Genomic DNA, 115,343 nt, shown 5'->3' with positions numbered 1-115,343 from the left:
CTTCGTTAGACTCGTACATGATGAAGCTTTTTGCAAGATAACCGTGTAAGTTCATCGCACCCAGTCCAACGGAATGCAACTCGCGATTGGCTTTGGCAATCGAAGGAACCATATCGATATTAGTTACGTCGGTAACGACAGTCAACGCACGCATAGCCGTTTTTACGGTCTCTTTGATACGTTTGTTGTCCATTACAGTCGCAATATTTAAAGAGCCTAAGTTACAGGAGATGCCATAACGGATGGTATCTTGTTTGCCATAGATCTCAATGTCGGATACTTGAGATACCTGCATGATCTCCGTACATAGGTTAGAGAATTTTACCTGACCGATTTCATTCAACGCATGGACACGGTTGGTATTCTCTTTAAAAAATATATACGGGTAACCGGATTCTTTTTGTGTCTGTGCAATCTTAACCAAGAGGTGACGGGCATTGATCTTTTTCTTTTTCACATTTGGATTCGTGATCAATTCGTCGTACATTTTGTCCATATCCATCTCGTCCAGGAATTGTCCATACTCTTGCATGACGGTATGTGGATAGATCAAATAACAAGGTTCATCTTTTTCTGCCAATTCCATGAATTTATCAGGCACGATAATACCGATAGACAAGGATTTGATACGTACCTTTTCGTCAACATTGATCTTTTTACAATCCAAAAACTCTTCAATATCGGAGTGGAAAATATTAAGATATACGGCACCTGCACCTGGACGCTGTCCCAATTGATTGGCATAGGAGAATGTGTCTTCCATAATTTTCATAATAGGAAGTACACCGCCCGCACGACCTTCAACACCTTTGATTGCCTCGCCACGAGCACGGATTTTGGAGATATTGAACGATACGCCACCACCGATAGAAGATAACTTCATAGCGGAATCAACAGCGTAACCAATACCATTTAAGTTGTCACCGATTTCATCAAGGAAACAAGAAACCAATTCACCAGAGCGCTTCTTTCCTGCATTTAAGAAGGTAGGTGTCGCCGGCTGGTATTCTTGATTGATCATGATTTCGGCGTATTCAATTGCTTTTTTTACGCCTTCTTCTCTTGCCAAGAATAGGGAAACAGCAACAACGCGGTCTTCATAGCGTTCTAGGAACTTCTCACCAGAATCGTCACGCAAAGCGTAGCTCTGGAAGAACTTGAAGGCCGCCATAAAAGACTCAAAACGGAATTTTTTAGCGTATACATAGTTGAATACTTCTTCCATTTCTTCAAATGTAAACCATTGGTAAAAGTCAATATAATAGTTGTTCTCTACCAAATAGTCTATTTTTTCTTTCAATGTATAAAAGAACACCGTGTTCTTATTTACATATTCCAAGAAATAGGCACGAACTGCTTCCTTATCTTTATGTAAGCTGAATTCGTCATCATGCTTAATCATGATTTCATTATTAAGCAATATCCAGTTTTTTGCTACTTCGTTTGCTACCATCGCAAAAGTTCTTTAAGATGTCAATAAATTGATTAATGTCTTCCATTGTTCCGGACAGTTCAAATTTGAATGCCAGTGGAATGTCGAAATCTTGTGAAATGCGATCAGCTGCCAAGCCATAATTCGGCCCCCAATTGCGATTACCGCTGGAAGTAACAGAATAGATGTTTTTAGCTTCGCGTTTCATGAATTCTACTGTGTTATCGGGTACCTGCCCAAAATTTGTGGTGAAAGTGACCAAATGGCCAGGGTCTTCTACCTTCAAATCGCGGGTTATTTTATGGATTTGCCAGCCTGTTATTTGAGCGACCTTATCCATAAAACGCTGTACGTTGCCCGTTTTGGAATCATAATAAATGTGTATCATGTTGTTGTTTGGTTTAAATGATACGCTGAATTTATTAAAGTGCAATGGCGGCCAATTCTTCTGGTTTAAAGCCAATGATACGGTGTTGAATCTCTTCATTTTCCAACACAATTACAGTAGGTACTGTGCGGATTTTGAATCGTGCGGCCAAGTCTGGTTCATCAAAAGGATTAACCGTTTCATATTGGATACCTTTTTGATCCAAATAAGCCGATACTTGTGCGCAAGGGGCACAATCGTTTTTCTCAAATTTGATAATTCTTGCCATGTTACTTGTTTATTTTTTTTATTCCAATCTTTATAGAAAAACTCGGAACGAAGTTAATTGTATCAATTTGAATAGGGGATCCCGATCCTAAGGTTAGGCCGGGCGCTGAAAACAGACACTTATCAAATAGAAAGGTCCGTTTCTGATACGTAAAAAACTTCATTGAGTTGCTAATTCTTTTATTAGCTTAACAAATATCCTACATTTTCCTGCTATGCGGTAGGTCGACTTTTCCACATTTTGGGTAAAAGTTTAACAGAGCATGCGTTTGTAGCGGGTTGTTATGATCAAGTCGTTGATTTTGTGTGTTTTAAAAATGTGGATAACTTTAAATTGGTAATTTTTACCCCTTTTTTACAAATGATTTAAGTTTAATTTTAGTGTCATAAAAAAGCTACAGATCTTGCTTCGTAATGAATATTTTATTAGTTTATTTTGTCCTAATTTGAAAAATAAATTTATGAAGAAACTATTCTATGGTCTCTTGCTATTAACTTCACTACAAACGAAAGCGCAAGAAAACATTACCTTTCAAAAGCCCTCTACTGAAATTCTGGCGTTAGCCGATTATGTACGCCCTCCTCAGCTGAAAATTTCAGGCGATAAAAATTGGATGCTTTATACATTTCGCCCGACTTATAAAAGTCTGGCCGAATTGGGGCAGGAAGAAATGAAACTGGCGGGATTAAGGATTAATCCGAAAACATATATGGAGAGTTCAACGCTCTTTTACGATAAGATTACCTTAAAAAAAATAGATCAAAATGTTGAATATACTGACTTTGCCGGGATGCCAGAAAATGCGGCACTATCCAACTTTGCGTTTTCTCCGGACAATAAGTATTTGGCATTCAGCAATAGCAATGATAGTGGTACAGCTTTGTTTGTTGTTGATCTCGCTACGCGGAACGTCAAACAGTTAACCAATTACAATTTGAATGGGACAATGACGGCACCTTTTCAATGGTTAAGAAATTCGTCAGGTTTAATGATTACCAGTCTGCCACAGGATAGGCCTGCACTGTTGGATCCTTCCAAAGATTTGCCGCAAGGACCGGTTGTTTCAACAAGCGATGGAAAGGTTTCGCAGTTGAGAACGTATCAGGACTTGCTGAAGAGCCCATTGGACGAGACAAACTTTGAAACATTGGCGCAGTCAAATCTGCAGCTTGTGGATCTTGACGGCAAAATTTCGTCTTTTAAAGACAAAGCCATTTATACAGGGATCAGCTTTTCCCCGAGTGGCGAATATGTGATGGTATCGACAATCACGAAGCCCTATTCGTATGTGGTTCCGCTATCGTATTTTCCGCAAAAGGTACATATCTATGATCGTACTGGTAAAGAAATCACGCTTGTTAATGAGACTCCTTTGACGGAAGTCATGCCGAAAGGGTTTTCGTCGACACGCTCGGGAAAGCGGGCCTGGCATTGGCGGAGCGACCAACCCGCTACTTTAGCTTATGTTGAAGCACTTGACGGCGGGGATGCCAATAAGGAGGCGGAGTTTCGGGATGCCTTATATACCTTGTCATACCCTTTCAAGGGGGCGGGAAAGCTTATTTTCAAAACCAAAGACCGTTATGCCGGTGTCGTATGGGGCAATGAGAAGTACGCCTTGGTTCATTCGCAATGGTATGATACTAGAAATAGGAAAACTTTTGTGGTTAATCCTTCCACAGGAGAATCCAAACTGCTGCACGATCGGAACAGTCAGGACGTATATAATGATCCTGGCGACGTGTATACGGAAAGAAATAGTTTAGGCACTTACTCCATGTATATAGATAAAGATAAGGTTTTATTTGTGGGCAAAGGTTTTACGAAAGATGGCGAGTTCCCCTTTGTGGATGAGCTCAATTTACAATCTTTAAAGAAAAAGCGAATGTACACTGCAGCGGCATCCGCACTACAAGAACGTATTACCCAAATAGTGAATCCCAAAACAGGGGATTTATTAATTTCGCTTCAATCAGCATCGATCTACCCCAATTATTACATGAAAAATATGAAATCTGGGAAACAGACGACACTAACAGCTCTTGAAAACCCGTTCAAATCTTTGGAAAAAGTTCATAAAGAGATTTTGAATTACAAGCGTAACGATGGGGTAGAGCTTTCGGGAACGCTTTATCTGCCTGCAGGTTATGATTTTAATAAAAAGGAAAAATTACCATTGCTCATGTGGGCTTACCCAAGGGAATACAAGGATAAGCATACGGCTGGACAGCATACCGCCAATCCGAAGGAGTTTACATTCCCAAGTTATGGCTCTTTTATCTATTGGGTATCTAAAGGGTATGCTGTACTGGATAATGCTGCCTTCCCAATTGTTGGGGAAGGGACGAAAGAACCGAATGATACTTTTATTGAGCAACTTGTGGCTAATGCTGAGGCAGCAATCGATGCGGTAGACCAGCTGGGCTATATCGATCGAAAAAAAGTTGCGGTAGGCGGGCATTCCTATGGTGCATTTATGACAGCACATTTGTTGTCCAATTCCAAATTGTTTGCAGCGGGAATAGCACGCTCTGGAGCATATAATCGAACCTTAACACCATTCGGTTTTCAAAGTGAGCAGCGAAACTTCTGGGATGATCCCGCGTTGTATATGACCATGTCTCCTTTTGTAAGTGCTGATCGGATGAAAACACCACTGTTATTGATTCACGGTGGAGCAGATAATAATCCCGGGACGTTTACTTTGCAGACCGAGCGCTATTTCCAGGCGCTAAAGAATTTGGGAGCTCCTGTGCGGATGGTGATTTTGCCGCGTGAAGCGCATGGGTATGTAGCCAAAGAAAATATATTCCATCTACTGTGGGAGCAGGATCAATTTTTGCAAAAATACTTGAAAAATTAACTGTCTGGCCAAAACTATTAAGATCTGCACGATACGGTGTTGTTATAAAAAAGGGACTACTATCAGTCCCTTTTTCTGTGCAATAAATTTTGATTCACTGGAAAGCATCGCACCTATTTGCTCGCTTTAACCGTAAAGGGTACGACATATGCTCCCCACTCCAAGGAGACTGTTCCCTGTGGAGTGGCATTGATCTTAAATTGTTCCTGTGCGGTACTTGCTGTTGCGTTACTGACGGAAATGCTTAAGGCATCTTCTTTGGAATCATATTTCGTTCCCCACTGATTCCAAACTTTATTGAACATGAGCGTTGTTTCATGTTCGCCCGGGATACTGTAAAGACTATATTTTCCAGCGGCCAATTTCTTGCCTTCAACCAATACATCTTTATCGAATTCGATCGTAGTGGCTTCATTTGCTCCGGTTCGCCATACTTTACCGATAGGGGCAACATCAACACCCAATTGACGGCCTTTTAATGATGGACGGCTGTAATTGATGTCGATCGTGATACCATCGACCGTAGTCACCTTGGTGTTGTCAGGAGGACTTGGTCGTTTACTTTTGTCTGTCTGCGCAAAGGTAAGCTGACCTATTAAGGTCAAAATTGCTAAAATTACTACTCTCATATGTGCTTATTTTTTTGATTAAACAATTAAATATAAGATTTTTATGTGATGAAAATTTTGCTTTTTATTTTTATACCAAATACTCGAATAATGTTTGGTCTTTGTTGATCTCAATGACATCAAACTTATATTCTTTCATGCGTTCAATTAATGTTGTATAATCTTCGGGTTTGTTGAGCTCGATGCCGACCAGCGCGGGGCCTCTTTCTCGTTCTGTCTTTTTGATAAACTCAAATCGCGTAATGTCGTCTTTAGGTCCCAATACTTCGGATACGAAAAGTTTTAATGCGCCAGGTCTTTGTGGGAAACGAACGATGAAATAATGCTTGTAACCTTCGTAAAGTAAAGACAGTTCTTTGATTTCACTCATGCGGTCAATATCATTATTTCCACCGGAGATGATACAGACGACTTTCTTTCCTTTAATTTCATCTTTGTGGAACTCGAGCGCTGCTACTGAGAGTGCTCCTGCAGGTTCGACGACAATTGCATCCTTATTATATAGTTCTAATATACAGGTACAGATTTTTCCTTCGGGAATAGAGCGCGTATCATCCAGCAGTTGTTTGGCGATTTCGAAGGTTGTGGCACCGATTTTTTTAACAGCGGCCCCGTCAACGAATTTGTTGATATGTTCAAGTTCAATCGGTGCACCATGTGTTAGGGCAGCTTGCATGGAAGGAGCACCTTCGGGCTCTACACCATAGCATTTAATGGCTTTGTTTTTATTTTTAAGGTAATAGCTAGCGCCTGCAGCCAGACCGCCACCACCAATAGGAATAAACATAGCATCCATATCCGGTAAATCCTGCAAGGCTTCAACAGCAACGGTGCCCTGACCTTCTACAATTTTAAGGTCATCAAAAGGAGGGATAAAAGTCATGCCGTACGCTGCAGTATAAGCCAGTGCAGCCTTTTGGCAGTCGTCAAAGGTGTCCCCGGTTAAGATGATTTCTACATTGCCATTACCCCACATTTCGGTTTGCGAGATTTTCTGGCGTGGTGTCGGGCCGGGCATAAATATCACCCCTTTGATATTGAGTTTATTACAGGAAAAAGCGACGCCTTGTGCATGATTACCTGCGCTTGCGCATACAACACCAAGCTGCCGCTCTTCTTCTGTAAGTGAAATAATCTTATTATAGGCTCCCCGTAACTTGTACGAACGTACGACCTGTAAGTCTTCTCGTTTGAGGTAAACTTCGGCGCCATATTTCTCGGATAAATGCCTGTTATACTGTAAAGGGGTGCGATTGACCACAGACTTGATGCGTTCAAGCGTAGCCTCGGAATCGATATTTAAGGTGGAAAGATTCATTGTTAGAGGATTGCCCAGTTAAGGTCGGTAAGAAAATGCAGATACCCGCTGTGATACTAAAGATTCTACCGCTACTGTGTGTTTAAATATAGTTGATTTTTTTGAAGAAAAAAGGCTGCATGAGCAGCCTTCCTTTTCTAGATTTTTTCTTGGACGAGGCTTTTTAGGTCATCATCGCAAATATTTTTCTTTTCGTCGGCCAGAACCAAAAAGCGTTGATAGCAATCTGCTAGATCGTCTTTTTCAAGGTGAAATCCTAAACGCTCTAGATGATGTTTGAGTGCATGTCTTCCCGAACGGGCAGTTAAAATGATATCAGCTTCCAACAAACCAACATCTTCTGGTCTAATAATCTCATAGTTTTCGCGATGCTTTAAGAATCCATCCTGGTGGATCCCTGAGCTATGTGCAAAGGCATTGCGACCTACAATAGCTTTATTTGGCTGCACAGGCATATTCATCATTTCACTTACCTTACGGGATAAGTAGGTAAACATGCGGCTATCAATATTTGATGTTAAACTTCCAAATGCTTGCTTGTGTACCTTAAGGATCATAGCCACTTCTTCTAGCGAAGTGTTACCAGCACGCTCACCGATACCGTTTATTGTACATTCTACCTGACGCGCACCATTTTGTATCGCTGCGACGGAATTTGCCGTTGCAAGTCCCAAGTCATTGTGGCAATGTGCAGAAATGATCGCTTGATCGATATTCCGTACATGTTCTTTCAGATACTTGATTTTTGATCCATATTGGTCCGGTAAACAATAACCGTTTGTATCAGGGATATTAACGACAGTAGCTCCGGCAGCAATGACCGATTCCACCATTTTAGCTAGAAATTCTAAGTCTGCGCGACCGGCATCTTCTGCATAAAACTCGACATCCTCTACATAGGATTTAGCATGTTTTACAGCGGAAACAGCTCGTTCTAAAATTTCTTCCCGTGTACTATTGAATTTATATTTGATATGCATATCCGAAGAGCCTATACCCGTATGGATGCGCGGGCGTTTGGCGTATTGTAATGCTTCGGCAGCTACATCTATATCGTTTTTATTGGCACGGGTCAATGCACATATAATGACATCGTTCACGGCTTTGGACAATTCTACCACCGATTGAAAATCACCGGGGCTAGACACTGGGAAACCAGCTTCGATAATATCAACGCCCAGTTTTTCTAAGTCCTTTGCGATCTCAATTTTCTCTGGAGTAGTTAATTGGCATCCGGGTACCTGCTCGCCATCACGCAATGTGGTGTCGAAGATGTAAAGATGATTAGGATCGTGTAACATAATTTCTTAATTCAAAAGATTTATAAACTAAATATGTAAGAAGCAATGCATTTAAGTGCCCGAGCAAAGGCTTGCGGCATCTGATTCCTAATACTCACTACTTCATTACTCATATCTCAATACTATTTAATAAACTCCAATACTTTTTGCCCCATTTCTTGGGTGCCTAAAATTTTTGAAGGTGCTGTGCTACTGTTTGCAATGTCACCGGTTCTCCAGCCTGCCTTCAATGTTTCAGCTACAGCATTGGTAACCGTTTTAGCTTCTTCCTGTAGGCCAAAGCTAATATCAAGCATCAAGGCTGCAGATAATATTGACGCAAGTGGATTTGCTTTATTTTGACCAGCGATATCGTGCGCAGAGCCGTGTATAGGCTCGAAGAAACCAGTGCCATCACCTACAGAGGCAGAGGCCAACATGCCCATAGAGCCTGCAATTTGCGAAGCTTCGTCTGTTAGGATATCACCAAAAAGATTGGCGGTTAAAACAACATCAAACTTCTTTGGATTTTTGACCAATTGCATGGCGGCATTATCAATAAACATGTGCTCTGTTTCAACATCTGGATATTCTTTTGCAAGCTCTTGTACAACTTCTCTCCAAAGACGCGACGTTTCCAGGACATTAGCTTTATCAACAGAGCATAACCTTTTACTACGCGTGCGCGCTGCCTCATAAGCTTTACGTGCGATACGTTCAACTTCGTAACGGTGGTAATTCATTAGATCTGAGGCAAAGGTGTTGTCCTCGTTTCGGTTTTTCTCGCCAAAATACACATCGCCTGTCAATTCACGGAAGAAAAGAATATCTGTCCCTTGAAGAATTTCTGGCTTTAAGCTTGAAGCATCCAACAATTCATCAAATAATAATATTGGGCGAAGATTAGCATACAGACCCAATTCTTTACGGATTTTTAGTAAGCCTTGTTCAGGTCTAACTTTAGCCGATGGATCATTATCATACTTGATATGGCCAATGGCACCAAAAAGGATTGCATCAGAAGCTTTTGCTTTCGCTAACGTCTCGTCAGGTAGTGGGTTGCCTGTAGCTTCAATTGCGGTATGGCCCATGATGGCTTCGTCAAAGCTAAATTCATGACCATAGTTTTCACCAATTTTTTCTAGCACTTTTTTACCCCAAGTGGTTACTTCTTGGCCTATACCATCTCCAGGTATGATTAAAATGTTTTTTTTCATTGTTTTTATAACTATTGAGCCGTTAGTCTCTAAATTCTAACCGCTAACATCTATTTTCTATTCTAGCTGGGCGTTTTCCACATTTCTTATGTGGAAAACACCTCTTTTTTGTGGATAACTTCGGTTGTTGCTTTCACTTCTCCCTTTTCCAACACCATTTTATTATCAATGCAATTGGGTAACTGAGCGTCGAAATGCCCTACGTAGATGAGGGTTTGACCGCTTTTACTCAGATCATCAATGACGTCGTTGAAATACTGTGTCTGCTCTTTGTCCAGACCCTGACATGGTTCGTCCAAAATCAGCAGTTCAGGATGTTTCACGATTGTGCGCGCCAGTAGAGCCAAACGTTGTTGGCCCAGGGGTAATGATCCCAATGTTTTATGTTTAACCTCTTTGAGATCAAAAAAATGAAGAATTTGCTCCAGCTTCTGCTGTTGTTCAAATCCTAATCGCTGATAGAGGCTCATGGAATTAAAGAATCCCGAAGCGATGGTCTGTCCAACGTTGGCATTCATATCGTAGTACCAATGTAATTCTGGCGATATGATCCCCAAATGTTCTTTGATGTCCCAGATACTTTCTCCAGATCCTCTTTTTTTACCGAAAAGATAAATGTCATTGGCATAGGCCTGGGGATGATCTCCATTGATTAAACTAAGCAAAGTTGATTTTCCAGAGCCATTATGACCTTGAAGTAACCACTTTTCACCAGCTTTTATCTCCCAGTCTATGTTTTTTAGAACTTGTTTCTCTCCATAAGAGATATTAATCTTGTTCATTTTTACCATGATCGGAGAAGTTACTTCAGGGGCTCGTTGCAAAAAATAAGGGAGTGCTTTTCTTGTGCGGGGCAATCCTCTGGATATCTCATTGCTATTTTGGCGAATAACAATCTTACCATGCTGTATCTCCGCAAAACGATTGATGCAGCTTGGTTGTTCATCATCATTACTAATGAGCATCAACGTCACCCCTTTATTTGCCAGCTGATCAAAAATGCGATTGAGGTCTTGTCGAGATTGTACGTCTAAACCCGTATAAGGTTGATCAATGATAAGGACCTCTGGCTCGAGCCATAGCGCCTTGATCAATTGTAGTCTTTTATGCTCCCCACTGGAAAGTTCGATTAACTGTTGATCTTTGAAATTTTCAAAACCAAAAATTGTCAGATAGTTGCGTACATCGTCAAAAGAGAGTTGTTCCTCCCGTGCATAATGTTTCAGCTCTGCAAAAACAGTTAACGTATCGTTTTTTGCGAATTTGTTGTACCGCTGTTGATAATAAAAGTTGCGGTCGCCTTCGAGATTGGTAAATTGAAACCAATTGGAAACATAGTGAATTTTCGCTGAAAGGGGATTATTGGAGCCGAGATTGAATTCGATTTTCCCTTCATATTTTAATTGACCGGCAACTGCTTTTGCAAGCGTTGTTTTTCCGGTACCACTCGGTCCTCCTATGATCCATTGTTCACCCTTAAAAATTTGCCAATTTAAATCTTGCAATACGATATCTCTACCGTACTGAACAGTTAAATTGGCAATATGGACGACAGGATCTACCATTGTCTGTTTGCTTCAAATGCTTCGATTGAATCTTTTTGGTTTAGGATAAAGTCGATGTCATCATATCCATTGATCAAGCATGACTTTTTATATGGATTGATTTCAAATTCAAATTGATCGCCTGTTTCTGTCAACATGACCGTTTGTTTCTCCAGGTCGACGATAATTTCGGTATTAGGATTTTGGTGTACCAATTCAAATATCTTTCCTAAAAACTCTTCTGGAACTTGAATGGGTAAAACCCCATTATTTAGCGCATTTCCTTTGAAGATATCTGCAAAGAATGAACTGATAACAACGTCAAAACCATAGTCTTGAATAGCCCAGGCAGCGTGTTCGCGACTAGAACCACAGCCAAAGTTTTTACCCGCAACCAATATTTTTCCCGAATAGGTCGGGTTGTTCAATACGAAATCCGTTTTGGGCTGATTGTCTGTATCAAAGCGCCAATCACGGAATAAATTATCTCCAAATCCTTCGCGCGTGGTCGCTTTTAGAAAACGCGCTGGAATGATCTGATCGGTATCAATATTTTCAATAGGTAGTGGAACTACCCGTGAAGTTAAAGTTTCAAATTTTTTCATTTTTTCAAAGTCAAAATAAAAAACGGAGCTGAGTCTATTAGCCCTCCGTTTTTTATCTGTTTTATTTTTTTCGAACGCTAATTGTTCAAAACCTTTTCTCTTTGCTTTTCATACTCCTCTTTGGTAATAAGCTTGTCATCGTACATCTTTTTTAGCTCTTGTAATTTAGCTGATAATGATGTGTCTGTTGACTCTTTTTTTGCTCCGCTACCAAGAGGTATCAATTCATACGTATGTTGCTCTTTATATTTCATGGTCCATAGAAATGGAACGAGTACAAATATACCACCGATAATAGCTCCGACGTCAGCTTTTTCATTTCTGGAAAAACTGGTAATAAAAGGCTCATAACCTTCTTTTTCTATTTTCAAGTCAGTTGTGCTGCCAACGATTTTGGTGTCTTTATAAGAATACGGTGTCGTACCCGCGTACTCTCCTTGAATATAAACTTTTGCTCCAACAGGATTCGATTGAATCAATGTTTTGCTTGCGCAACTGGTAAAAAGTGTAGCCCCCGCTAAGATGATAGATGTAATTTTAGTAGTACTTTTCATTTTTAGATTAATATATTTTACGTTTTAATTTTTTTAGATCAACTCTCTTACATCTGTTATTTTACCTGTTACTGCTGCGGCAGCTGCTGTTAAGGGGGATACCAGCATGGTACGTGCATTAGGCCCTTGACGTCCTTCGAAGTTTCTATTTGAAGTCGAAACGCAATATTTGCCAGCAGGTATTTTATCTTCGTTCATTCCTAAACATGCGGAGCATCCCGGTTCGCGTAGTTGGAATCCTGCAGCCTCAAATATGCTATCCAAGCCTTCTTCCTTAGCTTGTTTTTCTACTTGCTTTGAGCCTGGTACAATCCATACTTCAACGTCCTGTGCTTTTTGCTTACCCTGTACGAAAGAGGCAACTTCACGTAAGTCTTCGATACGGGAATTGGTACAGCTTCCGATGAAAACGTAATCAACACGGTTGCCAAGCACTGTTGAATCATCTTTAAAGCCCATGTAGTCCAATGCTTTTTGATACGATGGTCTTTCCGATTCTGGTTGAGCAGTAGTTGCCGGAATATGTTCTGCAATTCCCATTCCCATCCCGGGGTTGGTACCGTAAGTAATCATGGGAGCGATGTCTGCCGCATCAAAAGTCAATACTTTATCGAAAATGGCATCGTCGTCGGAATATAATGTTTTCCAGTAGGCTAACGCTTTATCCCATTCTTCTCCTTTCGGTGCGAATTCACGGCCCTCTACATAGTCGAAAGTGATCTGATCCGGAGCAATTAAGCCTCCGCGAGCCCCCATTTCAATGCTCATATTACAGATGGTCATACGCGCTTCCATACTTAACGAACGGATCGCTGAACCAGCATATTCTATAAAGTAACCTGTACCGCCGGCAGCAGAAATTTTGGAGATGATATATAGGATGATATCTTTTGCTCCAACACCTTTTTGAAGGGTACCGTTGACTTCAATTTTCATTGTTTTGGGCTTCGATTGCAATAGACATTGGGTAGCGAAGACCTGTTCAACCTGAGAGGTTCCGATACCAAAAGCGATAGCTCCAAAAGCGCCGTGGGTAGAGGTATGGCTATCGCCACAAACCATCGTTTTGCCCGGAAGAGTGATACCCAGCTCTGGACCAATAACGTGTACGATACCTTGGTAGGGGTGCCCCAAACCGTATAATTCAATACCAAATTCAGCACAATTTTTGGTGAGCATATCAACCTGATAGCGCGATAGTTCTTCTTTGATTGGTAAGTGCTGATTAAGTGTCGGTACGTTGTGGTCGGCGGTAGCTACCGTTTGTTTTGGACGAAAAACTGGGATTCCTCTCTTACGTAGGCCATCAAAAGCTTGAGGTGAAGTAACTTCATGAATTAAATGGGTGTCGATATATATAATATCTGGGAACCCTTCCTCACGCTTGACGACGTGCGCATCCCAAATCTTTTCTACTAAAGTTTTTGACATTTTTTATTCTCTCTTATGTTATTTTTATATTAACCAAGGTGATATTGTAAATGTCTCAATATCACCTTGGTTTCAATATACTAAATTACGAAATTTTCATGATTTTGAAGCATGTATAATTCCGTACAAACTTTAAACAGTTTTGATCGCTTTCATTGCGGTCATTGCTTTACGCAATTTGCGCCCAACAATTTCCACGGGGTGGTCGCGCAAAATTTCATTGATAACAACTAATTGAGCATTATCAACTGAACCATCCCGGCCTTCGTTAAAGTTTTTACCGACTAAATCAGTATCTACAGTTTTCATAAAGTCTGCCAACAACGGTTTACAAGCCTGATCGAATAGGTAACAACCGTATTCAGCTGTATCAGAAATCACACGGTTCATCTCGAACAATTTCTTACGGGCAATTGTGTTGGCGATCAATGGTGTTTCATGTAATGATTCATAGTATGCCGACTCAGGTTTGATACCCGCTTCAACCATTGTTTCAAATGCCAATTCAACACCTGCACGGATGAACGCAACCATCAATGTATAGTTATCGAAATATTCTTGTTCGCTGATTTTAACATCACCTGCTGGCGTTTTTTCAAATGCAGTTTCACCCGTTTCAGCTCTCCATTTCAATAGGTTGGCATCCCCGTTTGCCCAGTCTTCCATCATCGTCTTGCTAAAGTGGCCTGACATGATGTCGTCTTGATGCTTTTGAAATAATGGGCGCATAATATCTTTCAATTCTTCGGAGATCTCAAAAGCTTTCACTTTCGCAGGATTGCTCAAACGATCCATCATACCGCTTACACCACCATGTTTCAACGCTTCAGTGATAACTTCTACACCGTATTGTACCAATTTGGATGCATAACCAGCTTCGATGCCTTTTTCGATCATTTTGTCGAAAGATAAGATCGAACCTGTTTGCAACAATCCGCAAAGAATCGTTTGCTCACCCATCAAATCTGATTTCACTTCAGCTACGAATGAAGATTTCAATACGCCTGCTTTGTGGCCACCTGTTCCTACACAATAAGCTTTTGCTTCAGCCCATCCTTTTCCTTGCGGGTCATTCTCAGGGTGAACAGCAATTAAAGTAGGTACACCAAAGCCACGAAGGTACTCTGCGCGAACCTCAGAACCTGGACATTTTGGCGCAACCATGATGACCGTAATATCTTTACGGATCTGCATGCCTTCTTCCACAATGTTGAAACCGTGTGAATACGATAATGTAGCGCCTTCTTTCATTAACGGCATTACGGCGTTGATAACTGAAGTGTGTTGTTTATCTGGGGTCAAGTTGATGACTAAATCTGCAGTGGGGATCAATTCTTCGTAAGTTCCTACATTAAAATTGTTGTCCGTAGCATTTTTCCAAGAATCTCTTTTTTGTTCAATAGCTTCTTTACGTAAAGCATAAGAAACGTCCAATCCGCTATCTCTTAAGTTTAAACCTTGGTTCAAGCCTTGTGCGCCACATCCTACGATTACGATTTTTTTACCTTTTAAAGCATTTACGCCATCCGTGAATTCGGTGTTGTCCATGAATTCAGCGTGACTTAATTGTTCTAACTGCTCTCTAAGCGGTAAAGTGTTGAAATAATTTGCCATTGTTTTACTTTCTTTCTGTTATGGGTTGTTGATTATTTGTTTTAACTATTGTACTAATCTGCGTTGCGCCATGGCATAGCCAAAATGAACATTGTCATGTCCAGATGTGAGGGCAATAACCTCTTCAATGGTTTCCATTGGATAACCATAGGTTGCTGTTGAAAAGGAAGTGATTTCTCCAAAGACACCATTGTCATAATCTGCGGCAATTTGTTCAATACTACGGATTGCGATTTCTTTTAATTCATCAATCTCCGCTTGTTCAACAAAGCGGGTCGGTTTGGTGTCTTTTTTATAATCTTCATTATATTTCACCCAAGCCGTATCGGCTTTAATTCCTGTACGCACATAGATCAAGGTCTGGGTACTGACAACGATATGCGCAAAATTCCAGATGATATTGTTGTTAAATCCTACAGGAATTTTGTTAAGCTGTTCTATAGAAAGACCTTCAATTAATTCAATGAATTTTTGACGTGACTTTAAGATAAATTTAAATGTTTCTTGCATGATATTTTTAATGCTTACATTGTAAATACATCATCTCTTTTGTCGAGATATTCGTTTTCGACAATTTCTTCAGAAGGCTCTTGGGCTTCAAACTGAACCAATTTGGAGTGGAAGCCAGCACTATCCTTGATGATGGCAATACGGGCTCCACGTACAAATTCGATCAAGCCGTATTTTGTCAACTCTTCGGTTAACTTATCAATCTCTTCGCGGTGACCGGCCGTTTCAAATACAATATAATCGTTGCGGATCACAACGACATTCGCACCGTATTGACGTAACAACCGCTCAACGTAAACTTTTTCATTCACAACATCCGCAGGCACTTTATACAACGCCTGTTCTTGCCAGATCACTTCATCATTGGTGTTGTAATAGGCTTTGAGGATGTCAATCTGTTTTTCCAGCTGACGGCAAAGCTTACGCAGAACATCCTCCGCTTCCGTGATCACAATGGTAAAACGATGTATCCCTTCCACTTCAGAAGGGGAAGTGTTCAAACTTTCGATATTGATTTTTCTTCTCGAAAAAATTGTTGAAATCCGACCGATAAGACCGATCGAATTCTCTGTATATAGGGTGATGGTATATTCTTGTTTTTCCATGTTAATTCTACTTTAAGCGTATCTCAGATACCGATGTTCCTTGAGCAACCATTGGGAATACATTATTTTCCTTACCAACCATCACTTCCAATAGATAAGCTCCGTCATGATCAATCATTGTTTTCAGCGCGTTGCGGAGATCTTTTCTTTCCGAAATCTTCTGACCGTCAATGTAATAGCCTTTCGCTACAGCAACAAAATCAGGACTGGTGATGTTCACGAATGAATAGCGCCTGTCGTGGAATAATTGCTGCCATTGACGCACCATGCCCAGGAATTCATTGTTGAGGATCATAATTTTAACTTTTGCACCAAATTGCATGATCGTTCCCAACTCTTGAATGGTCATCTGTATACCACCGTCGCCGATGATGGCCACAACAGTTTTTTCTGGAGCGCCGTACCAAGCACCGATAGCTGCCGGAAGTCCAAAACCCATGGTTCCCAAACCTCCTGAGGTTACATTTGATTTGCTGTTATTAAATTTAGCATAGCGACAAGTTACCATTTGGTGTTGACCAACGTCGGTTGTGATGATCGCATCACCTCCCGTCAATTCATTCAGCACATTGATGACTTCACCCATCGTCATAATATCTGTTTGCGGATGAAGTTCATCCTGGATCACTTCCTTGATTTCTTCTTTTTCAAGTTCGCGGAATTGCGCTAACCAAGCAGAATGGTCTGTTGCATTTATCAATTCCGTCAGCATCGGGAGTGATTCTTTACAGTCGCCCCATACAGGTACGGTTGTCTGTACATTTTTGTCAATCTCAGCTGGGTCTATATCCAAATGGATTACTTTTGCCTGTTTGGCGTATTTATCTAAACGACCCGTTACGCGGTCGTCGAATCGCATACCGATAGCAATTAACACATCGCATTCATTGGTCATTACGTTTGGCGCATAGTTACCGTGCATACCAAGCATGCCGACATGAAGTTTATGGTCTGTTGGGAGAGCGCTCAACCCCATAACAGTGCTTGCAGCAGGGATGCCAGCCTTTTCGATAAATGTTTTAAATTCCTCCTCGGCTTTTCCTAAAATGATTCCTTGTCCCCAAAGAACAAATGGTTTCTTGGCATTGTTGATTAAGGCTGCCGCTTGTTCGACATATTCTTTTCGTACTTGTGGCGCAGGTCTGTAGCTGCGTACGTGGTTGCACTTTTCGTAACCATAATAATCAAACAATTGCAATTGCGCGTTTTTAGTGATATCGATCAATACCGGCCCTGGACGGCCAGTGCTGGCAATATAAAATGCTTTTGCAAGTGCAGCTGGAATTTCAGTGGCGTCGGTAACTTGATAGTTCCACTTGGTGACCGGTGCCGTGATATTGATGACATCAGTTTCCTGAAATGCATCAGTTCCTAATAGTGAAGCGAAGACCTGGCCTGTGACACAGACGATCGGGTTACTGTCAATCATGGCGTCAGCCAATCCAGTAACTAAGTTTGTTGCTCCAGGACCACTTGTCGCAAAGACGACACCAGTACGACCTGAAGTTCTTGCATAACCTTGCGCCGCGTGGATTCCACCTTGTTCATGGCGCACTAAAATATGCTTCAGACGATCCGTATAATCATAAAGGGCATCATAGATAGGCATAATTGCGCCTCCAGGATAACCAAATACGGTATCAACTCCTTCGCTCAATAAGGCTTCCAATACAGCTTTAGATCCCGAAATTTGTGTCGGAGTTTGTTGTGCTGCGGTCGCCTTATTTTCTGTTATTTCCAGTGTACTCATTACGTTGATTTTTTTGTTGATTATTCAGTCTTTTTAGTATTTAGATATTCGATCTGAGACCTTAAGCGTCGATTGTTTAGGTCTTTATTCGCTTAAAGTCTCTGTTTTTTATTTTCTACTGATCCGTTACACAGCCTTCTGAGGCGTCGGCAACTGTTTTGGCGTATTTGTATAAAACTCCCTTGCTAACTTTTAACGCTGGTTGTACCCAAGCGGTACGGCGTTGTGCGATCTCCTCATCCGAAAGGAGTACATTGATGCTGTTATTGACCGCGTCAATCTCGATAATATCATCATCATGTACAAGGCCGATTAAGCCGCCTTTGTAAGATTCCGGTGTGATATGCCCGACGACAAAACCATGCGTTCCACCAGAGAAACGGCCATCGGTGATTAAAGCAACAGATTTACCCAAGCCTGCACCAATAATCAATGATGTCGGTTTAAGCATTTCAGGCATGCCTGGTGCGCCAACAGGACCTTCATTTTTGATCACGACAACATCTCCTGGTTTGATTCTACCAGATGCAATACCGGCCACTAAATCATGCTCTCCATCGAATACGCGTGCAGGACCAGTGAATTTTTCACCTTCTTTACCGGAAATCTTGGCAACAGAACCTTTCTCTGCTAAGTTCCCATAAAGAATTTGTAAGTGTCCAGTAGCCTTGATTGGATCGCTCAAGGGTTTGATAATCGGTTGGTCATATTCCATGATTGATTTAACATCAGCCAAGTTCTCAGCGACCGTTTTTCCTGTTACCGTAATACAGTCACCATGAAGTAAACCTTCATTTAAAAGATATTTCATGACAGCAGGAGTTCCACCAAATTGCTGAAGATCTTGCATCAAGTATTTACCGGATGGTTTGAAGTCAGCTAATACAGGGGTTTCGTTACTCATACGTTGGAAGTCATCTTGCGTGATATCTACGCCTACGGCTTTACCAATTGCGATAAAGTGAAGTACAGCATTCGTACTACCGCCCAAGATAACAATGGTACGTAGCGCATTCTCAAATGCTTTACGTGTCATGATATCAGAGGGCTTGATATCTTTCTCAAGCAGCGTGCGGATATGTTGACCTGCCTCTAAACATTCATTTTTCTTTTCTTCCGAAATCGCAGGGTTGGAAGATGAGTATGGTAAGCTCATGCCCAAGGCTTCAATTGCCGAAGCCATGGTATTTGCTGTATACATTCCGCCACAAGCACCAGCACCCGGACAGGTATGTTTGATAATGCCTTCATAGTCTTCATCGGAAAGATTTCCACAGATGCGTTGTCCCAATGCTTCGAATGCAGATACAATATTTAATTCTTCGCCTTTGTAGTGGCCAGGAGCGATGGTACCGCCATATACCATTAAAGAAGGGCGATCCAAACGGGCCATTGCCATAATTGCACCAGGCATGTTTTTGTCACAGCCAGGAATAGAGATCAAGCCATCATAATATTGTCCACCGCAGATTGTTTCGATACTATCAGCGATCACATCCCGGCTTACCAACGAATAACGCATCCCATCGGTACCATTGCTCATACCGTCACTGACGCCAATAGTTCCAAAGGTCAAACCCACTAAATCATTATTCCAAACGCCCTTCTTGACGATTTGTGCTAAATCATTTAAGTGCATATTACACGTATTACCATCATATCCCATGCTGGCAATACCGACCTGTGCTTTGTCCATGTCGGCATCTGTAAGACCGATACCGTAAAGCATGGCTTTTGCAGCAGGTTGCGTTTCGTCTTGTGTAAATGTACGGCTGTATTTGTTCATTGCGTTTTCGCCGTTAGATGATGACTTCATAATTTTCGTTCTCTAATACTAAATTTTTATAACGTCTTTGGATTGATGCCCCTATGCTGTGTTCCCACGCTTCTTGATAGATGACATCATCGACTTGTTTGATTCCGATGATTTCTGCGGCAGTCCCACATAAGAAGGCGCTGTCTGCGGTGTAAATATCTTCAACAGTCAGTTGCTTTTCGATAACTTCAAAATTTAACTTTTTACAGATATTTTTTACCGTTTGGCGTGTAATGCCCGGGAAGATGTTTTTCGTGGGCGGTGTATAGATTTTGAAATCTTTTTCGATAAAGATGTTTTCACTGGATGCTTGGGCAACATAACCTTCGTGGTCGAGCATTAAAGCTTCGTCATACCCTCTTTCGATGGCTTCCGTTGTGGCAAGAATGGAGTTAACATACTGCCCAGAGATTTTCGAGTCAATTTTAAACGATTTTGGATTAGGTCTTTTGATATCCGAAATACATACCCGTAATAAGTTTTGACCAAGATATGGACCCCATTCCCAGGCTGCAATCATGATTGTTGCTTCGGTTGATGAGGTTAAGTGCATATTTGAACCGGTCAATACCAATGGACGTATATAGGCTTCTCTGAGGTTATTGGTGGCCAGTAGCTCATAACAGATGTCGATCAGCTCTCTATTGCTCCAACGATAAGGAATATTAACCCCTTCACATGATCTCTTCAAACGGTCGAAGTGCTTATCAGCTTTAAAGATACGGGGGCCATTGTGGGTATTATATGCGCGTAATCCATCGAATACAGCATACCCATAATGCAGTGACTGTGCAAACGGATCCAATACCGCTTCGGAAGCTTTTACAAAAGCTCCATTTAAATAGATCAATGTATTTTTATCGTAGTATTTCATAACCCTAAATTTACCTCAGTATAATAATTCCCTTCGTGGTGTTTTTGGTGGTAAATCATGTGATCTCAAGTTTTAATAAAAACTTTCGAATTTCATTTCCTCAAGGTAGTAGGAATTCCAATAATTGACAATAGGCAAACTGCTAATTTTGAATTTAGAATAAAATTTTATATTAGTGTGTTTTAACGATTTTTATTGATTAAAAATTAGGTTTATTCGGTTTTATATTTTGTTAGTCGTATACCGTATTTAAAATTGGTCTACTGTTCTATAAAATTATTTTTTGTGACAACGGTCAATTTTCTTCTTAAAATGATGAAAACGTCAAAAAAACTTTAAAAAAAAAGCTTCCGATATTTCTACCGGAAGCTTTTAAATTTTATAAAATCGATTTGATTTAATCTCCGATAATTCCTTCAGCAAGCACGGTAATGACATTGTCTTTTGCTTCGACAACACCACCTTTAATGAACACTTCTTGTTCACCTTTACCTTGTTGAATAATTACTTTTCCATCTTCCAAAGTAGAAACGATGGCAGCGTGGTCTTTCAAAATTTGGAAAGAGCCTGCAGAGCCAGGTACAGTAACAGCTGTTACTTCGCCTTCGAATGCTAATTTGTCAGGAGTGATAATTGTTAATTTCATTATTCTTAGATATAATCTAAATTAAACTGCTTCTGCTAATAATTTTTTACCTTTTTCGATAGCATCATCAATGTTACCTACTAAGTTGAAGGCAGCTTCAGGATACTCATCTACTTCACCGTCAATAATCATATTAAAACCTTTGATGGTATCTTTAATATCTACCAATACGCCTTTTAAACCTGTAAACTGCTCTGCAACGTGGAAAGGTTGTGATAAGAAGCGTTGTACACGGCGTGCACGGTGTACTGTTAATTTATCTTCTTCAGATAATTCGTCCATACCTAAGATGGCGATGATATCTTGCAATTCTTTATAACGTTGAAGAATTTCTTTTACACGTTGAGCGGTATTGTAATGTTCGTTACCTAAAACGGCTGGAGAAAGGATACGAGATGTAGAATCTAATGGATCCACGGCAGGATAGATACCTAACTCAGCAATTTTACGAGACAATACTGTGGTTGCATCCAAGTGGGCGAAAGTTGTCGCTGGAGCAGGGTCAGTTAAGTCATCGGCAGGTACATATACGGCTTGTACAGAAGTGATTGATCCATTTTTAGTTGATGTGATACGCTCTTGCATCAAACCCATTTCCGTTGCCAACGTTGGTTGGTAACCTACGGCTGAAGGCATACGACCCAATAGGGCTGATACTTCAGAACCTGCTTGTGTAAAACGAAAGATGTTATCAATGAAGAATAATACATCACGGCCCTGACCTTCGCCATCACCGTCACGGAAGTATTCCGCTACTGTCAAACCTGATAAAGCAACACGTGCACGTGCACCAGGAGGCTCGTTCATTTGACCAAATACGAATGTACATTTTGAATCCTTCATCAATTCGTGGTCTACGGTGTCTAAAGGCCATTCGCCTTTTTCCATGCCTTCCATAAAATGCTCACCATATTTGATGATACCAGATTCTAACATCTCGCGCAATAAGTCATTACCCTCACGTGTACGTTCACCTACACCGGCAAATACAGAAAGACCACCGTGACCTTTTGCGATATTGTTGATTAATTCTTGGATTAATACGGTTTTACCTACACCGGCACCTCCGAATAAACCAATTTTACCACCTTTAGCATATGGCTCTAAAAGGTCAATAACTTTGATACCAGTAAAAAGTACTTCGGATTCAGTTGATAAATCTTCGAATTTAGGTGGCACGTTGTGAATAGGACGGCCATTCTCCTTATTCAGATTTTGGATCCCGTCGATGGCATCACCAACTACATTGAATACACGACCTTTGATTTCTTCACCAACAGGCATTTTGATAGGAGCACCAGTATCGACAACTTCCATTCCGCGAACTAAACCTTCAGTTGCGTCCATGGCAATTGTACGTACACGATCCTGACCTAAGTGTTGTTGAACTTCTAATACAACACGTTGTCCATTTTCTTTTTGAATGTACAATGCATCGTAAATTTTAGGTAGATTTTCACTGTCGGCGAAGTTGACGTCAACAACTGGGCCGATAATCTGCGCTATTTTACCAATCTTGGGCATATTATAGGGACTAAATATTTATTAATCAATTTTATATAAGAGACATAAAAGGCCTCTTTTTTGGTCAGCAAAAATAAGGTTATTCGTATTTAAAAACAAATAGAATTTATAATTAAATTATAAATTTATTAACGTAGGTCAAAATGTTATCTATTGTAATTCTGTCTGTTTCAATTTCGATCTATGCAAAGATAGTTATTCTTCCTTAACCTACACTGCTAAATAAAATCGACCTGTAATCGAATGGTTCATGGATTCGCTACAGGTCGATCAAGATACATCTCCTAATTTTAGAAAAAAGAGTGCTAGATTTTTTTGTTTAACTCGTCTTGTAGCTGGCGCTTAAGCAGTTGTTCTTTTTCCATAGCCTTTTTGCGAAAAGTTGCAAATTCTTCCTGGGATTGCTCTGCTGTCTTTTGGAATTCGACTGTATCCACTTTCGCCTTTCGGTAGGAAAATAGAAAGATAAATGTCGCTACTGCCAATATCCCAATGATCGTCCAAACAACTGTATTGTAAAAAGCTTTCGATGTATTGATTCCCAAGAAAGATAAACTTTCTGTCTTTTCCTTCTCTTGCGCCAGCTGATCGTTTAAGACCTGGATAGAATCTTGCAAATTTTTTGTGTTCGAAGAATAATTGCTTGAAGATGATTTCAAGGAGCTGATTTCTTTGTGAAGTTTTGCTACAGTATCAATCACATTTCTTTTGACAATTTCAAGATTGGATTTACGCACCATCTTGAAATCATAGTTGTTTTTCGAAATATAGTTAAGGTGGTCAAATTGATTGGACAAACTTCCTTTTTTTAATCCATCGGGACTATACTTGAAGGCATTATCCTGTTGTACTGCTTTAGCCGGGGGAGCCGTGGCAGGATTTTGTGCCTGTAGTGTAGTATATGATGAAATAAATAAAATTGTAAAGAATATAAATGCTAATCTCAATTTGCTCATGTTGTTTATAGTTATAAAATGCATCATTTAGCTTTTCCTAGATGTAAAGCTAGGATATACCTGTGATAAATATAAGGAATAATTGAAAAAACGAAAATTGAAAGTGAATATATTCCTATTGTTAGGTCAGATTTTCCTGCTTCATTTTTAAGGTTCAATAGACCAGCTCGGTAAATAACGAAGAAAGGACATGATCTTTTCCTTATAAATAGCCGTATTCAATTTAAAGAAATAGGCTCCTTTCTTCGAGTTTTCTTTATCCTTTTCTTGAAGTTTGATGATAAGATCTGAAGATAGCAGTTTTCGGCTGAAATTGCGCTTATCCAGCTCGATATTATACACGCCTTCATAGAGCGCAGCAATTTGCGGAATGGTAAATTTCTCAGGTAGCAATTCAAATAATATGGGATACAACGCTGCTTTCATGCGTAGGCGGTGCTGCGCTGACGTAATCATCTGATCGTGGTCGAAGATAAGTGTTGGGCGCTCTTGCAAAGGAAACCATTTTGCTTCGTAATCATCACTGATGATATGTTTATACTGTTGCGTATCAATCAGGGCAAAGTAACAGATGCTGACAACGCGATCGTTAGGTTCTCGGGTAGGCTCCCCAAATACGCTACATTGCTCCATGTATACATTTTCAAGGCCTGTTAGCTGTCTCAGTACTCTGCTTGCAGCTTCTTCAGGACTTTCATTGGATTGAACGAAACCTCCCATTAGGCTCCATTTATTTCTTTCTGGTTCGAAATCGCGTTTAATTAAAAGTACTTCTAGGGATTCGCCGTTAAATCCAAATATGATACAGTCTACAGCCAAAAGGATCCCTGAATCTTTTTTATAATATTCCATTTTCTATCGTTTTATCGTTTTATCTGACTTCACCCCACCAATTCCATGGGCAAAACTATGTAAAAAAGTAAATAGCTAAAAATAAGTATAATAATTGTCTGATATACTCCTTTAAACAGTCGTTTATGCCTATATCAGGATTTAGGGTCAATCATAATTTGCTGCTATGAAGTTAGATTAATTTTTTAAATATGAAAATTTTCTTTCATATTTAAAAAATTAAATGTTTATTTGACACTAATTATTTTTTTCAATGCTAACTTTACAGATGGAAAATTGAAAAGTAAGACGTTAAGAACAATTATAAGTTATAAACCAAATTCAGCAAAAATGAATAAATCGCATGTCATTGGGGTGGACTATGGAAGTGATTCGGTCCGTTCGGTATTGGTCGATGCTAACAATGGCGAGGAAATCGCGTCTTCGGTATTTTACTACCCGCGTTGGAAAAGAGGTGAGTATTGTGATGCTGCTTTAAGTCAGTTCAGGCAACACCCTTTGGATTACATCGAAGGATTGGAAGCGACCATAAAAGATTGCTTAAGCAAATCGGGATTAAGCAATATCGGTGAAACCGTAAGAGCGATTTCCGTTGACACAACGGGGTCTACTCCAGTTGCCGTAAATGAAAAGGGTATTCCGCTAGCTTTAATGGCAGAATTTGAGCACAACCCCAATGCCATGTTCGTCTTATGGAAAGATCATACTGCCGTTCAGGAAGCCAAGGAGATTAACCTTCATAATCAAAATAGTTCAGTCGATTATCTGAAGTATGTGGGTGGCGTCTATTCTTCGGAGTGGTTCTGGGCCAAATTGCTTCATGTTTTTAGGGTTGATGAAAAGGTGCGTGCCGCCACATATAGCTGGGTCGAGCATTGCGATTACATTCCTTTTCTATTGACTGGAGGGACAGATGTAACTTCTATGAAACGTGGTGTCTGTTCGGCTGGTCATAAATCGCTATGGGCTGAAGAATTTGGAGGATTGCCTCCTAACTCTTTCTTTTCGTCGCTAGACCCCTTATTGGATGGTATCGTAGACCGACTGTTTTCCGAAACCTATACGGCCGATAAAGCTGCTGGTCAACTTTCGGAAGAATGGGCACAACGATTAGGTCTTACGACGTCGGTCGTTGTCGGTGTAGGTGCTTTTGACTGTCATATGGGTGCGGTCGGGGGGCAAATTGAACCGTATTATTTAAGTAAGGTGATGGGAACATCTACTTGCGACATGCTAGTTGCTCCAAAGGAGGAAGTACAGCATACTTTGGTGAAGGGGATCTGTGGGCAGGTAGATGGTTCGATTATTCCGGGAATGATTGGCATGGAGGCCGGACAATCTGCATTTGGTGATGCTTACGCATGGCTGAAGCAGGTTTTATTGTGGCCAACGAAGAATTTAATACAAGAGGTTGAAGGTATGTCTGAAGAAAACCGTGAACAGTTGATCGCCACATTGGAGGATAAGCTATTGTTTCGTTTAAGTGAGCAGGCTGCGTTGCTTCCCGTAACAGAAGCGTCCGAATTAGCAATTGACTGGTTCAATGGTCGCCGTACACCCGATGCAGATCAATCCTTGAAAGGTGCGATTACGGGTTTGCACCTCGGAACTGATGCTCCACGTATTTTCAGAGCCATTGTCGAAGCGACATGTTTTGGAGCAAAGGCGATTGTGGACCGCTTTGTCGCCCAGGGTATTCCTGTAAAAGGTTTGATTGGTTTGGGTGGTGTCGCAAAAAAATCACCTTTTATTATGCAAATGATGGCCAATGTAATGAATATGCCGATTCGTATCCACAAAAGTGAGCAGACCTGCGCTATCGGCGCAGCGATGTTTGCCGCCACGGCAGCGGGTTTATATGACCGCGTCGAAGATGCAATGGCAGCGATGGGACAAGGCTTTGAACAAACTTATATACCCGAGGAGAAATGGGTGCCCATGTATGCTCAACGCTACGAACGTTACCGCGCTTTGGGTGCTTTCGTAGAAGGAAAAGAATTGCGTGCCCTTACTGTTTAACCATTCAAATTTAATCATGTATAATTCAATTAAAGAGGAAGCATATCATTGCAATATGCAATTGCCCCAATTGGGCTTAGTGCTTTTTACATTTGGAAATGTGAGTGTGGTGGATCGTCAGCATGGTGTATTTGCTATTAAACCTAGTGGTGTTCCGTATGAAGAACTTTCGCCGGAGCATATGGTAATTGTGGATTTTGACGGCCGAATCGTTGAAGGTGATCTCCGCCCGTCGTCCGATACCAAGACGCATGCGCTGCTCTACAAACACTGGGAAGAGATCGGAGGTATTACCCATACACACTCAACTTACGCCACAGCATGGGCACAAGCGCAGCGGGATATCCCTATTTTTGGTACCACACACGCCGATCACCTGACAAAAGATATTCCATGTGCCCCACCAATGAGCGATGAAATGATTGCAGGGAACTATGAGCATGAAACAGGCTTTCAGATTATCAATCACTTTACTGAGCATGAGCTGGACTATAAAGAAGTGGAAATGATTCTTGTTGGCAACCATGCTCCATTTGCCTGGGGTAAAACTGGAGCAAAATCAGTGTATAACAGCGCGGTGCTCGAACAGGTTGCTAAAATGGCCTGGTTGACAGAACAGATCAATCCTAATGCGCCTCGATTAAAGCCTGCACTGATCAAAAAGCATTATGAACGGAAGCATGGTGCTAATTCCTATTATGGTCAATAATTTTCAGTAATAAAAAATCTATAGAAAAACTACAATTTAACATGAATATCAATTTAAAAGAACTTGAGGTCTGGTTTGTCGTGGGTAGCCAAGACCTGTATGGAGAGGAGACTTTAAGACAAGTTGCTCTACATGCAGAAGAGATAGCCAATTACCTTCATACGCAAAAAGCAATTCCGGTAGGAGTAAAATATAAACCGATCGTAAAAAATACCGATGAGATATATGCGACATTGGCTGCCGCCAATAGTGCGGAAAATTGTATAGGTGTCATCACATGGATGCATACATTTTCCCCAGCAAAAATGTGGATTAGAGGTTTAAAGGCGTTACAAAAACCATTGCTACATCTGCATACGCAGTACAACCAGGACATTCCATGGAGTAGTATCGATATGGATTTTATGAATCTCAATCAGAGCGCACATGGAGATCGCGAGTTTGGACATATCGTCAGCCGGCTAAAGATAGCGCGTAAAGTCGTGACTGGCCATTGGCAAGATGCGGAGGTGCTTGAGCGGATCAATGTTTGGGCTCGCGCGGCAGCTGGGTGGCATGACTGGCAGGGCGCAAAATTTGCACGATTTGGTGACAATATGCGTTATGTGGCGGTTACAGACGGCGATAAAGTGGAAGCGGAGTCGAGATTTGGCTTTTCGGTAAATACTTACGCAATCGGTGATTTAGTAGAGGTTATCAACTCAAGTACAGAAGCAGAAATTGAAGCACTGCTAGCAGAGTACGAATCTTCTTATGAGTTGGCCGAAAATGTAAAAGCTGGCGGAGAGTTTCGTACGAACTTAATCGAGGCTGCTAAAATTGAAATTGGTTTAAGGAAGTTTTTGGAAAAAGGAAACTTTAAAGGTTTCACGGATACTTTTGAGGATTTGCATGGTATGGTGCAACTTCCGGGCTTGGCAGTACAGCGATTAATGGCTGAGGGTTATGGTTTTGCAGGTGAAGGAGATTGGAAGACTCCAGCTTTGGTGCGTGCATGTAAAGTGATGGGGGCAGGATTATCGGGGACCACTGCATTTATGGAAGACTATACTTACCATTTTGATCCACAGAATCCAATGGTACTTGGTTCACATATGTTAGAAGTAGACCCGGCGTTAGCAACCGGAAAACCGCGTATCGAAGTGCATCCGCTAGGAATTGGTGGCAAGGCGGATCCTGCCCGTTTGGTGTTCAACGGTCAGAGCGGGGATGCACTGAATGCTTCGTTGGTCGATATGGGAACGCGCTTTCGTTTGATCGTTAATAAGGTACAAGGTGTTTCCGTGGAAGAGGATTTACCAAAGCTTCCTGTCGCACGCGTATTATGGAAACCGCTTCCTGATATGAAAACAGGTTGCAGCGCCTGGATTTTAGCTGGAGGTGCTCACCATACCGCTTATAGTTTGAGTTTGACGCCTGAATATCTCGAAGATTTTGCGCGTATTGCCGGACTGGAGTATGTTTTGATCGATGAGGACACCACGCTAGCGAAACTCGAAGATCAATTAAAATGGAATGAACTTTATTATTTACTCAGTAAATAATAACTTGAGCCATTTATGTCCTTCTCTCGTGAAGGCATAAGTGGCTTATTTATAATAACCAATTTGGGAAATATGGAAAAATTTGCAACGGTAGATTACATCATCTTTGTAATTTACTTCTTTATCGTAGCTGGCTACGGCTATTGGATTTATCGTAAAAAGACCAATAGTTTGAGCAGTAGCAAGGACTACTTTTTGGCGGAAGGGTCACTTACTTGGTGGGCCATAGGTTCGTCATTGATTGCGTCAAACATCTCGGCTGAACAGTTTATAGGGATGAGCGGTAACGGCTTTGAGGTCGGTATTGCTGTGGCGGCATATGAGCTTATTGCGGCGGTAGCGCTAATTATTGTGGCGGTTTGGTTTATACCGGTCTATTTGAAAAATAAGATTTTCACCATGCCCCAGTTTTTAAATAATCGATACAATGAAACGACAAGTCTTATCATGGCAATTTTCTGGTTGTTTTTATATGTTTTTGTCAACCTGACATCGATTTTGTATTTAGGGGCAATCGCTATTTCAAGTATGGCCGGCGGCGGAGATAGCTTTCATACGATAACAGTCGCCTTAGCTGTATTTGCGGTGATTATTACCCTAGGAGGAATGCGTGTTATTGGTTTTACGGATGTGATTCAGGTTGTTGTATTGATTATTGGTGGTATAGCGACGACCTATGTAGCACTGACGTTAGTCAGCGAACATTTTGGTTTAGGAAAAGATGCCTTAGCTGGATTTAATAAGCTGATGGAAGACTCTCCAGAGCATTTTAACCTTTTTGTTGATAAACCCGGGCCTGGCGCTAGTCAGGAAGATATTAATAAATATCTGATGTTACCTGGAATAGGGATGTACCTTGCCGGGATCTGGATTGTCAACCTAAATTACTGGGGCTGCAATCAATATATTACACAACGCGCTTTGGGAGCAGATTTGAAGACTGCGCGAACAGGAATTCTTTTTGCCGGATTTCTAAAATTGTTTATGCCGATTATCGTTATGCTTCCGGGGATAGCCGCTTATGTGCTATACAAAAATGGGGCGTTACAACACGAAATGGCTCCTGGAGGAGTGTTTCATGCCGATAATGCATATTCAGCAATTTTGGGCTATTTGCCAAATGGTATGAAAGGACTTGCATTAGCTGCCTTAACAGCTGCTATTGTTGCTGGATTAGCAGGAAAAGCAAATAGTATCGCAACAATCTTCACATTGGATATCTTTAAAAAATATATCAATAAAGACGCGAGCGAAGCTAAAATGGTCTGGGTAGGAAAGATAACGATTGTGATCTCTATTCTACTTTCTGTGCTGTTTACATGGAACGATGCGCTGGGCATCGGCGGGGCCGGAGGATTTACATTCATTCAAAAATATACCGGTTTTATTAGTCCTGGGGTTTTTGCGATGTTTTTGTTGGGTATGTTTTGGAAAAGAACCACAGGGGCGGCGGCTATCACTGGACTGATCACTGGATTTGCGTTGTCTATATTCTTCAACGAGTTTGCAACGAAAGTTTTTGGACCAGAGACATGGATCTATACCGCGTATCTGAATAAAGCTGGTGTATATGAAATTCCGTTCCAGATCTGTATGGGATTAGCTTTTGTATTTACTATGATCGCTATGATTGCTGTTAGCTTATTTGGACCAAAGGTTAATCCAAAAGCTTTCGTCTTGGATCGATCGATGTTTAAAGTAGAACCATCCGTATTAGCATTAATTGTCGTGACTTTATTGTTGGTCACTGCTATTTATGTGCGTTTTTGGTAGCATTAATGCTATTTGATTAAATAAATGATTATGAACCATTCCTAATTGAAATTAGGAAGCCTCCATCAAAACGATGGAACAAAACTTAATTGCAGATGAATAAGAAAATTATTATTGGTTTGTTGACCTGTGCTTCATTAGCTTATGGCTGCCAATCTCCGTCAACTCAAAATAAGTCAGCATCGACATTGGCTGATTCTTCTTCCAACCAGGCTTTTGACAGCCAGATTGATGGTAAAGAGGTGAAACTATTCCAGCTTAAGAATGACAAACTTGCCATTACATTGACAAATTATGGCGCACGCTTGGTGAGTTTAAATGTTCCGAATAAGGATGGTCAATTGACAGATGTGATTTTGGGTTATGATTCAGCTAATGAATACAAGGAAAACTATAATAATTTTTATGGGGCTATCGTAGGACGGTATGGTAATCGGATTGGTAAAGCTTCGTTTAAGCTGAATGGCGAGGTGTATTCTTTGGAAAAGAATGATGGAGAAAATTCCCTTCATGGTGGTACAAATGGTGTGTATAATAAAGTGTGGGATGTCGTTAGTAGCACGGCAACATCCATTACATTGGCTTATACTTCACCCGATAAAGAAGCTGGTTATCCGGGGACAGTCAAGATGGAGGTAACTTACACTTTGGACGACAATGGGTTGGCGATAGACTATCAAGCAACAACGGATAAGGAGACCGTATTGAACCTTACCAACCACGCTTACTTTAATCTTAACGGGGCCGGTGATTCTTCAATATTGGATCACGAACTTCAAATTGATGCAAAGGCGATTACAGAAGTTGACGACAGCTTGATTCCAACAGGAAAGAGTTTGCCGGTAGCGGGTACAGCATTTGATTTTAAGATGCCGACACGTATTGGTGCTCGGATTGAGGATGAAAATGCGCAGCTGAAGATCGGAAAGGGCTATGATCATAATTTTGAACTTGATAAGAAAGATGGTTTCCAAAAAGTTGCTCAGGTGTATACAAGCAAGACTGGTATTGCAATGGAAGTTTATACGACCGAACCTGGTTTGCAGTTTTACAGTGGCAATTTTATGAAGGATACAGACCCTAAAGGTAAAGCAGGAAAAGTCTATCCATTCCGTTCGGCATTCTGTTTGGAAACGCAACATTTTCCAGATGCACCGAACCATCCCAATTTTGCATCAACAGTATTAAAGCCGGGCGAGCAATATAGCTCCAAAACGACTTATAAATTTATCGTGAAAAAGTAAAGTCAATATAGGATGAAGCTAAGATTTACATTAGGCGTTGTATTCGCGCTGGTCAATGGGTTACTCCATGGACAGAGTAGTGTTAAATTGCAAACTCCGCAGCAAGAGCAGATTATAAGTCGACATATATATGGTCATTTTGCTGAACATTTGGGCCGCTGCATTTATGATGGATTTTATGTTGGTGAAAAAAATGACTCGATTCCCCACGCTGATGGCGTTCGGAAAGATGTCATCGAAGCCCTCAAAAATTTGAACATCCCCAATCTACGTTGGCCCGGGGGCTGTTTTGCCGATACGTATCATTGGAAAGATGGAGTTGGCCCCAAAGCCCAACGTCCTGCTATGGTTAATAACTGGTGGGGTGGCGTGACAGAAGATAATTCATTCGGAACACATGATTTTCTAAATATGTGTGAATTGCTTGGAGCAGAACCTTATTTAGCTGGTAATGTTGGTAGTGGTGAGGTGCAGGAGCTTGCTGATTGGGTCCAATATGTAAACTTTAAAGGAGAAAGCCCCATGTCAGACTGGAGGCGTAAAAATGGACGGCAGGAACCTTGGAAGGTTAAATTCTGGGGTGTGGGAAATGAAGCTTGGGGCTGTGGTGGAAATATGACTGCCGATTATTATACTGATATCTACCGCAAATACGCTACTTTCATGTCGGATTGGACGAATGGGAGTGGTCTATATCGAATTGCTTCTGGTGCCAATAGTGCAGATTACAATTGGACCGAAACACTCATGAAGAAAATTCCAAGTGGTCTGATGAAAGGTATGGGGTTACATCACTATGCGGTCATCAACTGGGATAAGAAAGGCTCTGCAACGAAATATTCGGAAGAAGAGTATTTCAAAACCATGAAATCTGCTTGGTTTATGAATGAACTAGTAGAGAAGAATATTGCCATCATGGACAAATACGATCCAAAAGGACTTATAGATCTAATCGTAGACGAATGGGGGGGATGGTATGAGGTCGAACCGGGTACAAATCCCGGCTTTCTCTATCAACAGAATACCATGCGTGATGCTATGATTGCTGGTATGACATTGAATATCTTTAATAATCATGCTCGTCGGGTTAAGATGGCCAATTTAGCGCAGGCAGTGAATGTATTACAAGCAGTTATTCTTACGGAAGGGAAGAATATGATTTTGACGCCCACGTACCATGTCATGGAAATGTATAAAGTACATCAGGACGCGAAGTTAATTCCTATAGCGCTGCAATCGACGGATTTTGAATTTAATCAAGAGAAAATCCCTGCAGTTTCGGTTTCAGCTTCACAGGACAAGCAAGGCCGAACACATATTTCCCTTGTAAATATTGACCCAAAAAAGAAAAATAAAGTTCAGGTAGATTTGGGCTCATTGAAAGCTGGAAAAGTGACAGGTAGAATACTTACTGCTGAGCATCTGCGCGATTATAATTCGTTCGACAAACCGACAACCATTACACCTGCCGTATACAACAAGGCGAAGGTTGCTAATGGTATTGTTGAAGTAGATATTCCTGCTTTTTCAGTAATCGTATTGGAATTAACCTAAGATAGTTTTAAACTCATTAATTAAAGATTAATGATCAAATAATTATATAGATGAAGAAAGTTGTATCGTTGATGTTAGCGCTAGCGGGTTTAGGCTTTTCTGCTGCGGCGCAGTCACCAATAGCATTAAATATTCAGTTAGATAAGCCCTCGGGGAAAATATCGCCACATATGTGGGGGGTATTTTTTGAGGATATTAACTTGGGCGCTGATGGGGGGATCTATGCTGAATTGGTGAAGAATAGATCCTTTGAATTTGATGAACCTTGGATGGGTTGGAAGAAGCTCGAAAACGGTGTTGAGGGTACTTATTTGCTGGTGAATGACAGTAAGCGTAAGGGAAATAAACGGTATTTAAGATTAAATAATACAAGCAATCTAAAATTAGGATTGCAAAATGAAGGCTTTAGGGGAATGGGGGTGAAAGCGGGAGAAGCATATGAGTTTTCTTTACAATACCAAAGTACTGCGAAAGGAATGACGATCCACGTTGAGTTGCTTGATCCTCAAAATAAGATAATTGGGGCCGCTGAACTTCCTCTTGATCCCGTCGGATCGTGGTCGGAAGCTGCGGTCAAATTTCCTGTTAACCAAACTACAGACAAGGCTAAATTAAATGTTTGGTTTACAGGTGAGGGCACTTTAGATGTCGATATGTTGTCTTTATTTCCCGTCGACACTTGGAAAGGGAGACGAAAGGGCTTGCGTAAAGACATGGTTCAAATGCTTGCAGATATGAAGCCTGGTTTTATCCGGTTTCCGGGAGGTTGTATTGTGGAAGGTAGAGATTTGGCCAATCGATTTCAATGGAAAAAAACGGTTGGTCCAATTAGTGAACGAGAACTGATTATTAACCGTTGGAATACCGAATTTAAACATCGTTTAACGCCAGATTATTTCCAAACTTTTGGCTTAGGTTTCTTCGAATATTTTTTATTGGCAGAAGATATCGGCGCCACTGCGGTGCCTATTCTTAATTGTGGGATGGCTTGTCAGTATAATACAGGCGAAGTTGTACCATTAGATGAGTTAGATGAGTATGTTCAGGATGCCTTGGATCTGATTGAATTTGCCAACGGCTCCACTGCTACAAAATGGGGTAAATTGCGTGCAGAAATGGGGCATCCCGAACCCTTTCATCTCAAAATGTTAGGCGTTGGAAATGAAAATTGGGGACCTCAATATATTGAACGTCTGGCCATTTTTAAGAAGGCATTGAACGAAAAGCATCCAGAGATCAAAATTATAGCGAGTTCAGGTACTGATCCAGAGGGGGACCGCTTTGATTTCTTAGATGATAAGTTGCGTGCCATGAATATCGATATCATAGATGAACATTATTATCGCCCACCATCCTGGTTTCTTTCAAGTGCGAGCCGTTATGATAATTACAACCGGAACGGCGCAAAGATTTTTGCGGGCGAATACGCTTCACATACGACAAGACCAAATGGTCCTGGAAAAAGTACGTGGGAGGCAGCACTTTCTGAAGCTGCATTCATGACTGGTCTTGAACGAAATGGTGATGTGGTTGAAATGGCATCTTATGCGCCATTGTTTGGTCATGTAGATGGGTGGCAATGGTCGCCGGATCTAATTTGGGTGGATAATCTGCAGGTGTATGGTACACCTAGCTACCAGGTTCAAAAATTGTATGCAACCAACAGGGGTACAGCTATTATTCCGATTATGCGTGATGGTGAATCCGTTGCGGGCAAAGATAGTTTGTATGCATCTGCAGTTTATGACGAGGCTTCAAAGGAATTAATTGTGAAAGTTGTCAATTATAATAGTCAGCCAAAAAAAGTTAATCTTGATGTAGTTTCAAAGAAGAAACTAACGGCTACGGCACATCTTGTCACGCTGGCCAATGCCGACCTAAATGTCAGTAATAGCTTGGAAGAACCATTAAATATCCGTCCAAAGGAAAGTACTGTTGTTTATAATGGGAAAAAACTTGTTAACACTTTGGCACCATATTCCTTTACGCTGATTAGACTGTCTACGAAATAGGCAGCAAAACCCTCTAATCAATCGTTGATAAGTAAAGCTACCGAATCTGTCGATAGATGCAATAAGAAAGCCATCAGTAAACTGATGGCTTTCTTGTTTTCCTTAGGGGTATAGGGATATAAAATTGAACCTTCCGAAAGAGATTATTTAGCAGTTTGCTGTTAATTCGTCCTGTTAACCGAAGAGGTTGCTGGTGAATTTAACTTTGATTCCCAACTGAAAGTTGGTGATCGTTTTAAATATCTCTTTGATGGTTGCTTTTTCGATATTTGTCAGGCTGTCCATCGGTACATAATTGTTTGGACTTAGTTTGGCTATTCTAATCTGATTTGCTTGATTTTTCAGTCGAATCGACATCAGATAATAATAGGATTGATGCAATTCTTCATATTGTTCTTGCGTGAATATTCCTAATTCTAATAGTTGTTTGAGCCTTCCACCAGTGTTTTCTTCATAAATTCGGTTTTTAAGAGCGTATACGCGGACCAAGTCAACAATAGGCGTCATCGCTTTCTTTATATTAAATACTTCGGATGATCCTATAGTTTGGGTTTTTATCGCTTTAAAAAACGTTAGCGGTGGCTCATATTGAAGAGCATTTTTTGCTATAAAGGTAAAAAAGCGATCATTTGGCCGCTGTAATTCAACATTAAGAAAATCTTTAAGCTGATTGATAATATCCTGATCGCCATACAAGCGTCTGCAGTCGAAAAAAGTTGAAAACTTAATCGCGTTCTCAGGGATACTTTCTTCAATCCATTTTTTGTAGTTGTTTTTCCAATGGGATAAGGAGTGTGTCCATTCGGGATTGCTGGCCATATATCCGCCCGTACAGTAGCTAAAACCTATTGTATTTAGATGATCTGACACTTTGGTAGCAAAATTTAAAAAATATTCCCGGACGAGTTCACGTTGTTCGTTTGCCTTATCTTCATAGATAATGGCATTATCCTGATCCGTCATTAATGTTTGCTCTTTTCTCCCTTCACTGCCAGTCACCATAAAGACAAATTTAGCAGGTGGTTCGCCCATTTCTCCAATGACTTTTTCGATTACTTTGAGTGCAATACTGTCTGCTACCGTTGTGATTACCTGATTGGCAATTTCAGCATTTACGCCTCTGCCAAGCAACTGATGGATAATCTCCGGAACGTTGTTCCATTTCTCACGCAATTCATCCAAAGTCTCTGCTAATTTTACCGATTGTATAAATACAAGTGGAGATTGGCCTTGTTCGCTCAACAAACGATTACGACTTAGGAAGCCAACATAGTTCCCGTCTTTTTCTACGAGCAAGTATCTTGATTTTGTCCGGAACATTTTTAATACGGCTTCATAAAGATAAGATTGATCTGAAATGCTAACAATAGGGTTGTCCATGACTTCCATAATTTCGTGGTCGACCGGCACCTGTTGAGCAACTACATTATCACGCAAGGTCATATCGGTTACATAACCAATAATGCTGTTTTCATCTTTTATGAACAGGCAGCTCACCTTTTGGTTCGCCATGGTCTTCGCAACTTCATAGATGGGTGTTTGCGGGGAGCAAGCAACAATATCTTTGTAGGTGATGTGTTCGATCTTTCTTGAGTATAATTGATCTGCAGCAAAATAGCTTTCTTCAAAGGAAGCTGGAGATTTGACAAAATGGGAAAATTCTTCATCCAACATTCTTCTTCCAAAAGAATTAGTGAAAAAATGAAAAAATTCTTCATTAGCGTTACAAAGCTCGATAAAGTTTTTTCTAGGCAACCGATAGATAATTGTACCTTTTTTTGCAATTACGGATTTTAATGCTTTTGTTCTATTCAAAAGGACGGATATTCCGCCAAAACAATAGGGCTTATGGTGAATTTCTACTAATCTTTTGTTGTCTAAATCGTCCAAGAAAAATGTTTCATATTCACCTTCATAGATTAAGTCTACTCCATCCATGTCTGTAATGCTTTGGCGATAAACAAGCGTGTCTTTGGAGAAGCGGTACTCATTGAATAGATTAACAATACTGAGCTGCAGGGATTCGGGCAGCGCCTGAAATGGAGGGGTAGATTTTAGTGTAGAAAGGATAACCTCGGAATTTTTCATTAGGAAAAAATTAAAAGATGTTATGAAATTCTATTTGTTGGTTAAGGATATCTTGATGAGTTAAATCCTTTCGTTTAATCATTTCAAAATAACATTTAGCTGTTATCTCAGCATCCTTTTCGGCATCGTGTAAATGCTCTGGTGGAGACAAGAATAGGGATTCATGTAACAGCGACAGCGGAAGATGTACCATATTTGGATTTCTAACATACCTTTTGCTATGTAAAAGTGTACAAAAATAAGCTATTTCACCAAATGGAAGCGTAAGGTTCGATCGATAGAATTCTGCGGATAATACTTGTAAATCAAAGGAAAGGAAATGTCCAACAAGCTGCGGTTTATATTTTTTGATGTCATGACTGAACTTGCGCAACACATCTTTTTTCTTCTCACCATATTGCCTTAAGAATGGGGGCGTTAACCCATGAATTTGCTCCGATGCCGGACTGATTGGAATGAGTGGTTCGTAGATATATTTGTTGCTCCGTTTGATCTCATTTTGGGCTTCGTCAAAAATGATCCAGGCCAATTGCAGTACATGTGGCCAATTATCGCTTTCTGTGTACCTTTTATTCCATTTTTTCGGTAGGCCGGATGTTTCTGTATCTAGAAATAGCAAATATTTTTTCAATGAATTTGTGTTGAGTATGCTCTAAAATACTAAAATATTCTAGTTAATAATAGAGAAATCTGCATTTGTAAAGCATCTCCTTTGTAAAAAACGAGATACGAATTTTAATGTTTGAAATTTTATATGTAAAATTAACATTTATTAGTGAATTATAAATAACCAATTATGTGCAAAAGACTATTATGCGTGTTTCTTTGTGTCTTTTCAATACTTGCTGAACTTTATGCTGGAAATAAAAGGAGTACCGTTCGTTACACGCTGGAAGGAATTGCAAATCAAGAACGATTTCAATATGCAGTTGACCTGTTACAAAAAGAATTGATTAAATCAAGTGTGACCGACGATCTCGATATTGAGGTAAGTACGGCAGTACAAAGAAAATCTTTACCGGACTCAATCAGGAGTAAATTGATTGAAAAAGAACATTTTGTTCTATTTCGAAAGAGCAAAACAGATCCGATCACCTTGATTGGTACGGATGAATCGGGGGTTTTGTATGGCTGTATGGCGTTGCTGGCAGATAGGCATTGGCTGAACGCTGGGCCATTCTTTTTGGCCGATGGACCAAAAATGGTTATGCGTGGCACAAGCATTGGTCTTCAAAAAACTGCGTATTTGCCGGGGCATGATATTTACGAATATCCTTATACACCTGAATCTTTTCCATGGTTTTATGATAAAAAATTGTGGTTGAAGTATTTGGATATGATGGTTGAAAACAGGTATAATGCTTTGTATTTATGGAATGGGCACCCTTTTTCTTCATTGGTGAAATTAAAAGATTATTCTTATGCGCTTGAAGTAGATGAGACAACATTTGATAAAAACGAAGAGATCTATACTTTTTTGACCAAAGAAGCTAATAAAAGGGGGATTTGGATTATACAGATGTTTTATAACATCATCCTGCCGAAGCCTTTTGCAGATCGTCATGGGTTAAAAACTCAAGAGCGCAATCGCGCTATTACACCGCTAATTTCTGATTACACCCGCAAAAGTATTGCTGCTTTTGTGGCTAAGTATCCAAACGTCGGATTACTAATCACGTTGGGCGAGGCAATGGAGGGAGTCGGTCAAGATGATATTAACTGGTTTACCAATACCATCATTCCGGGAGTACAGGACGGATTACATGCATCAAGTACTCATGATGAGCCACCGATTATTTTAAGAGCCCACGATACTGATGCACCAGCTGTTATGAAAGCTGCATTACCAATTTATAAAAACCTCTATACTATGGCTAAATATAATGGTGAGGCGCTGACCACCTATACGCCAAGAGGGAAGTGGGCCGAGTTACATCGCTCTTTAAGTGCCATTGGTACTGTCCATATTCAGAATGTTCATATTTTAGCCAACTTGGAACCATTTAGATATGGCTCACCTGATTTTATCCAAAAATCGGTCAAAGCCATGCACGAAGTTCATCATTCAAACGGTATTCATATTTACCCCCAGGCATCTTACTGGGACTGGCCATATGCAGCAGACAAGGTAAATAATAGATTGCTTCAGGTAGATCGCGACTGGATGTGGTACAAGGCATGGTCACGATATGCTTGGAATGAAAATCGAGGTTTGTCACAAGAGCAATCTTATTGGTCGAATGAACTTTCCCGATATTATGGCATTCCCGAGAAGGATGCACTGAATTTACTATTGGCTATCGAAGAAATTGGTGAGATATCGCCCAAAATACTTAGGCGATTTGGTATTACAGATGGTAATAGACAGACATCTTCACTCGGAATGCTGATGACGCAATTGATAAATCCTTATCGTTATGGTCTGTTTACTCTTCTTTATGAATCTGAAGCTCCGGAAGGAGAAATGATAATTGATTATGTTGAGAGAGATTACCACAAGGAAGGCCATGTTGGGGAGACACCTCTCCAAGTGTCGGAAGAAATTGTGAAACATGGAGATCGTGCAGCCGCGCTGATTAAGGGGTTAGGAAAACCAATGAAAAATGTTGCAGAATTTAATCGCTGGCTTACTGATATACGAATTCATCAATTGTTGGCCAATCATTATAGCTATAAGGTTAAGGCAGCTATTCAGCTACTTCAATACAAGTATTCCCATGATCTTGGCGCGCTTCGGAAAGCGCTGCCAGATTTGGAGCAAAGTGTGACGGAATATCGAAAACTTACGCAGATCACAAATCAGGCCTATTTATATGCAAATAGCATGCAGACTAAACAACGTAAGATACCTATGCGTGGAGCTGATGCTTCGTTCGTTCACTGGAAAGAGATGCTTCCTGTATTTGAAGCGGAGTTGAATAATTTTAAACATGCGATAGATTCTTTAGCTACAATTTCGGATGTCTATACACAGGCCAAAGCGGTATTAAAGTCAGAAGAGATTACGTTTTTGGATGATCAGCAACTTATTCCATTGAAAAAGGGCGCAAAATTGTATGCAGATCAGGAGTTAGTGGTTACCCATCTGGCCAACGAATTGGAAGGACTGCAAGCGGTACAGATTAATACCGAAAAGCAAAAGATTCAGGGAACACATCTTCGCTTTAAGAATAATAAAGCAGTGAAGATATTGATTGGTTATTTTAATAGTAATGACAAAGTTTTTGCGCCTAAACCTATACTGGAAATTGATGCAAGTGCAAATGATTTTGGTCAAGCAGAGGCAAGAATACGTAATGCTATACGAATACAATACATGCCCATGGTCGATATTCATACCTATTCCTTTCCTCCAGGGGTCAATGAGCTGAAGATTCCAAAAGGAGAGGTGCTTATTTTGGGTATAGTGGATCATGAGGAACTCTCTAATTCATATAATGCAGACGTGGACAATCAAGGAGATGATCTTGACGACTTGTTTGGCTATTATCGTGGAACCAAATTGTAAATACAACCATGTCCTTCAGGATAGTACAGGATAAATAACTTAAACGAAGTGGGTATTTTACGAGAATACCATACATCTACTTCAACTTTTTTGATATTAAATAAGGAATGAAAATTATAAAATCTATTCTTGCGCTTCTTTTCTTTGCGCTATCGTATGTAAAGGCACAGCAAAAATTAGAAGATAAAGTTCATAGCTATGTTCAAGAGTTTAACAAAAATGATAACGAAGCAGTAATCAATAATATTTCGAATAAGGATGCCTATGACTGGATGATGGCTAATATTCCTTTATTTGAATGTCCGGATAAGGACATCGAGCAAACTTATTATTTTCGATGGTGGTCTTACCGAAAACATATCAAATCTAGTCCGGAAGGCACCTTGGTGACCGAATTTATTGAGCCAGTAAAGCATGCTGGAAAATACAATTCAATCAGTTGTGCGCTCGGACACCATTTGTATGAAGGAAGGTGGATTCGTGACAATGCATTTCTAAAAGAATACGTCGACTTTTGGCTTTATCATGCAGACAAGAATCAATCGAAGCCAAGATTTCATCAATTCAGCTCGTGGCTACCTGATGCCTTATTAGCTTATTGTAAAGTTAATCCTGATAATCAATATCTACAAGACCGTCTATTGGATTTGGATTTGGATTTTGAAAAGTGGGAAAAAGAAAGAAAGACTAAAAATGGGCTCTTTTGGCAATTTGACGTTCAAGATGGTATGGAAGAGTCGGTGTCGGGTGGACGTAAGGTTCACAATATGCGTCCGTCAATCAATAGCTATATGTATGGAAACGCTGTAGCGATTGCGAAAATTGCCAAATTGGTGTCTAATCCAAAATTAGAGAGAAAATACAAGTCCTATGCACAGACTTTACGCCAATTGGTATTGGATTCCCTGTGGGACAACGAAGATCAGTTTTTTAAAACAAAGATGGAAAAAGGGGGGCTACACCCCACGCGGGAAGCAATTGGTTTTATCCCATGGTATTTCCATTTACCTCCGGATAGAACAGCTTATGGAAAAGCTTGGCTGCAGCTACCTGATACCGCAGGATTTAATGCACCTTGGGGAACAACTACGGCTGAGCGGCGTGAACCGACATTTCGAACCCGTGGAACTGGACATAGCTGTGAATGGGATGGTGCAATTTGGCCTTTTACAAGTTCACAGACCATCAGGGGGATGGCTAATTATTTAAGCGATTATAAAAGGAATAAAGCAGTTGATGCAAACGATTTATACGAGCAGATCCATAAATATGCCAAATCCCATGTGATGAATGGTAAACCCTACATCGGTGAATATCAAGATGAGAAAACTGGCGAATGGTTGAAGGGAGATCATCCGAGAAGTAAGTTTTATAATCATTCTACATTTGCGGATGTCATTATTCAGGATCTAATTGGAATAAAACCACAGACTAATCCCATTCTTGAGATAAAACCGTTGATTTCGAAAGATCAATGGGACTACTTTTCACTCACCCAGTTAACGTATCACAATAAGAACATTGCTATTTACTGGGATGTCACTGGCGAGAAATATCATAAAGGCAAGGGACTGACCATCTATGTGGACGGTGTAAAGTCAATGCAACAAAAGGATTTAAAAAATTGTAAGATTAACTTAAAGTAATATGATCAGAAAGAGCTATCGTCATGGAATAATAACTGTATTACTCTGTTTATTCATGTTGGGTTTGCAGGCACAAACTTGGCTTAACGTCATGGATTTTGGTGGTCGGAAGGACAGCACCGGAAGTAATACATTGGCTATCAAAAAAGCTATTACAGCAGCGTCCAATAGAGGCGGGGGGACGATTTATTTTCCAGCTGGAAAATACGTTACCGGGCCCATTCATCTTAAAAGTAATATTACGATTTATATCGATGCTGGAGCGGAGTTACATTTTAGCGATAATTTTGATGAGTATTTACCTATGGTTGAATCTCGTTGGGAAGGAACTGTTGTTACAAACTTTTCGCCATTATTTTACGGTAATAATCTAGAGAATATCAGTATCCAAGGACGTGGGCTCATTGACGGACATGGTAAAAAATGGTGGGGCTATTCGGAGGTTGAAGTTAAGAAGCAGACAGAAGATAGCAAATGGCAAAAAGAGTTTAAACGCCTCAATAAAGATGTTTTGGCTCCGGACCTTCCAGGATGGATTGAGAGAGGATTTTTACGCCCGCCTTTTATACAGTTCTTAAACTGTAAAAATGTACAGATCAGAGATATTAAAATTCAAAATTCGCCGTTTTGGACAATTAATCCACAATATTGTGATAACGTTACCGTAGAGGGTGTTACAATAGATAACCCTCCTTCGCCTAATACAGATGGTATCAATCCAGAATCTTGCTCCAATGTTCGCATCGCCAATTGCCACATTAGTGTAGGAGATGATTGCATTACCATAAAATCTGGAAAGGATCGTTCGGGAAGGAAAATCAATATCCCTGCAGAGAATTACACCATTACAAACTGTACGATGCTTCGCGGACATGGTGGGGTAGTTATTGGGAGTGAAATGTCAGGTGGTGTGAAAAATATTGTTATTTCCAATTGTATTTTCGACGGAACAGATCGTGGTATACGTTTAAAAACCGCAAGAGGTAGAGGTGGGATTGTAGAAAATATTCAAGTCTCCAATATTGTCATGCGTGATATTCGAGATCAGGCTATTGTACTCGATATGGAATATGCTAAAAGTGAACCGGGGCCTGTTAGTGAGCGTACGCCTAAATTCAGGAACATCTTTATCAACAATTTATCTGGTACAACAAATCGCATTGGTTATATGCGAGGCTTAGCAGAAATGCCAATTGAAAATGTCGTGTTTTCGGATATTAACATGCAGGGAACCACAGGTTTTTCAGCGCTCAATGTGAATGGATTGACATTGAGTAATGTAAACGTCGCGATCACACAGGGTGCGCTATTATCCGTCAACAACGGTAAAGAACTGAATCTATTGAATATAAAAAACACCACACCGGTGGCTGAAAGATCGCTTATCGAGCTTGAAGATTGTAAATCAGTGAATGTGCAGAGTTGCTTTCCATTGTTAGGTACAGCACTCTTTTTGGATTTAGTCGGATCAGCGAATGAAGCTATCTATGTTCACGGTAATAATCTAGCTCGTGTAAAACAAATACTCCGTGGTAATTATAGAAACGGTCAGTTAACGTCAAATGTAAACCCTTTGGAAGCTAAATAATGCGTTTGTATCTGTATATTTTATTGTCTTTTTTTTCGATATGGCCCTTGGGCTTCGCTTTTGCACAAACACGTGTGTGGTTTGATCATCCTGCCAAACAATGGGAGGAGGCTTTACCTATTGGCAATGGTCGACTCGGAGCCATGGTTTATGGGGGAGTCGAGGAGGAAGAATTGCAGTTTAATGAGGAGACATTATGGACGGATGGGCCACGAAATTATAATAAAAAAGGCGCATCAAAGTATCTTCAAAACATACGGGAGTTGCTTGATCGGGGGCGACAGCAAGAAGCAGAGGCCTTGGCGATGCGAGAATTTATGGGACTCAAAAGTGAATCGGAAGATCCTAGTGCTTGGTTAAAAGAGATTGGACGCATTCGCGAGCAAAAGCATGGGCCTTTTGCGTTCGTTTTTGATGATAGTAAATGGCCAAGTATAGCGGTGCCGCATTATGAAGGTTGGGAGAATCAGGGGCTGGAGGGTTTGGATGGTGCCGTTTGGTTTCGTTATGAATTTCACCTTTCGAAAAATCAGCTGTCAGAGCTCTGGTCGTTGGATTTAAATAAAATCCGAACTAACGATTACACCTATATTAATGGTAAGCTCGTGGGTCAGTCGGTGGGAGATGATACCAGAAGATTGTATCAAATACCTAAAGAGCTACTGAAAGAAGGGAGGAATAGTATTGCAATTCAGGTAATCAATTTAGAAGGAAAAGGAGGTGTAGCTGGATATAAGGATACAAATCAGTCAATAGGATTAAAAAGTTCCACCGGAAAACTAATCTCCCTAAATGGAGCGTGGAAATACTTTATTCAAGATTCAAACAGTCCCAAAATAGGCAGTTATCAGGCATCCTATCAGCCTTTTGGTTCATTAAATTTAAAATTCGATCACAAACGGGCCGAACGCTATAATCGCGTGCTTGATTTGAATAAAGGAGAAGTCCGGGTTAATTATGTTTTCAAGGGAGTACAATACACAAGAACCTATTTTGCGAGCCAGCCTAACAATTTTATCGGTGTACGACTGCAGGCTGATCAGAAGAAAAAAGTTAGTTTTAGACTTGCTCTAAAGACCAAACACCAGCGTGCCAAACTTGATCACATGATGGACTCATCCATCGGCATGGAAGTATGGGTCAAAAATGGTTCGATGCGAGGGACAGCCTTTGTCAAGCTCAAATTGAAAGGTGGTCGGGTATTTTATGAGGGTAATTATCTTGTTGTAAAACAGGCCGATGAGGTCCAGATTTATCTAACTGCATCAACCAATTTTAGATCTTATCGAGAACTGAACGACCAGTATGCTGCTAGTGCATTAGATAGATCCAAAAATTTATGGAAGTCGGACTTTGATAAATTGTATCAAATTCATCAAAAAGATTACCAGAATTTGTACTATCGTTTTGCAATAGAACTTGGCGATAGTAGCCAGCTCGATACTATTCCAACAGCTAGAAGATTAAAAAGGGCGGTAATGCTGGATGATCCTGGACTGCTCGCGCTTTATGTGCAATACGCCCGCTATCTTCAAATTGCTGCTTCTCGACCAGGTAGCCAACCTATGAATCTTCAGGGCATTTGGAATTCATCCTTAGAGCCATCATGGGGGAGCAAATATACAACCAACATCAATCTGGAGATGAACTACTGGCCGACGGAAGCATTGAGTCTTTCTGAGCTGCAGCAACCCTTATTTCAGATGATTCGAGACCTTCACGTAGCGGGTGCAGAAACGGCCAAAGAATATTACGCCGCTCGGGGGTGGGTTTTACATCATAATACAGACATATGGCGGGGTACAGCTCCCATTAATAATTCCAACCATGGTATATGGCCCACAGGTGGAGCTTGGTTGGTGCGACATCTTTGGGAACATTATCTTTACACACAAGATTTACACTTTTTAAAAGAATATTATCCAATTATTAAGGATGCTACCTTATTTTTTAAGGATTTTCTTGTCAAGGACAAAGTAACGGGATGGTTGGTCAGCTCGCCTTCAAACTCACCCGAGAATGGAGGGTTGGTCAAGGGGCCTACTATGGATCATCAGATTATTCGCTCCTTATTTGATATTTTCAACCAAAGCTCCAAGATACTGGATAGCGATAATCTTTTACGGGATTCGATTAGCGACATGCAGAATCAGATTGCACCTAACCAAATCGGGCAATATGGACAACTGCAGGAGTGGTTGGTAGATATGGACGATCCGCAGAATAAACATCGACATGTATCCCATTTGTGGGGTTTATTCCCAGGAAATGAAATCAATCTGATGGGTACACCACAGCTGGTTGAAGCTGCAAAGCGCTCGTTGGTGTTACGGGGAGATGAAGGGACAGGTTGGAGCTTAGCATGGAAAATTAATTTTTGGGCGAGATTAAAAGACGCTCAGCATGCTTATCACATGGTAAAAATGCTATTGCGGCCGGCGGATAATGGAGGTGGTTCTTATCCAAACCTATTTGATGCCCATCCACCGTTTCAAATCGATGGGAATTTCGGTGGGGCATCGGGAATTGTGGAGATGTTGCTTCAGAGCCACACGGATGGAATTGAGCTATTACCGGCATTACCGTCGGAAATCGGAACAGGAAAAGTCCAAGGAATTAAAGCGCGAGGGGCATTTCAGATCAATATGGAGTGGAAAGACAGTCAGTTGTTAGGGGTTACCGTTGAATCGCTTTCAGGAGAAGACCTCCATTTGCGTTATCAGAACCATGAAGTAAAGATTCAAACAAAGAAAGGCAAATCTTATGCTTTTGGTAGGGAATTGATTTTAAAGAACTAATGAAGAACAGGTTGATGTTGATAAGAAGACTCTTTTGCTGTATATGTATCTCAGTGTTTGGGCTATTTTCTTTTGGTCAGAACGTTCGTAAAAAAGTAACATTGGATGCTGACTGGATGACGATAATGGATCAAAAAGATTCCGCGAGATATAATGGATTTCACCAAGCTTCTTTTAAGACAGACGATAACTGGCGGAAAGTCGATGTTCCTCATAATTGGGATAGCTACGAAGGTTATCGTAGATTGTTACATGGCAATTTACATGGTTACTCCTGGTATCGGAAAAATTTCTCGCTCAAACAGCAAAGAAAAAAGAATAGGTTCTATTTATTCTTCGAGGGAGTAGGTTCCTATGCTACAGTTTGGTTAAATGGTGTTCGGGTAGGATATCACGCGGGTGGAAGAACCACATTTACATTGGATGTTACTGATGCGATTAAGTTGGACGGGAGTCCTAATTTGCTAGCTGTTCGGGCAGACCATCCAGCTCATATCATGGATCTTCCTTGGGTGGATGGCGGATGTTCTACTGAGCGTGGATTTTCAGAAGGATCACAGCCTATGGGAGTTTTTCGACCTGTGAGTTTGTTAATTAAAAATGAAGTCTCTATTACGCCTTTTGGCGAGCATTACTGGAACGATGAGACTGCCGATCATCGAAAAGCGATCGTACATCAAGTTGTAGAAGTGAGTAATAAAAGTCAGAGAAATAAAGATGTGGAGATTGTAACCGAAGTGTTGGATCAAAAAGGGATATCAATTCTTCAATCTACATCGAAAGATCAGATAAAAGTAAACACAACAAAGGAAATTCGGCTGAAAGATCTGGTTTTGGCCAATCCACAATTATGGTCTGTGGATTCACCCTACCTATATCGCATAAAAATGCAGATCAAGATAGGTCGGAAGATCGTCGACGAAATAGAAACACCTTACGGAATTCGGTCTGTTCGCTGGTCAAAAGGTTTAAAGCCCTCTGGCGACCCACGTCTCTTGGTTAATGGAAAGCCTATATTTATTAATGGCATTGCGGAGTATGAACATAAATTGGGGCAATCACATGCCTTTGATAAAGAGGAGATTGATGCCCGGATTAGACAAATTAGAACGCTCGGATTCAATTCATTTCGTGATGCACATCAACCCCATAACCTGCGCTATCAACACGCATGGGATCGTCATGGTATTTTATTGTGGACACAGCTTGCCGCCCATATCTGGTTTGACACACCGGCATTTCGAGAAAATTTCAAAAAATTGTTAACAGAATGGGTGCGAGAACGTAGAAATAGCCCTTCAGTAATTTTGTGGGGCCTTGAAAATGAGAGCACACTACCGGAAGATTTTGCACGTGAATGTACTGCGTTGATTCGCAAATTAGATCCAACAGCATCTATACAACGTTTAGTAACCACATGTAATGGCGGTAGTGGGACTGATTGGGACGTACCGCAAAATTGGACGGGTACTTATGGGGGAGATCAAAAAACCTATGGCGACGATCTAAAAAAGCAACAGCTCGTGGGTGAATATGGTGCTTGGCGCAGTCTGGGTATGCATGCCGAACCTCCCTATCTACCCAACGAAAATAATTACAATGAAGAACGTTTTGCTGATATTTTACAGACCAAGGTACGTTTGGCAGAGTCGGTGAAAGATAGCGCTGTAGGCCATTATCTATGGCTTTGGAACTCACATGATAATCCTGGCCGTATCCAGGGGGGAGAGGGAAATCGTGAGATTGATCGGATTGGACCGGTTAATTATAAAGGGTTGTTGACACCCTGGGGGGAACCCACAGATGCTTATTATATGTATTTATCGCATTATGGTAAGAAAGAGCAGCCTATGGTGTACATCGCCATGCATTCTTGGCCGAATCGTTGGTTGACCCCTGGGATAAAAGATAATATTCGTATTTTTTCGAATTGTGATGAAGTAGAACTTTTCAACGATCTCGGTTCGTTATCGCTTGGAAAAAAGCAACATCCAGGGTTTGGACAGCATATTGAATTTGATGGCGTCAAGGTAAATTACAATGTACTTTATGCTGAAGGACGAAATGCTGGAAAAGTGGTTTCCCGTGATACCATTATATTACAAAACTTTCCTGAAAGTCCACATTTTGCTGCCTTGCAGCAGCAATCCAAGATTTTAAAACCAGATCAGGGATATCATTATATCTATCGCGTGAATTGTGGCGGAGATACTTATATCGATGAATATGGGGGATACTGGCAGGCTGACCAGCCTTATAGGCCCATGCTCGCCTGGGGAAGTAGGTCTTGGGCGGACAATTTCGATGGGATGAGCACGAATTTTGCCAGTCAACGAACAATTTTTGATCCTATCAAAGGAACAAAGGACTGGCCTCTTTTTCAGACATTCCGCTACGGGCTTGATAACTTGGGGTATCAATTTGACTTACCGAATGGAGATTATTTCGTCGAACTGTATTTTGCCGAACCCTGGTACGGGAAGTTTTCATTGGGAAAAGGCGATCGTGTTTTTGATATTGCCATTAATGGTCAAGTTGTGGAACATCAGTTTGATATTTATAAAAATGCTGGGTTCCAGCAGGCCTTAAAAAAAGCTATCCTATTAAAGTCATGAATGGAAAGATTGTTATTAATTTTCCACGTATTTATGCTGGTCAGGCGGTGATACAGGCCATTGCTATTGCATCAAAAGAAAACAGGAAAACCTTATCGCTTGATCAAAAGCATTATAATCTTGAATTAGGGAATCAAGATATTAAGCTCCACAGCTGGTTGGATATAGGTAGCTGCCTGAAAAGGGAAGGGATTATTGAAACAACATTTTTCTCCTTACCATCTTCCTTGTTTGGTTCAGATTATTTTGAGCTTGATAGCAATAGAACCTATCGCCTACACTTTAAAGAGCCTACCAATGTTTTCTTATTGGGGAGTAATCAGCCTGATGATTTTGAACAGACCAAAAACAGTGTGCAATTGAATACAGGGAAATATCTGGCCGTATTCCGTAAGGTATTGCAGGCAGGGGAAGAGCTTTCCATAACGACCAAGACGCAAGGGGAAATTCTGGTATTTCAGCAGCAAAGTGGGATGCTGCCCGTGTATGACCTTAAAGAGGTGAAAAACTATAAGGCCTATCAAAGTAGCTGGCGCGATGGTGTTTCCGAAATCGAGTTTGCAGGACAAAAGCGTGTGGCATTCAGCAAAAATGAAGGTTATATCGGTTGGCAGTTTCAGGTTGGCGCGGCAGATGTGTATGCGTTATCGATTAAGTACCATAATCCATTTAAGGAAGCACGTCGTGGTTATTATGAAATTTTGGACAAAAATAAGCATGTGCTAGTGCCTAAAACTCCAATACAATTGGAGCCTACACGTGTAGGCAAATGGAATTATATCAATACTGATACAAAGACAATGATTAATGCGGGCACCTATTTTGTTAAGCTGTACTCTTCTGATTTAGAGGGTGTTATTATTGACAATTTAGAGGTTAAATAGCGTAAATGTCAGCATAGTGCATGACGGTTGTCAATAAAATTTTCAGTTATATTGAAGACTCAAAAATTCTTTATATCATTTTGAAGTTTGTTTGAGAATTTATAGAAAAAAAATAAAGGTAAGGGACTTTATTTAATGTTTAATAATAACCAAAAAAGGGATAAACTATTCATGCCTATGAAACGTTTTGCATTACTTATGTTTTTATTTTTAAGTGTATCTATGACATTTAGTCAGACAGAAGACGCTTATTGGAAAACTATTACCGATCGGTCAGAAAAAATTGTCGCAAAATTAGCGTTACAAGATCAGGCCAAACAAGAAAAAGCAGCTCACATTATCCGTGACCAGTATTATCTTTTAAACGCTTGTTATACACTTCGTGATTTAAAAATCAAGGAGAATACCGATAAGAGTCTAAAAGAGCAAATCACGCAGGAGACGCTGCAGGAAACCAGCAATTTAAATCAGGCGTTTGTAAAACGGCTAAAAGAGGTTTTAACAGAGCAGGAAGTTGAGGCGGTTAAAAACGGCATGACCTATAATGTCTATCCAAATACGGTGAGAGCCTACCAGGATATGATTCCGCGGCTTACAAAAGACGAAGTGCATATGATCGACAGTTTGCTGTATGAAGCACGGGATTTTGCAATGCAGGCTGAATCTTCAGAAAAAAAGCACGCTTGGTTCGGTAAATATAAAGGCAAAATCAATAACTATTTAGCGTCCCATGGCTATAACCTAAAGGAAGAAGGCGATAAATGGGCCGCGAGATTAAAAAAATAACCCAATAAAATAAATTAATACCCAAATTATGAATCAGCTCATATTCCCGAGTAAATCCTCTAAAAGGTTAGCACAACTGCTGGCTATTGGAATAATGACTGGCGGGATCATTCCGTCATACTCCTATGGAGTAAATCTAAGTGAACACAATTTAAACTTTTTTAAAAATATAACAGGAAAGGTTGTTGATCAAAATGGAAAACCGCTTGCCGGAGTAACGATATCCATTAAAGGATCAAAGACGGCGACTTCAACAGATGCAGATGGTACATTTAGGCTGAACCTGCCTGTTGGAAACGAGATTTTGGTACTTAATTTTGTTGGTTATAAAAGACTGGAAATCCCCGTTGGAAACCAGAATGTATTGAATATACGCATGGAAGCCGAAAGTCAGGAACTCGAAGAGGTAGTTGCTGTTGGTTACACCACGCAGAAAAAAGCACATTTAACAGGCTCTGTCGTGGCAATTAAAGCGGAAGAGATAGAAGATCTGCCATCTACGAATGTGGGCGCGACATTGGTGGGCCGGGTTGCAGGCCTTAACGTCAGCGGGGGAACGAGCCGTCCGGGAGCAAAACCAAGCTATATTATACGGAATCCAATGGGTGGAGGAAAAGATGGTGGAACAAGTGCCCCTTTATTTGTGATTGATGGTGTGATTCAGGTAGATGGTCAAAATCAACCTGATCAGACGCTATTTAACAATCTCGATGCGTCAGAAATTGAGAATATTTCCTTTTTAAAGGACGGTGCTGCCGCGGTGTATGGTGTTAGAGGGGCAAATGGTGTTGTTTTGGTGACAACCAAAAAAGGAAAAGTGGGTACGCCAAAAATCAGCTACAATGGATCATATGCCATTAATGATGCGACCTACCGTACAAAAGTAATGGATGCTTATCAGTTTGGTAATTACTTCAATATTATGAATGGGGAAAATGGTGCAAACCGTGATCCAAAATCGCCGGGATTTGACAAATGGTTTTTCTCGCAAGATGAGCTGGACCATTTTAAGAATCATTCTTATAATTGGTTAGATGATGCCTGGAAAGTAAGTTATCTGACACGACATTCCTTGAATATTTCAGGAGGGGCAGATAAAGCAACCTATTTTGCAAACGTGGCCTATAACAAACAGAATGGTAATTTGGGTACACTGGATTATGATCGCTGGAATTTTCGTGCGGGAAGTGATATCCAGGTAGCCAGTAATTTTAAGGTTGGTATGCAGGTTTCGGGAAATACAGGTAATCAGCAAAAAACCTTTAACAAGATCGGTGGTGAAAATGACGATAACGATTACAGAAACCTGTTGCTGGCTTCACCTTATGTTCCAGCTTATGTGAATGGTTTACCTGTTCGTCTGCCGGGCACGGCTGGAGATCTATCGGCCTATCATTATTTTGAATTGCAGAAATTAGGTAATTTAACAACAACCGATTCAAGACAATTTAGTATTAACCTCAATGCCGAATACCAGGCACCCTGGTTGAAAGGTTTGACTTTACGTGGATCCTATGCTAAAAATTTAAAAAATGAACGTGGAGATCAAATTGGTACAAAGTACCAAACGTACACATTTGATCAAAGAAGCGGCGAAAACGGACATATTTACGATGAAAATATATCTGGCGAAAAGGCTGTTACTTTTAGCAACGGTAATCGCATTTATTTTTCAAATGCAACAGGAAGTAATTACCAAGCAAACTTTACAGCAACGTATGATAAACAATGGAAACAACATAATTTCTCGGGCTTATTTTCGGTAGAAAAAGCGGAAGCAAAATCGTCTCAAGAAGACGTTTGGAAAAATGATCCATTACAAAATACGAATGGACAATTTGGAACTGCTTTTGGTTCTGTAGAAGGACGTACAGCAGCTTATGAATCCGGAACCCTGGGCTACCTTGGTCGATTGAATTATCGCTATAGTGATAAATATCTTGCGGAGGTATTATTCCGTTCAGATGCCTCGACCAAATTTGCTCCCGAAAACTACTGGGGAAAATTTTATAACATCTCTGTAGGATGGGTGATCAGTGAAGAAGATTTCTTTGATGTAAAAGGTGTGGATTATTTAAAATTGCGCCTATCGCATGGTAAATTGGGCAATGATCAGACCGCCGCTTGGGGGTGGAAACAACGATATACCTATCAAATTGGAAAAGGGGGAGTATTTGGTGGAAATGGCGATGCAACGACAGGGATGAAGATGGAGAAAACGGCTAACCGGAACGCCACATGGGCGAATGATTATAAAAACAATATCGGTATCGATGCTCGTTTCTTCAATAGCCGATTGTCGGCTACTATTGATGGTTACTATAATTTCGGACGAAATTTGCTTCTCGAACGTACAGGTAATGTCCCAATCTCAGTTGGCGGTTCTGTCGCTGCTGAGAATTTTGCAAAAAAGAATACTTATGGTCTTGAGTTTGACTTGGGATGGCAAGATAAAATTAATGAATTTAGCTATGGAGTTGGCGCGCGCCTTTCATGGACAAATGATAAGATTCTTGTGTGGAATTATAACGAGGTTGATATGATGTACCCGTGGAATCCACAGCTAAATGCTTCTTCAGATAACGGTGCTTGGGGTTATGATTATTTGGGTATGTTTAAAACACAACAAGATATTGATAACTACGTTAGTCAATACAATATCACGCAAGTGTTCAATGAGACGGCCGACAAGTTGAGGCCCGGTATGCTCTACTATCGTGACGTTCGGGGGGCGCTTCAAGCTGATGGTACGTTTGCTGGCCCGGATGGTATTATCAACGAATTCGACCAAATTCAATTAGCCAAAAACAATACTAATCATTACTCGGTTGGGATGACATTAAAGGCTGGTTATAAAGGAATTAGTGCTGAAGCAGTTATAACCGGTTCTTTCGGTGGTTATAATGAAATTACGGAACGTAAACCATTGAATAATGATATTTCGCGTGTTTACACGAATTTGCCTGCCTTTTGGGGCAATGTTTACGATCCAGTGTTAAATCCAACAGGAAATATGCCAAACCCAAATTGGTCAGATATGTATAATGTTCGTTCGAGTTTCTGGACTGTTCCGGCTTTTCAAATGCGGATGAGCAGCTTTAATATAGGCTATAGATTTCCAGATAAGGTTAATAAATACTTGAAAGTTTCAAATTTACGGGCCTATTTAAGTGCTATGAATCCATTGACAATTTATAATCCATTTAGTTATAAAGATGGTAATGGTGGTGGATGGGATGTATATCCGAATTTGAGAACTTATTCTTTTGGTATTAATGTGACATTATAATTGAGCAATGAAAAAATTAACAATTTTAAATATTGGGCTTTGTTGTCTGTTATTGACAAATCAAGCTTGTAAAGATAATTTTCTAGAGGAAAAAAGAGATTTAGGAGCTGTAGATGAGATGGATTTATTTCAGGATCCTATTTTGGCTACAGCTTACGTGGATTATGTTTATGGTCTGTTCTTGCCAGCTAATAATGCACAATCTTTCGTTGCGACTCAGGATGCTTCAGATAACGGAGGGTATAACAATACTTTTACACAGACCACAGATGAATTAGCCGGGGAGACCGATTTCAATAAGCAATGGAATGTGATTTCCTACATCAACAATCATGCAAATAAATATTTTGGTCAGCGCATGAGTGCCAGTATTGGGAATAATGTGTGGACGCGAATGAAAGAGATCAATGTCTTTCTCGAAAAAATTGATCATGGTGGGATTGATGAAGCAACTCGAAATCAACTGAAAGGTCAAATGTATTTTTGGCGTGCTTTTCAATATTTCCAATTGGTGCGGATGTATGGTGGTGTACCTTTAGTGCTCGAATCACAAAATCCGATAGTAGGAGATAATGATGCTAATTCAGTTCCTCGAAGTAGCACGACAGCATGTATTGCGCAAATTGTGAAAGATCTGGATTTAGCGAAAAGCCTTTTGCCAGGCAAATGGGATGGAGGCAATTGGGGCCGGATTACCAGTGGTGCAGCGGCGGCATTCAAAGGACGCGTGCTTCTGACTTATGCTAGTCCGCAATTTAATCCAAATGATTCACGGGATCGTTGGGAGGCTGCCTATGCGGCAAATACGGAAGCAAAAGCTTTGCTGGAGCAAAATGGCTTCGGTTTATTTCAAACCGGAGGTACTACAGGAGGCAAGGCTTGGAGTGATATGTGGTTTACCGAAGTAAATAATCCCGAAGCTGTTATTGTATACGGATTTAATAATGCATCTTCTAGTTCTACAGCTGTAAAAAATAATGGCTGGGAGCAAGCAATTCGACCACGAGAGCTTTCCGGTGCAGGATCGATTTCGCCAACTAAGCAGATCTTTGATGCTTTCCCGATGTTAGATGGTAAAAATATTGACGATCCGACATCTACCTATACGTATGATGCGAAAAAGTTTTATAAAAATAGAGATCCAAGATTTGGCAAAACCTTTGTTTATAATGGCGCTTTATTTCCTTACGCCAATGGGGAGAGCTACCGTCAGTGGACCTATTATTGGAAAAATAGTAAAGGAGCCTACGTTTCGACGGAAACTAAAGGTTCTAATGCAAGTGGTATCTATCTTCGAAAGGGATCTAACCCTGCTGCTTCTGCTACATCGAATGGGGCCGCTGGATTTCAGCAAAGTGGTACAGATTATATGGAAATGCGTTTTGCGGAAGTAGTATTGAATTTAGCGGAATCGGCTATCGGTGTCGATAAATTACAAGAAGGTTTAAATGGAATCATTGAAATTCGGAAACGTGCGGGAATTGAGGTCGGTGATGGATCATATGGTTTAGCCACTGTTGCAGGCAATCGCAATAAATTATTTGGAGCAATTATTAATGAACGCAAATTGGAATTTGCGTATGAAGGTAAACGATTTTATGACCTGAGACGTTGGAAGCTTTTTGAAGAGGATTCACCTACCGCCCAACGTATTGGTGTAAAACCATTAAATGGAACAAGAAGAACAGGCTTATTAATTACAGTGAAAAACAATGGCATGGAATATACCGGTGCTTCAGATCCGTTGGTTCGAAATGGCTCAAGTGTTCCTGTCGTTGAACGCCAACCCGCAACTTATCCTGATGGGATTGCAAATCAGGACCAGTATTTGGATTACCTGTATGATAATTATTTTGTAATTGCCGAAAAAGATGATTTAGATCCGACAAATATTCCTTGGAAATTTAGATGGTATACGGAATATTACTTCTTTGGATTAAATCAAACAATCTTGTCTACTTCACCTTATTTACAACAAACTACTGGTTGGGATAGCATGAATGGAGCAGGAACTTTTGATCCTTTAAAATAGTTTTTTTTGTAAAAAATATTAAGGCAATGTATGTGAATTGTGACATACATTGCTTTTGATAAATGTACTATTGACATATATTTGAAATAGAAATTATAAATCCTACTAACTAGATAAACATGTTACATAAAATAACGCTGACAGCATTGTTGAGTCTCATTACATCAATCGCATTTTGTCAGTATCCCAAAATTCCAGAAGACGTTAAGAAGAATACAGATGAGCTGATGCGTAAAGCGACCAAACAATCGGATGAAGCTTGGCAAAAAGCCCTGCCTGTCATAGAAGAATACGCAAAACAAGGTAAACCTTATATTCCATGGGCAGGACGGCCTGATGATCTCCCACAAGCTAAGATTTTGGCTTTCCCAGAAGCTGAAGGTGGCGGTAAATTCACCTTTGGTGGCCGTGGCGGTAAAGTGTATGTGGTCACAAGCTTAGAAGACAATGGCCCCGGCTCATTACGGGAAGCTTGCGAAAAAGGCGGCCCACGTATTATTGTATTTAACGTTTCAGGCATTATTCGTTTAAAGACCCCCTTAATTATTCGTGCTCCTTATGTGACCATTGCAGGACAGTCTGCTCCGGGCGATGGTGTGTGCGTAGCTGGTGAATCTGTTTGGATCAATACACACGATGTCTTGATTCGTCATATGCGATTTAGACGCGGTGAAACTTATGTCGGACGTCGAGACGATGCGATCGGTGGTAATCCGGTAGGAAATATTATGATAGACCACGTGTCGGCAAGTTGGGGATTGGATGAAAATATGTCCATGTACCGTCATATGTATAATGATAGCACCGGTAAAGCAGAAGAAAAACGTGGTACCGTAAATATTACCATTCAAAATTCTATTTTCTCAGAAGCACTGGATACATGGAACCATGCGTTTGGGAGTACTTTAGGTGGAGAGAATTGTACCTTTATGCGCAATCTCTGGGCGAATAACGCAGCCCGTAACCCATCTATTGGTTGGAATGGTTTGTTCAACTTTTACAATAATGTTGTCTACAACTGGGTGCACCGCTCAATTGATGGTGGTGATTACCAAGCGACATACAATATTGTCAACAATTACTTTAAGCCAGGCCCTGCAACTCCGTTGGGTCAACCGGTCAGCTACCGTATTTTAAAACCTGAATCAGGTAGAAGTAAATTGCCTTATGTGGTGTTTGGTCGTGCGCATGTTAAAGGCAATATTGTGGAAGGCAATGCGAAAGTAACTTCAAATAACTGGGATGGGGGAATACAGTTGGAAAATAAAAAAGGCGATGCGATGACTTACGAAGAAGCTCAACCATACTTTGCGGCAATGAGTGCCAAGGAAGCTTTTCCGCATGCTAATTTCCCAGTGATGACTGCACAAGAGACCTATGGTTATGTACTTGATCACGCAGGTGCAACCTTACCAAAAAGAGATCCTGTCGATACACGTGTTATTGGTGATGTGAAAAATGGTAAACCGGTGAAGTTATTAAGCAACGTGAAGCTGCCTGAAAAAGATTTTGAACATAGACGATTACCAAAAGACTCCTATAAGATTGGCATTATTACGGATATTTCCCAAGTAGGCGGTTATCCCGTCTACAAAGGTACACCATATAAGGATTCGGACAATGATGGTATTCCGGATGCGGTAGAAAAAGAAATGGGATTGAATCCAAATGATCCAAGTGATTCAGCAAAAATTACCGAATCAGGTTACGCAAACATCGAAATATATCTTAATAAACTCGCTGCAAAGTAATTGCCCTGGAATGCCACTGGTTAGGTGACAGATAAAGAATCAAATAAGCTAGGGTATTTATATATAAAAATAACTGAGCTTGCGGGCTTAGGTTAATCATTTACATATGAAATCATTATTTAATCGGAATACCGTGTTACTATTGGGCCTAATAAGCCCAATAGCTACATTGGCGCAATATCCAGTTATTCCAGATTCGCTAAAGAAAATGGCTGCTGAGCGGGAAAATGAGGAAAATATACGTTTAGAGAAAGTTTGGGCGGAAGCACAGCAAGTTATTAAGAAAGAAGGTAAACCCTATATTCCTTGGGCTGCTAAACCTGAAGATCTACCGCAGTCAAAAATAAAAGCTTTCCCCGGTGCTGAAGGCGGCGGTGCTTTTACTGCTGGAGGGCGAGGCGGAAAAGTTTTTGTGGTCACAAGTTTAGCTGATAGCGGTCCAGGTACACTGAGAGAGGCCTGTGAGGCCGGTGGCGCACGCATTGTCGTATTTAATGTTGCCGGAATTATTCAACTCGAGAAACCGATTGTCGTTAAGGCTCCCTATATCACGATTGCTGGACAAACAGCCCCTGGCGATGGGGTATGTGTGGCCGGAGAATCTTTTCTAATTGATACGCATGATGTTATCCTGCGGTTTTTGCGTTTACGTCGTGGGCAAACCGATGTAACACGCCGTGACGATGCTGTAGGAGGAAATGTAGTCGGCAATATTATGATTGACCATGTATCTGCAAGCTGGGGCTTGGATGAAAATATGTCGATCTATCGGCATGTATACGACCGGGAAGGTAAGAACCTCAAATTACCTACCGTCAATATTACGATACAAAATTCTATTTTTTCTGAAGCACTGGATGCGTACAACCACGCTTTCGGAAGTACAATAGGTGGTCTAAACAGTACCTTTATGCGTAACCTATGGGCATCAAATATCAGTCGGAATCCTTCCATAGGAATGTATGGTGACTTTGGATTTGTTAATAATGTTATTTGGAACTGGTGGAATAGAAGTGCTGATGGTGGTGATAACAGGTCGTTATTTAATTTTATCAATAATTACTATAAACCTGGCCCCATTACACCAAAAGATAAGCCGATTGCGTATCGTATCTTAAAGCCAGAATCTGGAAGAGACAAAGCCTTTAAAGATCAGTATGGGAAAGTATATGCGCATGGAAATGTGGTAGAAGGTTTCCCAGAGGTCACTAAAAATAACTGGGCCGGAGGCATCCAGATTGAAGATCTACCGAATGTTGGTGATCGTGAAAAAGAAATCCGTGTGGATAAGGCGTTTCCAATGGCTCCTGTTACCACACTATCTGCTCAGGATGCTTACAACTATGTTCTTGAAAATGTAGGTGCATTTCTACCAAAACAGGACGCTGTTGATCAACGGATTATTAGGCAAGTGTCAGAGAATAAAGTGTATTATGATACAACAAAAGCCCAACATGGATTTGTGTCTGCATATGTTAAACGACGCCTTCCAGAAGACTCGTACAAACAAGGCATTATATCCCATATCGCACAAGTGGGTGGCTATCCGGCATATCAGGGGGTGCCTTACCAAGATTCGGACAACGATGGCATTCCAGATAATGTAGAAAAAAGTATGGGGTTGAATCCAAATGATCCAAGTGATTCAAGAAAAATAGCTAAAAATGGCTATGCCAATATTGAGAATTATTTAAATGGGGTTGTTGCACTAGATGCAGTCGTGCCCAAAAAGTAAGAAATAACCATGAGAAAAAGAATGCTGTTCTTTTCTTGTCTCGGACTATATGCCTTTATCTGTACTGCACATGCACAACAAATGAAGGCATATACTCCTTTGGTATGGGATGAGTCAAAGTTCGTTTACCATGCAGATTCGCTTGGAAACCAAATTCCTGACTTTTCCTATGCAGGATACAAAGGGGGGAACGAAGCTATTCCTACAGCGCAGATTGCTGTTGTCGTTCCTGTAAAAACAGGAGATGCGACACAACGTATACAAGCTGCTATCGACTATGTCGCATCCTTGCCTTTAGGTAAAGATGGGCTGCGCGGTGCAGTTCTCTTACAAGCCGGAACTTATGCTGTTTCCGGTTCCCTTAAATTAAGTGCCTCAGGTGTAATTCTGCGTGGCAGCGGCTTCACAAAAAATGGAACCGCCATCGTTGGTGAGGGGACAACAAGAGAAACACTCATCCGTATTCTTGGAAAAGACGATATCACATTTGCAAAAAAGACAAACGTAACAAGTTCTTATGTCCCTGTCAACGCGCGGGTATTGGATATTGATCATGCAGCTTCCTATAAAGCTGGAGATAAAATTAGGATTACAAGACCTTCTACCCAAGACTGGATTAATCAGCTTGGTACCGATCATTTTGGTGGTGGCATTACCTCCTTAGGCTGGAAGCCCGGGCAACGCGATGTTACCTGGGATAGAACGATTGTTGCTGTAAAAGGTAATCGTATCGAGATCGATGCGCCAATCACAACAGCATTGGATAGACGTTATGGCCAAGCTACAGTTGAACAATATACTTGGAAAGGAAGAATCGAAAATGTAGGTATAGAAAACATTGCACTTAGATCTTCCTTCGATGCGAATAACCCAAAAGACGAAGACCATCGCTGGATGGCAATTACGATTGAAAATGCAGAAAACGTTTGGGTTCGTCGCATGGAGTTCCGGCATTTTGCAGGATCAGCTGTTTACGCTTTGGCAAGCACGAAGAAATTAACCGTTGAAGATTGTATTTCCCGGGATCCGGTTTCGGAAATTGGTGGGCAAAGAAGATATACTTTTTTTACAAAGGGTCAGCAGACTTTGTTTCAACGGCTCTATTCCGAACATGGATATCACGATTTCGCGGTAGGCTACCTGGCAGCAGGTCCAAATGCTTTTGTCCAATGTCAGGCAGTAGAGCCATTCAGTTTTAGTGGCAGTGTTGACAGTTGGGCGTCCGGAATTCTATTTGATAACGCGGATATAGATGCACAGGCCCTTAGTTACAAAAACCGAGGTCAAGATGGTCAGGGAGCTGGATGGTCGGCAGCAAATTCTGTATTTTGGCAGTCGACAGCTGGACTTGTGGAATGTTACCAACCGCCGACGGCGCAAAACTGGGCTTTTGGGATTTGGTCTCAATTTCAGGGAAATGGCTACTGGGAGCAATCGAATGAATATATCAAGCCCAAAAGCTTGTATTATGCACAGTTACGGGAAAGGATTGGCCTAGCGGCTGATGAACGCGAAGTACTGTTGCCAGTGCTGACCGAAGCATCCAGTAGCCCTCCTGCCAGTGTTGCCATGGAGCTGACACGTCAGTCTGAAAACCCAATGGCAAAACTGGTTGACTTTATTGCAGAAGCCGGTGATCGTTATCCCTTAAATACGACCGCAAATGTAAAAACCATCGATCAGATCGGCTATAAAGAGACTACTCCAGCAAAAAAACAAGCCGATATGCGTGTCGAAAACGGTTGGTTGGTACGCGGTGATGAAATACTCGTAGGAGCCAAATCGGATGTTCCCTGGTGGAGTGGCAGCGCTCGACCGCATGGTGCTGAAAAAGCTAAACCACATATCACGCGCTATGTGCCTGGAGAGGTTGGCGCGGGGTTGACGGACGATCTTGAAGAGATGACGGATTCATTAAAAAAAGATAATATTATCGCCATTGATCACAATTACGGACTTTGGTACGATCGGAGACGTGACGATCACGAACGTATTCGTCGGATCAATGGGGAAGTGTGGCCGCCGTTTTATGAACTGCCCTTTGCGCGTAGTGGCCAAGGGCTAGCCTATGACGGCCTGTCTAAGTATGATTTGACCAAGTACAACAAATTTTACTGGGGACGCCTGAAACAATATGCAGATCTAGCCGACCAAAAAGGTTTAGTCTTGATTCACCAAAATTATTTCCAGCATAATATTATCGAAGCCGGTGCGCACTATACTGACTTTCCATGGCGGACCGCCAATAATATTAACAATGTTGGATTTCCAGAGCCTGTTCCTTATGCCGGAAACAAACGTATTTTTATGGCCGAACAGTTCTATGATATCAGTAATCCTGTTCGTCGGGCATTACACCGCGCGTACATCCGTCAATGTTTAAATAACTTTAAAGACAACTCGGGCGTTATTCAGATGATCAGTGCCGAATATACTGGACCCTTGCATTTCGTTCAGTTTTGGATCGATGTGATCAAAGAATGGAAGGCTGAGACGGGAAAAAATCCAATTATTGGTTTGAGCGCGACGAAAGACGTACAGGATGCTATTTTGGCCGATACCGAACGGTCCAAAGAAATTCAGGTCATTGACATCCGCTACTGGCACTACCAAGCCGATGGAAAGACCTATGCTCCCCAAGGTGGGCAAAATCTGGCGCCACGTCAGCATGCACGCTTGTTGAAACCAAAGAAAACATCGATGGAGGCTGTTTATAAGGCCGTATCCGAATACCGTACAAGATATCCAGATAAAGCCGTGTTATACTTTGCGGACAATTACCCAACGATGGCCTGGGCCTCCTTTATGGCTGGTGGTTCTATGGCAAACTTACCTAAGATAGGAAACAACGATTTCTTCCGTGCAGCATCAGCGATGAAAACTGTACAAGTCAACAAAGGTATGTGGCTATTAAAGAGCGCACAAGGATTGATTATTTATAGCGAGCAAGCTATAAGTGAAGACATTGACTTATCTGATTATAAAGGACGTTTTGAAATGACACATATTAATCCGAAAAACGGAGCGATTACCAAAATCGAGCAGATCAATTTAGGCAAGCACATGAATTTGAGCAATTATACAAAAGGTTCAGAAATTATCTGGTTAAACAAGAAATAACACCATGTCTATTCGTAAGAAACTTATACTAATTACAGTTGCAGGAGCACTCTTTTCGTGCGCATCCAATAAAGAGACCAAGCGCCTATCCCTATTGAAGATCTCGGAAAATGGCCGATATATGATGACCGAGGATGGGCGTCCTTTCTTTTGGTTAGGTGATACAGGTTGGTTATTGTTTAATAAACTCAACCGATCCGAAGCTGATCAATACCTGGAAGATCGAAAACAAAAAGGTTTCAATGTCATCCAGGCCATGGTCTTGCATACGGTTCCTTCTGTAAATAGTTATGGTGATTCTTCGGTTGTCAACAAAGATATTTCCAGACCGCTAGTGACCGAAGGGAACAATCCGGATAATGCAACAGCGTATGATTATTGGGATCATGTCGATTACATTATTGATAAGGCAGCTGAAAAGGGACTCTACGTTGCTTTGGTCCCGGTTTGGGGATCTCCGGTGAAGGATGGAAAAGTATCAGCTGAGCAAGCAGAAAAATATGCCACGTTTCTTGCGGAAAGGTGGAAAGACCGTCCGAATATCATTTGGCTGAATGGGGGTGATATCAAGGGATCTGATAAGATGGAAGTGTGGGAGAAAATCGGCCAAACAATAAAATCCATCGATCATAACCATTTAATGACTTTTCATCCTAGAGGACGAACGGCTTCTTCGGATTGGTTTCATAATAGACCTTGGCTGGATTTCAACATGGTACAATCGGGACACCGTACTTATGCTCAGGACACTTCCGCGAATGAACAGAAACATTATGGTGAGGATAACTGGAAGTTTATGGCGGCCGACTGGGATATGAAGCCCTTCAAGCCAACGATCGACGGCGAACCCTCTTATGAAGGCATCCCACAGGGATTACACGACATTACTCAGCCACGCTGGGGCGATGCCGACGTAAGACGATACGGATACTGGTCTGTATTTGCTGGGGCATTTGGGTATACCTACGGACAGAACTCGGTCATGCAGATGCATGGAAAGCAAGACTCCACTTCGGCCTATGGTTCGGATGAAGTATGGAGCTTGGCAATCAATGCACCTGGTGCTGCTCAGATGAAGTACTTAAAAGAACTTATGCTTTCCAGAGACAATTACTTTGATCGTGTTCCAGATCAGTCTTTAATTGCGGATAATGGCGAGAAATACAACCGCTTACTCGCAACAAGAACATCGGGCTATGCATTTATCTACAATTACAATGGTAGGGAAATGAAAATTAATATGGGAAAAATCAATGGGGATAAAGTAAAAGCTTCCTGGTTTGACCCTCGGAATGGATCAACCAAGGTAATCGGGGAATTTGAAAACAAGGGTGTACAAACTTTTGTGCCTGAGGGAGGACAAAAGGACGGAAACGACTGGGTATTAATCTTAGATAGCATTTAATGAGGAATTTGGTCAAATTGTTGATTTTATTTAGTGTGACATCGCTCTTGGGTTCCTGTCAGCGGGATGTTTACCTATTTACCTCGTTCCGCGAACCGGCCAATGAAGGTTTGCGCTATCTGTATAGCAATGATGGATACCATTGGAATACGATTAACGGGGTGTACTTAAAGCCGGAATTAGGAAAACAGAAAATCATGCGCGATCCGTCGATGATCCGGGATAAAAAAGGAATTTATCATCTGGTATGGACTATTGGCTGGCAGGGAAATGAGGGTATTGGTTATGCCTGTTCAAAAGATTTGATCCATTGGGAAAATCAACAGATCGTTCCAGTAATGCAACAAGAAGCAACCACCGTCAATGTTTGGGCGCCAGAGCTATTTTATGATGATGTAGAAGACCGGTTTATTATTATTTGGGCTTCCACCATTCCTTATCGCTTCGCAAAAGGCGTAGAAGAAGAGAAAAACAATCACCGCATGTACTATACGACAACGAAGGATTTTAAATCCTTCACGGAGACGAAATTATTCAGCGATCCGGGCTTTAGTATCATTGATGCGGTCATTGTCAAAAAAGGGCAAAAGGATTATGTACTGGTATTAAAAGATAATACACGGCCCAACCGGAATCTAAAGGTGGCCTTTGCGAAAAATCCGTTGGGGCCATTTAAGCAGATCTCTGAGCCTTTCTCCCCGTATTTAAGTGAGGGCCCTGCGGTGTTTAAAGTCAAGGATGAGTGGTTGATCTATTTCGACTCTTATGGTACTAAAAGCTATGAGGCTGTGTCTACCAAAGATTTTAAGGTCTTCGAAAAAATCAACGACAAGATTTCCGTTCCAGAAGGGCATAAACATGGAACGATCTTCAAAGCGTCCAATAAAGATTTAAAAAATTTGCTTCGGGAGGAAGCCAAAAAGAAATAGTATGAGTATAAAATCAGTATTAGTGAGTCTATCGCTGGCGTCTGTCATGCACCAGGCGATAGCGCAACAAGATACGGTAAAGTATATAGGAAAGACATTATCCAATGTAGATTATCACCACGGACAGCTGGCACCTGCAGTGGGTACGCACAATATCCAGGTGTTTCGAGCAAATAGGGAATTCCCGGAATTAGCAGGCGGACACAACTTTACGTATAACCACCAGCCTTTTTTAGCGTATTGGAACAATACTTATTACCTACAGTTTCTCAGCAATCCTGTGGGGGAGCATATCGCGGAAGGAAAAACCTTGCTGCTGACGTCAAAAGATGGTCGCAATTGGTCTAATCCGACAGATTTATTCCCTACTTATCTGGTTCCAGAAGGCTTTACCAAGCCGGGACGAACGGATAAGGCCGGGAGAAATTTATATGCAATCATGCACCAGCGTATGGGTTTTTATCATGCAAAGAATGATAAATTGCTGACGCTTGGTTATTACGGTGTAGCCCTGGATGCCAAGGACGATCCAAATGATGGAAATGGTCTCGGACGTGTCGTGCGGGAGATCTACAACGATGGTAGCTTTGGGCCAATCTATTTTATTCACTTCAATGCTTCTTTCGATGAGAAGGGGGCCAAATATCCTTTTTATAAAAAGAGCAAAGATAAGGCCTTTGTACAAGCTTGTGACGAATTGCTGGGCACGCCACTCATGATGCAACAATGGGTCGAGGAGTCGGACCGAAACGATCCATTAATTCCCTTGCAACGTCCGGTAAAAGCTTTTTCCTTCTATCACCTAAATGATGGAAGGGTCGTCGGTTTATGGAAACATGCATTGACATCAATGAGTAAGGATAATGGAAAGACCTGGCAATATTCGCCTTTGCGTGCGCCTGGATTTGTGAATAGCAATGCGAAAATCTGGGGACAGAAAACTTTGGATGGACGTTACGCAATAGTGTATAACCCATCGGAATTCAGGTGGCCACTAGCCGTCTCAACCAGCAATGATGGATTGAATTATACCGATTTGTTATTGGTGACCGGTGAGATCACCACGATGCGTTATGGCGGGAACTATAAGTCGTATGGACCGCAATATGTTCGTGGTATCGTCGAAGGTAATGGCGTGGTTCCCGATAACAATATGTGGTTGACGTACAGTATGAACAAAGAAGATATTTGGACTGCAGTTGTACCTGTTCCGATCAAGTCTACTGTAGAAGAGGCCGTGAATGATAATTTCGCAAAAAATGCAGGACAAGCCTATAACAACTGGAATATTTATAGTCCGCTGTGGGCAAGTGCCAAGGTTGAAGGTACAGCGTTGGTTTTGCGAGATAAAGATCCTTTCGACTATGCGAAGGCAGATCGCGTCATTCAATCGGCTCAGAAAGGCAGCATTGAATTTACGGTGACCCCACAGCAAAATCATCATGGTTCTTTACAGATTGAATTGGTGAATGATAGTGGCTTAGCAGCTGCGAGAATTATCATGGACAAAGACGGCATGATCAAAAATAAAGCCGGGTACCGAAATGCCTCGTTGACGAAATATGAGGCGGGAAAAACGTATCACTTTGCATTGACTTTCGATGTGAGCACCCGCTCTTATCAAGTTGCTATCAATGGCGAGGACAAGGGTACGAAGCTATTTTTCCAACCTGTAAGCAACGTGAGCAAGGTGTCGTTCCGTACGGGGGATGTCAGAAGGTTTCCCAATGCGGATACGGAAACAGACCAAGATTTTGATGTTGAAAATGCAGGTGATTCGGTAAAAGAAGCCATTTATCAGATTACTTCGCTGAAAGCGGAAAAAGTAAAATAAATGAGAGGGTTTATTGTACATATTGTTTTATTGGCGGCCAGTTTTTCGGCAAAGGCAAATGTTATATTGCCCAATATTTTTGCCAATCACATGGTTTTGCAACGCAACCAACCGGTAGCCATTTTTGGTTCAGCGAGCCCTGGCGAGCAGGTAAGCGTAGCTTTTCAAAACCAGTTGAAGAGGACAGAAGCCGATCAAAATGGTCGTTGGAAAGTTGAACTAAAAGCCATGTCGGCTAATGCGGTTGGACAGACGTTGACCATCAGGGGAAACAATACGATCGAGCTTAAAGATGTTTTGGTCGGTGAAGTATGGTTGTGCTCGGGCCAATCGAATATGGAATACCAAATGCGTAAAATTGAGAAAGTTAAAGCTCCGTTGAGAGGTACCTATTTCCCTAAAAATGAAGTTTCCGAAGCAAACAATCCCAATATCCGAATTTTTTTAGTACGCCGAAAATTTCTGGCCAAACCGGATGGCCAATATCAGGGCTGGGCTGTCGCACGGGATTCGGCACTGCGTCAATTTTCTGCACCGGCCTATTTCTTCGGGAAAACGCTACAGCAAGAATTAGGTGTTCCTGTAGGCATTATTTCATCAGCTGTGAGCGGCAGCAGAATCGAGCCCTGGTTCTCCGAAGAATATTGGGCAAGTTCACCTTATCTGAAAGATAAAAACAAAGAAGGCGATCCCGGTAAATTCTTTCACACGATGATTGCACCATTAGCGCCTTATACCATAAAAGGATTTGTTTGGTACCAGGGTGAATCCAATACCTTTCTAAAAGAGAATATTAGTTATAGTTATAAAATGAAGGCGCTGATCGAAAATTGGCGAACTCTTTGGGAGAACCCCAAATTACCGTTTTATTTTACCGAGATCGCACCTTTTTATTATTCTCTGGACGAAAAAGGCCATGTCCGTATGCCGAGAACAGTGTTGCCAGAATTTCGGGAAGCCCAAGATCTGGTTTTACAATTGCCGCATACAGCACGTATCATTACGACAGATTTGGTCGATGATCCACACGATCTCCATCCAAGTTATAAATGGGAAATCGGCCGTCGTCATGCCCTTAAGGCTTTAAAATACACCTATCATAGCAATATTGTAGCCGATGGCCCTGAACTAGCGGCCGTAAAATATCAAGGCAAACTAGCAAGGGTAAAATTGAAACATGCGAAAGGCTTAAAGGCCATTGATGGTAACCCCTTAACATCATTTGAAGTTGCGGGTGAGGATGGCATCTTTTATCCAGCAAAGGCTACTATCAACGGACATACAGTCGTACTTGAAAGTGACCAGGTACAAAAAGTCCTTCAGGTCCGGTTTGGATGGGACGAAGCAGCGCAACCAAACTTGGTCAATGCCGCTGACCTGCCGGCTGCACCTTTTAGAACAAATAATCCATTACAACACATTAAATTAAAATAGTCTTTAGCGATCATGAACTTGAAAACAAAAATAGCGTTATCCTTACTTTTTTTTGGGACTATGGGATTGCAGGTATCCGCCCAAAAAACAGCGAGCCAGTACCTCTCTGGAACAGGAAAGGATGATGGTGTGTTATGGGATTTTTATGTGACCGAAGGCTTGAACGCTGGGAAATGGACTAAAATACCAGTTCCCTCCAACTGGGAACAACAAGGCTTCGGGAAATATAATTACGGGTTCAATAAAGAGGCTGATAAAGGCAAAGAGGTCGGTCACTATAAATATAGCTTTAACGTATCCGATGACTGGAAAAATAAGCAGGTTCGGATAGTTTTTGAAGGATCTATGACTGATACCGAAGTCAAGATCAATGGTAAGCTGGCCGGCGCCATCCATCAGGGATCATATTATGTTTTCAAATACGATATTACGAAACTATTGAAGTTTGGCGAAGAAAATCTATTGGAAGTCAATGTCGCTAAACATTCGGCAAACAAGTCGGTGAATGCGGCGGAACGGGAAGGTGATTTCTGGATTTTCGGTGGGATTTTTAGGCCGGTCTATTTAGAGGCCCTGCCCCAGCATCATATTGAACGTGTTTCGTTGGACGCAAAGGCTGACGGAACATTCCTAGCCAAAATAAAGACGGTGGGAGAAGCCGATGAAATTACCGTTCAACTATTTGACGCCAAAGGAAGGAAGTTTGGAAAACAGCTGAAAGCAAAGCTGTCAGACAAAAATAACTGGCTCGAGGGACAGTTTTCAGCGCCGCAATTATGGTCTGCCGAATTTCCAAACTTATATACAGCACAATTTACCTTGTCGAAAAATGGTAAGGTACAGCATCAGCTGGAGCAAAAATTTGGTTTTCGAACCATAGAAGTGAAAGAACGTGATGGTGTTTATGTCAATGGCGTAAAGGTTCGATTTAAAGGGGTCAATCGGCATGCGTTCGTTCCGGAATCGGGGCGGACGACGAGTAAGGAAGTTAGTATTGCCGATGTGAAGCTCATGAAGGAAATGAATATGAATGCTGTTCGGATGGCCCATTATCCGCCAGACAATCATTTTTTGGCTGTCTGTGATTCATTGGGTTTATATGTCATGAACGAGATAGCGGGCTGGCACGGACACTACGATAAGGAAATCGGTACCAAATTATTGCGGGAGATGATGGCGGTATCCGAAAATAATCCGTCCGTTGTTTTCTGGGCAAATGGCAATGAAGGTGGGCATAATCCGGATTTCGATCCCATCTTCGCAGAGGAGGATGTTCAAAAACGTGCCGTGATTTATCCTTGGGCCGTACATGATGGTTTTGAAACAACTCATTACCGGGAATATAATTATGGTATTGGTACCTATGATCATGGGCATAATATTATTATGCCGACGGAATTTTTGCATGGCATGTACGATGGCGGACATGGTGCCGGATTGGAGGATTATTGGAAAGCGATGCTTGCCAATCCCCTTGCTGCGGGCGGTTTTCTTTGGGATTTTCGTGATCAGGGCATCGTCAGGACGGATAAAGGTGGTATCATAGATACTGACGGAAATCGTGGCCCAGATGGTATTATTGGTCCACACGGCGAAAAGGAAGGAAGCTTCTTTACCATTAAAGAAGTATGGAGTCCTATCTTCTTTGAAAAACGAGAAATGACCAAAGGATTTGATGGTTCGTTCCATATTGAAAATAGATATTCTTTTACCAATATTAATCAGTGTTCATTTTCGTACGAACTCAAAAAGTTGGGTGGTTATGATGAAGCGAAAGAAACAAAAAACGGAACGATTGTCGCACCCAATATCCGCCCTGGTGAGAAAGGAATCTTAAAAGTTGATTTCCCTACAGGTTGGGAGGACTTCGATGTTTTATATATTACTGCAAAAGATGCGCATCAACAGGAACTTTTTACCTGGAGTTTTCCAATTACATTGCCGAATCAGGTGGCAGGTAGTCTCCTGAAACCAAATGGAACAGGGGAGATTGTCGTACAGGAGACCCCGAATACGTATCTGGTAAAAGCAAATGGCATTCGCTATCAAATCAATAAGACAAGCGGATTACTGGAGCAGGTTCAAAATGCCAAAGGAATAATTCCTGTCAAAAACGGACCGGTTTTGCAGGAAGCGGTGACAAATTATAAGAATTTCAAATTGAGCCGTGAGGATGGAAAGGTGATTATCGCATCTACTTTTGATAAAAAAAATAGTTACAATACCTTGCGTTGGGAAATCCTTGCTTCGGGACAGTTGAAGATGCATGTTCAATATTTTCCTGAAAGTTATTTTACACGTTTTGTTGGGGTGAATTTCGATTTTCCAGAAGATCAAATCGAAGGTGTTGAGTATCGGGGAATGGGCCCTTATCGGGTTTGGAAAAACCGGATGAAAGGGAATCAGTTTGGCGTGTGGAAAAAGAAGTACAATAACACGGCAACGGGCGAATCGCCATTCGAATATCCCGAATTTAAAGGGTACCATGCCAATATGTACTGGACCAAATTTATCGGAAAGGATCAAAGTTTCCGCGTGTTTACCGATCGGGAGGATGTGTTTTTGCGTTTATATACGCCAAAAGAACAGCAAGATACCGAATGGAAAAACATGGAACCTACTTTTCCGAAAGGCGATATTTCTTTTATGAATGGTATTTCAGCCATCGGCACGAAAACACAAAAGCCAGAAACGACCGGGCCTATGGGCATGAAGCACGTTTACTACGATTTTGAGAAGGAGCCAGCTCGGGCTTTGCATATGGTACTTTATTTTGATTTTGAAAACTAATGAAAGCTAATACTCTTGCATCCTTTTTATCCATGTTCTTGTCGATCTTGTGGCATCAGGCTACAGCGCAGATCACTGTTGCAAACCTGCGGACTGAATTACGTTCGAATCCGATCGGTATAGATGTCATTGCTCCAAGACTGAGCTGGCAATTGCAGGGCAGTGAGCGGTCTATCCGACAAGAAGCCTATCAGGTACTTGTCGCTTCCTCACAAGAAAAACTGGATCAGAATATCGGCGATTTTTGGGATTCTGGGAAACAGGTTTCGAATAATTCCACGTATGTTATTTATGCAGGCAGCGCTCTGCAGAGCCGCATGGAAGTGTTCTGGAAAGTAAAAGTGTATACGAATAAGGGTGAAAGTAGCTGGTCTGAGCCGGCGGTTTGGACTATGGGGCTGCTGCATTACAAAGATTGGACAGGACGCTGGATTGGTTTTGATCAGTATTTCCCATCAGACAATGAAAAGACTAGTCAATTGGCTGCCCGTTATTTCAGAAAGGAATTTACAACAACCAAACAGATTAAGCGGGCTACAGCCTATGTGATGGGGCTAGGACTTTATGAATTATATATTGACGGCAAGAAGATAGGCGATCAAGTACTGGCTCCAGTGCCTACGGATTATACAAAGAACATTAAGTATAATGTTTTGGATGTAACAAAATCACTTTCGCAGGGTAAACATGCGCTTGGTGTCATTTTAGGAAATGGCCGCTTTTATGCCATGCGTCAAGCAAAACCTTATAAAGTAAAAACCTTTGGATTCCCCAAATTGCAGATGCAGCTTATGTTGACCTATACGGATGGCTCAACGGAAGTCATTAAGACCGATGATTCGTGGAAAGGAACGGCCGAAGGACCCATAACGGCAAATAACGAATATGACGGTGAGAATTATGATGCCAGAAAGGAGCTAACGGGCTGGGCAAATCCGGATTATGACGATAACACATGGTTAAAGGCTGCTTTTGTGCAGGAGCCCGGTGGCAATTATGAAGCGCAGTCGGAAGGTATGAAGGTTATGCAAGATATTGCACCAGTTTCGATTGTCAAAAAGTCCGAAGGAAAATACATCCTTGATTTCGGACAGAATTTCTCGGGTTGGATAAAGATGACGGTGACTGGTACGCGTGGAACAGCGGTGACACTCCGTTTTGCAGAATCTTTGACGGAAGACGGCGAGTTATTTACAACCAATCTGCGCGATGCCAAAGCAACGGATCATTATATATTAAAAGGTGGCGGAAAAGAAACCTGGGAACCGCGGTTTACCTACCATGGATTTCGTTATGTGGAAGTCAGCGGTTATCCGGGTGTAGCTTCAAAAGATAATTTTGTTGGACGTTTTGTCTACGACGATATACCCGATGCGGGAACTTTTGTGTCTTCCAACACACTCATCAATCGGATCCATCAGAATGCTTGGTGGGGGATCGCCTCAAACTACAAAGGTATACCGGTAGATTGTCCTCAACGCAATGAGCGTCAGCCTTGGTTGGGTGACCGTCCAGTCAGTGCATACGGTGAGAACTTCCTCTTTGATAACGCCAATTTTTATACTAAATGGCTCGAAGATATTCGGCTGTCCCAAAAGGAGGATGGCGCGTTACCGGATGTTGCACCAGCCTTCTGGCGCTACTATAGTGATAATATCAGCTGGCCAGGAACATACCTATTTATCGCCGATATGCTCTATCAGCAGACTGGCGATCTGCGCATTTTGGAAAAACATTATCCGGCCATGAAAAAATGGATGGATTATATGCAGGCTCGTTATACAGGCCCGGGTGGTATCATTACTAAGGACAGTTATGGAGATTGGTGTTTCCCACCGATAACCATTGAAGCCGGAAGAGGAAAGATTGCCGATAAAAAATATCCAAGCGCATTGATCGCAACATCTTATTACTATCATTTGCTGCAAATGATGAACCGATTTAGTGTCCTCGTCGGCAACGGACAGGATCAAGCTAACTTTTTGGATCGTGCAGCGAAGATGAGAGTAGCATTTAATGCCGCGTTCTATCGCGATGCAGGCTATTATGGTAGTAATTCATTGACCGATAACCTACTACCAATGTATTTGGGATTGGTAGAGGATGCGAATAGAGAAAAGCTCAGTAATCGGATCGTTGAGATTGTCGAAAAAGAAAATCAGGGGCATCTGAGTACAGGACTTATCGGAACACAATGGATTATGCGCACGCTTACCAAAATAGGTCGTGTGGATCTTGCCTATAAAATTGCAACCAATAAGACCTATCCTTCTTGGGGTTACATGGTAGAAAATGGGGCCACAACAATTTGGGAGTTGTGGAATGGGAATACTGCCCATCCCAAAATGAACTCACAAAATCATGTGATGATGTTGGGCGATCTCTTGGTATGGCTCTATGAGGATCTGGCGGGCATCAAATCAAAGGAGCATGCTTTTCAGACTGTTGTCATGAAACCGCAGGTCGTAGCAGGATTGGATCATGTGGATGCAAGCTATAAAAGTGTTTATGGAACCATTCAATCCAGTTGGAGCAAAAGCAAATCGGCTTTCGAATGGAAGATTTCTATTCCGGCCAATACCAGAGCAGAGATCTATCTGCCTACGACAGAACTGTCCACGATTCTGGAAAGCAACCGAAAATTAAAAAACGATAAAGATGTTCAGATTCTACGACAGGAAAAATCAGGCACTTGGTTCGTTATTGGATCTGGACATTACCAATTCAAAATTAAACTATAAGCAGTATTTAGTATACATGTATAATATTAAAAATACATTTATGAAGATAAAGATTAAATTAGCAACAGCCCTATTGTTTTTATATTCCTTGTGTTCTTACGGACAAAATCCGACATTAAAAGAATGGCAAAAAGGAGTCATAAAAGATGAGTTTATTTATGATACAGCATCTTTCCCTTCCTGTCATTCGGCTACCATGGCAGAGACCGATCAAGGCCTAGTATATGCCTTTTTTGGTGGAACGAAAGAACGTCATCCCGATGTGGAAATCTATGTGAGTAGATTTGAAAACGGCAACTGGTTAGCGCCAGTGTCGGCAGCGGATGGTGTACAGCCAGATGGCAAGCGCTTGCCGACCTGGAACCCAGTTTTATATCAAATACCCAACGGAGATCTCTTGTTATTCTATAAAATTGGGCCCAAACCATCGGAATGGTGGGGCATGCTCAAACGCTCCAAAGATGGCGGAAAGACTTGGTCTGCTGCCGAACGATTGCCCGATGGCTTTATTGGACCTGTGAAAAACAAACCTGTTCTTTTGCAAAATGGCACCTTGCTGAGTCCTTCAAGCACGGAAGGAAATGGCTGGAACGTACATTTTGAAGCGAGTTCGGATTTCGGTAAGACCTGGCGCAAGATAGGTCCAATCGCCCGTGGTGCAGATAATCTGGACGCCATACAACCGAGCATACTTGACCACGGAAATGGCCGGTTGCAAATATTAGCGCGCACACGCAACCGTGCGGTTGTGACATCCTGGTCAAAGGACTGGGGTGAGCACTGGACCCCACTGGAAAAAACGACGCTCCCCAATAATAATTCGGGTACAGATGCCGTAACGCTAAGTGACGGACGGCATGTATTGGTGTATAACCACGTGCTTCCGGAAGGTAACTTAGCTAAAGGCGCACGTACCCCATTAAATGTTGCCTTTTCCAAAAATGGCAAGGACTGGCAGGCTGCGCTTGTTCTTGAGGATTCGCCAATCAGCCAGTATTCTTATCCCGCAGTGATTCAAACTAAAGATGGGCTATTGCATTTTGGCTACACCTGGCGTAGAAAGAAAATGAAACATGTCGTCGTAGATCCGAAGAAAGTGAAGTTAATCCCGATCAAGGATGGCATATGGCCAATAAAAAAGGGATATAAAAAACCAGATCCTAATGTATATGTCAAAGAAGAAGAATAAGCTCATTTTCACCTTATGCCTGTGTGTCGTTTCGCTTATGGTGAAAGGTCAAGACAGCTTAATGAATTATGAGCATAAATTTAAGCAACCGCTAGAAAAAGTTCTGGCGATAATGCAGGAGCGCTATCAGGTCAAGATCAAATATGATCCACTGATGGTCAAGAACATTATAGTGGAGTATGCTCCTTGGAAGTTGAGAGCAGATCTTGGCGGTACAGAAATCAATTTGCTGTATCCTTCGGGTTTTAAACTGCAAGAGGAAGCAAAGCCTAATACGTATAAATTAAAATCATACGAGTATTACCGCTGGAAACCACAGGAAGGCTGGGATTTTCTGAACCTCTTGTCTAAAAAATATACAGATCAGGCAAGTTGGGAAAAGAGAAAAGATCAATTGCGTGTTGCGTTGAGACAAGCGATGTACTGGGATAAGCTGAAAAGTATACCGAATCAACCCATTCAATTAGGCAAGGTACGTCGCTATGCGGACTACCAGGTTCAGAATTTTGCCTTAGAAATTATACCAGGGGTCTATATCAATGGCAGTATCTATACGCCGCTCAAACAGAAGAAAAATATCCCAGTTGTGCTTTCTCCAGATGGTCATTGGCCACAGCAGCGCTACCGTTCGGATGCGCAAAAGAGATTTATCACCTTAGCTCGAATGGGATGTATGGCAGTAAGCTATGACCTATTTGCCTGGGGCGAGTCTTTATTGCAGTTTGCTGGTTCAGATCATCGCAGCAGTGAGGCGATGTTAATGCAGACCTGGGGCGCCGAGCGCATTTTAGACTATGTTATGAGCCTGCCACAAGTCGATCGGAGCAGGGTAGGTATCAGTGGTGGATCAGGTGGAGGTAGTCACAGTATTTTAATGGCCGCCTTGGACGATCGTTTTACTTTGGTCGCCCCTGTCGTGGCGATGTCATCCTACTTCTTTGGTGGATGCCCCTGTGAGAGTGGACTGCCCGTGCATTTTGTCTGTGGTGGTACCAATAATGTCGAACTGGCTGCGATGACAGCGCCCAAACCACAGCTGATCATCTCCGATGGGCAGGATTGGACGAAGGAGACCGCAATCAACGATTTTCCGTACCTGCAACATATTTACGGTTATTATGGGCAGCAAAATCAGGTGCAACATACACATTTTCCTGATGAAGGCCATGATTTTGGCTATAACAAAAGGCAGGCACTCTACAAATTCCTAACAGATCATTTTCAATTGGATCAATCTAAAGCTGCCGATATCATCGCGGAGACCGGTATTCAGATCGAGCCTGAAGAATTATTATACAGTTTCGGAAAGAAAGGTGAAGACTTACCAAAGAACGCCATTCGTGGGATGGAACAATTGAAAGTAGTATTAAAATCATATCAGATTGAACTATGATGAACCGAAAAAAATTTATAGGCAATACCTTGGCCTTAATTGGTGTAGCAGCACTGCCTTCTGTTCTCTTTGCAGCACAAAAGCAGCGTTACAATGTTGCCGTAATCGATCTGATGATATTAAAGCGGCAAAAACTAAGTGCATTTGACCTGGCAAAAGAAATAGGAGCGGATGGGTTGGAGGTAGATATGGGCGGACTGGGCAACCGGGTTACTTTTGACAGTAAGTTAGGTGATCCTGCGCAACGGAAGGCCTTTCTTGACAAAGCAAAGGAAACCGGAATAACGATCTGTTCGTTGGCCATGACTGGCTTTTATGCACAGTCTTTTGCCACACGGCCGACTTATCAGCAGATGGTAGGGGATTGTTTGGACACTTGTCAGAAAATGGGCGTTAAAGTGGCTTTTTTGCCTTTGGGCGTAACGTGCGATTTGGTTAAGTATCCTGAGTTGCGACCTGCTATCGTGGAGCGTCTTCGTGTGGTTGGCGAGATGGCAAAAAAGGCCGGTGTGGTGATCGGAATTGAAACAGCTTTGGACGCGAAAGGCGAAGTCGGTCTTTTAAAAGAAGTTGGTTCCAAACATATCCAAATCTATTTTAATTTTTCCAATCCGTTGAAAGAAGGGCGTGATCTGATTCAGGAGCTGACTATTTTAGGAAAGAAGCGGATCTGTCAGATACATTGTACGGATGAGGATGGTGTCTGGCTCGAAAATAATAAACGACTAAATATGCCCCTGGTAAAACAAACCTTGGATCGTATGGGCTGGCGCGGTTGGCTCGTGATCGAGCGATCTCGCGATGCTAATCTATCACCACGTGCCGTCAAAGAAAATTTTGGTGCAAATACACGTTACGTAAAACAGGTGTTTCAATGAAATTAAACTGGATAATATCGCTTGTAGTGGTAGTAATGGGCATGCAGGGATGTCGAAGTATTCCGGTTGAAAAACAGCTGGATAATATCCTGTTACGTGCCGATCAGGTAGGAGCGGGAGAGATGCCTCTTGAGCCAGAGAAGATACAATCCCCTTTTACGGCATGGAAGGTCCAGCGGCCGACATTTCCGATGCGACATGATACTGCAGGGCCTGCTGAAAATATACAGGCTAAGCTCGATCAGCTTGCGGCACAGGGGGGAGGTACGTTAGTACTGAAAGGACATCACTATACAGGACGGATTACGCTAAAATCCCATATTAATTTAAAATTGGGTGAAGGTTCCGTTTTGGAATTTAAGCATGAAATCAATGATTTTCTGCCTGTGGTGTTTACACGGAACGAAGGAGTAGAATTATATAGCTTGGGGGCTTGTATTTATGCCAATGGGGCAGAAAACATTGCCATCACGGGATCAGGTAGAATTATTGGCCCCGGTGAAGGCAGCGTCCGGAATAAAACCATGACGCATGACGTCATTGAAAATATTGTCGATAGTAATACGCCTGTTGAGCAGCGGATCTACGATGGAAAGACCGCAGATTTCATCTTCCCACCGGCACTCATTGCGCCTATTAACTGCAAAAGTGTCTGGATTGAAGGTGTATCGCTCGAGCGTACTGCTTTTTGGAATATCGTGCCCACGTATTGTGAGGATGTCGTGATCCGTGGGGTACGTATACAGTCAATTGGTATACCACGTGGGGATGGGATCGATATTGAATCATGCAACCGCGTGCTTTTGGAGTACTGTACCCTAAATACTGGAGACGATTGTATTGCCGTAAAAGCAGGACGTGGGTTCGACGGACTACGGGTAAATAGACCTTCGGAAAATATAGTTGTTCGCTATTGCTTTTCCGAAAAAGGTCATGGTGGATTGACGATCGGTAGCGAGACTGCCGGCATGGCCAAGCAGGTGTATGTCCATGATTGTGTGTTTGGAAAAACCAATGTTGGCATCCGTTTTAAGACCAGAAGGCCACGCGGTGGTGGCGGATCTGATATTCACTTTGAGCGTATCCGGATGCAGGAGGTGGAATCAGCTTTACGCTGGGATATGCTGGGACAAGCCCAACATGTGGGCAATCAGGCTAGCCGTGATTTCGAAGTTCAAAAGAACGCTCTGACACCACGTTTCGCGAATATCCAAATAAAGGATATCTATATTGATGCAGCTAAAAATTGTATTAAGATCGAAGGTATTCCAGAGTCTGTTTTGGAAAACGTATCTATTGATCGTGTTTTTGGACGCGGAGACCGGTATCTGTCGATTAAAGATGCTAAAAATATCAAGATTAAAAACAGTGTTTTTTTGTGTAAAGATACCAGTATCTCAACAACCAATGTTTTGGGACTGATACAAGATCGCGTGCGTGTCATCACGGAATCGCCCTAATAGTTGGTTATGAATACAGTCGGGGAAAAAAGAAAAAGAATGAAGAATATTGTAAAACAGGGAATCGTTTTAGGAAGCATTCTCCTGTTATTACTAGCTATGCCCCTAGTTGGTATGGCTAAGTTATCAGTAACGCGCGTTTTGATAGAAGGACGCGAAAACCCATTGGGTATAAATACATTAAAACCTTCATTTAGCTGGCAATTGCACAGCGATAAATTTGATGTGCAACAACAGGCTTATCGTATCCAGATCAGTAAAAGCGCTCGTTTTGCAAAGGAGTATATTCTTTGGGATTCCCAATGGGTAGCGACAGAACAATCCCTGAATTCGTTATACCAAGGAAATCCTTTAGCTACGGGTACAAGTTATTACATCAGAATACACGTTCGTGATAATAAAAGGGAGACAGCTACAAGCGCGGTACAACGTTTTCATACGGGATTACTGCATGCAGAAGATTGGGGCAATGCCCGATGGATTGCTAAAGATATATTACCGGATTCATTAGTCAATCCACTGCCGCTAAGCTCCAGCAAGCTCCGCCTGGATAAAAGTTATGACCTTCCGGTTTTCCGGAAATCAGTTCAGGTGAAAAAGAAGATCAGTTCTTCAATCGCTTATGTGGCAGGTCTGGGACATTACGAATTGCTCTTGAACGGCAAGCGGGTAGATGATGCAGTGCTACAGCCGGGTTGGACAAAATATGACAAAGAAGCCTATTATGTGGTTTATGATCTTACCCAAGCCTGGCAACAGGGAAAGAATACAATTGCTGCCCTATTAGGAAATGGGTTTTATTATATTCCACCAATTAAAGGCCGATTTCAAAAACATAAAGTTGCTTTTGGTCTGCCAAAGCTCAAACTTAAGATCGTCAATACCTATACGGACGGGACGCAAGAAATGATCGTTAGTGATGCAGGCTGGAAAACACACCGGTCACCCATTACTTTTTCCAGCATGTATGGTGGCGAGGATTACGATGCACGGATTTTACCTGATCATTGGTCAGCCCCTGTTTACGATGATAGGAACTGGCAGCAAGCGCGCATAACGGATGGACCACATCTACGGGCTCAGGATATTGATCCGGTAAAAATTATGCAGCGCTTCGCACCTGTTGGATTTCAGCAAGCTGATGGGGGGAAACGGATCACCTATGATTTTGGACAGAATGCGTCGGGCATTGTCACTATGCAAATGACCGGACAAGCGGGAGATACCGTACGGGTGTATCCGGCCGAATTGCTGACGGCGGATGGCCGCCCTAGTCAAAAGCATTCAGGAAGCCCTTATTATTATCAATATATTTTTGCAAAATATGGGACGGTGTCCTGGCAGCCACGTTTTACGTATTATGGATTTCGCTACGCTGAAGTTCAGTTACATCCTGCTGGTAGCAAACCGGTTCGAATGGATGCGATACAGTTGGCCCATATCCGGAATAGTACAGCACAGGTGGGAAGCTTTGAAAGTTCCGATACGCTATTTAATCAGATCCATGGATTGATCAATTGGGCTATTAAGAGTAATATGGTTAGTGTCTTTACGGATTGTCCACACCGCGAAAAATTGGGCTGGCTGGAGCAGTTACATTTAATGGGGCCGTCGGTACAATTTAACTTTGATGCTGAACGCCTGTTTGCCAAGTCGCTGCGGGATATGCGCCAATCTCAGACAAAGGATGGGTTGGTTCCTGAAATAGCGCCCGAATATGTGCAGTTTGACTGGGGCGGGGATATGTTCAGGGATTCGCCCGAGTGGGGAAGCAGCTCAATTATCCTGGCATGGTATGCCTACTGCTGGTATGGAAACAAGGCTTTTCTAACTGATAATTATGCCATGATGACCCGTTATATTGATTATTTGGGCACAAAGGTTAAGGATCATATTTTGACACAGGGTTTGGGGGACTGGTATGATTTGGGCCCCGGACGTCCGGGTGTTTCCCAGCTGACCACTCCAGGGATTACGGCTACGGCAATTTATTACTATGACTTGAAGCTTATGGTAGACATCGCTACGCTACTGGGAAAAAAAGAAGATGCCGAAAAATTTAAGACGATACAGCAGGCCGTATTCAATGCGTTCAATCAGCAATTTTATAGTCCTCAGGAGCACAGCTATGGCTCCGGTAGTCAGACGGCGCTGGCCATGCCGCTCTACGTTGGTTTAGTACCCCAGGAAGCCGAACAGGCAGTCTTTGAAAGATTAACAAAAGCGGTCTGTCAAAACGATACGGCGTTGACGGCCGGAGATATCGGTCACCGCTACCTATTAAAAGTGTTGCAAGCCAACAACCGTGATGATCTGATCTATGCCATGCATCACCGTGACGACAGGCCCGGGTATGGTTATCAACTGCGGAAAAGTGCTACAGCACTGACCGAGTCCTGGGCAGGACTCCCAAACGTCTCCAATAATCATTTTATGCTTGGACACCTGATGGAATGGTTTCATACCGGTTTGGGTGGGATACAGCAAGATGCAGGATCGACCGCATTTAAACATTTTCGGATCGATCCCAAATTGCTAAACGCACTGAAAGACTGTGAAATAAGTTTTAGAAGCCCATATGGTAAAATTTATTTTAACCGGGAGCAATCGAAAGGAAATTATCAACTGGAAATTCCTGTCAATAGCCAATGTACGTTGATTTTGCCAAAGGGAAATTATGAGGTCAATGGATGGGCCATGGAGGGACAAACGGTCAATGTAAAAGAAGACCATGTTGAATTCAAATTGGGCTCAGGAAAATATACAATTACTCAATGAAAGCTGATATCGTGATTATTTTAGCCAGTTATAAACCCATTGAAATACCATTAGACAACAACGTAAATAGTTCAGATTGTACTAACGAAGAAAAAGAGTAGACAGATGAAAAGATTAATGCTATTGCTATCCATTGCTTTGGCCGGTCCTAAATTAAAGGCTCAAACTCCGGCAGTTTCCAGTGCGGAAATGACAAAAATTTATGAAGAAGTAAAGACCCCCTATAAGTATGGACTTGTTTTAGTACCTGCGCATAAAGGTGAACTGATGGATTGTCCGACTATTTATAAGGAGGGGAAATATTGGTATATGACCTACATTGTGTTTGATGGAAGTGGTTATGAGACCTGGCTGGCGCAGAGCTCGGATCTTTTGAACTGGAAGACCTTGGGGAAACAACTCTCCGTGGCACCAGATGGCAGCTGGGATGCTAAGCAGCGAGCAGGATATAATGCCTTGGTGGATACAAAATGGGGCGGGAAGTATAAGCTCAACAGCTACGCTGGAAAATACTGGATGTCCTATTTCGGTGGTTCCACACCTGGTTACGAACCTGAGCCGCTGGCGATTGGGATGGCTTATACAACTAAAAAACCAACACAACCTGTGGAATGGCAAAGGTTGTCTAAGCCCGTGTTGACCAGTACGGATCGGGATGTTTCCTGGTGGGAAAATCGGCATAAGCTATTCAAAAGCTATGTGATTGAAGATACTGATAAACAGACGGGCCATCGCTTCGTCATGTATTACAATGCCGTAGGCGATTCATTACCCAATAATAAAGCAACACGATGGTATGAACGTATTGGTATGGCTGTGTCTGACGATATGAAAACCTGGAAGCGTTTTCAAAAAGATCCGGTGGTTCATCATCCTATCGGCATCACGGGTGACCCTATGATTCAGCGGATCCATAATACTTGGGTCATGTTTTATTTTGGCGCTTTCTGGAAAGACCGTAAAGGGGCATTCAATCGATTTGCGGCATCCAAGGATCTAATCTACTGGACAGATTGGGATGGTGCAAATCTGATTGAATCAAGTGAAAGTTTTGATCAGCAATATGCGCACAAATCATTTGTATTGAAAGTGGAGGGTGTTGTTTATCATTTTTATTGTGCAGTGGACGGCAAAGGTAACCGCGGTATCGCCTTGGCAACTTCGAAAGATTTAGGTAGAAGTACGGTGCGTTTTAAAGACTTAAGCCGAGAGCAAGAATAGCCCCTCAGGCATAGGTCACTTTTCAAAAAACTATTCCTAATGGATAAACCTGAAGGAAGTTTAAATACCTCCATATAGACTAACGAATAAAGACGCAAGCACGAAGCCATCATTGACTGCAATGAAAGCAGTGCTTATAAATAACCATTTACTTATGAATTTATATTATTTTATTTCTATTCTCTTTTTATTTCAACTTCAGCTTGTATACGGACAAGGACGTTCAAAAATCAGCTTTAATGAAAACTGGCATTTTACGTTGCAGGATCAGCTGGGCTATCGCTTGAACGACGGAGATGCCCAAGCTTGGGAATCGGTCGAACTCCCTCATGACTGGAGTATTAAAGCTGATTTTGGCGCTAGTTACCCAGCAGGTAATGCAGGAGGAGCATTGCCTGGCGGAATTGGCTGGTATAGTAAGGAGTTTAAGCTGCCGACCGTAGATCAGGGTAAAAATATACAGTTGTACTTTGGCGGAGTTTACCGTTATGCAGAAATATGGATTAATGGTGTTTATTTTGGGAAAAAGCCCAATGGTTACCTCTCTTTTACACTGGATCTGACTCCGCATCTCAAATTTGGGAACCAGCCCAACCGGATCGCTGTTCGTGTGGATAATAGTAAACAGCCAAACTCCAGATGGTATTCAGGTTCCGGAATCTACCGGGATGTTTATCTGATCAAGACCGGTCCAGTACGCCTCGATGAGCAGGAGACTTTTATCACCACGCCCGAAATCCGTGGTGAACTGGGACAGCTGAAAATACTTTCCAAGTTGAATAAGCGTTCCCGTTCTAATGGCGTTGCAGGGAAGAAATATCAAATTACGATATGGGATCCCAATGGCAATCTGCTGCTGAAAAAAACAGGGCTGGAGAAAGATGGATATATTGATGCATCCCTTCAAGTGGAAAAACCACAACGTTGGAGTCCCCTTGCTCCGAATTTATATCGCGTGCAACTGGCTCTTTTAACTGAAAATAATACAATCGAAGATCAAATCGAAAAGCGAATTGGATTCCGGACAATTCGGTTTGATGCAAAAACAGGTTTTTACTTAAACGGTGAGGCTTTGAAGATTTATGGAGTCTGCATGCATCATGATTTGGGCATTTTAGGGGCGGCTTTCAATAAGTCCGCTGCAAAAAGGCAGCTTGTTATGATGAAAGAAATGGGCGCCAATGCCATTCGCACTGCGCATAATCCACCCGCAGAAGAGTTACTCGATCTCTGCGACGAAATGGGAATTTTGGTTTACAATGAAGCCTTTGACATGTGGAAAAAGCGAAAAAATAAGTTCGACTACCACATTGACTTTCCTACGGAACACCTCAAGGATATTGAGGCATGGGTGCGTCGAGATCGTAATCATGCTTCGGTTATCCTATGGAGCATCGGAAATGAAATTCGAGAACAATTTGACTCCACGGGTATTGCCTTAACGCAAGAAATGGCCAAATTGGTAAAATCTCTGGATCCAACACGCCCCGTTACTGCTGCCTTGACCGAAAATAATTATGTAAAGAATTTTATCGCACAGGCAGAGGCTTTGGATGTACTGGGCTTCAACTACAAACATGAAGATTATGATAAATTACCTGTAGAATTCAAAAATATACCGCTGTTGGCATCAGAAACCGTGTCTGCCTTACAGACCAGAGGGGTATATGACAGGCTGCACGACACGATTCAGCTTTGGCCTGCATCATCGAAGGACAAATATGTCGTCAATGGCAATCCTGATTATACGGTATCGGCCTATGATAATGTTGCCGCCTACTGGGGCACAAGCCATGAGAAAGCTTGGTTGGCGGTCAAGAACCGTCCTTTTTTGGCGGGAACATTTGTCTGGACCGGTTTTGATTATCTTGGCGAACCCGTTCCTTACCCTTATCCTGCAAGGAGCTCTTACTATGGCATTGTTGATCTTGCCGGTATTCCCAAAGATGTGTACTACATGTATCAGTCTGAATGGACAAACCAGGATGTCCTGCATCTTTTACCGCATTGGAATTGGAAAACCGGCGATAGTGTGGACGTGTGGGCTTATTATAACAAGGCTGAGGCGGTCGAACTGTTTCTCAATGGTAAGAGTTTGGGAACTTCAGCAAAGACAGCAGATCGTTTGCACGCTAGCTGGAAGGTGCCTTTTGAAAAAGGCGAACTGAAGGTGGTTAAAAAGCGGGCTGGTAAAATTGTTCAGGAAGCAAGTGTCCGCACGGCCAAAGAAGCACATGCAGTAAAAGTTTCTGTGGAACATGAAAAATATGCCACAGGAGAATCCCGGGACCTTTATTTTGTGACCGCAGAACTGGTGGATCAAGCAGGACAGTCCGTGTTGCACAATGATCAGGAAATTGAGTTTATTGTAAAGGGAAATGCGAAAGTGCCTGGAACCGATAACGGATTTCAGGCCGACCTAAGGGGCTTACATCAGCCCAAAAGAAGAACATTTAAGGGAAAAGCATTGGGAATGATTCAAAAAATGGCCGACACACCCTGTACTGTGATTATCAGCTCGGCTTTAGGTGACCAACAAATATCGATCTAGGTACAGCGAGATATAGTTTTTATCCATTTTTGGTGAAATTTAATTCAGGTTCGTTATTCAGTCCTAAGGTAAACAGCTTTACAAATGGCGTTTATGCCCTTCGGCCTATTCCGCAGGGAGAGATGGATGCTATTAGCAACCTCGGTGAATTTCTTTAGAACAGTGGCTATTGATAGCCATTGTTCTGAGTCTATAAGTACGGCTGAAACCGAATAGTATCATATTTAAATTATTTACAGATGAAGCAGACAATTCTCATATGGTTTTTTATTTTTTTTTCGCTCGGTAGTCTGTCGGCGCAGACAGGTGAAATCCATGTGGGTAAACAAAGCAACAAGGCACAACGGGATGGCAGCCCGGGAGCTCCATTTTCATGTTTGGAGGATGCCCTGCGTGAGGCTCGGGAATGGCGACGATTAAAAGATCCGCGCATGCAGCATGGAATCACAATCTGGATTCAGGATGGACAGTATGTGCCTACTCAGACTATTTTTATACGTCCTGAAGACAGCGGAACAGCCGAAAGTCCGACCTGGATAAAAGCGCTAGGCGACGAAGCCATATTTTCGGGTGGAATTTCTATTGAGGGCTGGCAGCCAGTAAAAGGTGAAAAGAGACTGGATCCTGCTATAGCTAAGCATATCGTGGTGGCAGATGCCCCTCAGGCCGGAGGAAAGTATTTCCCTTTCCGCCAATTGTGGGTTGGCTCACGTAAGGCGATTCGTGCGGAAAGCCATGATGATGCCCACTTGCCACGGATTATTAATTGGGACTTTAAGCAGCAGGCTGCTATTATTCCTAATGTATTCCCTAAAAAGTTTGTCTATAAAGCTGGAATGGAGTTTTTTATCCATCAGTGGTGGGCAATAGCGCAGCTCCGGGTTCGTGAGGCGGTAGTCACAAAAGATAGTACCACACTATTTTTTCATGAACCGGAAGGTAAATTACAGAATGAACACCCTTGGCCTAAGCCTTGGTTGTCTAAGGAATATGGCAATTCGGCATTTCGTCTGGTCAATGCCCTTGAATTTTTGGATGAGCCGGGAGAATGGTTTTTGGATGAAGAAAATCATAAAGTATATTATTACAAAAGGCCTGATGAAAATTTAGACCAGTTAGATGTTGTTGCTCCTTACCTGCAGACAATTCTGACAATGCAAGGTACATTAGAGACGCCTGTTAGCCATGTGTATATCGAAGGGTTGAAATTTCAGCATAGTGCCTGGTTAAGACCTCATTATTACGGTCATGTTGCTTTACAGGCAGGTATGTATTTTTTGGATGCGTATAAATTAGCTAAGCCGGGGACTGTTGATAAAGCTGGGCTGGAAAATCAGGCTTGGTTGGGTCGGCCGCAAGCTGCGGTCCTACTCCGTCATACCGCATTTACCAAAATTTCTGCGTGCCGTTTTGCTCATTTGGCCGCGACAGGAATAGACTACCGGGCCGGCAATTTAAAAGATAGTTTAAATGGAAATCTATTTCAGGATATCGGCGGATCTGGAATATTACTCGGTCAGTTTTCGGACGAACAAGTGGAAGCACATTTGCCTTTTCAGCCCAACAACGAGCGTATCTTGACCGATGGTGTTGTCGTCAGTAACAATCTAATCCAAGATATTGGAAATGAGGATTGGGGAACGGTGGGGATTGGCGCTGGATTTGTCCGCAATGTAGCTATTACGAACAATGAATTGCTGGATCTTCCGTACACAGGAATTAGCTTGGGCTGGGGCTGGACACCTACAGTCAATGCCATGCGAAATAATCGTGTTTTAAAAAATAAGATCACACGTTATGGTAAATACATGTATGATGTAGCTGGTATTTACACTTTATCGGCACAACCCGGAACAAAAATTCAGGAAAATTATATCGATAGCATCTATGTGTCACCTTATGCGCATATTCCTGAGCATTGGTTTTATCTCTATACCGATGAGGGTTCTGCCTATATGAATGTGAGTAACAACTGGTTCCCATCCAATAAAATATTGCGAAATGCGAATGGACCAAGTGTTGAGTGGATAAATAACGGCCCCGAGGCAGGTGCAAGGGTGAAAGAAGAAGCAGGCATCAGTCCGCGTTATACCTATTTATTGTCCGAAAAACGATCAATTCCTAAAAATGCATCTTTCAATACCTATGTTCCTTTTACCAAACCTGTGTTTTTTCAGATTCATGATGTAAAAAAGCAGCTTAAACTGACTGAAATCAAAGATTTTTTTGCTAAACAAGGAGCCGATAGCAGCCAGGTATATCGCTGGAAGGATTATATCTTGCTGATGACAGACGATGAAATCGGTAAGAAAATATCTAGTGCTTGGGTAGCCAATTACCCGGCAATTTCTTCTAAGTTGTTCAATGATCTATTTTATACGTTCGATCGGAGCAACTGTGGAACCGAGAACGTGAAAGACATCGATTTTGTATTACTTACCGCACAACTGGTGGACGATAAATCGAAACAGGAGGCTTATTTTGAGGCCCATAAAAATCAATCTAACGAATGGCCCGAAGTTGCAGCAGGGTTCTGCAGAGCAGGCTTTGACGAGGTATTGGTCTACCGCAATGGACGTCAGCTCATGTTATATATTTCTTTTCCAAAAGGACAGGATTTTCAAACAATCGATCAGCTAACGACCAAGGACAATCCACGGGTTATGGAATGGAACAAACTTATGGGGACCTATCAGGAAGGTATTCCCGGAACGGGCGTGAATGAAACATGGATTTTTTATAAACAATAAAATGGAACAGATACAACAGTTAAAATTAGGAATATTAGGACTTGGTGAAGGACGTAGCACGATGTCTGCGGCACTACAAAGTCCATATATCGATTTGGTCAAAGTCTGCGACCTGAACGAAGACCTAGGGCGCAAACGCATGAAAGAATTTGACTTTCATGATTATACCAATGATTATCAAGTAATGCTTAATGATAAAAGCATTGAAGCTATTGCAATTTATACCCCGGATCATCTTCACGCACAGCATATCCGATTGGCGCTAGCGCACGATAAACACGTGATCTGCACCAAGCCATTTATTGATAATCTGGCCGATGCCAATGGTTTATTGGAACTCGCAGCTCAGAAAAATAAGCGTGTATTTGTTGGGCAGAGCTCCCGTTTTTTTGAACCGGTGAAAAAGCAAAGAGAAGATTTTGAAGCCGGACTGATTGGTGAGTTGATTACCATCGAAGGCTATTATCATGCTGATCACCGCTGGTTTCTGGAGAAGCCTTGGTCTTTACAGTCTTCCTTCAAATGGCTTTATGGAGGATTGAGCCATCCAGTTGATTTCATCCGCTGGTACCTCCCCAATATTGAAGAGGTGATGGGCTATGGCATGTTGAGTGCTAATGGGAAAAAAGGTGGGCTTCAAAATGTTGATACGATGCATTTTATTTTTAAAGCCGAAGATGGCCGGGTCGCCCGTGTGAGCGGGGCGTATACGGGGCCGGTGCAGCCTGTCACACGAGATAGCGAAATGAGCTGTATTCTAAGAGGGACAGAAGGGGCGAGCCAGGCTGACTATATGGACCTTCGTTATGCGATTACCGATAAAACCGGTGAAGAGCGCATGTTGACTTGGGAGCATAAACTAAAACACTATTTCCGTTTTGAAGGAAAAAGCCATCACGCTGGTGAGTATCAAAATTACCTAGAGCATTTTGCAAAAGCCATACGTACTGGAGAGGAAGCCTATCCAGATATGAAAGAAGGTATTGGGACAATGGCTTTATTGCAAGCTATGGATGAATCATTGACAACAGGAAAGCCTGTCCGTCCAAAGGAACTGCTGGAAAGATATGGTGTCGACTTGAGCTTAGGAAGATGAACAGTATCTTAGACAAGTTAACCATTTACGACTATTGCATCGTCGTAGCCTATTTGTTAGTATTACTGACAATCGGCCTCTTGTCATCTCGTAAAAAGGTAGAAGGGGCAGAACACTTCCTAGCCGGCAAATCCTTAAGCTGGTACAGTATTGGCTTCAATATGTGGGCGACCAATGTTGGGCCATCTATGCTGCTCGCATTCGCTACAGTAGGTTATACAACAGGTATAGTTGCAGTCAATTTTGATTGGTATGCTTTTATCTATTTATTTTTGTTAGCGGTGGTGTTCGCACCCCGCTATATTGCTACTGGAGTACGTACCTTACCCGAGTTTATGGGCAAGCGGTTTGGTCCAAATACGCAGACTATTCTGGCTTGGTATTCATTGGTAAAAATGCTTATTTCATGGTTGTCGTTGGGACTATTTGCTGGCGGATTTTTAGTACGGCAGATTTTAGGTATTCCAATGTGGCAATCGGTTACTGTTTTAGTTTCCCTAGCTGGTCTGTTTGCGTATACGGGTGGATTAAAGACAGTTGCTAAAATCAATATCTTTCAGATGATCTTGCTGATCGCCGTGTCGGCCTTTTTAACTTTTCTGGGATTGTCCAAAATCGGAGGGTTAAGTGCTTTGGCACAGCAGACTCCGACTAGCTATTGGTCATTGATCAGACCTGCGAGTGATCCAGATTACCCCTGGTATGCCATCGCCTTAGGATATCCAGTGGCAGCGATCGCTTTTTTCTGTACGGATCAAGCCATGGTACAATCAGTTTTGGGAGCCAAGAACCTCGAACAGGGGCAACTAGGAATTAACTTTATCGCTTGGCTCAAGATACTTTCTTTGCCGTTGTTTATCCTCACCGGTATCATCTGTTCGGTTTTATTTCCGGGACTTAAAGACCCATCACTTGCTTATATGACGATGGTGACTAACCTGTTTCCTACAGGCCTGAATGGATTGGTAATCGTGGTATTAATTGCTGTATTGGTGGGCACCATTGGTTCGTCGCTTAATTCCTTGAGTACGGTGTTCACCATGGACATTTATCTCAAGCATATTCGACCAAAAGCAAACAATCAGCAAATCACCCAGGTAGGGCGATATACGGTGATTATGGGCTGTTTAACTTCGGTTTTCGTCACACTGGCGATCGATCAAATTAAAGGACTTAATCTTTTTGATGTGTTCCAATCTATCCTTGGATTTATCGCGCCCCCTTTAGCGGTCGCTTTCCTGATGGCTGTGTTATGGAAACGGACTAATCGAGCAGCTATTAATACCATTTTAACCTTAGGAGCGCTATTAAGTTTGGGTACAGGAATATGTTATCTTTGGATATTTCCTAAAGATGTCTATACTTTTTGGCCGCATTACTTGATGCTTTCATTCAGTTTGTTTGTTCTATTGCTGCTTATTGGAATTGGTGTATCGCTGCTCCTTCCAAAATCAGCTTACGAATTAGCACATCAGCATATGGTCGATATCAAGATGGGCAAGCCAAGTAACCGGGTTAAGATCGCTTGGACAATTTTATTTGTCGCAATGCTATTGTTGTACACGGTGTTGAAATGACTTTTTCACCTTAATCCGAGATTGGATTCAATTTGTGATCGGCATTTTTCTAGGCTTGTTACAATGTCCTCCGTGGATACAGTATGCTCAGTTTGACGTCGGATGAGTTTTGAAACAGTGAGGCAGGCGATGATACCTGTTTCGTTGGTTCCTATAGGGACGGAAATATCGATAATGCCCTCTGCGTAAGCACTGGGCATCTCATAAAATCCTTTCATTCTAATATCTTCCAAATCGCTGTCAAACTGGTGACGCTCTGTTTTCTTTAAGCTTTTATAATAGGGATCAGCTGCTAAAATGGATTTTCTTTTTTCAGCATCGGAAAAACTTAAAAGAAGCTTGCCAGAAGCCGTTTGTGAAGTATTGTACAGCTTGCCCTCTTCAACTACGATGCTGATGGGGGACGATCCTTTTGCGTAGGCAATTACCATGACTTGGTTATCGTAGATCACGCAGAGATGACATGGATCCTTAATTTCATTGGAGCTCTCTTGCATTGGCAATAATGAGGTGGCCCGTAATTTCTCTACAAAAGAGTGGCGATGCGATAGATAGTATAACTTCAGGGAAAGCGAATATTTGGATGAAATCTGATCACGATGAATATAGCCATTGGACTCCAGCGATGCAAGCATCCGATAGATCTCATTGGGACTTCGATTTAAGCCAAGGGCGATCTCGGATTGTGATTGCGCCGTTGGTTGCAAGGCCAGAAATTCCAGGATTTGCAATCCCTTTTCGAGTGCTGGCGCTTTATATTTATCGGAGCTATTTAATGTCATAAAATATTTTGCTAACAAATGATTGGGATAAAGATAAAAAAAGTATTTGAGGAGGCGTTTTTAGCGATTCAAAAAAACAAGTTAAATTTTTATATTCAAATATTGTATTTATATTTGAATATTATAAACCGCTTTTTTCATTGCGAAAAAGCATTGGAAGGGAAAAAGATTATAAACATATTTAATACCAACATTAGATTACAATATTGCGCTGCTTATGCTATATTATCTTGCCTGGATAATCAAGAAGAACAGGATAAAAATAGCTACAACTACAATGTTATGTTTTACTGTTTTTGGACATTAGAATAACTTGATGTTTGGTAATCAAATGGTTGATAAGGATCTCAACAAGATTACATAAAATAATACGTAAATACAATGACAGAGAAAATCCGGTTAAAGGGGATTACCTGGGGGCATTCGCGAGGTTTTGTGCCAATGGTTGCAACGGCACAACGTTATGAAGAATTACATCCGGAAGTAGAGATTGTTTGGACAAAACGTACTTTGCAGGAATTCGCTGATAAGTCGGTAACGGATTTAGCCAAGGAATATGACCTGTTGGTGATCGATCATCCGTGGACGGGACATGCCGCTGCTAAGGGGATGCTGGCTCCATTTGATGATTATCTGTCTACGGAGTTTTTGGCCGGTCAACAGGCGAATAGTGTTGGGAAGTCTTATGAAAGCTACAACTTTCTAGGCAAGCAATGGGCCTTGGCTACAGATGCGGCGACACCAGTGGCTGCAAGTCGCCCAGATATTTTACGTTCGCTAGGTGTGCCGCTCCCGCGTACCTTTGAAGAAGTCTCGGCCTTAGCTAAAGCAGGACGGGTTGGATTTTCACTGTTGCCGATTGATTCTTTGATGCACTTTTATGGTCTTTGTTGTTCTTTGGGTGAAGAACCTTGCCAAAACGACGAAAAAGTAATCAGCGAAGCCATCGGGGTACAGGTCTTAAAATTATTCAAATCACTTGCGGATGAATTGGATGCTGGATTTTATGAGAAAAATCCATTCAAAGTGTTCGAAGAAATGACGCAGCGGGATGAAATTGCCTATTGTCCATTTGCGTATGGTTATTCCAATTATGCGCGAACTGGTTATGCCCGTAAAGTATTGCATTTTCATGATTTAGTGTCGTTAAACGGTACGCCAATGATTAGCACTCTGGGTGGTGCGGGATTAGCAGTATCCTCTCAGAGCAAACATATTGCTGTGGGTATGGATTACGCCCAATTTGTTGCGTCACCAGAAATTCAGGCAACATTATATGTCGAAAATGGTGGTCAGCCGGGACATTTAGGTGCTTGGGAAGATGAGCAAGTCAACGCCTATACGGCCGACTATTTTAAAAATACCCTGCCTACATTGGAGCGTGCCTATCTGCGCCCGCGTTATGATGGTCATCTGTATTTTCAGGATCACGCCGGTGATATTGTAGTTGACTATCTCAGACAGGGCGGGGATGAAGTTGCCGTATTAGAAAAGATGAACAAGATGTATCGGGAATCATTAGTGGACAAAGAAGACAATGGATAATAAACCACTGGAAGGACTTTTAGTTCTCGAGTTTTCACAATTTATGGCCGGGCCAACCGCTGGCCTGCGTTTGGCTGATCTCGGTGCCCGAGTTGTCAAAATCGAGCGTCCTGGCGCCGGAGAAGGCGGACGACAGATTGCGATTAAAAATATTTTTGTAGATGAGAGCAGCCTGGTGTTTCATACCATTAATAGAAATAAAGAATCGTATGCGGCCAATTTGAAAGACGAAAATGATCTGGAAAATATTAAGAAATTAATCCGTCAGGCGGATGTAATGACACATAACTTCCGTCCGGGGGTGATGGAAAAGATCGGTTTGGATTATGAGAGCGTACGGAAAATCAATCCAAAGATGATCTATGCCACAGTAACGGGCTACGGTAATGAAGGGCCATGGTCCAAAAAACCGGGTCAGGATTTGCTGGTGCAGTCGCTGTCGGGACTTTCTTGGTTATCAGGCTGTGTGCAGGATGGACCAGTACCTTTTGGATTGGCTGTGGTCGATATGTATTGCGCGACACATCTGACACAAGGTATATTGGCGGCATTGTTGAAACGTGCCCGTACCAAACAGGGCACTCTTGTTGAAGTCAGTTTGCTTGAATCTGTGTTGGATATGCAGTTTGAAATGCTGACCACACATGTCAATGATGGACGTAAGTTGCCACAGCGCTCGGCTGTTCGAGGAGCAGGCCATGCTTATTTAAGTGCACCCTATGGACTTTATAAGACACTAGATGGTTATCTTGCTTTGGCTATGGGCAACGTGGGACATATTGCAGAAACAATAGGTCTGTCTAGTGAGCCTTATCAAGATGCTTCAACCTGGTTTTCGCGACGTGATGAAATATTGGAGACCTTTGCTACGGTATTGTGCCAGAAGACCACTAGCGAATGGGTATCCCGTTTGGAATCGGAAGGGATCTGGTGTGGTGCAGTCAACGATTACCATCGTTTTTTTGAGGAGCAAGGTTTTAAGGAGACAGGGATGTTGCAAGAAGTCAGTTTACAAGACGGTACCGCACTAACCACCACCCGTAGTGTTTACCAGATTGATGGAAAGCGTTTATATGCGGATAAACCTGCACCAAAAGTGGGTCAGCATACTGCATCAATTGTTCACGATTATTTAGAAAATTAATATGTTACCATTAGCAGGTTATACCGTAGTCGACTTTAGTCAATTTTTATCCGGCCCATTAGCAAGTTTACGGCTAGCCGATTTAGGCGCGCGGGTTATAAAAATAGAAAAACCAGAGACGGGTGATATTTGTAGGCAATTATATACCTCGGATACCATACTCAATGGTACTTCAACGGTGTTTCATGCCATTAATCGGAATAAAGAAAGTCTGGTGTTGGACTTAAAAAGTGAATCCCACAAACAGATCATACGTGATTTAATCGCGCGGGCAGATGTGGTGCTGCACAATTTTCGTCCAGGTGTCATGGAACGTTTGGGCTTTGACTATGCAAGTGTCCGAGAGATCAATCCGACGGTGATCTATGGAGAAATTTCAGGGTATGGAAAAGAAGGACCTTGGGTGAAACGACCTGGACAAGATTTACTCTTGCAATCGCTTACCGGGATGACCTGGTTGAGCGGCGACGCAAATAATGGTCCAGTGGCCATGGGACTTTCCATTGTGGACATGTTTGCCGGCTCGAATCTATGTAGTGCCGTCTTGGCTTGCCTGTATCGTCGTGCGATACACCAGATGGGAGCACACGTACATGTTAGCATGTTGGATTCTGCTGTAGATATACAATTTGAGGCTGTCACAACCTATTTTCGTGATGGTAAATTGTTACCCCAACGTAGCGAGGTGAGCAATGCACATGCATATTTGGCCGCGCCATATGGCGTTTATCGTACCCAAGATGGTTTTCTGGCACTTGCTATGGGCTCAATTCCTTTTCTTACCAAATTATTAGATTGCACAGCGCTGGAAGGCTTCGCGGACGGTGAACAGGCTTTCCGCGAAAGAGATACCATTAAAGCGATATTAACGGAACACTTGGCAACAGCATCGACGGCGCATTGGTTGGCAATACTGGAAGCAGCAGACATCTGGTGTGCCGATGTATTGGATTGGCGCCGTTTGACCGAGCACGATGCTTTTAAAGTGCTAGACATGCTACAGGAAGTAACGATGGGCGACGGCTTCCATTATGAGACCACCCGTTGTCCGATTCGTATCGATGGCGAGCGTTTGACTGCGACAAAAGGTTCGCCCAAATTAGGTGAGCACACCGCTAAAATACTGGAGGAACTGTATGGATAAGTTACGTTTTGCTGTCCGGAAATTCGACCCCTTTGAGCGCGCCCTGGAGAAATGTTGGGTGGCTTATCAGGAGCTATATCCATCGGATATGGAGTTAGAGTTTGTTCCATTAGATTTAGAAGAATTGACAGCAGCCTTCTTTGAAAACCAAGGCCTTCATAATGGTGATTGGGATATTGTCCATATCAATACCGATTGGATCGCACGTGCTTACGATACGAAAGGTTTAGCTAATCTCGATCTTATGCTCGATCAATATCCACCCGAAGAAGCGGAGTGTGCATGGCCCGAAAGTTTACAGGCTTTACAACGTTTTGATGGACAAGTGTTTGGTTTACCTTTTCATGATGGTCCCGAATGCTTGGTCTTTCGGAAAGATCTGTTCGATGATTCACAGGAGCAGAGCCGTTTTCACGCGCTTTACGGAAAGCCTTTGGCTGTTCCAACAACCTGGACTGATTTTTTAACCGTTGCCACATTTTTTACCCGTCCGGAAGATAACCTGTACGGAACCGTGTTCGCCGGTTATCCGGATGGACACAATGCGGTATTCGATTTCTGTATTCAACTTTGGTCCCGTGGAGGCGATTTGCAGCAAGGAGAGATACCTGTTAAGCTGGATCAGCCATTGGCTGTAGAAGCATTGGATTTTTATAGAGGGTTATTTAAAGAGAGTAGGGGATTGCACCCCGAATCGGCCAATTATGAATCCGTGCAGGCCGGTGCCGCCTTTGCGCGGGGAGAAGTAGCCATGATGGTCAATTGGTTTGGATTTGCATCCTGGGCACAAATTGATGCGGCGTCGGCAGTGCAAGGTAAGGTAGATGTAGCAGCCATTCCTTCAGCAGAAGGGGGAATGTCTCCTTCATTAAATGTGTATTGGTTGTATGCAATCCCAGAAGGTAGCCGTCATAAGCAGTTGGCTTATGACTTTATACGTTTTGCAGTCGGACGCCAACAAGATAAGCTGCTTACTGTCGAAGGAGGAGTAGGCTGTCGTTACTCCACCTGGTATGATTCCGAAATCAATCAGATGATACCCTTTTATAATAAATTGGCTGAATTGCACGATACTGCACGTACATTACCGCGCTTGGCCAACTGGCCGCAGATTGCACATATCATTGATGAGACCGTCATAGCAGCGATTAATTCCGAGGAAAGTAGTCTTTCATTATTGACTAAAGCACAGAAAAAACTAAATACATGGATAGGATAGACATTCAATATAAAACCCTATTACCCCAAACGTCTTTGCCCATTATTATAATAGGCGCAGGCGGTATAGTGAAAGATGCACATCTCCCTGCTTATCGTAAGGCCGGCTTTCATGTGCATGGTATTGTCAATCGTACAAGGGCGAAAGCAGAAGCGTTGGCAGTAGAATTTGGCATTCCATATGTTTACGATACGGTGGAAGATGCTGTTGCACAGGCTCCTGAAAACGCGGTTTATGATGTAACCATTATGCCGAATAAATTTATCGAGACTTTGGAGGCCTTACCCAATGGTGCGGCTGTATTGATTCAGAAGCCTATGGGCGATTATTATACCGATAGTCAAGCGATATTGGAAGTCTGTCAACGTAAACGCTTGGTAGCTGCAATCAACTGTCAGCTTCGGCAGGCACCATTTGTAAACGCCGCACGTTGGTTGATCGAGCAAGGCTATATCGGCGAACTCTATGATATGGAGGTGCGCGTAGCCGTGCATACCCCTTGGCAGCTTTTTCCACACGTGATGGTGCATCCGCGTTTGGAAATACTGTACCATAGCGTGCATTATATAGACCTGATCCGGTCTTTTTTGGGTACACCGGCATCGGTTTATGCCAAGACCTTGAAGCATCCAGCCAAAGAGCTATCTTCGAGCCGGACAACCTTGTTATTTGATTATGGGGATACTATGCACGCGGTGGTTAATACCAATCACGACCATGAATTTGGACCGCACAACGAAGAAAGTTACATCAAATGGGAAGGTACCAAGGGGGCTATCAAAGCGACAATGGGTTTGCTGATGGATTATCCGCATGGGGTATCTGATGTGTTTGAATATTGTATAAAGCCAACAGATGGCAGCCAACCGGAATGGGTGACCTACCCGATCGAGGGAACTTGGTTTCCCGATGCTTTCATCGGCAGCATGGGCAGCTTGATGCGTTTCAAACTGGGTGAAATAGCGGTATTACCAGCCGCAGTTGAAGATGTCATCCATACCATGGCCGTCGTGGAGGCTGCTTATCAAAGCAGTGCCCAAGGAGGGCAACCAATAGCAAAGGGGTAAAGAAACAAAGCCTTAAAACCAACATTAAATTAAATTATGCATTTTGAATCTATTTTTTTTGAAGATTATATATTAAACGATAAACGGACAACATTGGGCCGCACGATCACCGAAACAGATTTTGTTGTTCATGCTGGACATACAGGCGACTTTTTTCCACATCATCTCGATGCGGAATGGTGCAAGACCCAACCTTTTGGACAGCGCATCGCGCACGGAACAATGATCTTTGCGATTGGTATCGGACTGACGGCCTCAGTTATTAATCCGGAAGCGTTTTCCAAAGGTTACGACCGATTGCGTTTTGTTAAGCCTGTATTTATTGGCGATACCATTCGTGCTGAAGTGACTATTTCGGAAAAATCCGCTGCGAAAAATCCGGAATTCGGTACAGTAGTTGAACATGTGGAGATTATCAATCAACATGGTGTGGTGGTGTTGGTCGCAGACCATATCCTGCTAGCAAAACGCAAGGAAGCTTCAACTTAACCGATAGGGACATGGAAATTGGTACAAAATCATCGATCAAATCAACCGAGACATTGTCTAATAAGCACTACCTGCTTGCTTTCGTTCTGATTGTCAGTCTGTTTTTTTTATGGGGTATGGCTCATAATTTAAATGGTATTCTGATTCCGCATTTGAAAAAAGCCTGTCAGTTGGATAATAGCCAGTCAGCACTGGTAGATACATCAATATTCTTCGCTTACTTTATTATGGCTCTGCCGGCAGGTTATATATTACGCAAGTGGGGGTATAAGCTGTCTATTATTATAGGGCTGCTTACTTTTTCCGTTGGCGCATTTTTATTTATCCCTGCGGCAGATTACCGGATGTATGAACTGTTCTTACTGGCTTTATTTATTATTGGCTGTGGACTAGCCTTACTGGAAACGGCGGCGAATCCTTACGCAGCAGTTTTGGGTAAGCCCGAAGCGGCAACCCACCGCCTTAATTTGGCGGCCTCTTTTAATGGGTTGGCAGCAGTGGTGGCTCCAGTGGTAGGTACGACCTTTATTTTGTCGGGTACGAGCTATTCAGAAAATGAACTGGCGGCTATGACTGCGAGCAGTCGCTTAGCATACCTGCTCCATGAGGCATCCGCAGTAAAAATGCCTTATTTGATATTAGGATTAATCCTAGTTGTTGTAGCGCTCATCTTTTTGTTTATAAAACTGCCTGAAATTCAAGATGAGGAGGCTGAAGGAGATAAAGAGAAAAAGACTGGCTTATTTACTGTCCTTAGACATAAGCACTTGAGTTTTTCTGTAATCGCGCAGTTTTTCTATGTTGGAGCGCAGGTTTGTGTGACCAGTTTTTTTATCCGTATGGCACAGCAGGGAGCCGGTGTCGATGAGAAGACCGCGGGGTATTTCCTAGGTGTATATGGTTTGCTCTTTATGGGCGGACGTTTTGTCGGTACCCTATTATTGCGTTATACGACAGCCCAGCGTTTATTGGCAATTTATGCTGTTTGCTGCGCAGTATTGGCAGCTGTTGCCATTTCGGGGATGGGAATGGTGATCTTATATGCGTTGGGCGGACTTGGCTTCTTTATGTCAATCATGTTTCCAACAATTTTTTCCCTGGGTATTGCGGGGCTGGGGAACGAGACGAAACAAGCCTCTTCCTGGTTGATCATGTCCATTGTCGGTGGCGCAGTATTTCCATTCCTGACAGGAATGCTTATTGATGCCGCCCATGACAATACACAGATTGGATACAGTGTCCCTTTAACCTGCTACCTTGTCATACTGTGGTTCGCGCTCAATGGATATAAACCTGCAAAAACATAGGTCATGCACAAAAATAAATTGGAAGCTCCCCGGGGCACCTACAAAAATACATCATTGCATATGAATAAAATTATTTTAATGATAGCATGTCTTATCACCACAACGATATCATTCGCGCAACATAAGAGCACCTGGATCTGGTATCCGGGGGATTATGAGGTCTGGCTGAGCAACGATATGCAAAATCGCCGCACCGAAAGAGGTACATTTTTCCCGCCTTTCTGGAAGATGGACAGTCACTATGTGCTGGTCGAATTCAGTAAAGAATTTGACTTGCCGGCAGCGGAGGAAATCCGTATTTATGCCGAAGGTAAGTATAACGTGAAGATCAATGGAAAAATGCTTCATGGGACACCCGATAAGGTGAAGCTCCAAAAAGGAAAGCAAAAGATCAACGTCAAAGTCTATAACCAGGGGAACGTGCCGGCGCTGTATGTAGCTGGAAACACCGTAACGACGGATAGTGACTGGAACGTAACGTATGAAGATAAGGAATGGATTGATGAGACAGGTAAAGCATCTGATCAATCTGGAACAACCTATGTGAAGGCTGGTAAATGGAACTTTGATGAACCAACAGTTCGCCCATCCGCATTTAAATTGCCTGTTAAGCCAAAGCAAGCGCATTCGCAAGAAAAGCAAGGTAAAGGTCTCTTGGTTGATTTCGGAAAAAATACATTTGGTTTTCTTACCCTGCATAAGCTGGTGGGGACAGGTCGCCTGAACATCTATTATGGCGAATCCCGTGAAGAAGCACTTTCAACTAAAACCAGCGAGACCATCGATTTACTTGAGGTACACAACCAACAACCACAGGACAGTACACTCGACCTTTCCAAAGCCTTCCGTTTTGTCTACCTGGAACCTGAAGGAACGGTGAAATTCGACCAGGTATCCATGCAGTACGAATACTTACCTGTTGCAGATCGCGGATTCTTTCGCAGTTCAGACAATGAATTAAACAAGATATGGGATGTTGCCAAATATACCATGGAGCTAACCACACGTGAGTTTTTCATTGACGGTATCAAACGCGATCGCTGGATATGGAGCGGTGATGCCTACCAATCTTATGCGATGAATTACTATTTGGGTTTTGATTCCGAGTCCGTCAAAAGAACGATTTTAGCCTTACGGGGTAAAGAACCGACGATCAGCCACATCAACACCATCATGGACTATACCTTCTATTGGTTTTTGAGTATTGCCGATTATTACCGCTATACCGGTGATAAGGAATTTATAGCGGGCATCTATCCACGAATGAAAAGTCTGATGCAGTTTTGTCTGGATAGAAGAAATAGTGATGGTTTGATGAAAGGTTTAGCTGGCGATTGGGTATTTATTGACTGGGCCGAAGGTCTCAGCAAGCAAGGTGAAGTTAGCTTTGAACAATTATTGCTTTGCCGTAGTCTCGAAACCATGGCGATGTGTGCCGATTTGGTTGGTGAACCGACAGACAACCGGCACTATCAACAAGAAGCTCAACAACTCAAAGATAAGTTATTTGCCTATTATTGGAATGATCAGAAAAAGGCCTTTGCACATAGCCGTATTGATGGTAAGCAAACCGATAATGTTACACGCTACAGCAATATGTTTGCGATTTTCTTTAATTATCTGAATGAACAGCAACAGGCAGGCGTGAAGGCTAATGTATTGTTAAATCATCAAGTGCAACAGATTACCACACCTTATATGCGCTACTATGAACTTGAAGCTTTGTGTGAACTTGGTGAAAAGGACTATGTGATGAAAGAGATGAAAGACTATTGGGGCGGTATGCTAAAACTGGGTGCGACGACCTTCTGGGAAGAATTTAATCCAGCGAAAAAAGGAGCCGAGCACTATGCGATGTATGGAAGAGATTTTGGTAAGAGCCTTTGTCATTCGTGGGGAGCAAGCCCGATCTATTTGCTGGGCAAGTATTATCTTGGTGTACAACCAACGGCTGCGGGTTATTCGCAGTACGAAATCAAGCCCTATTTGGCATCCTTAGCGTGGATGGAGGGAAAAATACCAACACCTCTGGGTGAGATCGAACTTTACGTGTCAAAAAATAAAATCAAGATTAAATCGCCTATTGGAACAGGAAAGCTCAAGTTGCAAAGCAAAACAGTTCCACGTGTAAAACAAGGCCAAGTAAAACATATTTCAGGGTACGACTATGAGCTCGTCTTGGAAAAAGGAATAGCATATGAAGTTGATTACAAAAACTAGGTTATATAAAAAAATAGTCGTATCCAAGCTGGGTGTTGCCCTGTTGTTGTCATTGTCAGTAATTTCGGTACAGGCACAAACGGTTGATGGAAAACCTGCGGTTATCCCGCCAGTGCCGAATGGACAAATCGCTGCACCATGGGAAAATCCGATGATTACATCGATCAATCGGGATCCCTCACGTGCCACGGGCTATTCCTATGCGACAGTGGAAGAAGCTTTGAAGAATGACCGGGCAAGCAATAAACGAATGCTCTTTTTAAATGGCGAATGGGATTTTAAATTTGCCTTTAAACCGGCCGATGCACCGCAAAATTTTCATGTATCCGAAGTCAAAGGCTGGGACAAAATACAGGTCCCTTCCAATTGGGAAATGAAAGGTTATGATATCCCCATTTACCGTTCGGCTGTCTATCCATTTAGTCCAATTGATCCGCCGCGCATTCCCAAAGAGTACAATGGTGTCGGGTCTTATCAAAAAACATTCGAATTGCCCGAATCCTGGGATGGAATGAATATCACCTTACATTTCGGCGGGGTTATTTCAGCTTATCAGTTGTGGATTAATGACAACTACGTAGGCTATGCGGAAGATTCCTGTTTACCATCCGAGTTCAATGCGACACCTTACCTTAAAAAAGGTAAAAATCGTATTTCTGTCCAAGTCCTGCGTTGGAGCGATGCTTCCTACCTGGAAGATCAGGATCATTGGCGTATGAGCGGTATTCACCGTGAGGTATTTTTCATGGCTGAACCGAAAGTTCGCATCGCTGATTTTCATTGGCAGGCCACTTTAGATGCTGATTATCAAGATGCCAAATTCTCGCTTCGTCCAAAAGTTGATAATTTTTCAGGCGACAGCATCAACGGTTTTACGCTAAAAGCACAGCTGTATGATAGCAAGAATAAACCTATTCTCGACAAACCATTAGAAAAAGATGCTTCAGCCATCTTTGATGAAATCTATCCGAGGTTGGACAACGTGAAGTTTGGCTTATTGGAAACGACGATCAAAAATCCAAAGAAATGGTCGCCGGAAGAACCTCATCTCTACCGTTTGGTACTGACCCTTTACGATAAGAAAAATCGCTTGCTGGAAGCGAAGACTTGTCAAGTCGGGTTTCGGAATATCGCTTTTTCTCCAAAAGACAGTAAACTTTTGATCAATGGCAAAACCACCTATCTATACGGTGTCAACCGTCATGATCACCATCCCGAACGTGGAAAGGCATTGACACGGGAAGATATGGAAGCCGACATTCGTCAGATCAAGCAATTTAATTTTAATGCGATTCGGACCTCACATTACCCCAATGACCCTTATATCTATGAACTCTGTGACCGCTATGGTATTATGGTGATGGATGAAGCCAATATGGAAACACATGGTCTAGGTGGAAAGCTGATGAACGATCCGGCCTGGCTGGCGGCGCTCAACGAACGGGTTACGCGGATGGTAGAACGTGACAAGAACCATCCCTGCATTATTATTTGGTCGCTAGGGAATGAATCTGGAAGAGGTCCGAACACGGCGTCTATGGCTGCCTGGATCCATGATTTCGACATCACACGTCCTGTACATTACGAACCAGCTATGGGGAGCCATCAGTTGCCGGGCTATATTGACCCTTCAGATTCTCGTTATCCAAAATCCAACGATCACGCGCATCGGATTCAAAATGTAAAGGATCAATATTATGTCGATATCGTGTCGCGGTTTTATCCGGGCATTTTCACCCCCGCGCTCTTACTAAATCAAAATAATGGTGATAATCGGCCTATTCTCTTTGTTGAATATACCCATTCCATGGGCAATTCGACCGGTAACATTCGTGATTTCTGGGATATCTTTCGTGCCCATCCCCGTTTGATCGGTGGTTTTATCTGGGACTATAAGGATCAGGCCTTGATTCGCAAAGATTCCGTTTATGGTAAAGTGCTGGCTTATGGTGGCGATTTTGGTGAAAAGGTGCATAATGGCGCTTTTAGCCTGAATGGCATTACCGACGCTTGGGGACGTCCAAAAGCGGCGATGTACGAAAATAAGCGCATCTATCAGCCTGCAGAGGTCACTTTGGTTGATCCAGAAAAGGCCACGGTACAAGTCAAAAATAGATCAGCGGTGCTCAACCTAAATCATTATGATGCTGTCTTATTATTCCGCAGAAATGGGCTGCTAGTAAAAGAAGTGCCGATATCGGCCATGAATCTGGCCGCAGGCGATTCTGCACAGGTAAGCTTTGCCAAATATTTACCTTTCAAGCGTGCCGCAGATCAGGAATATCAGCTCGATATTCAATTTCGTTTACGGGAAGCGACAGCATGGGGACCAGTTGGATTTGTGGTCTCTTCATCCCAAGTACGCTTGCAGGAACAATCCAATGTCATCCGACCTTTACCTGATAAAGGAGGTAAGCTGATTAAGACAGAAACTACCGATAAGTATTATATCGCAGGCAAGACATTTCAGGTCAGCTTTGACAAATTAACCGGAAGTTTGACTGCGTTTAATTACAAGGGACAGGAAATAATCAAAGATGCCATTCGCCCAAACTTTACGCGGCCGGCTACGGACAATGACCGCCGGGGCTGGAAACCGGAGAAAAAACTAAAATACTGGTATGGCACACCAAAAGTAGTGTCGGTAAACGCGCAGGAAAAAGATCAAGGGTATGAAATACAGACACTGTATGCCCTTGCAGCTGATTCTGCACAGGTAAAAGTGATCTATACGGTGAAAAATCCAGGTATTGTGTCAGTAAACTACCAGTTGCAGGTGAAGGCTGGATTACCTAATATCCCAAAAGTTGGGCTCCAAATGGGTATCAATCCGACATTTGAAGACATCCAATACTATGGCTTAGGGCCGATGGAGAATTATCCTGATCGTGCTTATGGTTTTGACCTTGGTGTCTATCACATGAACATCGATCAATTCATGGAGCATTACCTTTATCCACAGGAAAACGGAAATCGGATGGACGTGCGTTGGATGCACCTTCAAAATAAAAATGCAGGTCTTTTGGTTGTCGGCGAGCAGCCGCTGTATATGAGTGCATGGTCTTATTCACAAAAAGCAATCGTCGAAGCAAAACACTGGTTTAAATTGAAAAAAGAAGATAAGATCACTTTAAATGTCGATTTAAAACAGATGGGTGTTGGCGGAAATGATACCTGGACAGATGTGTCGCAACCGTTGGAAAAATATCAAATTCCGGCAAAAAACTACAGCTATTCCTTTTATCTGATTCCGACAAATTTGAAACAATCGGTCAAGGATTTTGTGCAATACAATTAAATAAATGAAGATTAGTAGGAAGATATCCAGTAAGTAAAGTTAAACCCTGTAGGTGTCGACTAGTTGAAATGACGCAATAAGGGAGATAAATTTAAAAGTGAAAGAAATAGGCTGTCCAACCTTTTGGATAGCTTTAAAGAACAAGATAAGATATGACGAGGATTAAGTTGCTATTAGGGACAAGTCTTCTTTTTGGCTGTTTGAGCGGCAATGCACAGATTAAAGGTATTCCAACGGCATTAGTTCCTTTGGATCAACATTCGTTTGAACAGGCAAAACCATGGGTATTTTGGTACTTTATGCATGCCAGTTACTCCAAGGAAGGTATTGCAGCAGATTTAAAAGCGATGGCGGATAACAACATAAAAGGAGCATATTTGGCCCCTATTAAGGGGAAAACTGATCCGCCGCTTTTCAATCCGCCAACAGAGTCTTTGACACCCGAATGGTGGGATATGTTCAAATATATCGTCGACGAAGCAAAAAAATATGGGGTAAAAATAGCTTTATTGCCGAATGATGGATTTGCAACCGCAGGCGGACCGTGGATCAGTCTAGAGAAGTCGATGCAGAAAGTCGTGCATGCCGATACCGTAATCGATAGCAAGGGCGAGCGGATGCGCAATGTTCAATTGCCACAACCACAAGCCCAACAAGGCTATTACGAAGATATTGCCTTATTTGCACTGCCACTGACACATTCGCCGCGAAAAAGCTTTACGGAGAAGGTTCACGTATCCAACAGCTATGGCGAAGATCTAAAACGACTGGCTGAAAGAGGCAACAAACAAAATTTTGCAGCAGCTGCGCCAGGATGGATCCAATATGCTTTTGAGCGGCCCTTCCCTTGCAATTCATTGAAAATTGAATGGACAGCATCCAACTACCAAGCAAATCGTTTGCAAGTTTGGGCTAGCGATGATGGCCTAAATTTTCGGAAGATTACACAATTAGAATCCCCAAGAATGGGTTGGTTGGACTGGGACAATGGCGTCACACACCTGATTCCCTATACCAGAGCAAAATATTTCCGTTTTGTCTACGATCCCGTGGGCAGTGAGCCTGGAGCCGAAGACCTCGATTCCGGTAAATGGAAACCTTCGCTAAAATTAAACGGCATCAGTCTGTTTGAAGAAGCGCAGGTCAATCAGATCGAAGGAAAGACGGGAGAAATCTGGCGTGTAGGAAAAAACTCTGAACCAAGCACCGTAGCCAAAGACGCTATCGTCGGACAGCAACAGCTTATCCGGTTGCCCAGTCCCGACCAAGCAGGTCGTGTCGACCTGACATTACCTGCAGGAAGGTGGAAAATATTACGGGTGGGACATACCTCCACAGGACATAAAAACGAAACTGCTGGTGCAGGAAAAGGTCTGGAATGTGATAAATTAGACGCGGCTACTGTCGCTTTTCAATTTGACCAGTGGTTCGGGGCAGCTAAAAAACAGGTGGATCCGCAATTATCTAAAGAAGTCCTCACAGTATTTCATATTGATTCTTGGGAATGTGGTAGTCAAAACTGGACCCGAAGTTTTCCGAACGAGTTTTTGAAACGCCGGGGTTATGACTTGACCGACTATCTCCCTGTTTTGACAGGTTGTTTTGTCAACAGTGTAGAAGATTCCGAAGCCTTTTTGCAAGATTACAGACAGACCATCAGTGAGCTGTTGCAGGAGAATGGTTATGCGACATTACGTCAGAAAGCGGATGAATACGGAGTCGAATTTACAGCCGAAGCCACGGCTCCCGTGATGGTCGGTGATGGGCTGGCCCATTTTGCTTCAACCGATCGTCCAATGGGTGAGTTTTGGCTCAGAAGTCCTTCGCACGATAAACCTGCTGATATCCTGGATGCCATTTCTGGAAGCCATATTTATGGCAAACAGGTGACGATGTCCGAAGCCTTTACCCAGATTCGGGCTCAATGGGACGAACATCCACGACTCCTGAAAAGTCTTCAGGATAGAAATTACGCCTTGGGAATCAATAATCTAGTTTACCATGTATATGTCCACAATCCTTGGGTAGACCGCAAACCAGGTATGACCATGGATGGTATCGGAACCTATTTTCAGCGCGATCAAACCTGGTGGAAACCCGGTAAAGAATGGGTGAATTATGCCATCCGGACACAACAACTCTTACAACACGGGGTCCCCGTACGTGATGTAGCTGTGTTTATTGGTGAAGAGATTCCCAGAAGATCCCTGCTTCCAAGTGCTTTGGTCAATGTGCTGCCTGGTATTATCGGTGAAGGCCGTGTCCATCGGACAGATTCTCTGTTGGCCAATGTCGGCTTACCGATGCAGAAAGTTGCGGGGGTGACTACAGGAGCCAATATGTATAGGCCCGAAGATTGGGTTGATCCACTACGCGGCTATGCCTACGATTCCTTCAATCCCGATGCACTATGGAACCAGACTAGGGTGCTAGACGGTAAGGTGATTTTTGCGGACCATATTGCTTACTCTTTACTTGTGATGCCTGGAGAAACAGCATTAAATCCGAATGGTAGCCAGTATTCCCTTCGTACCTTAGAACGCATCAGGAGTCTTGTCAATCAAGGGGCTACGGTGCTTTTTCAAGATATACCACAGACCTGGCGGGGCAAATTGACGGATGAAAAAGCACAACAATATCGCAGTTTGCTTAAAGAATTATTCAGCAATCTCGAGCCATTCACAAATACAACATTACAGGTTAAACAACTCGGAAAAGGGCGGGTGCTTGTTGGACACTATGAATCCAAGGATTTTAGTCCATTAAATATTGTTCCTGATGTGCTGATCAACGAAGGGGACAATCCGCATATTTCTTGGAACCATCGCCGTTTCGATGGCGGCCATTTGTTTTTTGTGGCCAATCAGGACAGCCTAAGGCAAAGAGCGACTTTGTCTTTACGGACAAATAACCGATATGCATACCGTTACGATCCGGTAAGCGACAAACTGGCGGTGCTACCGTTTAAAGTGATCAAGGATAGGACAGTTTTTGACTTGTCATTTGAAGCCTATCAATCCGGCTTTGTGTTAACCACTGATAAAAAGATTGATGTACCAACCTATCAGTTATCCGGGAAAACAGCCTTGACAGAACCGTGGTCATTCACGGCTGATGGGCTGCACAACAAACGAACGCTTAAACAGCAGGAACCTCAGTTTTGGACAAGCAGTACAGACAATGAAACTAGGTACCATGCTGGCTCCGGAAGCTATGAGACAACGTTGCATGTTCATGAAATTGGTAAAAAACAGCGTGCTTATTTGGAGTTTTCAGCGATCGAATCCATGGCTGAAATTTTTGTCAATGAACAGTCTGCTGGTGTCGTCTGGACCAAACCTTATCAGATCGATGTGACTGATTTTATCCGGCAAGGAGATAATAAAGTCAGGGTGAAAGTGTACAACACCTGGGGCAATCGCTTGCTGTACGAAAAAGAAAACCCCGCTGCAGAAAAGAAAATAAAAACGACGGCATCGGACAAGTTTCTGAAAGGCTTGCTGCCTTCGGGCTTGCAGGGGAAAGTTGAATTACTATGGCTAGATGCAAAATAAAGAAATCATGAAAACGAAGCGCAAACTATTGATCCTGGGTCTCTTCTTCGCGACGGCCTGGCAGGTCCAGGCCCAGGAGAAGTCTATTACAAATACTGGCGCAAGCCCTTATGCCGTCCAACAGGCGGTCGATATGGGGGATGTGCAATGGACCAAAGGTTTTTGGGCCGATCGTACAAAGTCATGCTATGAGCAGATGGTGCCACAACTCTGGCACGTTTATACAGATGCTTCGATCAGTCACGCCTATCGGAATTTCGAAATTGCGGCAGGCTTGGAGAAAGGAGAACATACAGGGCCATCCTTTCATGACGGCGATTTTTACAAAACATTGGAAGCTGTCTGCGCAATCTATGCACAGACAAAAGATAAAAAGCTGCTTCACATGCTGGATGAAGTTATTCCCGTTATCCGCAAAGCGCAACGTGCAGATGGCTATATTTATACCAAGGCGACAATTGACCAGCAGCGATCGGGACAAAATATTGAGTTTCAAGATCGGCTGAGCTTTGAATCCTATAATATCGGGCATTTGATGACAGCAGGATGTATACATTATCGGGCGACCGGACAACGTGAGCTGTTGGATATCGCAATCAAAGCCGCCGACTACCTGTATGGATTTTATAAAAAATCCAATCCGACCTTGGCCCGAAACGCGATCTGTCCATCTCATTATATGGGTACTGTAGAACTATATCGGACGACCAAAGACCAAAAATACCTAGAACTTGCCAAGCACTTGATCGATATTAAAGGTGAGATTGAGGATGGTACTGACGACAATCAGGACCGTATCCCATTCCGCAAGCAGCATAAAGCCACCGGACATGCCGTGCGGGCAAGCTACCTCTATGCAGGAGTTGCCGACTTATGCGCCGAGATTGCAGATACCACATTGAGCAACCGCCTTTTTGAAATTTGGGCTGATGTCACTAAGCATAAAATGTACATTACTGGTGGTCTGGGATCGCTGTATGATGGTACCTCACCTGACGGAACTTCCTATAATCCCAGTGAGGTACAGAAAATCCATCAGGCATTTGGGCGGGATTATCAATTGCCAAACTTAACTGCGCATAATGAGAGCTGTGCAAATATTGGCAATATGTTGTGGAATTGGCGCATGGCTAATTTCACGGGCGATGCAAAATACATCGACATATTGGAACTGGCGCTCTATAATAGCGTACTATCAGGGATTAGTTTAGATGGCGACAAATTTTTGTATACCAATCCATTGAGTTATTCATCCGATCTTCCATTCCAGCAGCGCTGGTCGAAAAAGCGGGTTCCTTATATCTCATTATCTAATTGCTGTCCACCCAATATCGTTCGTACGATTGCAGAAGTAGCCAACTATGCTTACGGACTATCCACAGATGCTGTTGCGGTAAACCTGTATGGCGGAAATGAATTGAATACAACATACCAAGGCAAACATATCAGCATTGTACAAGAATCCAGGTACCCATGGGAAGGAACTGCCACCTTCACCTTAAAAGAGTTTCCTTCCGATCATACTTTGAAACTACGGATACCGGGTTGGGCTGGAAAGGCAGAAATATGGAAAAACAAGAATAAAGTAGACGCACCGATCGAGAAAGGCTATGCCCTTTTAGCCGGACCGTTGAAAAAGGGGGACCGCATTGAAATTAGGTTACCCATGGATGTTTCTTTGATGGAATCAAATCCATTGGTCGAGGAAACCCGCAATCAGGTTGCGGTCATGCGTGGACCAATTGTGTATTGTCTGGAAAAGCAGGATGTGGCTGCGGACATCAATATCTTTGATCTAAAAATGAAACAAGGCGAACAGTTCGCGCCAAGACATGAAAATATACTGGGCCAAGATATTGTTCTGTTGGAGGGAAATGCCTATCGGAAAAACAGCACGAAATGGAATTCACTGTACCGGAAAGCATTTGATGGAAAGCCGGAGACTGTTGCGGTACGTTTAGTGCCCTATTTTGCTTGGGGAAACCGTACATTTGGAGACATGAGCGTTTGGATGCCAGTTTTTTAAAGCGATAATTTATGACAATGAAAACTTGTTTTTTTGCGATCGCGTTACTGTTGGCCCAATTGAGTAGCCAGGCGAAAGTACGTTTATCGGCTCTCTTTACCGATGGGATGGTGCTGCAGCAACAAAGTAAAGTCCCAGTATGGGGCTGGGCGGACCCCCAGACAACAGTAACCTTACAGACCTCCTGGAATGGGCAAAAATATCATGCGAAGGTGGACAAGCTTGGCCAATGGAAAATTGTAGTGCATACACCAGCAGCAGGTGGAACTTATCAGATCAAGGTCTCAGAAAAAAATGTGATTGAACTGCACGATATTTTAATCGGTGAAGTTTGGCTGTGTTCGGGCCAGTCGAATATGGAAATGCCTTTGAAAGGCTATCCTGGGCAACCCATCCTCGGCAGTACAGAAGCGATGATGAATTCAAGGGACGATCAATTGCGTATCTATACCGTACCCCGCAATCCCTTGTTACAGCCTGCATCCGATAGCAAGCCAAGTGTTTGGAAAAAAGTCGAACCGCAGTCTGTGGTCGGTTTTAGTGCAACGGCCTACTATTTCGGCCGACAACTGCGCAAAACTTTAGGGGTGCCTGTCGGTTTGATTCATAGCAGCTATGGCGGTTCAAATATCGAAGCCTGGATGGAGGCATCTTGGCTGGCGGATCAGAAAGATATAAAAATCCCAAAACAAGAGGAAGGCTTGAAAGATAAAAATCGCGTACCGACCATGTTATACAATGGTATGATTCATCCCATTGCCGGTTATGGCATTCGAGGTATCATTTGGTACCAAGGTGAGTCCAACTACGAACGCCCGGATCAGTATGAGGTCCTCTTTCCGAGAATGGTCGAAAAATTCCGGTCCTTGTGGGGAAATCATGAACTTCCTTTTTATTTTACACAAATTGCACCATTTGATTACGCTTCACTACCGCCTTATCATTTGGGAGGTAAATATAATTCGGCTTATCTGCGTGATGCACAGCGTAAATCGCTGGATAAAATTCCGTATTCTGCAATGGCCGTCACCTTGGATTTGGGCGAACAGAATTGCATCCACCCATCACATAAACAGCAAAGTGGCGAACGATTGGCCTACCTAGCACTGCACGATAGCTATGGTTTTGAGACGTTAAATCTCAAAAGCCCCCTATATGAAACGTTGGAAATTAAAGGCAGTACAGCGATACTTTCTTTTAAGGATGCACCATTGGGGCTAACAGCATATGGTAAAGAAATAAAGACTTTTGAAATTGCGGGTAAAGATCAGGTTTTTTATCCTGCAGAGGCTGTTTTGAAAGGAAAGACCATTATTGTCGCGTCGCTCAAAGTTGAGGAGCCGGTGGCTGTTCGTTATGCATTTAAAGATTTCGTCGTCGGAGAGGTGTTTGGAGCCAATGGCTTGCCCTTAAGCTCTTTCCGTACAGATGATTGGTAAATAGAAATGATGATTGAAAAACGTATTATAGGCATTATATTCCTAGTAGCAACCTTCTTAAATCCAGCCTGGGCGCAAGAGTTCAACTGGAAGGACTACAATGTAACTTGGTCCAGGCAAAGCAAGAATTCATCTGAATCCATGCCTGTAGGTGGTGGAGATATTGGATTGAACGTTTGGGTGGAGCATGGCGAATTACTTTTGTACTTGGGGAAAACAGGTGCATTTGACGAGAATAATACTTTGTTGAAGCTCGGTCGCATCCGCCTCCATCTATATCCCAACCCCTTTGCAGAAGGAAAATTCCAGCAGGAATTGCAGTTGGATAAAGGTCATATTGTCTTGAAGGGCGAAAGCAGAGGCGTCAAGGCCGAAGTACTGGTTTGGGTAGATGTGTTTAATCCCAATGTACATCTCGAAGTAAGTGCCAATCAGAAGATCAAGGTGGAAGCAGCTTACGAGAGCTGGCGTTTTCAGGATCTGTTTCCTAAGAAGAAGGAAAATAATGCGAATTCTTGGAAGTGGGCACCGCCAAAGCCCGTTGTCACACATAAAGACCAAATTTGCGTTGAGGCTAATAAAATTGTTTTTTATCATCAAAATCAAGATAGTACAGCATTCGATATCGTCGTGGACCAGCAAGGTCTGTCGACTATTAAAGATTCGTTATACAATCCATTAAAAAGCCGGATTTCAGGAGGTCTTTTAAAAGGTGAGAATTTTGAATACGTTGGCCAGCGTGCAGGGACCTATATGAATACACCCTACCAATCCTGGATACTTAAAAGTAAAGCGGCAAAGACCAATCATGCGCTTCAAGTGACCTTGCATGTAGGGCAACACGCAGACCTGCAACATTGGAAAGCAGTACTGGAGGATCTGGCTACGCCCAAACCTACCTTTGTATCCCTCAAACGAGCGACGGAATCCTGGTGGAAAGCCTTTTGGGGTAGAAGTCATATTATTATTCATCCCGGTTCAAAAGATCTCAATAATGAAGCGTGGCAAGCTGGCCGAAACTATCAGTTGTTTCGGTTTATGTTAGCTTGTAATGCCTATGGGGATTATCCGACAAAATTTAACGGGGGTTTATTCACCTATGATCCTGTCACAATTGATAGTACGTTTACGTTCACACCAGATTTCCGCAACTGGGGAGGCGGTACCCATACCGCACAGAATCAGCGCTTGGTCTACTGGCCATTATTGAAGAGCGGTGATTTTGATTTAATGCCGGCACAATTTAAGTTTTACCAACGTCTTTTGAGTAACGCCGAATGGCGATCCAAATTTTATTGGGGACATTCTGGTGCAAGCTTTACGGAGCAGATTGAAAATTTTGGTTTACCCAATCCAGCAGAATACAATTGGAAACGGCCAAAAGATTTCGATAAGGGCCTAGAATATAATGCTTGGTTGGAATATGAGTGGGATACCGTACTGGAGTTCTGCATGATGATGCTGGAAACCGAACGTTACAATAAATCCGATATTCGGGCTTATATACCACTAATCGAGAGCTGCCTACGCTTTTTTGACGAACATTATCAATACCGGGCTCGGCAAAGGGGTAGCAAGGTATTGGACGATGCAGGTCATCTTGTCTTGTATCCGGGTTCTTCTGCGGAAACCTATAAAATGGCCTATAATTCGGCAAGTACAATTGCTGCTTTACAGCAGGTAACCAAAGGATTGCTGGCATTGCCCAAGGGGTATATTCATGCTGATTCACGAGCTTATTTTCAGGGGTTTTTGACTAGAATCCCCCCTTTGCCACAGCGTGAACTCGGGGGCAAAAAAATGCTGGCTCCAGCGCAGCTATGGGCCCGGATCAACAATACCGAATCCCCGCAGCTATATCCTGTATATCCTTGGGGAATTTATGGTATCGGTAAAGCAGATATCGATATTGCCCTCAATACGTACACCTATGATCCCGATGTGCTTAAATTCAAAAGCCATGTTGGCTGGAAGCAGCATAATATCTTTGCTGCACGCCTTGGGTTGACCGACGAAGCGAAGCAACTGACCCTCTCGAAACTAAAAAATGCCGAACGGCGATTCCCCACCTTTTGGGGGCCAGGGTTTGATTGGGTTCCGGATCATAACTGGGGTGGTTCGGGCATGATCGGCTTGCAGGAAATGCTTTTGCAGGTAACAGATGATAAAATTTATCTTTTTCCAGCTTGGCCCAAAGATTGGAATGTGGATTTTAAACTACATGCGCCGGGGCAGACTACCGTTGAAGGAAGATTAAAGGACGGTAAATTATTGGAGCTAAAAGTTTTTCCAAAAGAAAGAGAAGCGGCAATTGTCAACCTATTGCAATAGCCGCTTCGAAATTGTTAGCGAAACAACATCGCGTATTAACCCATTGTAACCATTAAATCGAGCGCTGAAAAATAAGAAAATAGACGTTTGATTCCTTGACTCCTAGGTCAATACACGCGATGTCTAAAATATTAATAAAGGGGCTATCCAAGAAGATCGGATAGCCCCTTTTGTTTTTTTTTATACAAAATCGGGTCGTTCATAACAGTGCATAACAGTTCTGAAAAACCAAAGAATTATCTTAGTTGCTAAGAACCTAAATAACGTTTATATGAATGCAGTTTTCGGAGTTATATTTCATTTCATAGGCGGATTCGCTTCTGGAAGTTTTTATGTGCCGTACAAGAAAGTAAAAGGATGGTCCTGGGAATCCATGTGGAT

The 115,343-nt window shown here is 42.3% G+C and carries 74 protein-coding genes (2 of these 74 only partly in view); 50 read left to right on the top strand and 24 right to left on the bottom strand.

All coding sequences use genetic code 11. The features are described 5' to 3' along the window. The 3 genes in view from nrdE to VXM68_RS03110 are tightly spaced (at most 34 nt apart) and all read right to left on the bottom strand, a layout consistent with a single transcriptional unit that may run on beyond the window. Positions 1-1,453, bottom strand: the 5' portion of a protein-coding gene (gene nrdE, locus VXM68_RS03120; RefSeq protein WP_294348217.1) for a class 1b ribonucleoside-diphosphate reductase subunit alpha. It extends 653 nt beyond the left edge of the window; only the first 1,453 of its 2,106 coding nucleotides appear in the window; it begins with the start codon at positions 1,451-1,453; its stop codon lies beyond the left edge, outside the window. After that, positions 1,413-1,820, bottom strand: a complete 408-nt coding sequence (nrdI, locus tag VXM68_RS03115) for a class Ib ribonucleoside-diphosphate reductase assembly flavoprotein NrdI (protein WP_293957018.1) — start codon at positions 1,818-1,820, stop codon at positions 1,413-1,415. The genes nrdE and nrdI overlap by 41 nt, the downstream gene beginning before the upstream one ends. Positions 1,821-1,854: 34 nt before the next feature. Then, positions 1,855-2,088, bottom strand: a complete 234-nt coding sequence (locus tag VXM68_RS03110; protein ID WP_046673718.1) for a co-chaperone YbbN — start codon at positions 2,086-2,088, stop codon at positions 1,855-1,857. A gap of 460 nt (positions 2,089-2,548) precedes the next feature. On the opposite strand from VXM68_RS03110, the gene VXM68_RS03105 reads away from it, so the two are divergent. After that, the gene (locus tag VXM68_RS03105; protein ID WP_367210431.1) at positions 2,549-4,951 is read left to right on the top strand and encodes a prolyl oligopeptidase family serine peptidase; all 2,403 of its coding nucleotides are present in this window, start codon (positions 2,549-2,551) and stop codon (positions 4,949-4,951) included. A gap of 113 nt (positions 4,952-5,064) precedes the next feature. On the opposite strand, the gene VXM68_RS03100 is transcribed toward VXM68_RS03105, so the two are convergent. The 18 genes from VXM68_RS03100 to VXM68_RS03015 form a co-directional block, all read right to left on the bottom strand. Continuing rightward, a complete protein-coding gene (locus VXM68_RS03100; protein ID WP_293957016.1) occupies positions 5,065-5,580 on the bottom strand; it encodes a DUF2911 domain-containing protein in 516 nt (171 codons plus the stop codon). Between the two features lie 70 nt (positions 5,581-5,650). Then, entirely contained in the window at positions 5,651-6,898 is a 1,248-nt protein-coding gene (gene ilvA / locus VXM68_RS03095) for a threonine ammonia-lyase IlvA (RefSeq protein WP_293957015.1), read from the bottom strand. Between the two features lie 137 nt (positions 6,899-7,035). Further along, the gene (locus tag VXM68_RS03090) at positions 7,036-8,199 is read right to left on the bottom strand and encodes a 2-isopropylmalate synthase (protein ID WP_293957014.1); all 1,164 of its coding nucleotides are present in this window, start codon (positions 8,197-8,199) and stop codon (positions 7,036-7,038) included. A gap of 122 nt (positions 8,200-8,321) precedes the next feature. Further along, the gene (gene leuB, locus VXM68_RS03085) at positions 8,322-9,395 is read right to left on the bottom strand and encodes a 3-isopropylmalate dehydrogenase (RefSeq protein ID WP_367210430.1); all 1,074 of its coding nucleotides are present in this window, start codon (positions 9,393-9,395) and stop codon (positions 8,322-8,324) included. An 86-nt stretch (positions 9,396-9,481) separates the two neighbouring features. After that, positions 9,482-10,960: an ATP-binding cassette domain-containing protein gene (locus VXM68_RS03080; protein WP_367210429.1), complete on the bottom strand. Its 1,479-nt coding sequence runs from the start codon at positions 10,958-10,960 to the stop codon at positions 9,482-9,484. Beyond that, a complete protein-coding gene (gene leuD / locus VXM68_RS03075; RefSeq protein ID WP_293957010.1) occupies positions 10,954-11,544 on the bottom strand; it encodes a 3-isopropylmalate dehydratase small subunit in 591 nt (196 codons plus the stop codon). Before leuD ends, VXM68_RS03080 begins: the two co-directional genes overlap by 7 nt. A 77-nt stretch (positions 11,545-11,621) precedes the next feature. After that, positions 11,622-12,098: a PEGA domain-containing protein gene (locus VXM68_RS03070; RefSeq protein ID WP_293883949.1), complete on the bottom strand. Its 477-nt coding sequence runs from the start codon at positions 12,096-12,098 to the stop codon at positions 11,622-11,624. A 33-nt stretch (positions 12,099-12,131) separates the two neighbouring features. Beyond that, complete coding sequence (gene leuC / locus VXM68_RS03065) at positions 12,132-13,529, bottom strand: 3-isopropylmalate dehydratase large subunit (protein ID WP_367210428.1); 1,398 nt, start codon at positions 13,527-13,529, stop codon at positions 12,132-12,134. A 132-nt stretch (positions 13,530-13,661) separates the two neighbouring features. Continuing rightward, positions 13,662-15,143, bottom strand: coding sequence for a ketol-acid reductoisomerase (gene ilvC, locus VXM68_RS03060; protein ID WP_293957008.1), 1,482 nt, complete (start codon positions 15,141-15,143; stop codon positions 13,662-13,664). Positions 15,144-15,188: 45 nt separating this feature from the next. Further along, a complete protein-coding gene (locus tag VXM68_RS03055; protein ID WP_293957007.1) occupies positions 15,189-15,653 on the bottom strand; it encodes a DinB family protein in 465 nt (154 codons plus the stop codon). 14 nt (positions 15,654-15,667) lie between these two features. After that, complete coding sequence (gene ilvN / locus VXM68_RS03050; RefSeq protein WP_293957006.1) at positions 15,668-16,258, bottom strand: acetolactate synthase small subunit; 591 nt, start codon at positions 16,256-16,258, stop codon at positions 15,668-15,670. Positions 16,259-16,265: 7 nt separating this feature from the next. Further along, positions 16,266-18,008, bottom strand: coding sequence for a biosynthetic-type acetolactate synthase large subunit (gene ilvB / locus VXM68_RS03045; RefSeq protein WP_293957004.1), 1,743 nt, complete (start codon positions 18,006-18,008; stop codon positions 16,266-16,268). 115 nt (positions 18,009-18,123) lie between these two features. After that, positions 18,124-19,824, bottom strand: a complete 1,701-nt coding sequence (ilvD, locus tag VXM68_RS03040) for a dihydroxy-acid dehydratase (RefSeq protein ID WP_367210426.1) — start codon at positions 19,822-19,824, stop codon at positions 18,124-18,126. Then, positions 19,808-20,698: a branched-chain amino acid transaminase gene (locus tag VXM68_RS03035; RefSeq protein WP_293957001.1), complete on the bottom strand. Its 891-nt coding sequence runs from the start codon at positions 20,696-20,698 to the stop codon at positions 19,808-19,810. The genes ilvD and VXM68_RS03035 overlap by 17 nt, the downstream gene beginning before the upstream one ends. Positions 20,699-21,095: 397 nt before the next feature. Beyond that, the gene (gene atpC, locus VXM68_RS03030) at positions 21,096-21,344 is read right to left on the bottom strand and encodes an ATP synthase F1 subunit epsilon (RefSeq protein ID WP_209578172.1); all 249 of its coding nucleotides are present in this window, start codon (positions 21,342-21,344) and stop codon (positions 21,096-21,098) included. A gap of 21 nt (positions 21,345-21,365) precedes the next feature. Beyond that, positions 21,366-22,868, bottom strand: a complete 1,503-nt coding sequence (atpD, locus tag VXM68_RS03025; RefSeq protein ID WP_046673738.1) for a F0F1 ATP synthase subunit beta — start codon at positions 22,866-22,868, stop codon at positions 21,366-21,368. Positions 22,869-23,173: 305 nt separating this feature from the next. Further along, positions 23,174-23,824 (bottom strand): hypothetical protein, encoded by a 651-nt coding sequence (locus VXM68_RS03020; RefSeq protein ID WP_367210425.1) that lies wholly within the window; start codon positions 23,822-23,824, stop codon positions 23,174-23,176. Positions 23,825-23,971: 147 nt separating this feature from the next. Beyond that, a complete protein-coding gene (locus tag VXM68_RS03015; RefSeq protein ID WP_294185369.1) occupies positions 23,972-24,676 on the bottom strand; it encodes an NUDIX domain-containing protein in 705 nt (234 codons plus the stop codon). Positions 24,677-25,006: 330 nt separating this feature from the next. Between VXM68_RS03015 and VXM68_RS03010 the strand changes: the two genes are divergently transcribed. From VXM68_RS03010 to VXM68_RS02980, 7 genes are all read left to right on the top strand, one after another. After that, the gene (locus tag VXM68_RS03010; protein ID WP_367210424.1) at positions 25,007-26,695 is read left to right on the top strand and encodes a ribulokinase; all 1,689 of its coding nucleotides are present in this window, start codon (positions 25,007-25,009) and stop codon (positions 26,693-26,695) included. Positions 26,696-26,711: 16 nt separating this feature from the next. Next, entirely contained in the window at positions 26,712-27,404 is a 693-nt protein-coding gene (locus tag VXM68_RS03005; protein WP_293956997.1) for an L-ribulose-5-phosphate 4-epimerase, read from the top strand. Between the two features lie 41 nt (positions 27,405-27,445). Further along, positions 27,446-28,948: an L-arabinose isomerase gene (gene araA / locus VXM68_RS03000; protein WP_293956995.1), complete on the top strand. Its 1,503-nt coding sequence runs from the start codon at positions 27,446-27,448 to the stop codon at positions 28,946-28,948. Between the two features lie 72 nt (positions 28,949-29,020). Beyond that, complete coding sequence (locus VXM68_RS02995; RefSeq protein ID WP_293956994.1) at positions 29,021-30,721, top strand: sodium/solute symporter; 1,701 nt, start codon at positions 29,021-29,023, stop codon at positions 30,719-30,721. A 95-nt stretch (positions 30,722-30,816) separates the two neighbouring features. Next, on the top strand, positions 30,817-31,965 hold the full coding sequence (locus tag VXM68_RS02990; RefSeq protein WP_367210423.1) for an aldose epimerase family protein: 1,149 nt from the start codon (positions 30,817-30,819) through the stop codon (positions 31,963-31,965). A 12-nt stretch (positions 31,966-31,977) separates the two neighbouring features. Continuing rightward, the gene (locus tag VXM68_RS02985) at positions 31,978-33,519 is read left to right on the top strand and encodes an alpha-L-arabinofuranosidase C-terminal domain-containing protein (RefSeq protein ID WP_294185373.1); all 1,542 of its coding nucleotides are present in this window, start codon (positions 31,978-31,980) and stop codon (positions 33,517-33,519) included. A gap of 50 nt (positions 33,520-33,569) precedes the next feature. Then, complete coding sequence (locus VXM68_RS02980) at positions 33,570-35,531, top strand: alpha-L-arabinofuranosidase C-terminal domain-containing protein (protein ID WP_312330144.1); 1,962 nt, start codon at positions 33,570-33,572, stop codon at positions 35,529-35,531. Between the two features lie 174 nt (positions 35,532-35,705). On the opposite strand, the gene VXM68_RS02975 is transcribed toward VXM68_RS02980, so the two are convergent. After that, positions 35,706-37,619, bottom strand: a complete 1,914-nt coding sequence (locus VXM68_RS02975; protein ID WP_294348177.1) for a DUF294 nucleotidyltransferase-like domain-containing protein — start codon at positions 37,617-37,619, stop codon at positions 35,706-35,708. Positions 37,620-37,629: 10 nt separating this feature from the next. Further along, the gene (locus VXM68_RS02970) at positions 37,630-38,250 is read right to left on the bottom strand and encodes an exonuclease domain-containing protein (RefSeq protein WP_367210422.1); all 621 of its coding nucleotides are present in this window, start codon (positions 38,248-38,250) and stop codon (positions 37,630-37,632) included. A gap of 165 nt (positions 38,251-38,415) precedes the next feature. Here VXM68_RS02970 and VXM68_RS02965 point away from each other — a divergent pair, with 165 nt between their 5' ends. The 28 genes from VXM68_RS02965 (at position 38,416) to VXM68_RS02830 (ending at position 91,397) form a co-directional block, all read left to right on the top strand. Continuing rightward, positions 38,416-41,127 (top strand): hypothetical protein, encoded by a 2,712-nt coding sequence (locus tag VXM68_RS02965; RefSeq protein WP_367210421.1) that lies wholly within the window; start codon positions 38,416-38,418, stop codon positions 41,125-41,127. A 107-nt stretch (positions 41,128-41,234) separates the two neighbouring features. Continuing rightward, entirely contained in the window at positions 41,235-42,773 is a 1,539-nt protein-coding gene (locus VXM68_RS02960) for a glycoside hydrolase (protein WP_367210420.1), read from the top strand. Between the two features lies 1 nt (position 42,774). Next, the gene (locus tag VXM68_RS02955) at positions 42,775-44,361 is read left to right on the top strand and encodes a glycoside hydrolase family 28 protein (RefSeq protein WP_367210419.1); all 1,587 of its coding nucleotides are present in this window, start codon (positions 42,775-42,777) and stop codon (positions 44,359-44,361) included. Continuing rightward, positions 44,361-47,159, top strand: a complete 2,799-nt coding sequence (locus tag VXM68_RS02950) for a glycoside hydrolase N-terminal domain-containing protein (protein ID WP_367210418.1) — start codon at positions 44,361-44,363, stop codon at positions 47,157-47,159. Before VXM68_RS02955 ends, VXM68_RS02950 begins: the two co-directional genes overlap by 1 nt. Before the next feature lie 53 nt (positions 47,160-47,212). Next, the gene (locus tag VXM68_RS02945; protein WP_367210417.1) at positions 47,213-49,774 is read left to right on the top strand and encodes a malectin domain-containing carbohydrate-binding protein; all 2,562 of its coding nucleotides are present in this window, start codon (positions 47,213-47,215) and stop codon (positions 49,772-49,774) included. Further along, the gene (locus VXM68_RS02940) at positions 49,771-50,658 is read left to right on the top strand and encodes a hypothetical protein (protein WP_367210416.1); all 888 of its coding nucleotides are present in this window, start codon (positions 49,771-49,773) and stop codon (positions 50,656-50,658) included. The genes VXM68_RS02945 and VXM68_RS02940 overlap by 4 nt, the downstream gene beginning before the upstream one ends. Positions 50,659-50,835: 177 nt before the next feature. Then, positions 50,836-51,444 carry a DUF3826 domain-containing protein gene (locus VXM68_RS02935; RefSeq protein ID WP_312365197.1) on the top strand — a complete coding sequence of 203 codons (609 nt, stop codon included), beginning with the start codon at positions 50,836-50,838 and terminating at the stop codon, positions 51,442-51,444. A gap of 28 nt (positions 51,445-51,472) precedes the next feature. Next, positions 51,473-54,733, top strand: a complete 3,261-nt coding sequence (locus VXM68_RS02930; RefSeq protein WP_367210415.1) for a SusC/RagA family TonB-linked outer membrane protein — start codon at positions 51,473-51,475, stop codon at positions 54,731-54,733. A 7-nt stretch (positions 54,734-54,740) separates the two neighbouring features. Further along, the gene (locus VXM68_RS02925) at positions 54,741-56,765 is read left to right on the top strand and encodes a RagB/SusD family nutrient uptake outer membrane protein (RefSeq protein WP_367210414.1); all 2,025 of its coding nucleotides are present in this window, start codon (positions 54,741-54,743) and stop codon (positions 56,763-56,765) included. Positions 56,766-56,884: 119 nt separating this feature from the next. After that, entirely contained in the window at positions 56,885-58,516 is a 1,632-nt protein-coding gene (locus VXM68_RS02920) for a polysaccharide lyase (protein ID WP_367210413.1), read from the top strand. Between the two features lie 106 nt (positions 58,517-58,622). Continuing rightward, positions 58,623-60,251: a polysaccharide lyase gene (locus tag VXM68_RS02915; RefSeq protein WP_367210412.1), complete on the top strand. Its 1,629-nt coding sequence runs from the start codon at positions 58,623-58,625 to the stop codon at positions 60,249-60,251. Positions 60,252-60,260: 9 nt separating this feature from the next. Beyond that, on the top strand, positions 60,261-63,371 hold the full coding sequence (locus VXM68_RS02910; RefSeq protein WP_367210411.1) for a DUF6298 domain-containing protein: 3,111 nt from the start codon (positions 60,261-60,263) through the stop codon (positions 63,369-63,371). A gap of 4 nt (positions 63,372-63,375) precedes the next feature. Further along, positions 63,376-64,776 carry a glycoside hydrolase family 140 protein gene (locus VXM68_RS02905; protein ID WP_367210410.1) on the top strand — a complete coding sequence of 467 codons (1,401 nt, stop codon included), beginning with the start codon at positions 63,376-63,378 and terminating at the stop codon, positions 64,774-64,776. Next, positions 64,776-65,705, top strand: a complete 930-nt coding sequence (locus VXM68_RS02900) for a glycoside hydrolase family 43 protein (protein WP_367210409.1) — start codon at positions 64,776-64,778, stop codon at positions 65,703-65,705. The genes VXM68_RS02905 and VXM68_RS02900 overlap by 1 nt, the downstream gene beginning before the upstream one ends. A 1-nt stretch (position 65,706) precedes the next feature. Then, on the top strand, positions 65,707-67,539 hold the full coding sequence (locus tag VXM68_RS02895) for an exo-alpha-sialidase (protein WP_367210408.1): 1,833 nt from the start codon (positions 65,707-65,709) through the stop codon (positions 67,537-67,539). Further along, complete coding sequence (locus VXM68_RS02890; protein ID WP_367210407.1) at positions 67,540-68,973, top strand: sialate O-acetylesterase; 1,434 nt, start codon at positions 67,540-67,542, stop codon at positions 68,971-68,973. It begins immediately after the preceding gene. A gap of 12 nt (positions 68,974-68,985) precedes the next feature. Continuing rightward, positions 68,986-71,763, top strand: coding sequence for a glycoside hydrolase family 2 protein (locus VXM68_RS02885; protein WP_367210406.1), 2,778 nt, complete (start codon positions 68,986-68,988; stop codon positions 71,761-71,763). Next, positions 71,763-74,504, top strand: a complete 2,742-nt coding sequence (locus VXM68_RS02880; protein WP_367210405.1) for a family 78 glycoside hydrolase catalytic domain — start codon at positions 71,763-71,765, stop codon at positions 74,502-74,504. Before VXM68_RS02885 ends, VXM68_RS02880 begins: the two co-directional genes overlap by 1 nt. Before the next feature lie 40 nt (positions 74,505-74,544). Next, entirely contained in the window at positions 74,545-75,693 is a 1,149-nt protein-coding gene (locus tag VXM68_RS02875) for an exo-alpha-sialidase (RefSeq protein ID WP_367210404.1), read from the top strand. Beyond that, on the top strand, positions 75,674-77,086 hold the full coding sequence (locus tag VXM68_RS02870; protein ID WP_293956962.1) for a S9 family peptidase: 1,413 nt from the start codon (positions 75,674-75,676) through the stop codon (positions 77,084-77,086). The genes VXM68_RS02875 and VXM68_RS02870 overlap by 20 nt, the downstream gene beginning before the upstream one ends. Then, positions 77,083-77,964 carry a sugar phosphate isomerase/epimerase family protein gene (locus VXM68_RS02865; RefSeq protein WP_367210403.1) on the top strand — a complete coding sequence of 294 codons (882 nt, stop codon included), beginning with the start codon at positions 77,083-77,085 and terminating at the stop codon, positions 77,962-77,964. The genes VXM68_RS02870 and VXM68_RS02865 overlap by 4 nt, the downstream gene beginning before the upstream one ends. Then, positions 77,961-79,424 (top strand): glycoside hydrolase family 28 protein, encoded by a 1,464-nt coding sequence (locus VXM68_RS02860; RefSeq protein WP_367210402.1) that lies wholly within the window; start codon positions 77,961-77,963, stop codon positions 79,422-79,424. Before VXM68_RS02865 ends, VXM68_RS02860 begins: the two co-directional genes overlap by 4 nt. A 39-nt stretch (positions 79,425-79,463) precedes the next feature. Beyond that, a complete protein-coding gene (locus VXM68_RS02855; protein ID WP_367210401.1) occupies positions 79,464-82,202 on the top strand; it encodes a family 78 glycoside hydrolase catalytic domain in 2,739 nt (912 codons plus the stop codon). Between the two features lie 105 nt (positions 82,203-82,307). Beyond that, positions 82,308-83,423 carry a glycosylase gene (locus tag VXM68_RS02850; RefSeq protein ID WP_367210400.1) on the top strand — a complete coding sequence of 372 codons (1,116 nt, stop codon included), beginning with the start codon at positions 82,308-82,310 and terminating at the stop codon, positions 83,421-83,423. A gap of 154 nt (positions 83,424-83,577) precedes the next feature. Next, positions 83,578-85,974, top strand: coding sequence for a glycoside hydrolase family 2 TIM barrel-domain containing protein (locus VXM68_RS02845; RefSeq protein WP_367210399.1), 2,397 nt, complete (start codon positions 83,578-83,580; stop codon positions 85,972-85,974). A gap of 239 nt (positions 85,975-86,213) precedes the next feature. Beyond that, positions 86,214-88,724, top strand: a complete 2,511-nt coding sequence (locus tag VXM68_RS02840; protein WP_367210398.1) for an L-rhamnose mutarotase — start codon at positions 86,214-86,216, stop codon at positions 88,722-88,724. 1 nt (position 88,725) lies between these two features. Next, complete coding sequence (locus tag VXM68_RS02835) at positions 88,726-89,820, top strand: Gfo/Idh/MocA family protein (protein WP_367210397.1); 1,095 nt, start codon at positions 88,726-88,728, stop codon at positions 89,818-89,820. After that, on the top strand, positions 89,817-91,397 hold the full coding sequence (locus VXM68_RS02830; protein ID WP_367210396.1) for a sodium/solute symporter: 1,581 nt from the start codon (positions 89,817-89,819) through the stop codon (positions 91,395-91,397). The genes VXM68_RS02835 and VXM68_RS02830 overlap by 4 nt, the downstream gene beginning before the upstream one ends. Before the next feature lie 5 nt (positions 91,398-91,402). Here VXM68_RS02830 and VXM68_RS02825 read toward each other — a convergent pair whose 3' ends face one another. Next, complete coding sequence (locus tag VXM68_RS02825; RefSeq protein ID WP_367210395.1) at positions 91,403-92,179, bottom strand: IclR family transcriptional regulator; 777 nt, start codon at positions 92,177-92,179, stop codon at positions 91,403-91,405. A 381-nt stretch (positions 92,180-92,560) separates the two neighbouring features. On the opposite strand from VXM68_RS02825, the gene VXM68_RS02820 reads away from it, so the two are divergent. The 14 genes from VXM68_RS02820 to rhaT all read left to right on the top strand — a co-directional run. Beyond that, positions 92,561-93,724, top strand: coding sequence for an ABC transporter substrate-binding protein (locus VXM68_RS02820; RefSeq protein ID WP_367210394.1), 1,164 nt, complete (start codon positions 92,561-92,563; stop codon positions 93,722-93,724). Further along, positions 93,717-94,868, top strand: a complete 1,152-nt coding sequence (locus tag VXM68_RS02815; protein ID WP_367210393.1) for a CaiB/BaiF CoA transferase family protein — start codon at positions 93,717-93,719, stop codon at positions 94,866-94,868. Before VXM68_RS02820 ends, VXM68_RS02815 begins: the two co-directional genes overlap by 8 nt. A gap of 1 nt (position 94,869) precedes the next feature. After that, complete coding sequence (locus VXM68_RS02810; RefSeq protein WP_209578216.1) at positions 94,870-96,012, top strand: CaiB/BaiF CoA-transferase family protein; 1,143 nt, start codon at positions 94,870-94,872, stop codon at positions 96,010-96,012. Further along, positions 96,005-97,231 (top strand): extracellular solute-binding protein, encoded by a 1,227-nt coding sequence (locus VXM68_RS02805; RefSeq protein ID WP_367210392.1) that lies wholly within the window; start codon positions 96,005-96,007, stop codon positions 97,229-97,231. The genes VXM68_RS02810 and VXM68_RS02805 overlap by 8 nt, the downstream gene beginning before the upstream one ends. Next, the gene (locus VXM68_RS02800; protein WP_367210391.1) at positions 97,219-98,298 is read left to right on the top strand and encodes a Gfo/Idh/MocA family protein; all 1,080 of its coding nucleotides are present in this window, start codon (positions 97,219-97,221) and stop codon (positions 98,296-98,298) included. The genes VXM68_RS02805 and VXM68_RS02800 overlap by 13 nt, the downstream gene beginning before the upstream one ends. 36 nt (positions 98,299-98,334) lie before the next feature. Beyond that, positions 98,335-98,787 (top strand): MaoC family dehydratase, encoded by a 453-nt coding sequence (locus tag VXM68_RS02795; RefSeq protein ID WP_367210390.1) that lies wholly within the window; start codon positions 98,335-98,337, stop codon positions 98,785-98,787. 11 nt (positions 98,788-98,798) lie between these two features. After that, entirely contained in the window at positions 98,799-100,094 is a 1,296-nt protein-coding gene (gene fucP / locus VXM68_RS02790; RefSeq protein ID WP_367210389.1) for an L-fucose:H+ symporter permease, read from the top strand. 3 nt (positions 100,095-100,097) lie between these two features. After that, entirely contained in the window at positions 100,098-102,314 is a 2,217-nt protein-coding gene (locus VXM68_RS02785; protein ID WP_367210388.1) for a trehalase family glycosidase, read from the top strand. After that, the gene (locus VXM68_RS02780) at positions 102,292-105,612 is read left to right on the top strand and encodes a glycoside hydrolase family 2 TIM barrel-domain containing protein (RefSeq protein ID WP_367210387.1); all 3,321 of its coding nucleotides are present in this window, start codon (positions 102,292-102,294) and stop codon (positions 105,610-105,612) included. The genes VXM68_RS02785 and VXM68_RS02780 overlap by 23 nt, the downstream gene beginning before the upstream one ends. 152 nt (positions 105,613-105,764) lie before the next feature. Next, complete coding sequence (locus VXM68_RS02775) at positions 105,765-109,166, top strand: glycosyl hydrolase (protein ID WP_367210386.1); 3,402 nt, start codon at positions 105,765-105,767, stop codon at positions 109,164-109,166. Beyond that, a complete protein-coding gene (locus VXM68_RS02770) occupies positions 109,156-111,192 on the top strand; it encodes a glycoside hydrolase family 127 protein (protein ID WP_367210385.1) in 2,037 nt (678 codons plus the stop codon). The genes VXM68_RS02775 and VXM68_RS02770 overlap by 11 nt, the downstream gene beginning before the upstream one ends. Positions 111,193-111,203: 11 nt before the next feature. After that, positions 111,204-112,631, top strand: coding sequence for a sialate O-acetylesterase (locus tag VXM68_RS02765; protein WP_367210384.1), 1,428 nt, complete (start codon positions 111,204-111,206; stop codon positions 112,629-112,631). A gap of 6 nt (positions 112,632-112,637) precedes the next feature. Continuing rightward, on the top strand, positions 112,638-114,962 hold the full coding sequence (locus VXM68_RS02760) for a DUF5703 domain-containing protein (RefSeq protein ID WP_367210383.1): 2,325 nt from the start codon (positions 112,638-112,640) through the stop codon (positions 114,960-114,962). A 271-nt stretch (positions 114,963-115,233) separates the two neighbouring features. Further along, a protein-coding gene (gene rhaT, locus VXM68_RS02755) for an L-rhamnose/proton symporter RhaT (RefSeq protein WP_367210382.1) crosses the window boundary here: on the top strand, positions 115,234-115,343 show its start. The gene runs 967 nt beyond the window's last position; 110 of the gene's 1,077 nt are visible here — the first part of the coding sequence; its start codon is at positions 115,234-115,236; its stop codon lies off the right edge, out of view.

Origin of the sequence: Sphingobacterium sp. R2 (genome assembly GCF_040760075.1) — a bacterium.
In the GTDB taxonomy this organism is placed as follows: Bacteria; Bacteroidota; Bacteroidia; order Sphingobacteriales; family Sphingobacteriaceae; genus Sphingobacterium.
This window is presented reverse-complemented; position numbering and strand designations above follow the sequence as displayed.

Excerpts from the sequence above, each read along its gene's own strand:
- VXM68_RS03010 (WP_367210424.1), top strand. The coding sequence starts at position 25,007 with ATGAATAAATCGCATGTCATTGGGGTGGACTATGGAAGTGATTCGGTC.
- VXM68_RS02860 (WP_367210402.1), top strand. The coding sequence starts at position 77,961 with ATGAAATTAAACTGGATAATATCGCTTGTAGTGGTAGTAATGGGCATG.
- ilvD (WP_367210426.1), bottom strand. The coding sequence starts at position 19,824 with ATGAAGTCATCATCTAACGGCGAAAACGCAATGAACAAATACAGCCGT.
- VXM68_RS02820 (WP_367210394.1), top strand. The coding sequence starts at position 92,561 with ATGACAGAGAAAATCCGGTTAAAGGGGATTACCTGGGGGCATTCGCGA.
- VXM68_RS02910 (WP_367210411.1), top strand. The coding sequence starts at position 60,261 with ATGAGAAAAAGAATGCTGTTCTTTTCTTGTCTCGGACTATATGCCTTT.
- VXM68_RS03055 (WP_293957007.1), bottom strand. The coding sequence starts at position 15,653 with ATGCAAGAAACATTTAAATTTATCTTAAAGTCACGTCAAAAATTCATT.
- VXM68_RS02940 (WP_367210416.1), top strand. The coding sequence starts at position 49,771 with ATGAATGGAAAGATTGTTATTAATTTTCCACGTATTTATGCTGGTCAG.
- VXM68_RS02920 (WP_367210413.1), top strand. The coding sequence starts at position 56,885 with ATGTTACATAAAATAACGCTGACAGCATTGTTGAGTCTCATTACATCA.
- VXM68_RS02775 (WP_367210386.1), top strand. The coding sequence starts at position 105,765 with ATGACGAGGATTAAGTTGCTATTAGGGACAAGTCTTCTTTTTGGCTGT.
- VXM68_RS03070 (WP_293883949.1), bottom strand. The coding sequence starts at position 12,098 with ATGAAAAGTACTACTAAAATTACATCTATCATCTTAGCGGGGGCTACA.
- VXM68_RS03110 (WP_046673718.1), bottom strand. The coding sequence starts at position 2,088 with ATGGCAAGAATTATCAAATTTGAGAAAAACGATTGTGCCCCTTGCGCA.
- atpC (WP_209578172.1), bottom strand. The coding sequence starts at position 21,344 with ATGAAATTAACAATTATCACTCCTGACAAATTAGCATTCGAAGGCGAA.
- leuC (WP_367210428.1), bottom strand. The coding sequence starts at position 13,529 with ATGTCAAAAACTTTAGTAGAAAAGATTTGGGATGCGCACGTCGTCAAG.
- VXM68_RS02995 (WP_293956994.1), top strand. The coding sequence starts at position 29,021 with ATGGAAAAATTTGCAACGGTAGATTACATCATCTTTGTAATTTACTTC.
- VXM68_RS02840 (WP_367210398.1), top strand. The coding sequence starts at position 86,214 with ATGAAGCAGACAATTCTCATATGGTTTTTTATTTTTTTTTCGCTCGGT.
- VXM68_RS02890 (WP_367210407.1), top strand. The coding sequence starts at position 67,540 with ATGAGAGGGTTTATTGTACATATTGTTTTATTGGCGGCCAGTTTTTCG.
- VXM68_RS02905 (WP_367210410.1), top strand. The coding sequence starts at position 63,376 with ATGTCTATTCGTAAGAAACTTATACTAATTACAGTTGCAGGAGCACTC.
- VXM68_RS03100 (WP_293957016.1), bottom strand. The coding sequence starts at position 5,580 with ATGAGAGTAGTAATTTTAGCAATTTTGACCTTAATAGGTCAGCTTACC.
- VXM68_RS02815 (WP_367210393.1), top strand. The coding sequence starts at position 93,717 with ATGGATAATAAACCACTGGAAGGACTTTTAGTTCTCGAGTTTTCACAA.
- VXM68_RS03090 (WP_293957014.1), bottom strand. The coding sequence starts at position 8,199 with ATGTTACACGATCCTAATCATCTTTACATCTTCGACACCACATTGCGT.
- VXM68_RS02795 (WP_367210390.1), top strand. The coding sequence starts at position 98,335 with ATGCATTTTGAATCTATTTTTTTTGAAGATTATATATTAAACGATAAA.
- VXM68_RS03035 (WP_293957001.1), bottom strand. The coding sequence starts at position 20,698 with ATGAAATACTACGATAAAAATACATTGATCTATTTAAATGGAGCTTTT.
- VXM68_RS02915 (WP_367210412.1), top strand. The coding sequence starts at position 58,623 with ATGAAATCATTATTTAATCGGAATACCGTGTTACTATTGGGCCTAATA.
- VXM68_RS02895 (WP_367210408.1), top strand. The coding sequence starts at position 65,707 with ATGAGTATAAAATCAGTATTAGTGAGTCTATCGCTGGCGTCTGTCATG.
- VXM68_RS02990 (WP_367210423.1), top strand. The coding sequence starts at position 30,817 with ATGAATAAGAAAATTATTATTGGTTTGTTGACCTGTGCTTCATTAGCT.
- VXM68_RS03015 (WP_294185369.1), bottom strand. The coding sequence starts at position 24,676 with ATGGAATATTATAAAAAAGATTCAGGGATCCTTTTGGCTGTAGACTGT.
- araA (WP_293956995.1), top strand. The coding sequence starts at position 27,446 with ATGAATATCAATTTAAAAGAACTTGAGGTCTGGTTTGTCGTGGGTAGC.
- ilvN (WP_293957006.1), bottom strand. The coding sequence starts at position 16,258 with ATGGAAAAACAAGAATATACCATCACCCTATATACAGAGAATTCGATC.
- VXM68_RS02855 (WP_367210401.1), top strand. The coding sequence starts at position 79,464 with ATGAAGAATATTGTAAAACAGGGAATCGTTTTAGGAAGCATTCTCCTG.
- fucP (WP_367210389.1), top strand. The coding sequence starts at position 98,799 with ATGGAAATTGGTACAAAATCATCGATCAAATCAACCGAGACATTGTCT.
- ilvC (WP_293957008.1), bottom strand. The coding sequence starts at position 15,143 with ATGGCAAATTATTTCAACACTTTACCGCTTAGAGAGCAGTTAGAACAA.
- ilvB (WP_293957004.1), bottom strand. The coding sequence starts at position 18,008 with ATGAGTACACTGGAAATAACAGAAAATAAGGCGACCGCAGCACAACAA.
- VXM68_RS02985 (WP_294185373.1), top strand. The coding sequence starts at position 31,978 with ATGAAGCTAAGATTTACATTAGGCGTTGTATTCGCGCTGGTCAATGGG.
- VXM68_RS02850 (WP_367210400.1), top strand. The coding sequence starts at position 82,308 with ATGAAAAGATTAATGCTATTGCTATCCATTGCTTTGGCCGGTCCTAAA.
- VXM68_RS02780 (WP_367210387.1), top strand. The coding sequence starts at position 102,292 with ATGAAGTTGATTACAAAAACTAGGTTATATAAAAAAATAGTCGTATCC.
- VXM68_RS03105 (WP_367210431.1), top strand. The coding sequence starts at position 2,549 with ATGAAGAAACTATTCTATGGTCTCTTGCTATTAACTTCACTACAAACG.
- VXM68_RS02810 (WP_209578216.1), top strand. The coding sequence starts at position 94,870 with ATGTTACCATTAGCAGGTTATACCGTAGTCGACTTTAGTCAATTTTTA.
- VXM68_RS02880 (WP_367210405.1), top strand. The coding sequence starts at position 71,763 with ATGAAAGCTAATACTCTTGCATCCTTTTTATCCATGTTCTTGTCGATC.
- VXM68_RS02870 (WP_293956962.1), top strand. The coding sequence starts at position 75,674 with ATGTCAAAGAAGAAGAATAAGCTCATTTTCACCTTATGCCTGTGTGTC.
- VXM68_RS02980 (WP_312330144.1), top strand. The coding sequence starts at position 33,570 with ATGAAGAAAGTTGTATCGTTGATGTTAGCGCTAGCGGGTTTAGGCTTT.
- VXM68_RS02975 (WP_294348177.1), bottom strand. The coding sequence starts at position 37,619 with ATGAAAAATTCCGAGGTTATCCTTTCTACACTAAAATCTACCCCTCCA.
- VXM68_RS02955 (WP_367210419.1), top strand. The coding sequence starts at position 42,775 with ATGATCAGAAAGAGCTATCGTCATGGAATAATAACTGTATTACTCTGT.
- VXM68_RS02960 (WP_367210420.1), top strand. The coding sequence starts at position 41,235 with ATGAAAATTATAAAATCTATTCTTGCGCTTCTTTTCTTTGCGCTATCG.
- VXM68_RS02800 (WP_367210391.1), top strand. The coding sequence starts at position 97,219 with ATGGATAGGATAGACATTCAATATAAAACCCTATTACCCCAAACGTCT.
- ilvA (WP_293957015.1), bottom strand. The coding sequence starts at position 6,898 with ATGAATCTTTCCACCTTAAATATCGATTCCGAGGCTACGCTTGAACGC.
- nrdI (WP_293957018.1), bottom strand. The coding sequence starts at position 1,820 with ATGATACACATTTATTATGATTCCAAAACGGGCAACGTACAGCGTTTT.
- VXM68_RS03080 (WP_367210429.1), bottom strand. The coding sequence starts at position 10,960 with ATGGTAGATCCTGTCGTCCATATTGCCAATTTAACTGTTCAGTACGGT.
- VXM68_RS02765 (WP_367210384.1), top strand. The coding sequence starts at position 111,204 with ATGACAATGAAAACTTGTTTTTTTGCGATCGCGTTACTGTTGGCCCAA.
- VXM68_RS02900 (WP_367210409.1), top strand. The coding sequence starts at position 64,776 with ATGAGGAATTTGGTCAAATTGTTGATTTTATTTAGTGTGACATCGCTC.
- VXM68_RS02760 (WP_367210383.1), top strand. The coding sequence starts at position 112,638 with ATGATGATTGAAAAACGTATTATAGGCATTATATTCCTAGTAGCAACC.
- VXM68_RS02770 (WP_367210385.1), top strand. The coding sequence starts at position 109,156 with ATGCAAAATAAAGAAATCATGAAAACGAAGCGCAAACTATTGATCCTG.
- VXM68_RS02875 (WP_367210404.1), top strand. The coding sequence starts at position 74,545 with ATGAAGATAAAGATTAAATTAGCAACAGCCCTATTGTTTTTATATTCC.
- VXM68_RS02785 (WP_367210388.1), top strand. The coding sequence starts at position 100,098 with ATGCACAAAAATAAATTGGAAGCTCCCCGGGGCACCTACAAAAATACA.
- leuD (WP_293957010.1), bottom strand. The coding sequence starts at position 11,544 with ATGAAAAAATTTGAAACTTTAACTTCACGGGTAGTTCCACTACCTATT.
- VXM68_RS03005 (WP_293956997.1), top strand. The coding sequence starts at position 26,712 with ATGTATAATTCAATTAAAGAGGAAGCATATCATTGCAATATGCAATTG.
- VXM68_RS02835 (WP_367210397.1), top strand. The coding sequence starts at position 88,726 with ATGGAACAGATACAACAGTTAAAATTAGGAATATTAGGACTTGGTGAA.
- VXM68_RS02930 (WP_367210415.1), top strand. The coding sequence starts at position 51,473 with ATGAATCAGCTCATATTCCCGAGTAAATCCTCTAAAAGGTTAGCACAA.
- VXM68_RS03020 (WP_367210425.1), bottom strand. The coding sequence starts at position 23,824 with ATGAGCAAATTGAGATTAGCATTTATATTCTTTACAATTTTATTTATT.
- VXM68_RS02825 (WP_367210395.1), bottom strand. The coding sequence starts at position 92,179 with ATGACATTAAATAGCTCCGATAAATATAAAGCGCCAGCACTCGAAAAG.
- atpD (WP_046673738.1), bottom strand. The coding sequence starts at position 22,868 with ATGCCCAAGATTGGTAAAATAGCGCAGATTATCGGCCCAGTTGTTGAC.
- VXM68_RS02965 (WP_367210421.1), top strand. The coding sequence starts at position 38,416 with ATGTGCAAAAGACTATTATGCGTGTTTCTTTGTGTCTTTTCAATACTT.
- VXM68_RS02865 (WP_367210403.1), top strand. The coding sequence starts at position 77,083 with ATGATGAACCGAAAAAAATTTATAGGCAATACCTTGGCCTTAATTGGT.
- VXM68_RS02950 (WP_367210418.1), top strand. The coding sequence starts at position 44,361 with ATGCGTTTGTATCTGTATATTTTATTGTCTTTTTTTTCGATATGGCCC.
- VXM68_RS02830 (WP_367210396.1), top strand. The coding sequence starts at position 89,817 with ATGAACAGTATCTTAGACAAGTTAACCATTTACGACTATTGCATCGTC.
- VXM68_RS02935 (WP_312365197.1), top strand. The coding sequence starts at position 50,836 with ATGAAACGTTTTGCATTACTTATGTTTTTATTTTTAAGTGTATCTATG.
- leuB (WP_367210430.1), bottom strand. The coding sequence starts at position 9,395 with ATGAAAAAAAACATTTTAATCATACCTGGAGATGGTATAGGCCAAGAA.
- VXM68_RS02845 (WP_367210399.1), top strand. The coding sequence starts at position 83,578 with ATGAATTTATATTATTTTATTTCTATTCTCTTTTTATTTCAACTTCAG.
- VXM68_RS02925 (WP_367210414.1), top strand. The coding sequence starts at position 54,741 with ATGAAAAAATTAACAATTTTAAATATTGGGCTTTGTTGTCTGTTATTG.
- VXM68_RS02885 (WP_367210406.1), top strand. The coding sequence starts at position 68,986 with ATGAACTTGAAAACAAAAATAGCGTTATCCTTACTTTTTTTTGGGACT.
- VXM68_RS02805 (WP_367210392.1), top strand. The coding sequence starts at position 96,005 with ATGGATAAGTTACGTTTTGCTGTCCGGAAATTCGACCCCTTTGAGCGC.